General features: G+C 67.6%; 105 protein-coding genes (1 of these 105 cut by a window edge). 58 read left to right on the top strand and 47 right to left on the bottom strand.

Features of this window, described 5'->3' with window-relative positions; all coding sequences use genetic code 11:
• Positions 1 to 45: 45 nt before the first annotated feature.
• The 5 genes from ATK30_RS31570 (at position 46) to ATK30_RS46485 (ending at position 5042) form a co-directional block, all read left to right on the top strand.
• Positions 46 to 735: a response regulator transcription factor gene (locus ATK30_RS31570; RefSeq protein WP_101438574.1), complete on the top strand. Its 690-nt coding sequence runs from the start codon at positions 46 to 48 to the stop codon at positions 733 to 735.
• 4 nt (positions 736 to 739) lie between these two features.
• On the top strand, positions 740 to 2020 hold the full coding sequence (locus tag ATK30_RS31575) for a sensor histidine kinase (protein ID WP_101438575.1): 1281 nt from the start codon (positions 740 to 742) through the stop codon (positions 2018 to 2020).
• Between the two features lie 95 nt (positions 2021 to 2115).
• Positions 2116 to 2706, top strand: coding sequence for an Rv1733c family protein (locus tag ATK30_RS31580; RefSeq protein ID WP_101438576.1), 591 nt, complete (start codon positions 2116 to 2118; stop codon positions 2704 to 2706).
• 95 nt (positions 2707 to 2801) lie between these two features.
• Positions 2802 to 3581: a class I SAM-dependent methyltransferase gene (locus tag ATK30_RS31585; protein WP_101438577.1), complete on the top strand. Its 780-nt coding sequence runs from the start codon at positions 2802 to 2804 to the stop codon at positions 3579 to 3581.
• Positions 3582 to 3971: 390 nt separating this feature from the next.
• Entirely contained in the window at positions 3972 to 5042 is a 1071-nt protein-coding gene (locus ATK30_RS46485; RefSeq protein ID WP_101438578.1) for an integrase core domain-containing protein, read from the top strand.
• Here ATK30_RS46485 and ATK30_RS31595 read toward each other — a convergent pair.
• Together ATK30_RS31595 and ATK30_RS31600 are read right to left on the bottom strand one after the other, a co-directional pair.
• Complete coding sequence (locus ATK30_RS31595; RefSeq protein WP_101438579.1) at positions 5017 to 6324, bottom strand: NAD(P)/FAD-dependent oxidoreductase; 1308 nt, start codon at positions 6322 to 6324, stop codon at positions 5017 to 5019. The two genes, ATK30_RS46485 and ATK30_RS31595, sit on opposite strands and share 26 nt — an antisense overlap.
• A complete protein-coding gene (locus ATK30_RS31600) occupies positions 6315 to 7037 on the bottom strand; it encodes a DsbA family oxidoreductase (RefSeq protein ID WP_043829523.1) in 723 nt (240 codons plus the stop codon). The genes ATK30_RS31595 and ATK30_RS31600 overlap by 10 nt, the downstream gene beginning before the upstream one ends.
• 305 nt (positions 7038 to 7342) lie before the next feature.
• Between ATK30_RS31600 and ATK30_RS31605 the strand changes: the two genes are divergently transcribed.
• Both ATK30_RS31605 and ATK30_RS31610 read left to right on the top strand, forming a co-directional pair.
• The gene (locus ATK30_RS31605; RefSeq protein WP_279630028.1) at positions 7343 to 8887 is read left to right on the top strand and encodes a flavin monoamine oxidase family protein; all 1545 of its coding nucleotides are present in this window, start codon (positions 7343 to 7345) and stop codon (positions 8885 to 8887) included.
• Positions 8888 to 8958: 71 nt separating this feature from the next.
• On the top strand, positions 8959 to 10464 hold the full coding sequence (locus ATK30_RS31610) for a PucR family transcriptional regulator (protein WP_037817285.1): 1506 nt from the start codon (positions 8959 to 8961) through the stop codon (positions 10462 to 10464).
• 40 nt (positions 10465 to 10504) lie between these two features.
• Here ATK30_RS31610 and ATK30_RS31615 read toward each other — a convergent pair whose 3' ends face one another.
• Positions 10505 to 11407 carry a bifunctional methylenetetrahydrofolate dehydrogenase/methenyltetrahydrofolate cyclohydrolase gene (locus tag ATK30_RS31615; protein WP_051171849.1) on the bottom strand — a complete coding sequence of 301 codons (903 nt, stop codon included), beginning with the start codon at positions 11405 to 11407 and terminating at the stop codon, positions 10505 to 10507.
• 270 nt (positions 11408 to 11677) lie between these two features.
• Here ATK30_RS31615 and ATK30_RS31620 point away from each other — a divergent pair, with 270 nt between their 5' ends.
• From ATK30_RS31620 to ATK30_RS31655, 8 genes are all read left to right on the top strand, one after another.
• Complete coding sequence (locus ATK30_RS31620) at positions 11678 to 14125, top strand: GcvT family protein (protein WP_037817287.1); 2448 nt, start codon at positions 11678 to 11680, stop codon at positions 14123 to 14125.
• Entirely contained in the window at positions 14122 to 14976 is an 855-nt protein-coding gene (purU, locus tag ATK30_RS45770) for a formyltetrahydrofolate deformylase (RefSeq protein WP_037817289.1), read from the top strand. The genes ATK30_RS31620 and purU overlap by 4 nt, the downstream gene beginning before the upstream one ends.
• 111 nt (positions 14977 to 15087) lie before the next feature.
• Entirely contained in the window at positions 15088 to 15477 is a 390-nt protein-coding gene (locus tag ATK30_RS31630; RefSeq protein ID WP_063697534.1) for a cupin domain-containing protein, read from the top strand.
• A 287-nt stretch (positions 15478 to 15764) separates the two neighbouring features.
• Positions 15765 to 16616 (top strand): FAD binding domain-containing protein, encoded by an 852-nt coding sequence (locus ATK30_RS31635; RefSeq protein ID WP_037817292.1) that lies wholly within the window; start codon positions 15765 to 15767, stop codon positions 16614 to 16616.
• Complete coding sequence (locus ATK30_RS31640) at positions 16613 to 17119, top strand: (2Fe-2S)-binding protein (protein WP_037817294.1); 507 nt, start codon at positions 16613 to 16615, stop codon at positions 17117 to 17119. Before ATK30_RS31635 ends, ATK30_RS31640 begins: the two co-directional genes overlap by 4 nt.
• Complete coding sequence (locus ATK30_RS31645; protein ID WP_051171848.1) at positions 17116 to 19536, top strand: xanthine dehydrogenase family protein molybdopterin-binding subunit; 2421 nt, start codon at positions 17116 to 17118, stop codon at positions 19534 to 19536. The genes ATK30_RS31640 and ATK30_RS31645 overlap by 4 nt, the downstream gene beginning before the upstream one ends.
• A 426-nt stretch (positions 19537 to 19962) precedes the next feature.
• Positions 19963 to 21297 carry an APC family permease gene (locus tag ATK30_RS31650; protein ID WP_205673408.1) on the top strand — a complete coding sequence of 445 codons (1335 nt, stop codon included), beginning with the start codon at positions 19963 to 19965 and terminating at the stop codon, positions 21295 to 21297.
• A complete protein-coding gene (locus tag ATK30_RS31655; protein ID WP_037817297.1) occupies positions 21297 to 22580 on the top strand; it encodes a flavin monoamine oxidase family protein in 1284 nt (427 codons plus the stop codon). The genes ATK30_RS31650 and ATK30_RS31655 overlap by 1 nt, the downstream gene beginning before the upstream one ends.
• Before the next feature lie 72 nt (positions 22581 to 22652).
• Here the strand turns inward: ATK30_RS31655 and ATK30_RS31660 are convergent, their stop codons facing one another.
• The 3 genes from ATK30_RS31660 to ATK30_RS31670 form a co-directional block, all read right to left on the bottom strand.
• Entirely contained in the window at positions 22653 to 23138 is a 486-nt protein-coding gene (locus ATK30_RS31660) for a (2Fe-2S)-binding protein (protein ID WP_037817299.1), read from the bottom strand.
• Complete coding sequence (locus ATK30_RS31665) at positions 23135 to 24043, bottom strand: FAD binding domain-containing protein (RefSeq protein ID WP_205673407.1); 909 nt, start codon at positions 24041 to 24043, stop codon at positions 23135 to 23137. The genes ATK30_RS31660 and ATK30_RS31665 overlap by 4 nt, the downstream gene beginning before the upstream one ends.
• Before the next feature lie 106 nt (positions 24044 to 24149).
• Positions 24150 to 25364 (bottom strand): PucR family transcriptional regulator, encoded by a 1215-nt coding sequence (locus ATK30_RS31670; RefSeq protein ID WP_037817417.1) that lies wholly within the window; start codon positions 25362 to 25364, stop codon positions 24150 to 24152.
• A gap of 74 nt (positions 25365 to 25438) precedes the next feature.
• Between ATK30_RS31670 and ATK30_RS31675 the strand changes: the two genes are divergently transcribed.
• On the top strand, positions 25439 to 26662 hold the full coding sequence (locus ATK30_RS31675) for a PucR family transcriptional regulator (protein WP_043829521.1): 1224 nt from the start codon (positions 25439 to 25441) through the stop codon (positions 26660 to 26662).
• A gap of 21 nt (positions 26663 to 26683) precedes the next feature.
• Here ATK30_RS31675 and ATK30_RS31680 read toward each other — a convergent pair whose 3' ends face one another.
• Together ATK30_RS31680 and ATK30_RS31685 are read right to left on the bottom strand one after the other, a co-directional pair.
• Complete coding sequence (locus tag ATK30_RS31680; RefSeq protein WP_037817305.1) at positions 26684 to 27034, bottom strand: cupin domain-containing protein; 351 nt, start codon at positions 27032 to 27034, stop codon at positions 26684 to 26686.
• A 33-nt stretch (positions 27035 to 27067) separates the two neighbouring features.
• The gene (locus tag ATK30_RS31685; RefSeq protein WP_276323840.1) at positions 27068 to 28150 is read right to left on the bottom strand and encodes an alpha/beta hydrolase family protein; all 1083 of its coding nucleotides are present in this window, start codon (positions 28148 to 28150) and stop codon (positions 27068 to 27070) included.
• A 66-nt stretch (positions 28151 to 28216) separates the two neighbouring features.
• On the opposite strand from ATK30_RS31685, the gene ATK30_RS31690 reads away from it, so the two are divergent.
• The 8 genes from ATK30_RS31690 (at position 28217) to ATK30_RS31725 (ending at position 36978) form a co-directional block, all read left to right on the top strand.
• On the top strand, positions 28217 to 30691 hold the full coding sequence (locus ATK30_RS31690; protein ID WP_200864239.1) for a xanthine dehydrogenase family protein molybdopterin-binding subunit: 2475 nt from the start codon (positions 28217 to 28219) through the stop codon (positions 30689 to 30691).
• Between the two features lie 97 nt (positions 30692 to 30788).
• A complete protein-coding gene (locus ATK30_RS31695) occupies positions 30789 to 31091 on the top strand; it encodes a Dabb family protein (RefSeq protein ID WP_200864238.1) in 303 nt (100 codons plus the stop codon).
• A complete protein-coding gene (locus ATK30_RS31700) occupies positions 31091 to 32017 on the top strand; it encodes a cyclase family protein (RefSeq protein ID WP_037817311.1) in 927 nt (308 codons plus the stop codon). Before ATK30_RS31695 ends, ATK30_RS31700 begins: the two co-directional genes overlap by 1 nt.
• Before the next feature lie 12 nt (positions 32018 to 32029).
• Positions 32030 to 33199: an FAD binding domain-containing protein gene (locus tag ATK30_RS31705; RefSeq protein ID WP_037817312.1), complete on the top strand. Its 1170-nt coding sequence runs from the start codon at positions 32030 to 32032 to the stop codon at positions 33197 to 33199.
• Between the two features lie 55 nt (positions 33200 to 33254).
• On the top strand, positions 33255 to 33998 hold the full coding sequence (locus tag ATK30_RS31710; RefSeq protein WP_037817313.1) for an SRPBCC family protein: 744 nt from the start codon (positions 33255 to 33257) through the stop codon (positions 33996 to 33998).
• On the top strand, positions 33995 to 34837 hold the full coding sequence (locus tag ATK30_RS31715) for a carbon-nitrogen family hydrolase (RefSeq protein ID WP_051171846.1): 843 nt from the start codon (positions 33995 to 33997) through the stop codon (positions 34835 to 34837). Before ATK30_RS31710 ends, ATK30_RS31715 begins: the two co-directional genes overlap by 4 nt.
• Before the next feature lie 43 nt (positions 34838 to 34880).
• The gene (locus ATK30_RS31720; protein ID WP_037817314.1) at positions 34881 to 35504 is read left to right on the top strand and encodes a flavodoxin family protein; all 624 of its coding nucleotides are present in this window, start codon (positions 34881 to 34883) and stop codon (positions 35502 to 35504) included.
• An 85-nt stretch (positions 35505 to 35589) separates the two neighbouring features.
• Entirely contained in the window at positions 35590 to 36978 is a 1389-nt protein-coding gene (locus ATK30_RS31725; protein ID WP_037817315.1) for an NAD(P)/FAD-dependent oxidoreductase, read from the top strand.
• Positions 36979 to 37284: 306 nt separating this feature from the next.
• Here ATK30_RS31725 and ATK30_RS31730 read toward each other — a convergent pair whose 3' ends face one another.
• From ATK30_RS31730 to ATK30_RS31760, 7 genes are all read right to left on the bottom strand, one after another.
• Complete coding sequence (locus ATK30_RS31730; protein ID WP_043829515.1) at positions 37285 to 38643, bottom strand: sialidase family protein; 1359 nt, start codon at positions 38641 to 38643, stop codon at positions 37285 to 37287.
• Between the two features lie 60 nt (positions 38644 to 38703).
• Positions 38704 to 40056, bottom strand: coding sequence for an alpha/beta hydrolase (locus tag ATK30_RS31735; protein ID WP_037817318.1), 1353 nt, complete (start codon positions 40054 to 40056; stop codon positions 38704 to 38706).
• An 80-nt stretch (positions 40057 to 40136) separates the two neighbouring features.
• Positions 40137 to 41273 (bottom strand): serine hydrolase domain-containing protein, encoded by a 1137-nt coding sequence (locus ATK30_RS31740; RefSeq protein ID WP_037817319.1) that lies wholly within the window; start codon positions 41271 to 41273, stop codon positions 40137 to 40139.
• A gap of 13 nt (positions 41274 to 41286) precedes the next feature.
• The gene (locus tag ATK30_RS31745; RefSeq protein ID WP_037817320.1) at positions 41287 to 42306 is read right to left on the bottom strand and encodes an oligopeptide/dipeptide ABC transporter ATP-binding protein; all 1020 of its coding nucleotides are present in this window, start codon (positions 42304 to 42306) and stop codon (positions 41287 to 41289) included.
• On the bottom strand, positions 42303 to 44231 hold the full coding sequence (locus ATK30_RS31750) for a dipeptide/oligopeptide/nickel ABC transporter permease/ATP-binding protein (RefSeq protein WP_051171843.1): 1929 nt from the start codon (positions 44229 to 44231) through the stop codon (positions 42303 to 42305). Before ATK30_RS31750 ends, ATK30_RS31745 begins: the two co-directional genes overlap by 4 nt.
• The gene (locus ATK30_RS31755; RefSeq protein WP_037817424.1) at positions 44228 to 45166 is read right to left on the bottom strand and encodes an ABC transporter permease; all 939 of its coding nucleotides are present in this window, start codon (positions 45164 to 45166) and stop codon (positions 44228 to 44230) included. Before ATK30_RS31755 ends, ATK30_RS31750 begins: the two co-directional genes overlap by 4 nt.
• A gap of 10 nt (positions 45167 to 45176) precedes the next feature.
• A complete protein-coding gene (locus ATK30_RS31760) occupies positions 45177 to 46760 on the bottom strand; it encodes an ABC transporter substrate-binding protein (protein ID WP_158242529.1) in 1584 nt (527 codons plus the stop codon).
• Between the two features lie 380 nt (positions 46761 to 47140).
• Here ATK30_RS31760 and ATK30_RS31765 point away from each other — a divergent pair, with 380 nt between their 5' ends.
• The 4 genes from ATK30_RS31765 (at position 47141) to ATK30_RS46490 (ending at position 50611) form a co-directional block, all read left to right on the top strand.
• The gene (locus ATK30_RS31765; RefSeq protein ID WP_037817322.1) at positions 47141 to 48166 is read left to right on the top strand and encodes a LacI family DNA-binding transcriptional regulator; all 1026 of its coding nucleotides are present in this window, start codon (positions 47141 to 47143) and stop codon (positions 48164 to 48166) included.
• 69 nt (positions 48167 to 48235) lie between these two features.
• The gene (locus ATK30_RS31770) at positions 48236 to 49225 is read left to right on the top strand and encodes a glycoside hydrolase family protein (protein WP_078870641.1); all 990 of its coding nucleotides are present in this window, start codon (positions 48236 to 48238) and stop codon (positions 49223 to 49225) included.
• Positions 49203 to 50153, top strand: a complete 951-nt coding sequence (locus tag ATK30_RS31775) for an alpha/beta hydrolase (protein WP_037817323.1) — start codon at positions 49203 to 49205, stop codon at positions 50151 to 50153. Before ATK30_RS31770 ends, ATK30_RS31775 begins: the two co-directional genes overlap by 23 nt.
• 284 nt (positions 50154 to 50437) lie before the next feature.
• The gene (locus ATK30_RS46490) at positions 50438 to 50611 is read left to right on the top strand and encodes a hypothetical protein (protein ID WP_199817961.1); all 174 of its coding nucleotides are present in this window, start codon (positions 50438 to 50440) and stop codon (positions 50609 to 50611) included.
• Positions 50612 to 51137: 526 nt separating this feature from the next.
• Here ATK30_RS46490 and ATK30_RS31785 read toward each other — a convergent pair.
• The 18 genes from ATK30_RS31785 to ATK30_RS31870 all read right to left on the bottom strand — a co-directional run bounded on the left by ATK30_RS31785 (position 51138) and on the right by ATK30_RS31870 (position 65390).
• The gene (locus ATK30_RS31785; RefSeq protein ID WP_037817324.1) at positions 51138 to 51695 is read right to left on the bottom strand and encodes a transcriptional regulator; all 558 of its coding nucleotides are present in this window, start codon (positions 51693 to 51695) and stop codon (positions 51138 to 51140) included.
• A 74-nt stretch (positions 51696 to 51769) separates the two neighbouring features.
• Entirely contained in the window at positions 51770 to 52681 is a 912-nt protein-coding gene (locus tag ATK30_RS31790) for a Scr1 family TA system antitoxin-like transcriptional regulator (protein WP_037817326.1), read from the bottom strand.
• Positions 52678 to 53136: a helix-turn-helix domain-containing protein gene (locus tag ATK30_RS31795; RefSeq protein ID WP_199817962.1), complete on the bottom strand. Its 459-nt coding sequence runs from the start codon at positions 53134 to 53136 to the stop codon at positions 52678 to 52680. The genes ATK30_RS31790 and ATK30_RS31795 overlap by 4 nt, the downstream gene beginning before the upstream one ends.
• Positions 53136 to 54125: a hypothetical protein gene (locus tag ATK30_RS31800; RefSeq protein WP_134662603.1), complete on the bottom strand. Its 990-nt coding sequence runs from the start codon at positions 54123 to 54125 to the stop codon at positions 53136 to 53138. The genes ATK30_RS31795 and ATK30_RS31800 overlap by 1 nt, the downstream gene beginning before the upstream one ends.
• The gene (locus ATK30_RS31805) at positions 54092 to 54424 is read right to left on the bottom strand and encodes a hypothetical protein (protein ID WP_037817329.1); all 333 of its coding nucleotides are present in this window, start codon (positions 54422 to 54424) and stop codon (positions 54092 to 54094) included. The genes ATK30_RS31800 and ATK30_RS31805 overlap by 34 nt, the downstream gene beginning before the upstream one ends.
• A 239-nt stretch (positions 54425 to 54663) precedes the next feature.
• Complete coding sequence (locus ATK30_RS31810; protein ID WP_134662602.1) at positions 54664 to 55497, bottom strand: hypothetical protein; 834 nt, start codon at positions 55495 to 55497, stop codon at positions 54664 to 54666.
• A gap of 54 nt (positions 55498 to 55551) precedes the next feature.
• Entirely contained in the window at positions 55552 to 55992 is a 441-nt protein-coding gene (locus ATK30_RS31815; protein ID WP_037817333.1) for an NUDIX hydrolase, read from the bottom strand.
• 713 nt (positions 55993 to 56705) lie between these two features.
• A complete protein-coding gene (locus ATK30_RS31820) occupies positions 56706 to 57053 on the bottom strand; it encodes a hypothetical protein (RefSeq protein WP_037817335.1) in 348 nt (115 codons plus the stop codon).
• Between the two features lie 602 nt (positions 57054 to 57655).
• Positions 57656 to 58300, bottom strand: coding sequence for a dTMP kinase (tmk, locus tag ATK30_RS31825; protein WP_037817337.1), 645 nt, complete (start codon positions 58298 to 58300; stop codon positions 57656 to 57658).
• On the bottom strand, positions 58281 to 58856 hold the full coding sequence (locus tag ATK30_RS31830; protein ID WP_037817339.1) for a 3'-5' exonuclease: 576 nt from the start codon (positions 58854 to 58856) through the stop codon (positions 58281 to 58283). Before ATK30_RS31830 ends, tmk begins: the two co-directional genes overlap by 20 nt.
• Entirely contained in the window at positions 58853 to 60004 is a 1152-nt protein-coding gene (locus tag ATK30_RS31835; RefSeq protein WP_063697754.1) for a hypothetical protein, read from the bottom strand. The genes ATK30_RS31830 and ATK30_RS31835 overlap by 4 nt, the downstream gene beginning before the upstream one ends.
• A 128-nt stretch (positions 60005 to 60132) precedes the next feature.
• On the bottom strand, positions 60133 to 61044 hold the full coding sequence (locus ATK30_RS31840) for a helix-turn-helix domain-containing protein (RefSeq protein WP_051172796.1): 912 nt from the start codon (positions 61042 to 61044) through the stop codon (positions 60133 to 60135).
• On the bottom strand, positions 60986 to 61441 hold the full coding sequence (locus tag ATK30_RS31845; protein WP_235146981.1) for a DUF6879 family protein: 456 nt from the start codon (positions 61439 to 61441) through the stop codon (positions 60986 to 60988). The genes ATK30_RS31840 and ATK30_RS31845 overlap by 59 nt, the downstream gene beginning before the upstream one ends.
• 64 nt (positions 61442 to 61505) lie before the next feature.
• The gene (locus tag ATK30_RS31850) at positions 61506 to 61754 is read right to left on the bottom strand and encodes a hypothetical protein (protein ID WP_037817432.1); all 249 of its coding nucleotides are present in this window, start codon (positions 61752 to 61754) and stop codon (positions 61506 to 61508) included.
• Positions 61755 to 61893: 139 nt separating this feature from the next.
• Positions 61894 to 63123, bottom strand: coding sequence for an FAD-dependent monooxygenase (locus ATK30_RS31855; protein WP_051729333.1), 1230 nt, complete (start codon positions 63121 to 63123; stop codon positions 61894 to 61896).
• Entirely contained in the window at positions 63120 to 64265 is a 1146-nt protein-coding gene (locus tag ATK30_RS31860; protein WP_043836227.1) for an MAB_1171c family putative transporter, read from the bottom strand. Before ATK30_RS31860 ends, ATK30_RS31855 begins: the two co-directional genes overlap by 4 nt.
• Positions 64262 to 64816, bottom strand: a complete 555-nt coding sequence (locus ATK30_RS31865; protein ID WP_037817345.1) for a hypothetical protein — start codon at positions 64814 to 64816, stop codon at positions 64262 to 64264. The genes ATK30_RS31860 and ATK30_RS31865 overlap by 4 nt, the downstream gene beginning before the upstream one ends.
• A 79-nt stretch (positions 64817 to 64895) precedes the next feature.
• The gene (locus ATK30_RS31870) at positions 64896 to 65390 is read right to left on the bottom strand and encodes a helix-turn-helix domain-containing protein (protein ID WP_235146979.1); all 495 of its coding nucleotides are present in this window, start codon (positions 65388 to 65390) and stop codon (positions 64896 to 64898) included.
• Between the two features lie 187 nt (positions 65391 to 65577).
• On the opposite strand from ATK30_RS31870, the gene ATK30_RS31875 reads away from it, so the two are divergent.
• On the top strand, positions 65578 to 66198 hold the full coding sequence (locus ATK30_RS31875) for a GGDEF domain-containing protein (protein WP_081685026.1): 621 nt from the start codon (positions 65578 to 65580) through the stop codon (positions 66196 to 66198).
• Positions 66199 to 66364: 166 nt separating this feature from the next.
• On the top strand, positions 66365 to 66895 hold the full coding sequence (locus tag ATK30_RS31880; protein ID WP_199817963.1) for a winged helix-turn-helix transcriptional regulator: 531 nt from the start codon (positions 66365 to 66367) through the stop codon (positions 66893 to 66895).
• Positions 66896 to 67042: 147 nt separating this feature from the next.
• Here the strand turns inward: ATK30_RS31880 and ATK30_RS31885 are convergent, their stop codons facing one another.
• Positions 67043 to 67693 carry an A24 family peptidase gene (locus ATK30_RS31885; RefSeq protein ID WP_051172788.1) on the bottom strand — a complete coding sequence of 217 codons (651 nt, stop codon included), beginning with the start codon at positions 67691 to 67693 and terminating at the stop codon, positions 67043 to 67045.
• A 307-nt stretch (positions 67694 to 68000) separates the two neighbouring features.
• Between ATK30_RS31885 and ATK30_RS31890 the strand changes: the two genes are divergently transcribed.
• From ATK30_RS31890 to ATK30_RS32000, 20 genes are all read left to right on the top strand, one after another.
• On the top strand, positions 68001 to 68558 hold the full coding sequence (locus tag ATK30_RS31890; protein WP_199817964.1) for a hypothetical protein: 558 nt from the start codon (positions 68001 to 68003) through the stop codon (positions 68556 to 68558).
• Positions 68559 to 69731: 1173 nt separating this feature from the next.
• Positions 69732 to 70457 carry a hypothetical protein gene (locus ATK30_RS31900; RefSeq protein WP_037817354.1) on the top strand — a complete coding sequence of 242 codons (726 nt, stop codon included), beginning with the start codon at positions 69732 to 69734 and terminating at the stop codon, positions 70455 to 70457.
• Positions 70458 to 71076: 619 nt separating this feature from the next.
• Positions 71077 to 72753, top strand: coding sequence for a CpaF family protein (locus ATK30_RS31910; protein WP_341867374.1), 1677 nt, complete (start codon positions 71077 to 71079; stop codon positions 72751 to 72753).
• Positions 72750 to 73655 carry a type II secretion system F family protein gene (locus ATK30_RS31915; protein ID WP_199817965.1) on the top strand — a complete coding sequence of 302 codons (906 nt, stop codon included), beginning with the start codon at positions 72750 to 72752 and terminating at the stop codon, positions 73653 to 73655. Before ATK30_RS31910 ends, ATK30_RS31915 begins: the two co-directional genes overlap by 4 nt.
• Positions 73652 to 74545: a type II secretion system F family protein gene (locus tag ATK30_RS31920; RefSeq protein ID WP_037817356.1), complete on the top strand. Its 894-nt coding sequence runs from the start codon at positions 73652 to 73654 to the stop codon at positions 74543 to 74545. Before ATK30_RS31915 ends, ATK30_RS31920 begins: the two co-directional genes overlap by 4 nt.
• Positions 74546 to 74638: 93 nt before the next feature.
• Complete coding sequence (locus tag ATK30_RS46960; RefSeq protein ID WP_255443401.1) at positions 74639 to 74770, top strand: hypothetical protein; 132 nt, start codon at positions 74639 to 74641, stop codon at positions 74768 to 74770.
• Positions 74767 to 75243, top strand: coding sequence for a TadE/TadG family type IV pilus assembly protein (locus ATK30_RS31930; RefSeq protein WP_235146976.1), 477 nt, complete (start codon positions 74767 to 74769; stop codon positions 75241 to 75243). Before ATK30_RS46960 ends, ATK30_RS31930 begins: the two co-directional genes overlap by 4 nt.
• Positions 75240 to 75710, top strand: coding sequence for a TadE family protein (locus ATK30_RS31935; RefSeq protein WP_078870644.1), 471 nt, complete (start codon positions 75240 to 75242; stop codon positions 75708 to 75710). The genes ATK30_RS31930 and ATK30_RS31935 overlap by 4 nt, the downstream gene beginning before the upstream one ends.
• Positions 75710 to 76156: a hypothetical protein gene (locus ATK30_RS31940; protein WP_051172783.1), complete on the top strand. Its 447-nt coding sequence runs from the start codon at positions 75710 to 75712 to the stop codon at positions 76154 to 76156. Before ATK30_RS31935 ends, ATK30_RS31940 begins: the two co-directional genes overlap by 1 nt.
• Positions 76157 to 76192: 36 nt before the next feature.
• Positions 76193 to 77122 carry a hypothetical protein gene (locus tag ATK30_RS44825; protein WP_134662601.1) on the top strand — a complete coding sequence of 310 codons (930 nt, stop codon included), beginning with the start codon at positions 76193 to 76195 and terminating at the stop codon, positions 77120 to 77122.
• Between the two features lie 163 nt (positions 77123 to 77285).
• A complete protein-coding gene (locus ATK30_RS44830) occupies positions 77286 to 77696 on the top strand; it encodes a hypothetical protein (protein ID WP_078870645.1) in 411 nt (136 codons plus the stop codon).
• 50 nt (positions 77697 to 77746) lie between these two features.
• Positions 77747 to 80827 (top strand): BTAD domain-containing putative transcriptional regulator, encoded by a 3081-nt coding sequence (locus tag ATK30_RS31955; protein ID WP_158242530.1) that lies wholly within the window; start codon positions 77747 to 77749, stop codon positions 80825 to 80827.
• A 1819-nt stretch (positions 80828 to 82646) separates the two neighbouring features.
• The gene (locus tag ATK30_RS45130; protein ID WP_158242531.1) at positions 82647 to 82805 is read left to right on the top strand and encodes a hypothetical protein; all 159 of its coding nucleotides are present in this window, start codon (positions 82647 to 82649) and stop codon (positions 82803 to 82805) included.
• Positions 82806 to 82840: 35 nt separating this feature from the next.
• Positions 82841 to 83596: a hypothetical protein gene (locus ATK30_RS31960; protein WP_134662600.1), complete on the top strand. Its 756-nt coding sequence runs from the start codon at positions 82841 to 82843 to the stop codon at positions 83594 to 83596.
• A 157-nt stretch (positions 83597 to 83753) separates the two neighbouring features.
• The gene (locus ATK30_RS46495) at positions 83754 to 85319 is read left to right on the top strand and encodes a DNA glycosylase AlkZ-like family protein (protein ID WP_244194791.1); all 1566 of its coding nucleotides are present in this window, start codon (positions 83754 to 83756) and stop codon (positions 85317 to 85319) included.
• 1172 nt (positions 85320 to 86491) lie between these two features.
• Positions 86492 to 87493: a type I glyceraldehyde-3-phosphate dehydrogenase gene (gap, locus tag ATK30_RS31980; RefSeq protein ID WP_101438582.1), complete on the top strand. Its 1002-nt coding sequence runs from the start codon at positions 86492 to 86494 to the stop codon at positions 87491 to 87493.
• A 5-nt stretch (positions 87494 to 87498) separates the two neighbouring features.
• A complete protein-coding gene (locus ATK30_RS31985; protein WP_101438583.1) occupies positions 87499 to 88713 on the top strand; it encodes a phosphoglycerate kinase in 1215 nt (404 codons plus the stop codon).
• On the top strand, positions 88714 to 89499 hold the full coding sequence (gene tpiA, locus ATK30_RS31990; protein ID WP_101438584.1) for a triose-phosphate isomerase: 786 nt from the start codon (positions 88714 to 88716) through the stop codon (positions 89497 to 89499).
• Positions 89500 to 89636: 137 nt separating this feature from the next.
• Complete coding sequence (secG, locus tag ATK30_RS31995; protein WP_033292761.1) at positions 89637 to 89867, top strand: preprotein translocase subunit SecG; 231 nt, start codon at positions 89637 to 89639, stop codon at positions 89865 to 89867.
• A gap of 76 nt (positions 89868 to 89943) precedes the next feature.
• Positions 89944 to 90288 carry an RNA polymerase-binding protein RbpA gene (locus ATK30_RS32000; RefSeq protein ID WP_009075886.1) on the top strand — a complete coding sequence of 115 codons (345 nt, stop codon included), beginning with the start codon at positions 89944 to 89946 and terminating at the stop codon, positions 90286 to 90288.
• 490 nt (positions 90289 to 90778) lie between these two features.
• Here ATK30_RS32000 and ATK30_RS32005 read toward each other — a convergent pair whose 3' ends face one another.
• Positions 90779 to 91981: a sensor histidine kinase gene (locus tag ATK30_RS32005; RefSeq protein ID WP_167442037.1), complete on the bottom strand. Its 1203-nt coding sequence runs from the start codon at positions 91979 to 91981 to the stop codon at positions 90779 to 90781.
• A gap of 606 nt (positions 91982 to 92587) precedes the next feature.
• Here ATK30_RS32005 and ATK30_RS32010 point away from each other — a divergent pair.
• Positions 92588 to 93247 (top strand): GntR family transcriptional regulator, encoded by a 660-nt coding sequence (locus ATK30_RS32010; protein ID WP_208637700.1) that lies wholly within the window; start codon positions 92588 to 92590, stop codon positions 93245 to 93247.
• Between the two features lie 102 nt (positions 93248 to 93349).
• Here ATK30_RS32010 and pgl read toward each other — a convergent pair whose 3' ends face one another.
• The 6 genes from pgl to tkt form a co-directional block, all read right to left on the bottom strand.
• Entirely contained in the window at positions 93350 to 94123 is a 774-nt protein-coding gene (gene pgl, locus ATK30_RS32015) for a 6-phosphogluconolactonase (protein ID WP_101438586.1), read from the bottom strand.
• The gene (opcA, locus tag ATK30_RS32020) at positions 94120 to 95172 is read right to left on the bottom strand and encodes a glucose-6-phosphate dehydrogenase assembly protein OpcA (RefSeq protein ID WP_101438587.1); all 1053 of its coding nucleotides are present in this window, start codon (positions 95170 to 95172) and stop codon (positions 94120 to 94122) included. The genes pgl and opcA overlap by 4 nt, the downstream gene beginning before the upstream one ends.
• A complete protein-coding gene (zwf, locus tag ATK30_RS32025; protein ID WP_101438588.1) occupies positions 95169 to 96698 on the bottom strand; it encodes a glucose-6-phosphate dehydrogenase in 1530 nt (509 codons plus the stop codon). The genes opcA and zwf overlap by 4 nt, the downstream gene beginning before the upstream one ends.
• Positions 96695 to 98314 (bottom strand): glucose-6-phosphate isomerase, encoded by a 1620-nt coding sequence (locus tag ATK30_RS32030; protein ID WP_101438589.1) that lies wholly within the window; start codon positions 98312 to 98314, stop codon positions 96695 to 96697. Before ATK30_RS32030 ends, zwf begins: the two co-directional genes overlap by 4 nt.
• A gap of 10 nt (positions 98315 to 98324) precedes the next feature.
• A complete protein-coding gene (gene tal / locus ATK30_RS32035) occupies positions 98325 to 99437 on the bottom strand; it encodes a transaldolase (protein ID WP_101441176.1) in 1113 nt (370 codons plus the stop codon).
• 66 nt (positions 99438 to 99503) lie between these two features.
• On the bottom strand, positions 99504 to 101603 hold the full coding sequence (gene tkt / locus ATK30_RS32040; protein ID WP_101438590.1) for a transketolase: 2100 nt from the start codon (positions 101601 to 101603) through the stop codon (positions 99504 to 99506).
• Between the two features lie 439 nt (positions 101604 to 102042).
• On the opposite strand from tkt, the gene ATK30_RS32045 reads away from it, so the two are divergent.
• The 3 genes from ATK30_RS32045 to ATK30_RS32055 all read left to right on the top strand — a co-directional run bounded on the left by ATK30_RS32045 (position 102043) and on the right by ATK30_RS32055 (position 105887).
• Positions 102043 to 103023, top strand: a complete 981-nt coding sequence (locus ATK30_RS32045) for a heme o synthase (protein ID WP_101438591.1) — start codon at positions 102043 to 102045, stop codon at positions 103021 to 103023.
• 98 nt (positions 103024 to 103121) lie between these two features.
• A complete protein-coding gene (locus tag ATK30_RS32050) occupies positions 103122 to 105362 on the top strand; it encodes a HelD family protein (protein WP_101438592.1) in 2241 nt (746 codons plus the stop codon).
• A 9-nt stretch (positions 105363 to 105371) separates the two neighbouring features.
• Positions 105372 to 105887: an FKBP-type peptidyl-prolyl cis-trans isomerase gene (locus ATK30_RS32055; RefSeq protein WP_101438593.1), complete on the top strand. Its 516-nt coding sequence runs from the start codon at positions 105372 to 105374 to the stop codon at positions 105885 to 105887.
• 1 nt (position 105888) lies between these two features.
• Here the strand turns inward: ATK30_RS32055 and ATK30_RS32060 are convergent, their stop codons facing one another.
• Positions 105889 to 106860 (bottom strand): quinone oxidoreductase family protein, encoded by a 972-nt coding sequence (locus ATK30_RS32060; RefSeq protein ID WP_101438594.1) that lies wholly within the window; start codon positions 106858 to 106860, stop codon positions 105889 to 105891.
• A gap of 92 nt (positions 106861 to 106952) precedes the next feature.
• Between ATK30_RS32060 and ATK30_RS32065 the strand changes: the two genes are divergently transcribed.
• Together ATK30_RS32065 and ATK30_RS32070 are read left to right on the top strand one after the other, a co-directional pair.
• The gene (locus tag ATK30_RS32065; RefSeq protein WP_101438595.1) at positions 106953 to 107270 is read left to right on the top strand and encodes a hypothetical protein; all 318 of its coding nucleotides are present in this window, start codon (positions 106953 to 106955) and stop codon (positions 107268 to 107270) included.
• A complete protein-coding gene (locus tag ATK30_RS32070) occupies positions 107267 to 108130 on the top strand; it encodes an ATP-grasp domain-containing protein (protein ID WP_101438596.1) in 864 nt (287 codons plus the stop codon). The genes ATK30_RS32065 and ATK30_RS32070 overlap by 4 nt, the downstream gene beginning before the upstream one ends.
• A gap of 64 nt (positions 108131 to 108194) precedes the next feature.
• Here ATK30_RS32070 and ATK30_RS32075 read toward each other — a convergent pair whose 3' ends face one another.
• The 5 genes from ATK30_RS32075 to mptB form a co-directional block, all read right to left on the bottom strand.
• Entirely contained in the window at positions 108195 to 109130 is a 936-nt protein-coding gene (locus ATK30_RS32075; RefSeq protein WP_101438597.1) for an acyl-CoA desaturase, read from the bottom strand.
• A 95-nt stretch (positions 109131 to 109225) separates the two neighbouring features.
• Positions 109226 to 110197, bottom strand: coding sequence for a COX15/CtaA family protein (locus ATK30_RS32080; protein WP_101438598.1), 972 nt, complete (start codon positions 110195 to 110197; stop codon positions 109226 to 109228).
• A 147-nt stretch (positions 110198 to 110344) separates the two neighbouring features.
• Positions 110345 to 111133 (bottom strand): ABC transporter permease, encoded by a 789-nt coding sequence (locus ATK30_RS32085; protein WP_208637462.1) that lies wholly within the window; start codon positions 111131 to 111133, stop codon positions 110345 to 110347.
• Positions 111130 to 112056, bottom strand: coding sequence for an ABC transporter ATP-binding protein (locus ATK30_RS32090; protein WP_101438599.1), 927 nt, complete (start codon positions 112054 to 112056; stop codon positions 111130 to 111132). The genes ATK30_RS32085 and ATK30_RS32090 overlap by 4 nt, the downstream gene beginning before the upstream one ends.
• Positions 112057 to 112062: 6 nt before the next feature.
• A complete protein-coding gene (gene mptB, locus ATK30_RS32095; RefSeq protein WP_101441178.1) occupies positions 112063 to 113688 on the bottom strand; it encodes a polyprenol phosphomannose-dependent alpha 1,6 mannosyltransferase MptB in 1626 nt (541 codons plus the stop codon).
• 250 nt (positions 113689 to 113938) lie between these two features.
• On the opposite strand from mptB, the gene ATK30_RS32100 reads away from it, so the two are divergent.
• Positions 113939 to 114790, top strand: coding sequence for a helix-turn-helix transcriptional regulator (locus ATK30_RS32100; protein WP_208637463.1), 852 nt, complete (start codon positions 113939 to 113941; stop codon positions 114788 to 114790).
• A protein-coding gene (gene sufB / locus ATK30_RS32105) for a Fe-S cluster assembly protein SufB (protein WP_101438600.1) crosses the window boundary here: on the top strand, positions 114787 to 115343 show its start. The gene runs 892 nt beyond the window's last position; only the first 557 of its 1449 coding nucleotides appear in the window; its start codon is at positions 114787 to 114789; its stop codon lies beyond the right edge, outside the window. The genes ATK30_RS32100 and sufB overlap by 4 nt, the downstream gene beginning before the upstream one ends.

The following is a 115343-nucleotide window of genomic DNA, read 5'->3' on the forward strand; positions in this document are numbered from 1 at the left end:
GTGCGCGGCCGAATGCCGGGATCGCGTCGCGATAAACTGTTCCGCATGGCCGGGATCCTGCTCGTGGAAGACGACGAAGCGATCGGCGAAATGCTGCGCACCAGCCTGGCTCAGCACGGCCACGAGGTCGCCTGGGTCACCGAGGGGCGGGCCGCGGTGCGCGCGGGGGCGCGGCAGAACTGGGATCTCGCGTTGCTGGACCTGGGCCTGCCCGACCTCGACGGCACGGAAGTGTGCCGCGAGCTGCGCGCGCAGTGCCCGGGGTCGGTGATCGTGGTCCTGACCGCGCGGGGGCAGGAGATGGACGTCATCGTGGGGCTCGAGGCCGGCGCGGACGACTATCTGGTCAAGCCGGTTCCGCTCGGCGAACTGCACGCGCGGCTGCGGGCGCATCTGCGGCGCGTCGGCGGCCAAGCGCCGCCTGACCTTTCCCTGGGAAGATTGCGGATCGACGCCGTCGCGCGGCGGGTGACCGTGGACGGAACTGAAATAGCCTTGCGAGCCAAGGAGTTCGAGCTGCTGCTGCGGCTGGCCGCGGTCGCGGGCCAGGCGGTCAGCCGGGAAGAACTGATGGCGGACGTGTGGGACGCGCATTGGTTCGGGTCGACCAAGACGCTCGACGTGCACATCGCCGCCCTCCGCCGCAAACTCGCCGACGCGGGGGGCAGCAGCGAGATGCCGGAGATCGTGACCTTGCGGCGGCACGGCTACCGGCTCGAAGCCCCGGCGGGCTGAACGCGTGCGGCGGCGGATCGCGGTCGGCACCATGCTCGCCGCACTCGTGGCGATCTGCCTTTTCGGGGTGCCGCTCGCGGTGGCAGCGACGCGGTACTTCACCGCTACCGAACGAGCCGAGCTCGAACGTGCGGCCGAGGGGTATGCGCTGGAAGTGTCGGCGGACGTCCTGCGCAACCGTGCGCCGGACCCGTCGGCGGCAGGCGAGGATCCGACCGAACTCGCCGTCTACCGCGCCTCCGGGAGCCTGCTGGCCGGAAGCGGCCCGGCGGCGCTGGACCCCGCTGACCGCGACGTGCGGCCGGACGAGGTCCGCGCGGCGGACGATCCGGACAACCTCGTCGCGATCATCCCGATCGCCGAGGACGGGACGGTCGTGGGACTGGTGCGGGCCGCGACTCCGCGCACCGAGCTTTTCCAGCGCACGGTCGCCGTGTGGGCCGGCATGGCCGGCCTGGCGGCGGTCGCTCTGTTGTCGGCCTATCTGGTCGCCCGGCGGCAAAGCCGGCGGCTGGCCCGCCCGCTCGAGTCGCTGTCGGAGGCGGCGACCCGGCTCGGCGACGGCGATCTGACCGCGCGCGCCGGACGGTCCGGGATCGCGGAGATCGATTCGGTGGGGGAGTCCCTCGACTCGACCGCGGCCCGGCTGGATGACCTCCTCGCCCGGGAACGGGCCTTCACCGCGGACGCGTCCCACCAGCTTCGTACGCCGCTGGCCGCGATGCGGCTCCAGATCGAGGTCGCTCTGGAGGACCCGGACAGCAACGGCCGCGAAGCGGCCGAGGCGAATCTGCGCGCGCTCGACCGGCTGGACCGGACCGTCACCGATCTGCTGGCCTTGGCTCGGGACACGCCCCCGGTACGCGACGCGGCGGCGGCGCACCTCCAACTGTCCGAGATCGAACGCGAGTGGACTCCCGTGCTCCGCCGCCGAGGACGCGAGCTGACGGTGACGGTCGAACGGGGCGTCGCCGACAGCCCGGTCTCCGAGGCGGTGCTGCGCCAAGTGCTGTCGGTGCTGCTCGACAACGCCGCCCGGCACGGAAGCGGCGCTGTGACCGTCGTGGCACGGGACGCCGGCGGCGCGTTCGCGGTCGACGTCGGCGACGAAGGCCCTGGAATTCCCGCCGGAGCGGACATCTTCCGCCGACGTTCGCCAGGCGCGCGGGGCACCGGCATCGGGCTGGCTCTCGCCCGTCGTCTGGCCGAGGCCGAAGGGGGCCGCCTTCGGGTGAAGCAGCCGATTCCGGCGATCTTCACGCTGTTGCTGCCGCTGCGGCGCTGAACGGAGGGCTGTCCGATCCCCGAAGATCGCGAGCGGCCGGTAAAACTTCGGCTAACTCGGCTGCGCCCGCCGATTTTCCGGCGCATTCTTGCCGAGTGGATCGTTCCGGCGGCAGGTACCGGCTGCGCGCGTTCGCGCGGCTGCTCCGGCCGGCGGTCCGCGGCGGGCCGCTCGTGCGGTGGTCGGACCGCCTCGAGGCTTGGGTGCTGATCGTCCTCGGGGCGGTCGTCGCCGTCTCGTCGGCGGCCGGGATCTGGTTCGCCGCCGCGATTGTCCACTCCGGAACCGGCGGCTCGGGCCACGCGGTGACTGCTTTCGTGCACCCGGATCAGCGCCCGGCGGCCGAGGCAGGCGCCGCCGGTTTTCCGCTGCTGCGACGGTATCGCGTCAGCTGGCATGCGCCAGACGGCTCGCTTCGCGAGGCCGACCTCCCGCTTCGATCGGGTTCGCCCGCTGCCGCCACCACCCGGATCTGGGTGGACGGCCGCGGCGACCGCGTCGCGGCGCCTGACGATCCCGCGCACGCGCTGGTCGTCGCGATCGCGTTCGCCGCGGGCTGGGAAGCCAGCACGCTCATCCTGCTGGCCGGTCTGTACCGGTCGGTCCGGGGGCTGCTCGACGCCGGACGGCACCGAACGTGGGCACGGCAATGGGCGCGCCTCGACGACGCGAGAAACTCTTCGTGACACAAACGAGCGCTTCTCGCGCTCGCCGCCGAGTCCGGGTCGTATCGTGCGATCGGCCGTGACCCGCACGGTCGCGGATGGCGGTGAGGGGCCCCATGGACCGGACACGGCGCGGCGGGACCGACTGGGCGGGATGGCTGCGGCGGTGGGACGCGCAGCAGGAGGGCTATGTCGACCGCCGCGAAGCACGGTTCAGCGCGATGCTCGACGTGGCGGCGCGGCTGCTTCCCGCGTCGTTCGTCGCACTGGACCTTGCTTGCGGGCCGGGGTCGATGAGCCAGCGGCTGCTCGCCCGGTTCCCCGAAGCGCGGGTCCTCGCCGTGGACATCGATCCGGTGATGCTGGAGGTCGGGCGAGGGGCTCTCGGCTCCGGTGGCGGGCGGTTGCGCTGGATCGAGGCGGATCTGGCGTCCTCGGAGTGGCTGAGCCTGCTCGGCGGCGCGCGGGTGGACGCGGCGTTCAGTTCGACGGCGTTGCATTGGCTGGAGCCGGCCGCGCTGACCCGCCTTTACCGTGATCTGTCGCGGGTTTTGCCGCCCGGCGGCCTGTTCCTCAACGGCGACCATCTGCCGTTCGGCCCCGAGCTGCCCACCTTCGCCGGCCTCAGCGAACGCGCCTTGGCCGAGCAGTGGTCGGACTCCGAGTTCGCGGCGCGGGGGATCGAGACCGCGGAGCAATGGTGGGAGGCATTCGCGGCGGACCCGGCTGCCGCGCCGCTGCTGGCGAAGCGGAAGGCACGGTTCGCCGGCAAGCGGCGGCCGGAGACGCGGCTCGATCTCGACGCGCACGTCGCGGCACTTCGTGACGCTGGATTCCGCGAGGCGGGCACGATCTGGCAGGAACTGTCCAATCGTGTGCTGCTGGCGGTGCGGTAGCCGGCTTCACCCAGTGCCAGGAACTCAAGCCGCCGTGGGCCTGGGACCCGGGAGCGGAAGCCGGGACCACAAGACACGGTCACCTGGCGACAAATCGGGTATTTCGATGCCATTGGCGTCCTTTGCAGACGGTCAGCGGGCCGAGGCCTCGGGGCTTGAGTTCGCGGCATCGGGAGCCCGCAGCGTCCGGCGAGCAACCTGACCGAACCAGCTGAGCTGGGAACACGCCGGAAGCGCGTCCACTTCGCAGCCCTGGGTTCCTGGCATTTGAGCCTGAACGCAGCTCTGCCGCCCTCGTGCCTTGTGCAGGAGGAATGCGGCCTGTCCTGGTCGAGAATGCGGCAACCCCGGTTTGACCTGGGCAATCGTGACGCCCGACGATCAGCAAGCGTGTCTGGTCGTCTGGTCTATCGGCTCCTTGTCCACGTACTGTCCTGGCTTGCCCTGTTCGCTCGGTCATCGGCGTCGAAAGACGTGGAGATCCTCGCATTACGGCACGAGGTCGCTGTGCTGCGACGGAACAATCCGAGGCCTCGCCTGTCCTGGCCGGATCGCGCGGTCCTGGCCGCGCTTGCCCGGATGCTTCCCAAGACGCTCCGCGCCCACCGGATTGTCACGCCTGCAACGTTGTTACGCTGGCACCGCAGGCTGATCACCGCGCGGTGGCGGCAGCCGAAGCCGCCGGGTCGGCCACCGATCAGTGACGAGATCACCGCGCTGATCGCGCGCCTGGCGACGGAGAACCGGACCTGGGGCGTGGTCCGCATCCAAGGCGAGCTGCGTCGGCTCGGACACCGCGTCGCTGCCTCCACCATCCGCCGGATCCTACGCAACCGCCGGATCCCGCCACCGTCCCGTCGCGGCGACACGTGGCGGACGTTCCTGCGCGCCCAGGCCGACGGTCTGCTCGCGGTCGACTTCTTCCACGTCGACACCGTGGTCCTGAAGCGCCTGTACGCGGCTTTCGTGATCGAGCACCGCACCCGCCGGGTCCACCTGCTCGGCGTCACCGACCACCCGACCGGAGCCTGGGCAACCCAAATGGCCCGCAACCTAGCCACGGATCTTGACGGTGCCGGACGCCGGTTCACCCACCTGATCCGCGACCGAGACGCCAAGTTCACCGCCGCATTCGACGCGGTGTTCGCCTCGATCGGCGTCGACGTCGTGCGCACCGCGCCGCAGACGCCGCGGATGAACGCGATCGCCGAACGGTGGATCTCCGCCGTCCGCCGCGAGTGCACCGACCGGATGCTCATCACCGGCCGCCGCCACCTCCACCACGTGCTCGACACCTACGTCGAGCACTACAACACCGGCCGCAGCCACCAAGGTCAGGGCGTTGAGCTACGCGCGCCCGATGACGACCCGAAGGTGATCCCATTGCCCACCCCGCCGATCCGGATCACACGCAGGCGACGCCTCGGAGGACTGCTCAGCGAGTACCGACCCGCCGCCTAAAACACAGGTCACAGCCGGTGGCAGCGTTTTCGACCAGGACAAGCCGGGTGAGGCCGCAGTCGCTCCACTCGTCGTCGGCTCCGGTCGCAAGACTGGCGAGGATGCGCCCGCCGAGCCGGGAAGGGCCGACGCCGTCGCCTGAGTAGCCGGTGCCTACGAAGACGCGGGGATTGTCAGGCAGCGCGGTGAAGAACGGCAAGGACGTCAGTGAGTACTCGACCGGTGCCCGCCACGACGATATCGCCAGACCGGACAGCTGCGGGAATGAACGCTCGAAGTGGCGGCCAAGCAGCGCCAGATGGGGCACCGGGCCGAACATCGAACTCGCGCCGCGGTCGCGAAACCCGAGGCCGACCCCGCCCTTGCCGAAGAGCAGGCGACCGTCGTCAGTCGTCCGCCAGTAGTTGAGCAGGCGCCGGGAGTCCGAGGCACCGGTGCCCTCCCCTGCAGCTGTTCGGAGTTCGGGGGGAAGCGGTTCGGTGACGAAGTTGTCGCTTGCCGTCATCACCAGGTGCCGGCGGACCCACGGCAGGCTCGACGCCCAGGCGTTGATCGCCAGGACTACCCGGTCCGCGGTCACCACACCACCATCGGTCCGCACCCGGACCGGGCCGGTTCCCTCGATGGCTCGGACCGGGCTCTGTTCGTAGACATCCACACCCAGGTCGGCGGCGGCGCGGCGGAGTCCTCGTGCCAACGCGGCGGGCTGCAGCACTGCGGCGGAGGGATCGAAGGCACCTCCGCGAGCCGGAGAGCCAGCCAGTTCGGCGGCCCGCTCGCGCGAGACCTCGTGCAAGGGAGCCCCGGGCACGTCCGCCAGCGCATCGAGGGTGTCCATCCAGGCGTCGTCCTGGTCCGGGGCGGTCGCAGTCCAGAGCCAGCCGCACCGCCGGATTGACGCGTCAATGGCGTGCGCCCCGGCGAAGGCGATGACGTCCTCGACCGCTTCAGCGGATGCACGGGCCAGGCGCGCACCTTCGTCCGCGCCTGCATGCGCCACTAACGCCGGGTATTTCGGCCAAAGGTTCATCAGGAACCCGGCGTTCGTCCCGCTGGCCCCGCTTCCGCACAATTGCGCCTCGACGACGGCAACGGAGATGCCAGGGTCGCGTTGCTTGAGTTCGATGGCGGTCCACAACCCGGTGTATCCGCCGCCCACGATGCAGACGTCCGCTCGGATCCGGCTCTGGAGCGCCGGACTGCGGTCGTCGTCCTCTCGCAGGGCGTGAGCGAGCCAGTGGCTGGACTGGCTCGCCGCTGTGGGCAGGCTGTTCAGTCGCATCGGTCAACCTTCCCGACCGTGGCCAACGACGTCAGGAGATCGTCGGCCCACTGCGGTTCGTAGGCGACGAACCGCGGGACCCCTCCGTCGGCGGGCGGGGCTGTCCAGTGGTAGTCGACGCCCGGGTTATGCAGCCCGGCAAGATCTTCCGCGGTGAACAGGTGGGGACTGCCCTGGATCTCCGGGCGCCGTGCCGTTCGCCAGTGTTCGTGCACTTCGCGCATCCCGGATCCCTGGCTCAGCGCACGGTCGAGTGCGTCTTGGTTCACGGACTGGCATTCAGCGGCGACGGCGATGATTTCGGAGTGAACGCTGATGCAGCGCTGGTCGGTATAGAACGCGCGGCGAAGGGCCGCGTCCAGCTCGTCGCTGGCGGCCATGCCTCCAACATGCTCCGCCTTGGCGGCCTGGACTGCGGCCATCGCGGGCAGAGTGGTGACCGGATAGGCGTGCTCGTGCGACGTCCACGGCCGCCAACCCAGCTCTGGCCGGAGTCCTGCGATCGCGATGACCTCGGCGTCGATGACCGGTTTCGGCGTCCCTCGCCTGTTGAACAGCTCCAGCGGAAATGCCCGGTGGTCGACGACGAGCGGGATGTCGCGCCGGCTGGCTGCCGTGTGCAGGGTGTCCAGGGCGAGAGACGCCCACGGGCAGCCGATGTCCGACCAAACCGTGACGACCCGCGGTGACGGATGGCGGAGCGGTTCACTCATCAGGCAAGTGTGTTCGACCCTGCTGCCGGAGCTCTTACAGCGAATGGGACAGAACGGCGCGCCGGTTTGTCGTACCGCGACAAAGCACGGAGGTTCGGACGTCGAGGTGATCACCACCGCACCATCCGCCCTGACCTGGTTGTCGTATCGGGAGCACCGCGGGTAAGCCCTTGCAAGGTTCCGTAGATGTTCCTGCCGTTGTGCTTCGCACATACTGGGACAGCGTCTGGAGCGGGCACCGGTGCGCTCGGCGGGGAGGGAGCACCAGATGAGTACCGACAGCGCGCCCCGGCAGGCTTTCTGGTGTGCAGCCGGAAAGCCGGGTCGTTGCCCGCCCAGGGATACGGCATGTTGCGGCCGATCGCCGTTCCGCTCACGGGCGTGACGGGCAGCAGCACCTGGCTGGCCGTCACGTTCGCGGCGCGTCGGCAGCGCGCCGACGACCTGACCCGAGTTGCTCGGACGGCAATCGCGCCATGATGTTCAACCTGTGTACGGCGATTGCCGGCCAGGCCGGCCACCGAGGCGAAGGAGCTCTCATGACCTACGACACGATTGTGATCGGAGCGGGTTTCGCCGGGCTCCGAGCTGCACGTGAACTGAGCGCGGCCGGACAGACTGTCCTTCTGCTCGAGGGCGGCGATCGTGTCGGCGGACGGGCCTTCATGCGGCCATCGGCGACTTCGCCTTCCTTGTTCGTCGAGGCAGGCGGCGCCTACATCTCACGGCACCACCATCCCCGCGTGGCTGCGGCGATCGACGGGTACGGGCTCGGTACTGAACCGGCCGCGCCGGCAACCGTGTTCCGCAACAGGCTGGGCCCCGGGAACCACGACTCGGCGTTTCCGATCCCGATCGAGGAGGCCGTCGAAGCCGAGGCGGCCCTGTATCAGATCCTCCACGACGCCCACCGCATCGACGCCGAGGCTGGTTTGGACCGCCAGGGCCTGGACGACTTGGACATCTCGCTGCTGGAATACGTCGATGCACTGAGGCTTCCTCCAGTCACGCGCCAGCTCGTGCTGTCGTGGGGCTGGAACATGATGGGCCAGCCGCCTGCCGAAGCTTCGGCTTTGTGGGCACTGCAGTTCGTTGCTGCGCACGGGCACAGTCTGCTCAGCGTCGTGCTATCGATCGACGAAGTCCTGGCCGAAGGAACCTCGGCGCTGGCAGCTGCGATGGCCGCCGACGTGCCTGATCTACGGTTGAACGCTTTTGTCAACGCGGTCAGGCAGCGATCGGAGGGCGTGGAGGTGATCGTTGACGGAGACGAGGTCCTCGCAGCGCACGACGTCGTGGTCGCGACGCCCTTGAACACGTGGCGGAACCTCGATTTCGATCCTCCGTTGCCGTCCGCACGGGCCGCATTGGTGGCGGAGGGCCACGGGTGCCGCGGGCTGAAGCTGCTCATCGAGGTCAAAGGTGCGCCGGCGGGGATTTCATGCACAGGCGACGGAGTCTTCCCGACCCTGTACGACTACCTGGCCACCAAGGACGGTGGGCGGATTCTCGTGGCGTTCACCGACTCGAGCTCGATCGATCCCGCGGACGCCGTGGCCGTCGAAGCCGCGGTGCACCACTATCTGCCGGACGTGACGGTGGTCGGGGTCGACTACCACGACTGGGCGAACGACCCGCTGTTCCTCGGCCCGTGGGTGTCGCCGCGAGTCGGGCAGTTCAGCAGGGTCCACAAGGCGCTGGGGGATAAGCACGGCGCAGTGCACTTCGCGGGCTCCGACGTTTCGTTGCGCTTCCCGGGGTACATCGAGGGGGCGTTCGAGACAGCGGACCGGGTGGTGGCCGAAATCCTTGCCGCGTCGTCATCACCGGAGACGGCGAAACCGGCCTGAGCACATGAAGCGGGACCTCGGGGACCAGCTGGCGCCGCTGGTCGGCAGCCGTGGGAGGAACAGAGGACAAGGTGAGCCTGACCGTCGACTCCTTGGTGGAGAATCCGCTCATTCGCACCCGCATCGTCGCGGGGAAAAGTGGCGGTGGCCGGGTCGTTGCCTGGGCGCACACCTGTGAGTTGCGCGACCCCTGGAACTGGCTCGGAAGCGGCGACCTCTTGCTGACGGACGGCTACGGGTTCCCGGCGGAACCCGCGCGGCAGATCGAGTTCATCGACAACCTCGCGCGGGTGGGAATTGCCGGACTGGTTCTCGCCGAGGGCTTCGTCGCGCCGACGCTCAGCCAGTCGGCGAGGGACGCGGCAGAGGAACGCGCGTTCCCGGTGCTCAGCACCGAACGCAGCGTTCCGTTCGTCACGATCGCCCGGCTGGTCGCCGACAGCAACAGCGGTCGGTCCGGCGCGCGGCTGACCTGCGTGCTGCGCCTGTACGACGTCTTGCGCCGTTCCCACCTCCGCGACCGAGACGCGGTCAACCTGCTCGACGACCTCGCGCGAGAGGTCAACGCAGAGTTGCACGTCATCGACGTCGTACGAGGTCGTGAGCTCATGCCGACCCGGGAGCCGATGGCTGAGAACCTGCGCGCTGCCGTACTGGCCAAGGTCAAAGAGCACGCCGGCATGCTTCCAGCGTTCAGCCGGGTGTCGACGAAAAACCTGGAAGCTCTCGTGTTACCGGTCGGCCGCCATGACACCACCGCACTCGTTGCCCGCGCTACGCCTGCCGACGATCTGCCTGACCCCGTGTTGGCGCAGCACGTGGCGATGATCGCCGAAATGGACGTCGAACGTCGATGTGCCAAGGCGTTGCGTACCCGGGAGCGCCGCAGCGCGCTGGCCAGACGGCTCGTGGACGGCGCACTCGCGCCCGAAGCTGCCGTCTCCCAACTCGAGTTCTTGGGTCTGGGCACCGGCCCGTGGCGAGTCGCCATGTGGGAGGCCGTGGCACGAGAGGATGCGGCCGGCCTCGAAGCGGAGCTTGTGGCGCTGGAAGTTCCGAATCTCTACCTTGCGAGCGGCGATGCCCACCTGCTCGTTCTACGGGAAGATGCTTCGCCGGATGCCTTGCAGTCATCGCTGTCGCCCTGGCCGGCAAGGGTCGGCCTCAGCCAGCCGGTCCTGTCGTCCACGCGATTTCCCGATGCTTTCCGAGAGGCGAAGTGGGCTCTCGAAGGTGCGCGCGCGTTGCAGATCGACCTGTCAGTGTATGGAACGCACAGCTCGCATTTCCTGCCTCGCACGGTCGCGGAAGGCGAAGCTGCCGTGTCCAGATTGCTCGGCCCGATCATGGAATACGATGCCAAAAACGACACGCAGCTCCTGCAAACACTCAAGGTCTTCTTCGAGGTCAACCGGTCCTGGCAGGAGGGTGCGAAGCGACTCGGAATACACAAGCAAACGCTGGCCTATCGCATGAAGAAAGTTGAGGAGCTGACTGCCGCGGATCTGCGGGACTTCGGGTGCCAGGCAGAACTGTTCTTCGCGATACGGACGTGGTCCCTTCTTCAACTGGGGTGACCTGGGACGAAATCCGGGCTGTTCGGTGTCAAGCTCACGTTCAGGATGCCGAGCCAGCCGACTGGGGAAGCTGGTCTTGGCCCCACAGGCCAGCGGACCGCTCAGCCAGTTCGACGACATTGCTCAGCAACATGGCCCGCGTCATCGGCCCGACGCCACCCGTCGCGCGCGTCCACTTCCCGGCCACGTGCTCGACGTCAGGATGGACATCGCCCAGAACGCCCTCGACGGTGCGGGTGATACCCACCGACAGGACAGTCGCCCCCGGTTTGATCCAGTGGGGCTTGACCAGGTGCGCAACGCCTGCCGCGGCGATCACCACATCCGCGACCCTGGTGTGCGCGGCGACATCCACGGTCGCCTCGTGGCAGAGAGTGACGGTCGCGTGTTCGGTCGGCCTGGTCAGCATCAACCCGAGCGGCCTGCCCACCGTCGTCCCGCATCCGATCACACAGAATTGCTTGCCGGTGATCGGCACCTGGTCGCGCCGAAGGAGTTCGAGAATTCCTCGGGGCGTGCACGGCAACGTGCCGGGCCTGCCAAGCAGCAAACGACCGAGGTTGGTCGGATGAAGACCGTCTGCATCCTTGTCGGGATCTATCGCCTCCAGCACCACACGCATGTCGATGTGCGACGGCAGCGGCAGCTGGACGAGGAAGCCCGAACACTCCCGATCCTCGTTGAGACGAGCGACCTCGGCAAGCACCTGTTCTTGAGTCGTGTCGACGGGCAGCTCGACCTGGATGGACTGCATCCCGACTTGCGCGCAATCCCGATGTTTTCCCGCGACGTAGGCACGCGAAGCGGGATCGTCGCCGACGAGGATCGTTCCGAGACCAGGACGCTGACCCATGCCGGCGAGCCGATCGATCCGCCCTGCCAGCTCGCATTTGACCTCCTGCGCGGCAAGACTCCCGTTGATCACAGCCGCTGAATGTCGCACTGGGTTGCCCTTTCGTCCGCGTCCGACCTGAGTGAAACATCGCGAAAGAAGACTGTCCGAGGCCGACTGCGACCGGTACTGGCCGATCGCACGACATACGCGGCAGCACTGCATCGATCGTCCGAATCGCGGGCCTCGCGTGGCGGATGAGGTAGCCGGCGCCTTTCACCCTGATCGATCGAACAGGTGCAATGGGCCTGTTCGATCGATCGTCGCATGGAGAGGCGGCAACGCGACCAGCAAAGTGGTGTCCAAGGGAGGGCGGATTTCATGGGACTCAGGTTGCCCGCGCGGGCACAGGTCGTCATCGTCGGCGGCGGCATCGTCGGCGCCAGCACCGCGTACCATCTCGCGCGCCGCGGCTGGACCGACGTGGTCGTACTGGAGAAGAACACAGTGACGTCCGGCACCACGTGGCACGCGGCCGGCCTCGTGACCCAGGCACGCGGGACGTACGGCACGCGCGCGATCGTGCGACGCAGCCTCGAGATCTTTAAGTCCCTTGAAGAGGACACGGGGTTCTCGACCGGCTTCGTCGAGACCGGCACGCTCAACATCGCGACGTCTGCGGCTCGCATCGATGAGTTGCGCCACCAGGCCAGCGTCGTTCGCAGCAACGGGATCGAAGCGGAATTGCTCGACGTCGAGCAGACGATCCGGGTCCATCCGCTGCTGAATCCCGACGGGCTGCACGGAAGTCTCCACTTCCCGCGAGACGGCCGAGGAACCGCGACCGACACGACGATGTCGCTGGTTCGGGGAGCGACGCGCCGCGGCGTGCAGGTACTGGAAGGCATCTCGGCCGTCGACGTGCTCACGTCTCACGACCGGGTCGTGGGCGTCCGTACGGCGCAGGGAGACATCGAGGTGGAGTACGTAGTCAACGCGACCGGACTGTGGGGGCGGGAATTCGGCGCCAAAGCGGGTGTGGAAGTGCCGCTGCAGGCATTGGCGCACTACTACGTCGTCACCGACCTGATTCCGGACTTGCCGCGAAACCTGCCGACGGTCAAAAGCGGCGACGAGTACGCGTACGTGAAGGACGAAGCCGGCGGGCTGATGGTCGGGTTCTTCGAGCCGGGAAGCTACGCCTGGGGCAGCCAGGGAATCCCGGCGGACAAAGGATTCGTGCAGCTGCCCGAGGACTGGGATCACCTCGGCCCTTACTACGAGAAGCTGATCCACCGGATGCCCGTCCTCAAGGACGCGGGAATCCGCCTCCACTTCTGCGGCCCGGAAAGCTTCACCCCGGACGGCCAGTACCATCTGGGCGAAGCCCCGAACCTGCGCAACTACTTCGTCGCCGCCGGGTTCAACTCCGTAGGCTTCCTGTCGGGACCGGGTGCCGGCTCGGTGCTGGCCGATCGGATCGTGGACGGCCGCAGTCCGGTCGACCTGCCCGAAACCGACTTGGGCCGGGTGCAGCGGCACGAGACGAATCGGCGGTTTCTCGAACAACGAGCGCTCGAATCACTGGATCTGGCCTACGAAATCCATTGGCCGTTCCAACAGCGCACCAGCGCCCGCCCTTTGCGGATCAGCCCGTTGCACGGCAAGACCGCGGCGGCGGGTGCGGTTTTCGGCGAGCTGTGCGGCTGGGAGCGGGCGAACTGGTACGCGCCGTCCGATGCGGAGCGACGCTACGAATACACCTTCGAGCGGCAAAACTGGTTCGAGCACTCGGCGGCCGAACATCGCGCCGTCCGGGAACGCGTCGGCGTGATCGACACTTCCTCCTTTGGGAAGCTGCTGGTCCAAGGACGGGACGCGGTGCGTGTGCTGCAGCGGCTGTCGGTGAACGATGTCGATACCCGAACCGGGCGGATCACATACACACAGTGGCTCAACGAGCATGGCGGGATCGAAGCGGACGTCACCGTGACCCGGCTCGACGAGGACCGGTTCCTCGTGCTCTCCGGACCCGCGACGGTCAACCGGGACCTGGCCCACCTGCGGCGGCACCTCACCGATCAAGACTTCTGCACCGTTGCCGACGTAAGCGGGACCATGGCGATGCTCGCGGTCATGGGCCCGGACTCCCGTCGGCTCCTCCGGCAGGTGACGGACGCCGACTTGTCATCGGAAGCATTCCCGTTCGGCGCATCGGCCGAAATCGACCTCGGCCTCGGCTTCGTGCGCGCAACGCGCGTGACGTACGTCGGCGAGCTCGGATGGGAGCTGCTGATCCCCGCCGAAATCGCGCACCATGTCTGGGACGTGCTCTTCGAAGCCGGGCAGTCGTGCGGGATCAAGCCCGCCGGGTATCACGCGATGAACTCCCTGCGGCTGGAGAAGGGCTACCGCAGCTGGGGCCACGACATCTCGGCCGGCGACAACCCGCTGGAAGCAGGACTCGGTTTCGCCGTGAAGTGGGACAAGCCCGGTGGGTTCATCGGCAGGGAAGCCCTGGCACAGGCCAAAACGGCGGGAGTCTCGCGCCGGCTCGTCCAATTCACGCTGACCGAGTCCGACGCGCTCCTCTTCCACGACGAGCCGATCTTCCGGGACGGACATCTCGTCGGCCGCGTCGCGTCTGCTCAGTTCGGCCACACCTTGGGAGCCGCCGTGGCGCTCGGCTGGGTGAGTGCCCCCGAAGCCGTCGCCCGGACCTGGTTCGAGGAAGGGGACTACGAGATCGAGACAGGCAATCGCCGAGTGCGGGCGCGAGCGTCCTTGCGTCCCCTGTACGACCCGAAGTCGGAAAGGCCCAAGTCGTGACAAGTGAAATCGTGTTGACGTTGTCCTGCGCCGATCGGCCGGGGATTGTCGCGGCGGTCGCCGGATTCCTCGCCGACCGAGGGTTCACCATCCGAGACAGCCAGCAGTTCGGGGATGAAGCTACCGGTCTGTTCTTCATGCGGGTCCACGCCGCGGAGGGCGCACCCGTCGATCTCTCGTCGCTGCGCTCGGAATTCGGCTCCGTGTCTGATCCGTTGGACATGACTTGGGCAATTCACGACCCCGGTCACCGTCACCGGCTGCTCGTCATGGTGTCCAAACAGGGCCACTGCCTCAATGATCTGCTGCACCGGGTCCGGACGGGTTCGCTGCGTGCGGAGATCGTTGCCGTGGTGTCCAATCATGAGGATCTGCGACCATTGGTGGACTGGCACGGGATCCCGTTCCACCACGTTCCGGTGGCACCGGACACGAAACAGCGGGCGGAGGACGAGCTGCGGAAGCTCGTGACCGCATACTCTGCGGAGACTGTGGTCCTCGCTCGCTATATGCAGATCCTGTCCGACAGCCTCTGCCGGGAACTGCGCGGGCGTGCCATCAACATCCACCACAGTCTCCTCCCCAGCTTCAAGGGCGCCCGACCGTACTTCCAAGCTCACGCTCGGGGCGTCAAGGTAGTCGGCGCGACAGCCCACTACGTGACGTCGGATCTCGACGAAGGACCGATCATCGAGCAGGGGTTCGCGCCCGCCGATCACAGTCATTCCGCGGCTGCTCTGACGGAGATCGGCAAAGACTTGGAAGCTTTGGCGCTGGCACGCGCCGTGGCAGCGCATGCGGAGCACCGGGTGATGATCAATGGAAACAAGACGGTGGTCTTTCGGCGGTAGGAGGCTTCGCGGAGAGCCGGCTGCCGGGAGATCCGGCGTGACCAGCTTCCAGCGCACGGCCGACTTCGCGCGCCGAGCGCCAACCTGACCACCCGAACGTTAGGGACGACCATGACGATGACACACCTCGAAGATGCCGTGACGACGCAACTTCCCGCGTCTACGCCGAAATCCACCAGCCTGAGCGACCAACGTGAGGCTACCCTCCCCGTCTGGTCCGCAGGCACCGTCGAAACCGGGGTGTGGGAGTGCGAGCCGGGTGTATTTACCACCGCCCGGAACGGTTCCCACGAGATCTGCCAGATCTTGGCCGGTTCCGCCACTCTCACGGGCGAGGACGGGCAAGTTGTCCGCCTGGTCCCCGGTTCCATCGTCGTACTGCCCGACGGGTGGAAGGGCAGTTGGCGCGTCCACGAGAGCCTTCGCAAGACGTATGTGATCGTCCACGTCAGCCGGGACGACGCCGACAATGTCCGATTGGCGGCAAAAAGGCTCCCGTGAGCGAACTCTCCGACGTGTGTGACTTTCTTGCCGCCGAAGGTGCCTGGTCGCGACGCCGGCGGCATCTCAACAGGATCCAGGCTGATCCGGCCCATGGCCCCGTATTTTTCCGACCTGCCCTGCCGCTCGCCGGGATGAAGCGTTGCAAAGACCCATCGACGCGGCAGCAGCTTACCTGAAATAAGCATGATGTGCACAAAGGAGCTTCTTCGGTTGTCATTGTCGGTCAGAGCGCAATCTCTCCAGGTGCGGCACAGTGAATCAGCCGAACCCGACAGGAGGGCGCCGTGAAGCTACCCGCGCTGCGGTACGTCGCACCGCGAACCATCGAACAGGCGTGTGCCCTGCTCGACGCAGACGATGACGCCAAGATCGTCGCTGGTGGCCAGAGCCTGATGCCGCTGCTGGCCATCCGGCTCGCCATCCCGTCGACGCTGGTCGATATCGGACGGATACCAGGCCTGGACCGGATCGAGGAAGCGGGCGACTATCTGCGTGTCGGGGCGATGGTCACGCACGAGAGGGTGATTACGTCGCCCCTTGTGCGCGAGCGGTTGCCGCTGATGATCGAAGCAGGGCGCAACATCGCGCACGTCCAGATCCGGTCGCGGGGCACCATCGGCGGCTCGATCGTGCACGGCGACAACGCGGGCGAGTGGCCGCTTGCGCTGTTGACCCTGGGCGGCGCGGTCGAGGTGCAGAGCGTGCGGGGACGCCGGACGATTCCGGCCGAAGAGCTCTTCCTCGGCCCTTACATGACAAGTATCCGGCCGGACGAGATCCTCACCGACGTGTGGTTGCCGACCCACGCCCGTGGTTGGAGCTTCCACGAGGTGGCGCGCAGGGCGGGCGACTACGGCCTGGCGCTGGTCGGCGTGCGCCTCGAGTTCAACGCCAATACGTGCACTGCGGCGACGATCACCGTGGGCGCGGCGGTAGGGACTCTCCAGCGTGTGACGGCCGCCGAGGAGGCCGTCATCGGGTCCGATGTGGACAGAGATGCCGCCAGATCGGCCGGCGAGGCAGCAGCTGCCTCGTTGTCCTTCATTTCGGACATCCACGGATCCCGTGAGTACCGCGCTCATCTCGTCGCTGGACTTGTCGAGCGCGCCGTAGCAGACGCAGGAGGTCGTCGATGACCACGAAAGCCCAACCCGCCGAGCATCTCGACGTGACGATTCGCGTCAACGGGCGGGAGACCACAACCAGGGTCGCCGCACGGGACAGCCTGGCCGATCACCTCCGAGATCAACTCGGGCTGACCGGCACGAAACTGGGCTGCGAGCACGGAGTGTGCGGAGCATGCACCGTGCTGCTCGATGACAAGCCGGTGCGGTCATGTCTGATGCTGGCAGCACAGGCGGACGGCCACGAGCTGCGCACGGTGGAGGGCCTGGCCGGACGAAGCTCGCTGTCTCCGCTGCAGGAGTCGTTCCGTCGGCAGCACGCGTTGCAGTGCGGCTTCTGTACGGCCGGGTTCCTGATGTCGGCGACGGCACTTCTGGAGCACAATCCGCGGCCTACCAGAGAGGAAGTCGTGGACGGGCTGTCCGGTTGCCTGTGTCGTTGCACCGGTTACGAAAAGATCGTCGAAGCTGTTCTGGACGCGGCGCACGGCAACGCGAACGAGGTCGGCCAATGACCGCAGCTGACCAGACGAACCAGGTGAACGGGCCGCACTCGAAGACACCGCAGGTCGCGGCACGGGCCGTGGGGGCGCGCGTACAACGGCATGAAGACCCTCGGCTGCTGACCGGCCGCGGGCAGTATCTCGCCGATGTGCGGCTGCCCGGAAAGTTGCACGCGGCCTTCGTGCGCAGCCCGGTTGCTCATGCCCGGATCACCGGAATCGACACCAGCGCAGCTTCCGGTCTTCCCGGCGTCCACCTCGTATGGACCGGTGCCGATGCGGCCCGGTTCTGCAGCGGTGTCGAAGGCGTCCTCAACGTCGAGGGCTGCGTTCCGACTGTCATGCCCCTCATGGCCACCGACGTCGTACGGTATGTCGGCGAGTCGGTGGCGGTCGTTGTCGCCGACAGCCGTGCAGTGGCCGAAGATGCCGCCGATCTGGTCTCCCTCGACTTCGACGAGCTGCCGGTCGTCGTCGACCCACTGACGGCCCGCAAAGGAGGCCCGGCCGCCAACGAGCAGCTGAGCGACAACATCGGCCTGCTCGGAGGAGCGACGTTCGGCGACGTCGATACCGCATTCGACGAGGCACACCGAGTCGTGGAGGCGACTTACTACACCGGTCGGCTGGCGGCATTGCCCATGGAGACCCGCGGATGTATCGCCGACTACGACTGGACAAGCCAGAACCTCCGGGTCTGGACGTCGAGCCAGGTGCCGCACTACGTGCGGTACTGCCTGACTGCCTACCTGGAGTTCCCCGAACACCGGGTCGAGGTGCTGACCCCCGACACCGGAGGCGGGTTCGGGCAGAAAGCGCACCTGTACCCGGAGGAACTGATCATCCCGCTGCTCGCACGTGAACTGGGATCGCCGGTCTCCTGGGTCGAGGACCGCCGCGAGAACCTCATGGCGGCGACCCACGCGCACGAGCAGTTCGTCACGATCGCCTACGCCCTCGACGAGCAGGCGCGGATCTCCGCCGTGAGAACCCACGCTCTCGGAGACGGCGGTGCCTACCATTCGGTGCCCTGGTCCATGGCCGTCGAGCCCTGGTGCGCGGCGGCCGTCACGCCGACCGGCGTCTACGACATTCCCGCGACAACCTACGTGTACGAGGCGACTGCTACCAACAAGTGCCCGGTCGGCGCCTACCGCGGAGTCGGATACATGGCCGGGACGCTTGCTCGGGAGGCGCTGGCCGACGAGGCGGCACGGGCGTGCGGCATGTCGCCGTTCGAGTTCCGGCGCCAGAACGTGGTCAAGGGATTTCCCTGGGTCAATCCACAGGGAATCTGCTTTGACGAAGGAAGCTGGCTCGAGACCATCAACATGCTGGAGAAGATGGTCGACTATCCGGCGTTCCTCGCCCGGCAAGCCGAGGCCAGGGAACGGGGCCGCTACCTCGGCCTCGGGTTGAGCGTCTTCGTGGAAAGCAGCGGTGAGAGCACGGCCATGGGAGCCGTTCACGGCCTCCCCGACGTCTATCACGACACCGCGACCGTCCGGATGGATCCCAACGGATGCGCCACCGTCACCATCGGACTGACGACGCAGGGCCAGGGAAACCGGACGACGATGGCCCAGGTCGCCGCGGACATGCTCGGAATCCCGTACGAGAACGTCACTGTGCGGGCAGGCGAGTCGACTTCGCACGCGTACGGCAGCGGAACCCTCGGCAGCCGGGGCGCGGTGGTAGCCGGCGGTGCCGTGAGCAGCGCCGCCCACGTACTGAGGGAGAAGATCATCGCTGTCGCCGCATCGATGCTCGAGGCCTCCCCGGACGACATCCAGCTGGAGGACGGCAGCGCACGTGTCGCGGGCGTACCGGACGCCTCCGTCAGTGTGACCGACATCTGCACGTCCATCTATTTCGACTCCACTGTCTGGCCGGATGGATTCGACCCGGCGATGGAAGCCACGGCTGCCTACGATCCGTCCCGGCCGATGTTCTCCAACGGCGGCCACGCGGTGATCGTCGAGGTGGACGCGTTCACGGGCTTCGTCAAGGTGGAGAAGGTCTACTCCGTGGAGGACGCCGGCACCATCATCAATCCCGACATCGTCGACGGCCAGATTCGCGGCGGGGTGGTCCAGGGAATCGGCGCGGCGCTCTTCGAGAGGCTTGTCTACGACGGCGACGGCCAGTTGCAAACCACCACGCTGCTCGACTACCAGGTCCCGACCATGGACGTCTCGCCTCCGTTCGAGATCGCCCATCTGTGCTCGCCCTCCGCGCACACCGCCTATGGCGTCAAGGGTATGGGCGAATCTGGGCTCATCGCAGCCCCGGCAGCGGTCCTCAATGCCGTGAACGACGCATTGACGCCCTTCGCCGCCATCATCCGAGAACTGCCCGCCACCCCTGAGCGCATCTTCGACGCGATCAGGAAATCCCGTGAACAGCCGAAAGCGCAGTCGGTCAGTTGAGCAGTCGCCTTGACGCTGAGGTCAAATGACCTCAGCGTCAAGCCGAGTGCTCCAGCAAGACCACGAAAATAGTCGAAACGATCAATTTGCGAGCCGTGCCGATCTTTTGTTAAACGTTTACCGGAAGCATCAACTCTTCCGGTGTTTTGCGGCACTGTAGTCGCTGCAATTTGATCATATGCAGACTGCGACAACTTCGTCCGAGGCTTTGTGAGGCTTCGCCGGTGGAATACCCATCCGCAGCGTCAATAGTTATCTCGGTCACTCGAAGCGGTCAGACGGTACCGCGACCGAGATGCAGAGAAGGAGAACCGGATGGATTCACCTCAAACCGGAGCGGAGACGTCTCCCTTGACAGGCGCCGTTGACGGCGGCCAGGACGGTCTCGAAGGCCTCGAGCGCGGCACGTTGAGCATGGGCAAGGCCATGGGACTCGCGATCGTGGTCTTCAGCCCAGTCCTGACTGCGGCCACCGTGGGTTCGTTCGTCGGCGGGGCCGCCGGCTCGTCCGGATGGCTGTCCGCGCTCGCTGGGGCCGTGGTCATGGCGTGCGTGGGGGTGGCCATTGTGCCGTTCGCCCGGCGGTTCGTGGTGTCGGGTGCGCTGTACTCGTACATCGGTCACGTTTTCGGTCGTTCCGCGAAGTTCGTGACCGGTGCCTCGCTCGCGGTCGGCTATGCGGTGGGAATGATGGTGATGCTCGGCGTCCTGGGCCTCTATGCCAGCAGCATGATGTCTTCGGTGTTCGGGTTCTCGGGCGCCACGTCGTTGCCCGGCCAAGTAGTCATCTACCTGGTGACGATTACGACGGCTGGCCTGCTGGCATTTCGCAGTCTCGACACCTCGGTGAAGATCAGCATTTGGCTGTTGATCCTGTCGGCTCCCGTTGTCGTTGTCGTGCTCGTCGCGAATCTGTTCACGCCGGGTTTCGACTTCGGCAGCCAGTTCACGTTCGGTGATTTCTCTATGGGCGGGTTCACTCTCGGTCTCGTTCTCTGCGCAACATTCTTCGTCGGGTTCGAGGCCAGCGCGGCCACCGCCCTGGAGACCGCGGACCCCATGCGCACCGTGCCGCGCTTGATGATCAGGGTCCCGTTGATCGTGGGTGGCATCGCGGTCCTGGCATCGCTGCTGTCGGTGCCTTCGCTCGGCGCGATCGGGGACCAGATCGCCGCGGGCGAATCGCCGATTTCGGCTATGGCACAGAAGTCCGGGCTGGGTTTTCTCGCGCCAGTCGCCGATGTTGCGCTGGTTCTCAGTTCCTACGCCATCGTAGTCGGTTTCCTGAACTACGCCTCCCGCGTGTGGGCCACGATGGCCAGCGAAGGGCTGTTGCCGGCGAGCATCGGACGCGTCCATCGCCGGACTCACACTCCGGCGGCCGCGATCCTCACGATCGGGATTGTGGCGTTGGTCTTTCCCATCGTCTTGAGCGCGGTGACGAAGGCGACGCCGTTCGAGGTGTATCAGTATCTCGCGACGTTGTTCCCCTACTTGTGGGTGCTGCCGTACGTGTTGATCTGCATCGGCTCGATGGTGCTGCTGAGGCGTGCCGGCGAACTGACCGTGGCCAGGACGATCGCCTGCGTGGTCGGGGTCATCGGCATCGGAGGTTCGTATGTCAACTCGATCGTGAACCCGACCGGAACCCCGTTGGACTACATGACCTGGGTAGCTCCGGCGGCGATCGCCGCCATGATGCTCATCATGGCGGCACGGCAGCTGGTAGCACGTCGCAGCGATACCGGAAAAGAGGCGTGATGGTTTACGACACGATCGTTGTCGGTGCGGGATTCGCCGGTCTGCGCGCGGCGCGCGAACTTGCCGCGGCGGGTCAGTCCGTGCTTCTGCTCGAAGGGGGCGATCGGGTCGGTGGCCGCGCGTATCGCCGCCGATCGCGGACTTCCCCGTCGGTGTGGGTGGAACTCGGCGGCGCCTACATCTCACGGCACCACCATCCGCGCGTCGCAGCCGAGATCGACCGCTACAGCTTGCGGACCGAGCCGGCGGCACCGGCTACCGTATTCCAGAACAGGCTCGGTCCCGGTGGCCATAATTCGGCGTTCCCGATTCCCATCGAGGAGGCGGCCGAAGCCGAAGGCGGCTTGTATCGCCTGCTGCGCGACGCGCACCGGATCGACGTCGATGCCGGCTTGGATCGCCAGGGCCTCGACGACCTGGACATCCCGCTGCTCGACTACGTCGAGTCGCTGAAGCTGCCTCCCGTGACGCGCCAGCTCGTCTTGTCATGGAGCTGGAACATGCTGGGGCAACCTGTCTCCGAGGCGTCGGCGCTATGGGCCCTGCAGTTCATCGCCGCACACGGCTATAGCGTGTTAGGAATCGTGTTGTCCCTCGACGAGGTGCTTTCCGACGGCACCTCCGCGTGGGTCGAGGCGATGGCGGCCGACGTTCCTTCGATGCGGCTCGGTGCTGTCGTGAATGCGATCAGGCAACGACCGGAGGGAGCGGAGGTCGTGATCGACGGCGGCGAACTCCTCCACGCCCGCCACGTTGTCGTCGCCACGCCTCTCAACACTTGGCGCAACGTCGAGTTCGATCCGCCGTTGCCCGCCGGACCGGCCGCGGTGGTGAAGGACGGACACGGCTGCCGGGGGCTGAAGCTGCTGATCCAGGTGAGCAACGTGCCGGCCGGGATGTCCTGTACCGGCGACGGTGTACTGCCGACCCTCTACGACTACCTGCCCGCCGAAGACGGAGGCCGAATCCTGGTGGGGTTCACCGACTCCAGCTCGCTGGATCCTGCCGACGGCGAAGCCGTCGCTGCCGCGGTCAAGTACTACTTGCCCGAAGCCGTCGTGACGGGAGTGGACTACCACGATTGGTCTCGTGATCCGTTGTTTCTCGGTCCGTGGGTGTCGCCCAGGGTCGGCCAGTTCAGCAAGGTGCACAAGTCCCTGGCCGATCCGCACGGCGCAGTGCATTTCGCGGGATCCGATGTTTCGCTGCGCTTTCCGGGATACATAGAGGGTGCGCTGGAGACAGCGGATCAGGTCGTCGCGGAAATCCTCGGCCGGACCTGATTGTTTCGTGTATGAGAAAACGGGCCACCGCAACCGGGGGCCCGTTTTCTCATACACGATGAAAATGGCGTATCAGCTGTCCTCGTCACGCCGCTGCAAGGCGAGCTCGGTCGCCTCGACGATCTGCTGGTATCCAGTGCACCGGCACAGATTTCCCGAAATCGTCTCTCGGACCTGCTCGCGGCTCAAGGATGCCCCGCTGTCGTACACCGGTTTCAAGGTCATCAGGAAACCGGACGTGCAGAACCCGCACTGGAGCGCGTGGCATTCGGAGAACGCCTCCTGCAAGGGGTGCATATCGGACCCACTGGACTCCGCGAGGCTCTCCACCGTCTGAACCTCGCAGCCGTCGGTCTGGACGGCCAGCGTGGTGCACGACCGCACCGGCTCGCCGTCGAGCAAGACGGTGCACGACCCGCACACGCCGTGCTCACAGCCCACCCTGGTGCCGCGCAGGTGCAGGTCATGTCGGAGGAAGTCAGACAGAAGACGGCGCGGTTCGACCCGCTTTTCGTACGTCTGCCCGTTGACGACCACAGTGACGTCGTATCCGTTCACAGAGTGCTCCTCGCTCGGCTGGCAGCGGTGTTGACGGCCCGGCACACCATTGCCGTGATGATGTGCCGGCGGTACTCGGAGCCGCCGTGCAGCGTGGGCATCGGTTCGAGGTCCGCGCTGGCGAGATGCCCGGCCGTCTGCGCGTCCGACGACGTGACCGACGTGCCGACGAGGGCGGCTTCCGCCTCATCGCGCCGGGTCGCCGTGGCACCGCCGCCGAGTACGGTGATCCGTGCTCGGGTACAGATGCCTGCCTCGTCGAAGGTCAGCACGCTCGCCGCGCCGCCCACGGCGTAGTCGCCGTGGCGGCGGGCGAACTCGGTAAAGGCGCAACCTGTGCGCGCCGGCAACCTCGGAACCTCGACGTTCACGATCATTTCGTCCGGGTTCAGGGAACTGACGAGATGACCGACCGCCAGGTCTCCGACCGCGAGGTGACGGTCATGATCAGGTGATTTCACCGTCACCGTCGCGTCGAGGGCGAGCAGGACGACCGGCAGTTCCGCCGACGCATCGGCATGTGCCAGCGATCCGCCGATAGTCCCGCGATTGCGGATCTGCGGATGTGCTATCCAGCCCGCGGCCTCGCGGAGCAGCGGTATGTGTTTGGCGATCGTGGAGGACGTTTCGAGGCGATGGTGCCGGGTAAGCGCACCGATCCGGACAAAGTCGTCGTCAACGACGATGTCGGACAGTCTCGGGATTCGGTTGACGTCGACGAGCAACGAGGGGCGAGCCAGCCGGAAGTTCATCAGCGGTACGAGGCTCTGACCGCCGGCCAGGAGCTTCGCGTCTTCTCCCGCCTCGCGCAGGTGACTGACTGCGCTCTCCACGGAATCGGCGACGGCGTAGTCGAACGACGGCGGCTTCATAGCGGCGTCCCGATGGCCGAACTGTTCATGCATTCACTATGACTCGCTCGCAGCCGCTCACGCTCCACAATGCACGACAACGACCGTGCCGTCGTTGCGCACATCTGAGTATCGCCTGGCTGCTCGGTCCTGGCGTCGGTCAGATCCGGACCACCGGACCGACCGGCGATGTAGTGCTTGATATCGCTCGTAGGGCGGTGAGCAGCCGCAGCGCGACAACGAGTTCGTTGCGACGGCTGATGACATCCATGCCGAGTCGTTCTTCGACAGTCCGCAGCCGATATGCGACGGTGCGTTCGTGCACCTGCAACTGGGTTGCGGCCTTCGCGGCATTGCAGCCCGCCGCGAAGTACACCCGCATGGTCTCGCACAGAAGTTCCGTCCGCGGGTCGCTGAGGTCGAGCGGGCCGAGCTCTTGGGTGACCAGGTCACGGGTGGCTTGCAGGTCGCGGAGGAACAACGCCTCCAGTGCGATGTCCGCGTAGTGGGTGACCGGGGAATTCGTCAGCCACCCGACACGATAGGCGCGCCAGGCTTGATGATGGGTTGTGCGGAAGCCCGCCAGTCCGGCCGCCAGCCTGCCGAAGGCGACCCCGGTGCCGATAGCCGGTACGAACCCGGCGCGCAGACGCTCCTGTGCCGACATGTGGTCGTCCAGTGCGAACCAGGCCAGAGTCGTTGCCGAGATGCTCTCGACCGAGAGAACCACCTCAGTACCAGCCGCGGTGGCGATGTCCTGGATGGTGCGTTCGGGCCGGTCGCCCCAGACCACGGCAGCAAGGTGGGTCGCGGCCAGCGGATAGGCGACGTCCGGCAGCGCGTCTGTTCGGCCAGCGATGAGCTCTCGCAGCGCCGAGCGGAGCCGCCGATCGCGGGACTGGAAGAAGAACCGGCGCTGCTCGTCCTGGTAGGCCCGCACCACGGCGGAGACAACGGTGTCGTTCCAGCGGAAGTGGAACTGCGACATGTGCTTCTGGACGATCAACTGCTGGTCCGGGTCCGGGATCAGTGACGCCGTTTCGGTCAGTACTACGTCCCAGATCACGGCCTGCGCCACGCGATAGGTCTGGATGAGACTGTTGAGATCGAGTCCTGCCTGGGCGGCGCTGCGCGCCTCGCTGGTGGCTTCGCGGATCACGTCCTCGTTTGGCTCCGGCGTGCCGGAGATGCCGTCGCTGAACGACTGCAGTGCGGCGGCTATGCGCTCTGTCTCGTGGACGCTCAATGCCGGGTCGAGGTCGGCCGCGTAGGTCGGAACCTTCTCGCGCAAGCGGCGGCGGACCAGTGCCGTCAGCTCCGGCAGCCGTTCGGCCAGTGCGCGGCTCGTGGCGCGGATAGGGTCGACGTCGAACACAACCTGCAGCGTAGTTGAACCCCGGACCGGTCCGAGCCTGTGCTCGGCGTTCACGCAGGTCCTAGGATGCGAACGTGTCGATTGAATCCGGACTTCGGCAAGTGACCGACGCGGTGCGGGAACGCGTACCCGAGCTGTACGACGTGATCCGCCGGCGGTTGCAGACCGAGCCAGCCGAGTACAGGCTGGCCGGCAATGAGCAGTTGTCGGTGGCGGAGTCCGAGGCAATCACGGCGTCGCTGCGCGACGTGCTCGACTACATCGCCGTCGGCAGCGCCGGATCCGTCCGGGCCTCCAACGAGGCCCTGCGCGAGGTGCGGTTGGCCGCTCGTGCCGGGATAAGCCTGCCGCTGTTCTTGCAGGCCTCGCGTGTCGCGCAGTCAGTGACCTGGGATTTCGTGCTCGAGGAGGCGCATCGCCTGCTTGAGGACACTGAGGAGCGCGTAGCGGTTCTGCGCCGCGCCAGCGCACACCACTACGGGTGGAACGAGATCATCTCGGGTGCCATTATCGAAGCGTTCGAGCAGGAGAGCTCGGTCTACGCGCTGCAGAGCCGCGAACGGCGCAAGATGTCGACGCTGAACGCGCTGCTCGCTGGCTTGCCGGTGGATACCGCAGAACTCGAGTACACCTTCGACGGCCTTCACCTGGCAGCTCAGGTATGGGGCGCGCAGCCTGACGCGGTTGCCCGGTTGATCGGGGTCAAGGAGGGGCGTCGGCCGTTGCTCGGCGTGACCGCGCAGGGCGACAGCTACGTATGGTTGCCGTGGTCGGCTCGGCAGGGCAAGCCGTCCGAGCGGCTGGCCGGCATCGACTGGCCTGCCGGCGCGAGAGTGGCGTTCGGTGCTGTTGGTGCAGGGCTCGAAGGATTCCGGCTGAGCCATCGGCAGGCGGGCGAGGCGCGAATCGTGGCCGAGGCACTGGGGCTGGCAGAGGTCTGGTACGACGACGTCGTGCTCGAGACCTTGGCGATGCACGATCTGCCTGCGACGCGCGCATTCGTCCTGGACGAGCTCAAGCCTCTGGGCGACGTCTTCGACCCGGACAATGTGCTGGTCGAGACTCTGCACATGTACTTCGCGGTCGGCGAGAACGCGGTGGCCACTGCCCAGCGACTCGGTGTGCACAGCCGGACAGTCGCGTATCGGCTGCGCTCCGCGGAGTCCAAGATCGGTGCCGAGGCGATGCATCGAGAAGAGCTGCCGATCGCACTGCGGCTGGCCAAGCTCGTGGCGTCGATCGGCCGGGATGAGCCGTCTTCGACGACCGATCCCAGCCTCCCGACGCCCGCGCTCTGAATCAGTTTGCCGACTGTCTTGTCAGTCCACCAAGAACCACACTTCCTTGAAGGGAGTGTGGAAGGTCCAGGTGGATTGATGTCCCTTGGGCAGCAGCGCCAGGTCACCGGTGGTGAGCTCGACCGCTTCCTGGCCATCGAGTGCGATGCTTACCGACCCCTGCAAGACGTAAATGATCTCGTTCGAGGTGAGTTCATACGTAGTGGTCGACGGCTGGCAGGCGAATACGCCGGTGGCGAACGCCGGGCCGACGGTTTGCTCGAAGAGGGTGAATCCGTGCCCATGAGGGTTGCCGTCGAGGACGGTGACCCCCTCCGGCTGCCACACTTCCAGCGGAGCTTCGGACGTCGTAACGGAACGGATCGCGGTCATCGGCGTAGTCCTTTCTCGGCGTACTTGGATGGGCTATTTGACGAGCTGGTCGTGGATCCAGTCGGCCATCGCCAGTCGGGGTCGCAGTCCGAGGTTGTGGCAGCAGTGATCGCCTTCGTTCTCGACCACGATGGTGAGCGGTGCGTTCGTGACGTGGTTGCGGACAGTGTCCACAAAGCTGAGCGGCACCTCGTCGAGCGCTCCGTGCAGGATGTAGGTGGGACAACGGAGCTTGCCGAGAACATGGCGGGTCTCCGTCGCCTTCTGGACGTGGTCACGGGCCTCGTCGAGGGTCTCGACCTTGCTCACGTATCGCCAGCTCTCCTTGGTCATGGGCGTTTCGGCCTCCCAGGAGTCCATGTCGGAGAACCCGCCCCAGCTGACACAGGCGGCGATCCGGTCGTCGCAGGCGGCGGACTTCAAGGCGTAGTTTCCGCCAAGACTTCGGCCCAGCACGCCGATCGCGGCGGCATCGATGTCGTCCCGGTCGGTGAGGTAGTCGACCACCGCGGAGGTGAAGCGTTCGAAATCTCCTGCCAGGGCCCGGGAATCGAACGTTTCTCCCTGGCCCGGACCGTCGAACGTCACGGTGGCCATCCCGCGCGCAAGCACGAGATCCTCCATGTGGCGGCTCTCCTCTTTGGTGCTTTCCAAGCCGCCAAGCATGATCACCGCAGGATGGGGCGCCGGCCGGTTCGGCGTACGGACGTATGCCCGCACCGGGACGCCGTCGATGACCAGATCTGCTTCGTGAGCAGGCGGGTCGAGGAGAGGCGCGGCCTGGCGGTACAGCGCGGCCTTGCGCTGCTGCGCCACGCCGCGCTCAGGCCCGAACCAGAGGAATTGGCCGTACTGGGCGGCCAGGGTGCCGAGGTAGAAGTACTCGCCAGCCGAGAGGTGGTGCCCCTCGGAGAACGCCTTGTTCGCGAGCTCCTCGTACTCCTTGGAGCGGCCCAGCCAGTAATTGAGCCAGCTCATCCCCTTGGGGCGGTCACGGGCTCCGATGAGGTCGGCGAACGGGACGCCGTCGAGGAGGAGGCGACCCCAGTTCAGCATCTCCTGCTCCGGGGTGAGGCTCTGCTGGTCTGAAGGTGCGGCGTCGTCGGTGGCGGACACGGTGCTCCCTGGGTGAGTCCTGTGAAGTGGAGTGGGCAGAAGGTCTGCCTCCGCCATTGTGGTGGCGTGCCCGGGGCAGCGCGTCTGCACATGACGTCTATTCGCCGGGCCGATTTGTCGTTGTCTGCAAACGCAGGCGGCGGCATTCCTCTAGATACTGAGGTGGTGCCGGATACGACGAACTCATCCAATACCGGGCAGCCGCCAGTGCAGCGATGCCCCCAACGCTGGATCGGCAAACCGGTTCGGCGCCGCGAAGACGAGCGTTTCCTGACCGCGTCGGCGACCTTCGCCGGCGATATCGATCTCACCGGACAGTTGCACTTACGCATCGTCCGATCGACCCAGGCGCACGCCCGGATCGCCGGGATCGACGTCGAGGAGGCCCGAAGCCAGCCCGGGGTCCGCCTCGTGCTGACCGGCGAGGATCTGACCGGCATCGGCACCGTGCCGCTGGAGGAGGCGGGCTACCACGAAATCTATCCGAACCTCGAGGCCTTCACCCAGCCGGTGCTGGCCGTGGATCGGGTGCGTTACGTCGGTCAGCCGGTCGCGGCGGTGTTCGCGGACGATCCTTACCTGGCCGAAGACGCCGCGGAACTGGTCAGCGTCGACTACGAGCCGCTGCCTGTCCTGCTGGATCCGGTCAGCTCGCTCGAATCGGAGATCGACCTCTTCCCCGGGTACGGCAATGAAGGCGCGCGAATCGAGAAGGCTTACGGTGACGTCGACGGCGCGTTCGCCGAGGCCGCCCACGTCGTGTGTCACGAGTACACCGTCGGCCGGCATTCCGGCGTCCCGATGGAAACCCGCAACTTTGTCGTCCAACCCGACCCGAGTCGCGACATCCTCTACATCTGGGGGACCGTCCACGTTCACGGCAACATGCGGGTTCTCTCGCGCATCCTCGGCATGCCCGAGACGAGTCTCCGCATGCGGCACGTGGAGATCGGCGGAAACTTCGGTGTCAAGGGCGATGTCTTCCCGGAGTACGTCGTTGCCGCGTGGGCTGCGCGGCGCCTTCGGCGGCCGGTCAAATGGGTCGAGGACCGCCAGGAGCACATGGTCGCCACGTCGCACGCGCGCGAGCAGGTGCATCGCATGGGGCTCGCGCTGAACGGCGCAGGTGAGATCCTGGCCATGCGGGACGAGATCTTCCACAACCACGGCGCGTTCTTCCGGCAGACCGAGCCACTGGTCAGCGACATCACGACCGGTATCGTGTTCGGTCCGTACCGCGTTCCGAGCTACGAGGCGACGCTGCATGCCGTCTTCACCAACAAGACGCCGCTGGCCGCCTATCGAGCTCCTGGACGGTACGAATCGACCTTCGCCCGTGAACGGCTGCTCGACCTGGCCGCGGCCGCTGTCGGAATCAGCCCGGTCGAGATCCGCCGACGAAACCTGCTGCGGGCGAAGGATTTGCCGTGGACGCCCGGGATCGACATCGTGCACGAGCCCTTCCACTTCGACTCCGGCGACGTTGTCGATCATTTCGATCGCGCTCTGTCCGAGGCAGGCTGGGACGAATGGGTCACCGAGGCGGCTGCGTTGCGGGCCGAGGGACGGTACGTCGGCGTGGGCTTCGGCGTGCTGATGGACAAGGGAGGGCTCGGTCTCTACGAGACGGGCTCTGTCGAAGTCAGTCCCGTCGGTCGGGTCCGTGTGCTCACCGGCGCGTCCTCCGTGGGCCAGGGGGTCGAAACCGTTCTCGCCCAGATCGTCGCGGAGCAACTCCAGCTCGATCCCCAGTTGGTCGACGTCGAGCACAGCGACACCGAACTGGTTCCCGACGGCATCGGTTCGTGGTCGAGCCGGTCGACCGTCCTGGCCGGGGGCGCCGCGCGGATGGCGGCGATCGAGGTCGTAGAGAAGGCGAAGCGACTCGCCAGCACCATGCTGGAAGTCGATGAAGCCGATCTGCAGTTGGCGGACGGAGCGGTGACAGTCAGGGGGGCGGACTCCCGGCTCAGCTTGTTCGAGATCGCCGGTCGCTGGGATGCATACTCCGCACGCCTCGCCGACGATCAACCCGGTCTGCGTGCGGACGCGGTCTACCGGAACAATCTGATGAACTACCCGTACGGCGTCACGCTCGTACAACTCGAGGTCGATCCGGAGACCGGCGGCCACGAGTTCCTGCGCTTCTTCACGACCGCGGAGACGGGACGCATCATCAACCCGATGACGACTCGCGGCCAGATCATCGGCGCGGCCGTCCAAGGCATCGGCGGGGCGCTGTACGAGGAATTCACTTACGAGGACGATGGCCAGCCGACCGCTACGTCCTTTATGGACTATCTCCTGCCCGCCGCGCTGGAGATGCCAGACGTCGACATCTTCACGACGGAGGACGCACCATCGCCGGACAATCCGCTCGGCGCGAAGGGCCTGGGCGAAGTCGGCATCATTGCGGTCGGAGCCGCGGTGGCCAGTGCGTTCGACGACGCTCTTGGCGACGGGTCCCACACTGATCGCCTGCCGCTGCGGCCGGAGGACATCTTCATGCGATGTCAGCTGACGCACAAACCCCGCAGCTGACTTGTCCGTCAACGCAATACAACTCCGTGCGTCAGCGGATAAGACTGGTTGAAGTCCCGAGCACGGAACCCATGCAGTGTAACGAGAGGAATTCATTGTGGCCGTTCGTCATGTCTTCGTGTGGCGCGTCGCCAGCGGAAGTTCTCAGGAAAAGATTGTCGGCATCCTGAATGAGCTGCCGGGCAAACTCCCGGTGATCAAGGGCTGGTCCGTCGGCTCCCACCAGGGGGACACAGGCGAAAACGGTGCACCGTGGGACGGCGCGCTCATCACCGACTTCGACTCGTGGACGGATCTGGACCGGTACTCGAACGACCCGTTCCACCTCGAAGTCGTCGAGAAGCTGCTGCCCATGTTCGCCGACCGCGCGGTGGTCGACTTCGAGATCGGCGACCTGTGATGGGGCAGCAGGCAGGAGTCGCCGTCGGCACGAGTGAATGGGGAGCCGACGACCAATTGGGTGCGTTGAACCGGCTCAGCCCGACCGTCCGGGCCGACGTGCTGGCCCGGGCGGACGCGAGCCGGGTGTACGACCTGAGCATCGACTATTTCGTGGGAATGCCGAGCTTCCAGGGGGCCGGCGACCCCAGCTACCAGATCTTCATGAGCCACACACCTCAAGGCACTGCCGTCGACAACCTCAACGGCGTCGGCGAGTCCGTCAACCGGCACGTGTGCTATTCCGGCGACGTCATCTTCATGTACACCCACACCGGTACGCACATCGACGCCTTGAACCACTTCGGTATCGACGGCCGCATCTACAACAACTTCGACGTCGAGTCGAACCTGGGCAGCCGTGCGTGGACCAAGGGAGGAGCCGAACAGATCCCGCCGGTCATCACCCGCGGTGTCCTGCTCGACGTCGCCGGTCAGCATGAGGTGGCGTGCTTGCCGGACTCGTACGCGATCACCGTGGAGGACCTGGAGAAAGCGCTCGGCGCGACCGGGCTCAGCCTGAACGAGGGCGACGTCGCCTTCGTCCGGACCGGGCGGATGTCGCACTGGCCCGACGGCTCGAAGACGTTGGGCAATCCGCCCGGCGTGAGCCTTGACGCCGCACGCTGGCTCACCGCGCAGGGCATTTCGATTGTGGGCTCGGACCAGGAATGCGTGGAGGTCGGCCCTTCTGAGCACGAGGACAACTGGCTTCCGGGACACTGTCACTTCCTGGCCGAGTCAGGCGTGCCGATGATCGAGCTGCTCAACCTGGAAGAGCTCGCCGCCGATGGTGTCACCGAGTTCTGCCTTATCGCGGCACCGATCCGGCTGCGCGGCGCCAGTGGCGCGCCTATGCGGCCGATCGCAATGGCTTTGCGCAACTGAGGGAACCGTACAATGGAGATCACCCACGTCGCTGTGATCGGCGGATCGATCGGCGGCCTCACCACTGCGCTGTTGCTGTGCGATGCGGGATTCACGGTGGACGTCTACGAGCGGTCGAGCCGTGTGCTCTCCGGTCTCGGCAACGGCATCGTCGTGCAACCCGAGCTTGTCCGCTACCTGGTCGAACGGGCGTCGACTGACATCGATGCGGTGAGTGTGTCGTCGTCGACGATGCAGTACGTCGACGCCATCACGGGGGAGCAACGAGGGGCTGTCTCGGCCGAGTGGCGGTTCACCAGCTACGACAGCATCTATCGTCGGCTCCTTGAACTTTTCGGCACCGACCGATACCACCTCGACAAGAACCTGGTCGGTCTCGCCCAGGACGGCGAATCGGTCCAGCTGCGGTTCGCCGACGGCAGTGACGTGAACGCGTGCTTCGTCGTGGGCGCGGACGGCGGGATGTCGACTGTGCGCCAGCGCTTGACGGGCGTGACGCCGCAGTACGCCGGTTACGTGACCTGGCGGGGCATGGTCGAACCCGCCGATCTTCCCGAGGCCACCTGGAATTTCTTCGACAACGCCTTCACCTACGGTCATCTTCCGAATGGGCATTTGATCGCGTACCCCATCCCCGGGGAAGAGCCAGGCGTTGTCAAGCGGCTGAACTTCCAGTGGTATTGGAATGTGCCGACTGGTCCGGAACTCGACGAGATCATGAGCGATTGCCACGGGATCCGGCTGCCGGTGTCGGTCCATGCGCACGCGCTGTGTCCTCGGACCCTTTCCGAACTTCATCGACGAAGCGAGACACTGGCTCCAATGTTCCGTGAGGTCGTCAAAGCCTCCCCGCTCCCATTCGTCACGGTGGTCAGCGACGCAAACGTCAAATCGACGGTGCACGGCAGGGTTGCTCTTGTCGGCGACGCCGCGATCACTCCGCGGCCACACGCTGCGGCCGGTGCCGCCAAGGCTGCCTACGACGGTTGGACTCTGACTGACGCGCTGGCCGGTTCGGCGGAGGGTCGGGTGCAACGGCTCAAAGAATGGGAGCGCCGGCAACTCGCGGTGGGGCGCGGATACCTGAAGAAGGTGCGCAAAATGGCATCCCGACTGCAATACGGCGGGGATTTCGCGCCTGGGGATCCAGAATTCCGATTCGGCTTGCCGCGCGAGCCGTAACTCCACAAGTCTCCCGTAGTTACGTCATCGCATTAACCAGACAAAGGTGTCCTCAATGCAGATCATGAACGAGCTGAAGCTTCCGGTTCCGCCGGAACAGGCATGGCCGGTCCTCATGGACCTCGAGCGAATTGCGCCGTGCTTGCCGGGTGCGGCGATCACCGGTGTGGACGGCGACACCTTCGAAGGCAAGGCCAAGATCAAAGTCGGCCCGATCACGGCAGAGTACAAAGGTTCCGCAGAATTCGTGGAACGAGACGAATCGGCGCACCGTGCGGTGATCAAGGCGACCGGCAGGGATGCCCGCGGGCAAGGAAATGTCTCAGCCAGCATCGCCGCACGCCTGCTGCCGGACGGGGTGGGCTCGAAGGTGGTGGTGGAGACAGACTTGAACATCACCGGCAAGGTGGCTCAGTTCGGACGCGGTGTCATCGAGGACGCGGCAACGGCCATCGTCGGCACCTTCGCCGAGCGCCTTGCCGAGCTCATGGCCGGCGCACCCGCCACGAGCAGCCCCGCCGGTGACACGGGTGCCCCGGTCGCCGCCGTTCCGTCGGCTGCTCAGAATCGGCAGGCGGATGCCGACGAAGCGCTGGATCTGATCAAGGTGGCGCGAAAGGCGCGAGCTGAACGCAGCCGGTCCACCGGAGGCTGGGCGGCGGTCGTGGTCAGCGTGGCGGCAGCCGGCGTCAGCGTGGCCGCCGCGGCCAATGTTGCCGGCCCGGCGGTGGTGAGCGTCATCGCGGCGAGCATCGGATCGCTCGCCGCAGGCTATTCGCTGGGCCGCAGCAAGCGATGACCGCAACTGCGAGCCCGACCGGACCGCAGATCCTGCGCGTCGCGGTGATCCAGATGCGATACGTCGAAGATGAGCCGGTGGCATCAAGGCTGCGGCGAGCAGCTGACCTCGTTTGCAGCGCCGGCGATGCCAGCCTCGTCGTGCTGCCCGAGCTCTGGGCGCATGGCGGGTTCGCCTACGCCAGTTGGGCCCGGCACGCCGAAGAGCTGGACGGTGCGCTTTGCAGCGAACTGGCGGCGTTGGCGCGTCGGCGACGCATCTGGCTTCACGGCGGTTCGTTCATCGAACGGGAGGCGGGCGTCAGTGAACCACGTCTGTGGAATACCGCGCCCGTCTTCGATCCGTCGGGTTCGCAGTGCGCCGGCTACCGCAAGATCCACCGGTTCGGTTTCGCCGCCGGTGAACCACGTCTGCTGACTGCCGGCACCAGCACGAGCGCCTTTGACCTCGCCGTGCCTGGATCCGCCACTGTCCGTGCCGGCCTGTCGACTTGCTATGACCTGCGCTTTCCCGAGCTCTATCGGGAGCTCGTCGACCAGGGGGTCGAGCTCAACCTGGTCGCGGCGGCATGGCCGGAGGCTCGCATCGCTCACTGGGCGGCGCTGGGTCGCGCGCGTGCCATCGAGAACCAGACAGTGGTTGCCCAGTGCAACCTCGTCGGCGTCGACAACGGTGTTGTGCTCGGCGGTCGCAGCCAGATCATCGACGCCAACGGCGATGTCGTGGCGATGGCAGGCGACAGCGAGGAGGTCATCGTCGCCGACGTCGACATCACTGCCCTGCGCCGAATGCGCGCCGATTTCCCCGTGTTGGCGGACCGCCGCCGGGGAGCTGCCTGACAACCGGCCGTGCTTCGTCCGGCGTTACCTAGAAAGGACCTCAATGTCTGCTGTTAAGCTGAGCATCATCTACTACTCGAGGACCGGCACTGTCAGGTCGATGGCCGAGCACCTGTACAAGGCGGCTGAGGACCAGGGTGCGGAGGCGCGGTTGCGTCCGGTGACGGAAGCGGCGTCAGGTGGCTGGCTGGAAAGCAACGAGTCTTTCCGGCCGCAAGAGGACCGAACGCCGGGAGGGCACCACGCGGCGACCGCGGCCGATATCACCTGGGCAGATGTCGTACTGTTCGGTACACCGACTCGGTTCGGCAACGTCGCTGGGCAGTTCAAGCAGTTCTTGGACACGCTCGGTCCCCAATGGGCAGCCGGAGAACTGGCGGACAAGGTTTACGCCGGCTTCGTCGCGACCCAGACGCCCCACGGCGGGCAGGAATCGACGCTGCTGGCCCTGTACAACAGCATCCATCACTTCGGTGGCGTTGTTGTCTCGCCCGGCTATACCGATTCGGTCAAGTTCGCCGACGGCAACCCCTATGGAGTCGGCCACGTGACGGGGCCAGACAACGACAACCCGCTGGGTTCCACCGAGACCGATGCACTTGACCATCTCGTAAGCCGTGCCATTTCTGTAGCAGCGCGGCTGAAGAACATCCCTCCCTCGCTGTAGCTGCGGAGCGGGAACAACTCTTCGCGACTTAGGCATCTAACCAGCTTGATGAACCCGAAGACTACGCGAAAACCAAGGAGCCATCGTGGACGACAACGGTCGTGCCGGTGCCGGTCTTAGCTTTTGGCACGACGACGCAGGTGGCGATGGGAGTGCCAAAGAGACTCTCGATCACGATCTCGACGTCGACGTGGCGATCGTCGGCGGCGGGTACACGGGCTTGTGGACGGCCTATTACCTCGCCAAGGCCGATCCGTCGCTGCGGGTCGCAGTGCTGGAGAGCGAGTTCGTCGGGTTCGGAGCTTCGGGCCGCAACGGCGGATGGTGCTCGGCGATCTTCCCGGCCACCATGCGGAAGGTGGCGAGCATCAGTTCCAGGACCGCGGCCGTCCGAATGCAACGGGCGATGAACGACACCGTCTGGGAGATCCGTGACGTCGTCGAGGCTGAAAGCATCGACTGCGATTTCCGAGCTGGCGGGTACCTTTCCGTCGCGCGAAACGCGGCGCAGTGGACGAGAGCGCGCAACGAGGTGGCCGGTTGGCGCGAGTGGGGGTTCGGCGCCGATCACATGCGGCTGATCGAGCCGCGCGAACTCGTCGATCAGATACGCATGGCCGACGCCCGCGGTGCGACCTTCACACCGCACTGCGCGGCGTTGCAGCCGGCGAAGCTGGTCCGCGGTCTGGCGGACGCCGCGCGCGCCGCCGGCGTGCAGATTTATGAGGGCACTCGCGTCGTTGGGGTTGAATCCCGCCGACTCGAGACCGAACGGGCACGCGTGACCGCTGAAGTCGTGGTGCGGGCGACCGAGGGGTACACGGCGCGGCTCGCCGGCGCACGACGGGACATTTTGCCGATGTACTCGCTGATGGTCGCGACCGCTCCGCTGCCTGCAGCGGTGTGGGAGGAGATCGGCCTGCAGGATCGCCCCACGTTCAGCGACAAGCGCCATCTGCGAATCTACGGGCAACGAACCGCCGACGGCCGGATCGCCTTCGGCGGGCGCGGTGCTCCCTACCACTTCGCTTCCAGAGTTGCTCCTCGCTTCGACAACGACCCTAGTGTTCACGCCATGCTCCGCAGCATCCTCGGCGAACTCTTCCCGCCGCTCAGGGGAATCGAATTCACGCATGCGTGGGGCGGGAACCTGGGCATCGCGCGGGACTGGCTGCCGTCTGTCTCTTACGATCGCCGGGCCGGGTTCGCTCAAGCGGGTGGATACGTGGGCGACGGTGTTGCCACAGCGAACCTTGCCGGGCGCACACTGGCGGCGGAGATTCTCGATCTCGACAGCGAGATCCGTTCTTTGCCGTGGGTCGGGCACCAGTCGCCGAAATGGGAACCAGAGCCGTTGCGGTGGCTCGGCGTCAATGCCGGCACAGTGGCGTTCGGCACCGCCGATCGCCTGGAGCGCCGCTCCGGTCAGCCGTCCCGGCTCGCATCAGGCCTCTGGCGAGCCCTGGGGCATTGATATCGGCTAGGCCAGAGCGTTTGACGGACCTCCAGAATGAGGACTGACGCCTTCGGGAGAGAAGCTCCATTCCTCGGTGAACGCGGTGACACGCCCTGCGAAGACGCTTCCGGGTGCTGCGAGGTGGAGTCACAGTGGATTGCTTGCCGGAGAACGACATTCGCAGCGTGAGCAGGAAGCATTTGGTGTCGATGCTGTCGGCGTTGACCCGGACCTCAGCCGAGGTCGCCCCGACATCCGGCCGATCCAGCTCACGGCGATGCGCGCACCCGCCACTGCGTGTTCGACGGACGACAGGCCACCAGTTCAATGCTGCGTGGAACAGATCAGTGGGCTGCCGTCGGCTGTGGTGTAGGCGTTGAGCGGGACAGTGCCGAGGTATACCGAGCGATCCCCGGGTGTGGGATCGGCGGGAGTTGTGCGCATGTCGCCCCATCCGGCGTAAAGGTTCTTCGCGTCCAGGGCGACAAAAGAGAAGTCGTCGCCGCCGAGGTCTTCTGCGGAGGATACGTCGTGGCTCATCCGCACCGGAACGCTGAAGGTGAATCCACCGTCGCAGGAGACAGCCGACCAGAAGTCGTAGGGGGCGGTGTTGACGCTCGTCCCGTACACCGTCTTGTAGCCCACGCCGAGCACACCTCGGGCCGAGAAGTTCATCCAGGGCTGGCTGCGCGGGTTCGGCGGGGCCTGTCCGATGAGGGTTGGCGTGGACCAGGTCTGGCCACCGTCGAGGGTCACGCTGACCGTCACGTAGTCGGGTGTCGACGTGGCGGCGGTCGTTCCCGAACCGCTCATGATGGCGAAGTGATCCGGGCGTGACGGGTCGGCTGCGACCCAGTTCGCGGCCAGCGGTGTGAAGTGCCGCGTCCAGGTGGCACCGTCGTCGCCGCTGGTCTCGAAGATGTTGCATGGGCAGTTGTTGACGCCCGGGACAGCTGCGGCTACGTAGGTGAATCCGAGCCGGTCGCCTGCGGCCGACGGGATGTAGTCGCCCATCGGCTGGCCGCCCGCCTCCGGGTAGTCCGCCGAGTCGATCGCGTGAGGCTTGCCGAAGCTGGCGCCGTGGTCGTGCGAGGCGACGACCCACCGCTGATTGCGCGGGAAGTCGACAGCGCTGACGTACACCGTGCCGGAGGTGCTGTCGACGGTCATGAACGCTCGATCGGAATGCCCGGAGTTACGGCCCAGGGCGAGGATGTCCGCCGCGTCGCTGTCGCCGGTGGCGAACACTGCTTTGCTCCACGTGCGCCCGCCGTCGGTCGAGCGCGCCACGTAGATGTTGTAGTAGTCGATCGCGCCGGCAGGCTGGTCCCACCATCCGCCACCGACGTAGAGGGTGCCGTCTGGTCCCGAGGCCGCCACGGGGTCGGAGCAGTTGTGGTACGGAATTCCCAGTGTCGGCCCGGGATCAGCGGGAAAGGCCGTGCTGACCTGCCAGGACTGGCCACCGTCGGCGGACAGGGCGATTCCGCAGACCGAGTTCGTCGTGGTGAACGCGGTCACCATGGTGTGGTGCACGGCATCGAGCGCCGTCTCCGGTTCGCCGGCGCCCAAGCCGTTCGTCACGTTGGTCTCGGTCGGACTGGCATCCCCGGCCGCGCTCGCGGGGGTGGCGACCACTGCCAGCAGCAACGCCAGGCCGACGGCCATCGCTTTCCACGCCATTCGATGGAGGGAGTTCATGATCGGATCTGCCTTCCCATGAGTGCCGTGCGGCGGATGGCGTCAGCTGAACGTCACGACGGAGGTGCGGAAATCGGTGACGTTGCCGGCGTTGTACTGCTGTTGCTGGTCGGCAGGTCCGAGGTTGACGGCGAACCTGATGCGACCGGCTTTGTCCGGTCGCACAGTGGCCGCGGTTCCGTCGATGGTGACGGTCACCGTGTCCTTGCCGTTGAACAACGGTGGGGTGGTGATGCTCGTGGTGCCGCTTCCGGTGACGGTCAGGCCGCTCGCGCTCACGTCGTGCAGGTCCAGAAACTCCAGCGCCCGGTTCGGATCGGCGTTGACCGACCAGCCCCATACGGAGAAAGCTGGCTCGATGGAGCGGTAGTCGAATGTGGCTGGCGGTGCCGGCGGGTCGGCGAGCACGGTGTCGAAGCGCTGGATCGCTTGGGCGATCTCGTACTCGAATAGGGTGGGGCTGTGGCAGCCCCAGGGCAGGTCGTGCCAGCCGTGTGGGATGCCGAGGGCGAGCAGCGTGTTGTGCAGGCTGACGCTTTCCGGCCGGATGATGCCGGACTCGAGGCTGCACCCGCCGCCATCGGTCGCCGTTTCGCCTTCCGCGGTGCCGAGCACGCCGTTGCCGGTGAAGATTTGCACATCGACGCCGGCCAGGTTCTCGGCCAGATCGGTGGGGTTGTGGCCATGCCAGCGCACCGCCTCGGTCGAGAGCGGACCGTAGATCGAGTCAGGTGGAGCTCCCTGCAGCGTCGGGCTGGCCGACAGCACCGTCGCCCCAGCGGGCCAGTTGCTGTCGCTGGCGCCGGAAAGGCTCGCGACGGCGGCGAACTCGTCGGGGTGGCGGGCGCCGAACATGGCGGTTCCGTAGCCGCCCATCGACTCGCCCATCACCATTCGATGCGCGCGGTCGGGAATGGTGCGGAAGTTCGCGTCGATCAGCGGCACCAGCTGCTGGGTCACGAAGGTCTCGTATTCGGGAGGTCCGCCGGTGCTGTTGTTGAACCAGTCGCTCCAGTATCCGCTGTCTCCGCGCGGGGAGACCACAATGGACGGATACGAGGCGGTCAAGCCCTCGCCGTAGTAGGCGGTGCGGAAGGTGGTCTGGTCGTGCGTGGTGCCGGCCAGGTAGTAGGTGACCGGCCAGTGTCGCGTCGCGCTCGCGTCGTAGCCGGTCGGGAACTTCACCTCCACCGGCACCGGCGCGGTGAACGCATCGGTCGCGACCGTCAGCTGCAGGGTGCGCTGGGTGAGCCACTGCTCCCCGACGATTGTCGCCCCGGCGGTCGCCGCCGTTCCCTGCACGGGCGGCAGAGCGCCGGTGGCCGACGCCGGCGATGCGGTGGCGACCACCCCGAAGATCAAGCAGGCGGCCAGCAGAAAGTTTCGCGTCGACATCCAAAAGTGGGGACGGGAACGCGCCATTGCGTTACTCCTGTCTCGTGGCGATGGGGTATCCGAGCTGTCGACCTGTCGAATCAGAGGCAAGTGCGCAGGGCGCGGCACAGGGCTTCGGCGCGGTCATCGGGTACGCCGCCGGGCCGGGCGGTCTGGTAGGCGAAGGCAATCCGGGTTTCGGGGTGGGCGAAGGCGAGCTGGCCGCCGAGGCCGTCGTGGCCGAAACTGCCCGGACCGGCCATGCCCCGGCGGGTCGAGGCAAGCATGAAGCCCGTGCCCCAGCGGTTGCCCTCGGCGGGGCCGATGAAGGGTTTTCCCTTCGAGCGCACGGCGGCGGCATCGCTCACGGTGTCGGGTGCCAGCAGGCGGATGCCGTCGACCTCGCCGACGGTCGCGGCGTACAGCCGGGCGAGGCTGCGGGCGTTGGCAACGAGGTTGGCTCCGGGGATCTCGGGCGTGAGGTAGTCCGGTCCGTTGGCCGACTCGGTCATGTTGGCCGGGTCGAACAGCCCGCCGAGGCTCATCGCGCGGACGGCCATCGGCTGTGCGAGCAGTTCGTCGATAGCCTCGGCGGGCTCGGTGTTCGGCAGGGGTTCAAGCATCGGGCAGAAGTCCGGGTCCGCCAGATCGGCGCCGTAGGTCATCGCCAGGTTCAGGGGCCCGGCCACGTGGTCGCGCAGCCATTCGCTCGGCCGCTGTCCGCTGGCGCGGCGGAGCACCTCGCCGGCGAGCCAGCCAAAGGTGATCGCGTGATACGCGAAGGTGGTGCCGGGTATCCAAGCAGGGGCCTGGCGGGCAAGCCGGTCGACGACGGGGTGCCAGGCACGCAGGTCGTCGGCGGTCAAGTCCGCCTCGGGGGCGACGAGACCCGCTTGGTGGGCCAGCAGTTGCCGGACGGTCGTGGTTTCCTTGCCGTTGTCGGCGAACTCGGGCCAGTACTTGGCCACGGCGGCGTCGAGTTCGATCAGGCCCCGCTCGACGGCCATCAGCACGCAGACGGTGGTGACGCCCTTGCTGACGGAGAAGACGACGCTGCGGGTGTCCGGAGTCCAGCGTCCGCGGTCGGTCTCTCCGGCTGACAGGTCGACGACGGGTTTGCCGTCGGCGTAGACGACGCAGGAGGCGGCGGTGTCTCCGCGCCGGTCGAAATTGGCGCCGAACGCGTCGGCGACCGGTTCGAAACCGGCGGAAACCAAACCGTCAAAGTGGCGGCTCAAGGGTGTTCTCCGTTCAGTGAGAGGTGACCAGGGACGTGGCTGGAGTGCTGGCGGCAGCCTCGTGCTGCCAGTCGGGGTAGCGGTGGCAGGCGACGACCCGCCCGTCGGCGAGGGGGCGCGGCTCGGGTCGCACCTGCCGGCACTGGTCTGTCGCGAAAGGACACCGCGCGGCGAACGGGCAACCGTTCGAGGCCGCAGTCCCGGTGGTGCTCGACAGAGCACCCTGCGTGGCGCGCCGCCGGCGTTGCGCGACGGGGTCGGCGACCGGGGCGGCGAGCAGGAGCGCCCGGGTGTACGGGTGGGCCGGCTGGTCCGTCACGGGTCCGGTGGGTCCGGATTCCATGACCTGGCCGCGGTAGAGCACGGTGACGTCGTGGCAGATGTGCTTGACGACGGAGATGTCGTGGGAGATGAACAGGTAGCTGAGCCCGTGCTGGTCCTGCAGATCGGCGAGCAGGTTGAGGATCTGGGCTTGGACGGAGAGGTCCAGCGCGCTGACGGACTCGTCGGCGATGACCAGCTGAGGCGCGGTCATCAGGGCGCGGGCGATGGAGATGCGCTGCCGTTGCCCGCCGGAGAAGTCGCGGGGATACCGGGCCGCCGCGGCGGGGTCGAGGCCGACGTCCTCGAGCATGGCGGCGGAGCGCTTGGCGAGTTCGGCGCGAGAGCGGGTTCCCTGGGCGCGCAAGGGTTCGGCGAGGCTCCGCGCGACGGTGTAGGACGGGTTCAGCGAGCTGTTCGGGTCCTGGAACACTGCCTGCAGGACCCGTCCGAGCTTGCGTCGCTCCGCGGTCCCGATATGGGTGATTTCCCGGCCGAGCAGGTGCACGCTCCCCGACTGGACCGGCACCAGGCCGAGCACGGCCTTGGCCAAAGTGGACTTTCCGGAGCCGGACTCGCCGACAAGCCCGACGGTCTTGCCGCGCGGGATGACCAGGCTGACGTCGTCGAGCGCCCGGAACACCGGGGCCCGGCGGCGCCGCCGGAATTCCACATGGACGTTGCGGACATCCAGGACAGGAATCTCGGTCACTGGGGCAACGCTCCTTCCTGGACGAGGTCGTCGACCCGGACGCATCGGGTGGCCGCGTGAGCGCCGACGGGGATCAGGGGAACTTCTCCGGCGGTGCACACGTCGCGGACGTGGGCGCACCGTGCCGCGAACCGGCAGCCGGACGGCCACGAGCCCGGCGGCGGGACCCGACCGGGCAGCGTGGGCAGGCGCGCGCCCTCCGGCGCGCTGTTCGGGTCGGCCGCCAAAAGCGCCGCGCTGTAAGGGAACCGGGGTGCTCGGAACAGCGTGTCCACATCGGACTGTTCGACGACCTCGCCGGCGTACATGACGACGGCGCGGTCGGCGATGTCGGCCACCACGCCCCAGTCGTGGGTGATCAGCAGGATCGCCATGCCGGTGTCTTCCTGGAGTTCGCGCAGCAGGCGCAGGATCTCCGCCTGCACGGTCACGTCCAGCGCGGTGGTCGGCTCGTCGGCGATCACCAGCCTGGGCCGTCCGGCGAGCGCCAGCGCGATGTTGACCCGCTGCGCCATGCCGCCGGAGATCTCGTGCGGGTAGGAGGCGAGCACGCGGTCGGTGTCGGTGAGGTTGACCTGGTTGAGCAGCTCGACGGCCCGGGCGCGGGTGTCCCGCGCGGAGAGCCGGTCGTGGCAGCCGATGACTTCCTTGAGGTGGCTGCCGATCGTGTGCGTGGGGTCGAGGCTGCCCAGCGCGTCCTGGGCGATGTAGGCGATGCCGGATCCGCGCACCGCGCGGTACGCCTTCGGCCCGCCGGCCACGAGGTCGGTGCTGTCGAAGATCACTTCCCCGCCGTCCGCCCGCACCGCGGCGGGGAGCAGGCCGAGCACGGCCAGCGCGGTCATCGTCTTGCCGCATCCGGACTCGCCGACGAGCGCGACCGTCTCGCCGGCCCGAACCTGGAAGGTCGCATCGCTGACCAGCGCGGTGCCTGCCCCAGCGGAGACGTTGAGACCCCGGACGTTCAGCAGGGCATCGCTCGTCGCGTCCACAATAGACAACTTCGGCTTCGGATCACGGGCTTGCTTGGCGGTCCGCCTGGTGACGGTCGCGGGTTCTCCGGATGTCAGGTCGCGAATGGAGTCCCCGAGCACGCCGAACGCCAGAACGGTGAACGCGATCGCCAGACCAGGGGGGACGAGCAGCCAGGGGTTCGTGGTGATCACGGTCGAGGCGTCGCCGATCATCGCGCCCCAGCTCGGGCGGTCGCCCCCGGACGTCACGCCGAGAAAAGCCAGTGCGGCCTGGAAGGCGAGGCTGATGCCGGCGAACACCGACGCCTGCACCAGCACTGGTCCGAGCGTGCGGCGCAGCACGTGGCCGCTCATGATCCGCCACGGCCGCACGCCGGCCACGCGGGCGGCGGTGACGAAAAGCTCCTCACGGACCACGAGAGTCACGCCGCGGGTGACGCGAGTCAGGCCGGGCGCGCCGAGCACTCCGAGGGCCACCATCGCAGCGGTGGGGCTGGAGGAGAACACGGCGAGCACGACCAGCACGATGATGATCGCGGGGATGCCGAGGGCCAGTTCGGCGATCCGGCTGATCGTCGCGTCGATCCATCCGCCCCGGTAACCGGCGAGGATGCCGAAGGGGACGCCGAGCGCCAGGAACACCACCAGCGCGGTGACCGTGTTCACCAGCGAAGGATCGATCCCGTACAGCAGTCGGCTGAGCACGTCCCGGCCGAGGCTGTCGGAGCCCAGCCAATGCGCGGCGGACGGTCCGCTGAGGACAGTGGTGAGGTCCTGCGCCTGCGGGTCGTACGGCGCGAGCGCGGGGGCGAGCAGCCCGGCCAGCACGAGCAGGATCAGGTAGCCGACCGCTGCCACGCCCAGCGGCTGGTGGCGCAGCGCGCGCCGCAGCCAGTGCGGGCCCGCTCCGGAGGAGGCAGGGCGGACGTCCATGGTGAGGGTGGTGGTCATGACCGGCGGGTCCTCGGGTTCAGGTAGCCATAGGCCACGTCGACGAGCAGGTTGACCGCGATGACGATGAGCGTGAAATACACGACGACGCCCTGGATCAGGGGCAGGTCGTGCGCGGAGGTCGCTTGGACGGCGGTGCCGCCGAGTCCGGGGATGGCGAAGATGAACTCGACGGCGACCGTTCCGCCGAGCGCGCCGACGAACACCATTCCGATCACGGTCAGCACGGGGATGGCGGCGTTCTTCAGCGCGTGCCGGTAGACCACTGAGAACTCCGTCACGCCCGCGGCGCGCAAGGTCCGCACGAACGTCTGGTCCAGCGCGCTCGCGACGGCGTCCCGGGTCTGTTTGGCGATCACCGCGGTAGCCGGGACCGCGAGCGTGACGACCGGCAGCACCAGCGAATTCAGCCATCCCGCCGGATTCTCGCCGAGCGGGACGTAGCCGGTGGGCGGGAACACCGCCAGCTTGACCGCGAACAGCACGACCAGCATCAGGCCCAGCCAGAAGTCCGGCAACGCGAGCCCGACGATGGCCCCGGTCTGCACGATCCTCCCCAGCGCGCCCCGGCGGGCGGCCCGCACGCCGAGCAGGACGCCCACCAGCGTGGCGACCAGCACCGCGCCGATGATCAGCGACAGCGACGGGCCGAGCCGGTCGTTCAGCTGCTCGGCCACCGGCTGCCGGTTGATCAGCGAGCTGCCGAGGTCGCCCCGCACGGCTCCGGACAGCCATTTCCCGTACTGGACCCACAACGGCTGGTCCAGGCCCAGCTGCTGGCGGGCCGCGTCCAGTTGCTCCGGGGTCGCGTTCGGGCCCAGCAGCGAGCGGGCGGCATCGCCGGGCAGCAGCGCCACCAGGACGAACGAGACCACGGAGGCCACGAGAGCCAATGGCACCGACCACGCCAGCCGGCGTGCGACGAGTTTCAGCATCATGGCCGCCTCAGGCGCCCGGCCGCAGCTCGGTCAGCCACGGGACGCCGGAATTCGCCGCCGTCGCGTCGAGACCGGTGACGCCCTTGGCCAGGTAGTAGCTCAGCGGCGCACCCACCACCGGCAGCGTCCAGGCCTGCTGCACCAGGTAGGCGTTGATCTGCTTTTCCAGCGCGGCGCCCTTCTGCGCGTTGGCCGCGAAGTACTGCTGATACAACGCGTCCAGCTTCGGATCGGCCGTGTGGAACGGGTTGAACGGTCCCTTCGGGTTGACGAACCCGACGTACAGCGAGGCCATGTTCGCCAGCCCGTACGGAATGGCGGTCGCCGGGAACTGTCCCGACTGCAGCGCGACGAAGAAGTCGTTGGCCGTCGCCTTCGTGGTCACCTGCAGCTTGACGCCGACCTTCTCCAACTGGCCGCCGACCGCCTGCACCATCTTGTCGAGCCCGACGAGCGTGGAATCCACGACCGGCAACGTGAACCCGTTGGCGTACCCGGCTTCGGCGAGCAACTGCTTGGCCCGGTCCGGGTCGTAGGGGTAGGTGTTGTTCAGCGAAGGGTCGTAGCCGGCCTGGCCGGGCAGGGCGTACTGGCTGATCGTGAGGTTCTCGTCGCCGTAGAGGGCCTTGGCGATCGCCTTGCGGTCGACCGCGTAGTTCAACGCCTGCCGCACCCGCACGTCGCTCAGCGGCTTGGCCAGCGTTCCCGCCCGGTCAGCCAGGTTGAGCCCGGTCATCGCCTGCGGCGGGGCCAGCACGGTGAGCCCGGCGCCCTTCGCGGCCTGCAACGTCGTCGGGTCGCCCAAGGCGGCCTGGACCTGGCCGGCCCGCATCGCCTGGATCATCGACGACGGGTTGGGAATGACCCGGATCGTCACCGTTTTCCAGTGCTGGCGGCCCTTGTTCCAATAGTTCGGGTTCGGCACGAACGTGTAGTGGTCCCCCGCCACGGTCCGCGCCGCGTCCAGCATGTACGGGCCGGCGCCGGCGGTGCCCTTGTCGAGCGCCGCGGGAGCGGCCACCGCCTTCGGGCTCGCGATGTTCCCGGCCCCGAACGCCTGCGCGAAGTTGAAGGTCAGGCTGGGGTCGGACTTGCTCAGGCTGAGCCGCACCGTCCGCGGTCCGGTCACCTCGACCGAGGAGACATTGGCCAGCAGTTGGGCCGTGGAGCCGGTCTTCTGGGTCCGCTCGTAGTCCAGAAAGGTCTTCAGCGCCTGCGCGTCGAGCACAGTGCCGTCGCTGAACTTGACCCCGTCCCGCAGCGTGAGTTCGTAGGTGCGGTTGCCTTCGCCGACATAGCCCCACTTGACCGCCAGCCCGGGGCCGAACGTGCCGTCTGGCTGCATCACCACGAGCGGGTCGTAAGCCCACTGGTAGAAGGCGTCGTAAGCAGGATCGCCGACGGCCGGGTTCAGGCTCGGCGGCGACAGCGGGGAACCGAAGACGAGCTCGCCGCTTGCCGCACTGCCGCTCGCCGACGACCCGCCTCCCCCGCAGGCAGCGGTGGCCAGTGCCACGGCGGCGGTCAAGGCGACCGCGGCCAGCCGGGTTCGGCGGACTCGGCGCCCGCCTTGGGACAGAAGACCAGACACAGTCATCTCCACATCGAGATAGGTGCTGAAACAGTTGAGCCCCGGCTCCCCGGGTCGTGCCCGAGCCGGTCGCAGGTGGCAACCGGACAACGGCGGAGGAAGGACGAGCCGCGCGACACGAAGACACGACCGTCCGCAATGGACGGACGGCGGCGAGCCGCCCCGGCCCGCCTTCCCGGCGGGCGGCCATGCACTGCGATCGACCACTTCTTCGCGGCCATGAAAGTCCTTCGTTTTTGCTGCTGCCCCGCGGTAGCGGGCCGTGATACGGTTTGCGCAATGGATTTAGCAGAAGGATGCGTGTCGGGAACCGGGATGTCAACCCCGCGTAGGATGTGCGGGATTCACGACCTCGGGGCACGACAAGGGCGGAGAGGTGCATGGCTCAGCGAAGGGTGACGCTGGCGGACGTGGCCGAGCGGGCCGGGCTGTCCACCACCGCGGCCTCGCGGGTGCTCAACGGACGCGAGGGCACCCGGCTCTCCGAGGACGCGAGGCAGCGCGTGCTCGCGGCGGCCAAAGAGCTCGGCTACCGGCCCAATCCCGCGGCCCGCAGCCTGCGGCTGAACAAGACCGCGACCATCGCGCTGATCTCGGACACGGTGGTCACCACGCGCTTCGCGGGCGCGATGATCCGCGGCGCCCTCAACGCCGCCCGCGAACGGGACCACGTCGTGCTGATCACCGAAACCCAGGGCGATCCCGACATCGAGCGCGACGCGATCGACGCGATGCTGCACCGGCAGGTCGACGGCGTCATCTACGCGGCGATGTCCAGCAGGCGGATCACCGTGCCGCCCCAGCTGCTCACGCTGCCGACCGTACTGCTCAACGCCACCAGCAACCGCCGACTCCCCGCTGTCCTGCCCGCCGAAGAGGAAGCGGCCTACGCCGTGACCTCGGCAGTCCTCGATCGGGGACACCGGAACGTGGCGGTCCTCGGGCGCAACGAGGCGTACGAACGCGATGCTCACCTGTCCCTCGCGGCGAAACTTCGCATGCAGGGTATCCGGAAAGCGCTGGCGGATCACGGCCACCGGCTCGCCGCATCGGAGTACACCGAGGACTGGGACGTTCCCGGCGGCTTCGACGGCATGACCGCCCTGCTGCGCCGCCCCAACCGCCCCACGGCAGTCATCTGCATGAACGACCGGCTCGCCGTGGGCGCGTACAACGCGGCCAGCGAAGCCGGGCTGAGCATCCCCGCCGATCTCTCGGTCGTGTCCTTCGACGACGACCCGATCGCCGAAGCGTTGCGCCCCGGGCTCACGACCGCCGCGCTGCCCCATGAGGCAATGGGCCAGCTCGCGGCCGAGCTCGTGCTCGACGCGAACCCCGAACCAGGCATCCGCTGGGTGCCGATGCCGCTGCGCGAACGCTCCTCCGTAGCCCCTCCGGCAGGCTGAGCTGCGCCGCCCGCCGCTTGCCGATCTCACGCACCCCTGTGCTAAATCGATTAATCTAGGAGAACTGCGATGCTGCGCCTGCCTGATTCGTGGATCTGGGACAGCTGGTACACGCGCGACGACGACGAACGCCATCACGCGTTCTTCCTCCGCGCCTCTCGCGCCCTGCTCGATCCCGAGCGCCGCCACCGGCGCGCCTCGATCGGCCACGCCGTGTCCGACGACCTGCGCACCTGGGACCTGCGCGCCGACGCACTCGTCCCGTCCGACGGACCCGCCTGGGACGACCTCGCCACCTGGACCGGCAACGTCGTCCGCGGACCGGACCAGCGGTGGTACCTCTTCTACACCGGCGTCACCCAGTCCCGCGACCGTGCCGTGCAGCGCATCGGGCTGGCGATCTCCGACGATCTGGAAACCTGGCACCGCCACGGAAACAGACCGCTGGTCGAACCAGACCCGGCCTGGTACGAGGACCACGACGCGAGCGACTGGGCCGGCGAGGCCTGGCGCGACCCCTGGGTCTTCCCCGACCCCGCCGGAGACGGCTGGCACATGCTCGTCACCGCGCACGCCAAGGACGCCCCGCCGGGCAGCCGCGGCGTCGTCGGGCACGCCCGCTCGGCAGACCTGCTGCACTGGGACGTCGGTCCGCCGTTGACCGAACCGGCCGGGTTCGGCCACCTCGAGGTCCCCCAGGCCGCCGTCGTCGACGGCCAGCCGCTGCTGTTGTTCTGCAGCAACCTGTCCGAACGCGACGACGCCGACCAGCTGCTGTGGACGGTGCCCGGCGCCTCGGTCACCGGCCCGTGGGACCTGTCGCTGGCCCGGCCGGTGCCGGTGCCCAACCTGTACGCCCCCCGGCTCGTGCAGGACGCAGCCGGCTCCTGGTGCCTCCTCGGTTTCGTCGAGCGCCGCGAGGGCCGGTTCGCCGGCGAACTGTCCGACCCCGTCCGCGTCCGCTGCGCCAACGGATCCCTCACCCCGGTCAACCCGGTCCGGGACCGCCTGTCACTGCTCGAGACCAGGAGGCACGATGCCGCTCGATCCCTTCGCTGAATCCCTGCTCCTCTCGCTCGAACCGCTGCCGGAGCAGATCGACTTCCCCGCCTTCCGCGCGAAAGAAGCGGCCCAAGCAGCCGCTCTCGCCCAGCAGCTCGCACAACCCGGGCCCCCGATCAAGGAACGCCGCGAGGTCACCATCCCGGTCGACGGCGGAACCGTCGACCTCGTGATCCACCGGCCCATCGCCGACACTCGCCTGCCCGCCCACCTGTACCTCCACGGCGGCGGCTGGATCGGCGGCAGCGCCAAGAACCCCTTCATCGACATCCTGGGACAAGAACGCGCCGCAGGCGCCGGGTGCGTCGTCATCGCCGTCGACTACCGCAAAGCACCGGAACACAAATACCCCACCGAACTCAACGACTGCTACGCCGCACTGCTCTGGACCGCCGAGCACGCCGAGGAAATCGGAATCCGCCCCGACCTCATCACCGTCGGCGGCGGCTCCGCAGGCGCCAACCTCGCCGCGGCACTGACCTTGAAGGTGCGCGACGAGGGCGGCCCGCGGATCGCCTTCCAACTGCTCGAAGTGCCGTGCGTCGACCTCACCGGCAGCTTGCCGTCCCACCGGTCCAACGGCACCGGGTACGGCCTCACCACAGCCGACATCACGAGGCTGCTCGACTACTACCTGCCGTCCCCCGAGGAAATCAACGCGCCGTACGTCTCGCCGCTCCTGGCCCCCGACCTCTCCGGATTGCCGCCGGCACACATCATGTCCGCCGAATACGACCCACTGCGCGACGACGGCGAAGCATACGCACAACGCCTCAACGACGCCGGCGTCCCCGCGACATTCACCCTCGGCCGAGGCCACATCCACATCAGCCCTCCCTTCACGAAAACGATGGCGAGCGCACGAGCCTGGCGCGACGAAGCTGTCGCCGTCCTCCGCCAAGCACACCGCTCCCACTCGTCCTGAACGAGGGCCATTGGGATCAGGGTGAGCAGGTTCTGCTTCCACAGTTAAATCGCCTTGCGGGCCATTTCTGCGAATGTGTTGGCGCGCCGTTCGCCCGACGGGCCTTGTCAGTCATATTCACGGCCTTGCTCAGTTTTACTGGCTTCAGGCGAGGCGCGAGCAGGTCGGTGCCGGAGTCGCGCCGCAAGTCCGGTCTTCCGCCTCACCGGCAATTGGCGCTGGCAGTAGGCGCGCCAGGACGGCTCTAGTCGCGGATGGCTGCCCGGAAGGCCATTTTGTGGCCGATGACGTTCCCCAACGACCGGCCGGCGGAGGCGAAGTTCGACATGCCAGTTGTCTTGGAGAGGATCGAGGGGGCTGTGCTGCTGCGCGTGTCGGGCGACGTTGACAATGTGACGATGCCGCAGCTCAAGGCAGCGTTCCTGCGGCGCTGGCTGAGCGTCCGGCACCGCGTGTGATCGATTTACAGGAGGTGACGTTCTTCGGCTCGGCGGGGCTGACCTTGCTGGTCGAGGCAAAGAGCGGGGCAGAGGAGGGGACTTGGGTGCGCGTTGTTGCTTCGTCGGCGGCGTTGCGACCAGTGCAGCTGTCCGGGCTCGAAGGCGCCTGGAGATCTATTCCACCGCCGGTCAGGCGCTGGCCGATCCTCCTGGCCGTGTAGGTCGATGAGCGGCTGGCGAGCCTGGCAGGCGTGGCAGGCACACCACAATCGAGCGATATGCTTCGAATTCGGTCGTGCGAGCCTATAGTCGCCGTGCTCGGACAGGAGGTCGATGTGGGGTCGGCGAGGGTTTCGGCGATGTAGACGAGCTTGACGTTGAGGGCCCGCGACGGGCAGCTGCGCTGGTCCCGGGATCCGCGTGTGCTGCAATGCGCGTCGGCGGGCCGCCCAGACAGACCGAGTCTGCGGACAGGATTCCGGTTGTCCGCAAGGGTCCCGGCGTGCCTTGGCCGGCGGCGATGCGCTTGGGTTTGGTGCCGCCGTCACACGGATCGGGTGTACGGGTCGCGCACGTGGGGTGTGTAGGCCTTGCCTTCGTGGGCGTACCGGTCACGGCGGAGCTGGTCGCACATGGCCACGATCAGCAGCTCCGTGCGCGGCAGGTCCAGGGCGTCGGCGATCTTCACGACGGTGGGGATTGACGGCGCGGCCGTCATGCGTTCGATTCGTGACAGCCGTAAGCGGTCGGTGTCCGACAGTCGGGCGACGTGGGTCAGAGTGCGATGGTGCTTGGTGCGCCACAGGTAGAGCACTTCGCCGAAGCAGACCGCGGATCGGCGCGGGCTCGCGATGTCGGCCACGGTCGTGGGGCGGTGTTCCCGGCCGCGGTCTGAGTGCGAAGCTGGCGGGAAACCGCGGCCTGCGGCGATCACGAGCGAGTACGGGTCGGCTTTCAGGGCATAGGCCAAGGCGGCCGTGGTCCACAGCGATCGCAGTGGGGTGCGACCCCGTTCGAGGATCCCGATGGTGGAAGCGCTGATTCCGGAGCGGCCGGCGAGGTCGTCGATGCTCAGGTTTAACGCCTGCCGGTGCCTGCGCACGAACGCTCCCGCTGTCTCGACCGGTTCGCCAGCAGCATCCGGTGTGCCCGTGTCACCGACGGCGGAGCGGGGTGTCATGAGCGGGCCTCGCTCGCCGCGGGCGTGCAGGGAGGTTCTGTCGCCGGGGAGGGTGTGTCGAGTTCCTGGATGCGGTCGTTGATCGCCTGCCGAGAGTCGTTTGTGGACAGTGCGAGCAGGCGCAGGTCTGCGGTCAGTCGTCGGTAGGCTCCGTGGTCGGGGGCGAAGACGCCGGCGCTGTGGTGCGCGAAGTAGGCGACCGGGCCGGCGGATGTCTCGTAGCAGGTGAACGGGTGCCCCAGCGTCGGGCGGGCGCAGATTTCCGGTGAAAGGACGCGCACCCTGACCATGGGGTTCGCGTTTCCCAGTGCGCGCAGGAATCGGAGCTGGCCGAGGATGATGTCCGGTGCCGGGGCGGGGCCGGACAGGGCGGGTTCGCCGATGAAGATCTCGACTTGTTTCCTGCGCGATTGCGTGGTCGGGGTCTGCAGAAGCCGTCGCTGTGCCGCCTGGGCGTTGACGAACTCCCCGATCTCTCCGGGGGTGGCGCCGTGGTCTTTCAGGACGGCGCGTGCGTAGTCGGATGTCCACACAGACGCGGGTATCAGCGTGGGATGGTAGTCCACGAAGGACCTGGCGAGTTGGTTGAAGTGTTTTCGTGCCTCGGCATGGTGGCGGTGGTGTGCCGGTTGGAGGATGACCACGCTGGGGTCGGTGGTCCTTGCGAGGCTGGAGATGTAGGCATGGTCGTCTGGGCAGATGCGCAGGGCGCACAGGATTCCTCCCACGTGCTCGGCGTCGGGCTTGCGGACGCCGAGTTCCCACTGCGCGATTTGCGCGTGGTGTTTGTGGATCAAGTTCCCTACCTCGCGCAGAGTCATCCTGGTCGTGCTGCGTTGTGCGTGCAGGACGGCGCCGAGCAACAGGTGCCGCGGCGATGGCTGAGATGTGTTGTGGCTCTTCGTCACGAATATGTCCATGTTCTTGCGCTGCTGTCGACGTCGGACTTGCGCGGGCCGGTCCCGCGGCGGTGCGGCTTACCGGTTTCGCCGCCTGCGACCGGCGGAGGCGGCTGGCACCGTGCCGCCGGGGTGATTGCGTTTTGTCCGCCGTGGGGCCGGATGGCGACTTTTTCGCGCAGGAGCAGTCGGCGGATCGTGCCGTAGGAGGCGTGGTGGGTATCCGCAACGGTCTGGATGGTGGCTCCGTGCTGATAGTCGCGGACGACTTGCGCGACGTTGAGTTTGCGTTTCACCCCTTGTCGCACAGGAGGCATGGCGATGCCCTGCTGCCGGAGGATCCGGCCGGTCCAGCTCAGCGACAGCCCGTAGGCGGCGGCGATCCACGTGATCGTTTTGCCGTCCCGGTAGTCCTGCGCCATTTGTTCGTTACGGCTCTGCCGCTCAGGGATACGGGTCGGCATCACGGCAGCCGGTCCTCGGTGCGATCCCGCGACGGCTGGTGTCGCGGTGCGCGCGACCCTTCGCGCAATAGGTCCCGGTGCGTGCGGGCCCACTGTAGGGTGCCGCGCAGCACCACGTGCCGACACCCGCCGATGTCCAAGCCCTGTGGGAAGAACCTCCGCCAGCGTCCGGAAGCGACGTTTTCTTCGTAGGCAGCGACCCACGCGGTCAGCTCGTCGTTGCGGGTTGCGGCGGTGATTCCGGAGGATGCGGGGTCTTTCTCGAACCAGTCGCCGGCGTACATGCCGAGCACCAGGTCGTCGTCGGAGAAAGCCGACGCGAGGTGCTCGCGGATCCGGCGGCGGGCCAGCTCGCCCGGGCCGCGGACCTGGTACGGCTCTGCGGGGTCAGCGGCGAGCAGCGGTGGTGCCAGGCCGGCGATCTCGTGCAGTGCGCGGTTCGCGGCGGCGGTGGTCACGCACGGGATCGCCCACCAGGCGGTCCGGTCCGGCAGGTCTCCTTCGGCGATGCACGCGGTCAGGTCGCCGGTGTCCAGGTGCAGGGTCACCGCGACGCCTGAGGCGTGCTGTCGGCCCGGGAGGTGCCGGTGCAGACTGGTCGGTGCGGCTTCGTTGAGCAGTTGGATTCGTGCTTCGGTCGAGGGACGCGCTCCGGCGCGCCGCGGTGGTCTCGCACGGTCGCGCGCGTCCGCGTTGATCAGCGCGGCGGCGGCGTCGAATTCCCGGCCGTCTCCGGTGTGCGGAACGAAGGCGATCTGATCGAGCGCGGCGAGCGGGGCTAGTCGCCATCCTCGGGGATGCGGGTCGCGGGACGTGCCGGCGTCGGCGAACCACATCCGCCATGTTCGTCCGCAATGGTCGGGGGTTTCGTGGACGAAGCCGGGAGCGTCGTAAAGCCGTCGCCATGCCAGCGATGCGGTTCGGTCCCTCGCAACTGGGGTCCCGTGATCGGCCATCAGCAGCTGATCCGGCGTGTACTGGTCGGGCATTTCGTGAGTCCGTGTCTTGTGGTGGTCAGTTCCGTCGTGTTCCATCCGGTTGCCCTGTCGGTCGTGCGCGACCACACCGCGGTGACTGTCTGCGCGGCATCGCCGAGGCCGTAGAGGCCGCACGCGCACGAGATCGAGGCATCGGGTTCGTCAAAGTTGTTGGTGCAGAATTCCTTGTGGTGCGTGTTGCACGTCCAGCCGTTCGGACCGTGGACACTGGTGATCTCGAGGTAGGCGAGCCGGATCGTCCTGGGTTCGGCGCGGTCGGATTCCGCGTCCGCCTTGATTTCCTGGGACAAGGAGCGCAGTCCGCAGCGGCAGGCGTTCAGCGGGTCCCGTCGGCTCTCGTTGGCCGTTGCCGGCCTTCGGTGACCGAGTGCTTCCTGTCGCGGGACATCGTGTCTGTCGCGCAGACGGCGTGTCCCGGCGGTCTTTGCCAGTGGCTGCAATGGTTTCTCTCCTCCTGTCCTTTTCCGGCGGGCCACGCAGGATCTGGCACGGACAGCAGCCCAGCGGCTGCCGTCCGGACGGCAGCGTGCTAGTCCTTGCCGTCGGTTGCCCGCACCGGATTCGTCGTCGGCCGGACGGCCTCGGCGAATACCTCCAGGTCTTCCGGCCAGGGCGCTGGGGGTTCGGTCATGTCTGGGCCGTCGTCCTCAGCGGAGTCCATAGCCGTGTCCTTCTGCGCGTGTTGCGAGAACAGGTTGAGCGGCGGGCTCGGGTGGTTCTCGTCGAACGACCAGTACGTGTCGAGCATGTCGCGGACTGGCACCGAAACTCCTTGTGGCCCCAGGGGAACGGTGACGTCGTCGAGGACCTGCCACAGCGCCCGATCGGCCGGCTCGGGATCGAAGGCGGTGCCCACGGCGCGGCGGTGGCAGTCGATGGCCTTGGCGAGCATCCGCACGGCGTTGCGGTGCCGATGGTTCAGAGCGGCTGCTCTGTGGTTTTCGTCGGCCGTGGCGGCGCGTGTCTGGGACAGCCTGGTCTCGACGAGGCGTTTGAACACGGTGACGCGGCCACGCCACTGGTCGTATCTCTGTTCGTAGGGCGACGTCAGGTCGAGGCCCAGCTTGCTGCGCCGTTCGCTGCGTCTCGATCGTCGTGTGCGGAGGTCGTTGTCGATTCTGTGCTGTGTCGCTACCAAGATCGCCCGGACACGGCCGAGCAGCGGTGGGGCGATCAGGGACTCCCACAGCCCGGCTGCGTCCGGGCCGAGGTTGGCAAGCACCAGTTCTTCCAGTTGCTCGTCGCTGAGCTGGGTCAGCTTTGCGATGTCCGGAAGGACGTCCGTCGCGGCGGTGCGTCGACGGTTCCCTGTCGCTGAAGGTGACGTCAATTGGGCTCCTCCTGCGTGCTTGAGTGCGGGCAATCCGTTGTCCTGCCTCGGCCCGTGAGCGACGGCAGGAGACGGTTCTGGATGCGGTCACGGTGTCCACGCCCGCCAGGGAGCGCCTGCGGATAGGTCGCCGGACCTGAGCGCGTCGGCGATCATTGCCGGACGCAGCAATGCGACATCAGTCTCGCCGGCCCACCGATGCGCATGAGGCCGGCGAGCGGCGATGCGGTCGGTGTCGTCGAGCGTCACGTCAAACAAGAACGCCAGCTCAGACAACGAATTGGGCGGCTCTTTGCTAGCTTCGTGTTCGATCACGGCGCAGAATTCCAGTCCGGCGATCGTTCCGTCGATCTGGTCGCGCAGGGTGCGGCGGAGTGCGTGCTCGACTGGTTCGCCGTCGGGGACCGGGCCGCCCGGCAAGACGAGCGCGCCGGTGTCGTCGGTGATGAACAGGAGGTCTTCTTCACGGCCGATCAGCGCATAGGCCACGACACGCGGACCATGCTCGTGGATGGCGTCGTTGCGCATAACTGGTCTCCGATCACGTCGTGCGGGCTTCAGCCGATAGGTGTGTCCGGGCGAAGCTGGCGGACAACGCCGCCTCGGCTGCGCATGCGGATTCCGGACTCGGACAAAACCGGTGCACGAAGCCGTACGAGCGCCCGTATTCCTGGGGCAAACGAACGAATGCCGGTGCCTTCCTCGTTGTGGACGGAGGAGGCAGAGTTCCTGTCGCGAAATCTCCAGGTGCCCCCGGCCTCGGCGCAGCGCAGGCAACCCTCGCTGTTAGCGGGTGACCGGCAGGAGGTCGAAATCTCCGACCGGCCACGCGATCCCCGTGGCAATCCAGTCGTCCAGAGGGCGCGGGCACGTCACGGAGGGCAGCTCCATCTCGTCCGGTTGGCCCGGGGGTTCTGCGCGTCCTGGGGGAATTCGTGCCGCGTCCTGCGCGGTATGGGGCCAGGCGGTCACGGCTGCTGGCTCCTCTCCTACGCGAGGCGGGCACAGTGCCCGCCGGGAAACATTTGATGCACCACATCGGAACGAGGCCGCCGGGAGGCTCCCCGTCGGCAAGGCACATGACTCCGCATTCGCTGGTCCCGAGCCAGGTGTGTCCGCGGCACAGGATCCGGAGGAGCTTCTGCGAAACCTTGTGCATGACTGCCTCGCGGCGAAGAACGAAAGGGAGAAACCCGAGACACACCTTGTAAGACGCCGCAGGAGGGCTGGTCCCGGGCATGTCAGGCTGCCTTCAGCTCAGCGAGCAGTCGGTTCCTGTTGCGTCCGAACAGTTCGGCGAGCATGTCTTGCGCGGGCAGGCTAACGGGCAGTCGGCCCGTCGAGTACGAGGGAAGCTCCCGCAACCGAAGATCAGCCCAACATGCGAGCAGGTGCCTGGACCGTGCCAATTCCGCCAAGTCCAGAACCAGGATGCCATCGGTGGTCGCCTCGTTGTACACCCGCGCCCTGCCGAGGATTTTCAGGAACTTCGCTTCGCCTTCCGCGGTGCAGTCCCGCTCCCGAACGAGAATCGGCGCGGCAGTCTCGCGTGCGCGGTTGGTCTGCGTTGGCTTGTCGCCGTTGGTCATGACGCCCTCCAAGCATGCTGGCTTCGCCCGTGAACGCGGCGTGGCCAGCGAATCGACCGGGGCCGGCGATGCCGCCCTTCCTGCCCGTCCTTGATGAGCACCAGAACGGCACGCTGCATCTCGCACTGCCGTTCACGCGACTGCTGAACGATTCGAGCGCACGCCGCACACGGGGCACCGGGTGCCGAGATCGCAAGCGAGCACTCCAACTCCCGACCGCAGACGGCGACGAGGGCGACGCCGCGCTGGCGAGCGGCTCGAAACGCCTCATCGGTGATCTCGTGCTGCAGGCCATCGCGCCCGCATGTGTAGGGCGTGGTCCACAGGCGTCGTGTTGCTGGTCCGGCCATTCCGGACACCTCTCGTTCAGGGTGGAACGCGGCGGAGGCGACCGGTCGGGGTCAGCCGCCTCCGCCGCGGCAAAGGGGGCGGCGGACGGGAGAGGGTGCCTGGGCGTGCTGCTACGGGCAGAATGGGCACGCCGTCGGGCTCGACCGCACCCGTCCGCCGCCGATGTCCCCGGAAGGCGTGCGCGCCGTGCAGCAGGCGCAAGAGGCCGCCGGGGTGGCTGCTGCGTCGAAGCCGGACATTGCCGTCACCGATCAGTTTGCTGCGTCAACGGGTTCGATCAGGGCATTCAGTTCGTCGCGGATGATCGCGGCCGAACGCTCGGGCGGACGGTTGGAGCAGTCCACGGCCAGAGTGTGAAAACCCGCCTCGTCCAGCATTTCGTGCGCTTGCCGGTAGAACCTGGTTTCGAGGAGGCTGCTGCCTTGCTGGCGCTGGAATCGGTTGTGCGGCCCGCGTGCTTCCAACCGCTCGGCGATTACGTCGGGGTCGGCATCGAGGATGACCGCGAGGTCCGGTCGTTCGACCTCTTCGTTGAGCTGCCACAAAAACACCGGATCGACGCCATCGAAGCGTTGGACGACCAGCCCCGATGCCAGGAATCGGTCGGAGATCACGATGTGGCCAGCCTGGATGCGCGGCTTGATCTCCGTTTCCACGTGGTGGTACCGGTCAGCCGCGTACAGGCACGCGAGCGCGTGCCCGGTAACAGTCGGCGTCAGCTCGACGGCCAGCTTCCCGATCGGACCGCTCGACGGCTCCGCCGTCACGTGCACCTGCCGGCCCTCCGCGAGGAGCAGCTGTGCCAGATGCCGGACGATCGTCGTCTTTCCCGCTCCGCCCGGGCCGTCGACGCTGACGAGCAGGCCGCGACGGGGATCAGAAGAGGGACGGTTCATCGTCGCCTCCCCGTTTCGACTGGCCCCGGAGTTCCTCGAGTGACCGGCTGCTCGCGAGATGAGCGAAGAGCCGAGCGGTCACGATCGTGTCGTACTCCGCGCGATGCGGTTTCTGCATGTCGGCCAGCCCGTGGTCAAGCCCGAATGCCTCGACGAGCGAGCCGAGTTTGTAGCTCGGCCGGCCGGGCAGGAGGCGTCGCGCGAGCTTGAGCGTGTCGAACACCTCAGGGCATTCCCAATCGCCGAGTTCGCGTTCCAGCACACCGACGTCAACATGAGCGTTGTGGGCGACGAGCGCTGGGGCGTCCAGAGCTTTCCGCACCTCGGCGCTGACCTCGGCGAACGCGGGAGCCGCTGCTACGTGCTCGTTGGCGATCCCGTGGATCTGCTTCGCAAAAGGCGTGATCGGCCGGGGCGGCCGCACCAACCACGAGGCGGGATCGCCGAGGTGCCCGTGTTCAATCCGTACCGCTGCAAGCTCGACCAGGTCCGGCGGTCGCTGTCCGTTGCCCTCGACATCGACGACGACGTAGCTGAGCGCAGCCCAGTCGGTCATGCAGGAACTCCTGTCCATCCGATGTCGGCGCGACCGTGCCGGTGCGCACGGTGCGGATGCTTCACGTCGTGCACCTGGAATCCCAACGCGTGCTGCAGGAAGTACCGCGGCTGCTCGTTTTCCAGACCGGACACGACGACGGCCCGGTCAGAGATGTCTACGACGTTGACGCCGCCCGCCTCTGGCAACACGCTGGCGCAACGGTGTACGTCTTCCGCTCTTGGCACCCGGTGCGCCCCGGCGCATAGTTCGAGCTGGGACAGCGGGCAGATGTCGCAGAGCTCCCGGATGCCGTAGTGACCGTTGTAGTCGGGCAGGCCGTGCACGTACGAGACGGCGCAGGAAGTCTTGCGGAACAAGGCAGTCGAGCTGGCGAACGCGTCGAGCACGCGACGTTCCAGCGTTTCGGGCACGATCTTGCGTCGTGCGGTGTCCGGGTAGGGTTCGGGGAGGCGGTTGGCCTTGTAGTACGCGGCGATCTGGTCGCGGTAAAAGAGCCCGGTGAACACCGTAGCGTCGGCATGCGTGCTCAATTCGCGGGCCACGGCGAGATGCTGATCGGTGTCGTTCAGACCCGGGACGAGCGGACGCCAGTAGAGGATCGTCCGGTACATCCGCGATGCGGGCGCGCTCATCATCTTCAACGACTCGGCTGCGACGTGCGAAGGGTACGGTTCGATCTTCGGGTCGCCGATCCCTGAATAGGTGAACAGCAGCGTCACTTTGAGGTGACGAAGCTGGTTCAACCGGTCGATGTCGTAGGGCTTGAGCTGGTGGCGGGTGATGACCAGCACGTGATTGGTCAGTTCGCGCTCGTCCAGCTCTTCAAGCACCGCAAAGGTGTGCGGGCGGACCCTCGGCAAGAAGGGCTCAGTGGCCCGGTTGAACAACTGGACCGGCGTGACGTGCGGCCGGAAATACTGGTGGTGGACCAATTCTTCCACTGCTTGCGCATCGGACATCAGCGCAACCGGCTGATCCTTGTCCCACAACCCGTAGGTATGCCGGATGCAGTAGGCGCATCCCAGCGAGCATCCCTGGATGTGGTTCAGGCTCAGCCCGCTCTTGCGGTATTCGACCACCTCGCGTGCGCGGTCGGAGAGTTGGTCTATCCGGTCCTTGCTGAGCAGAGGTACTGGGGTGATCACGTCGCTCGTCTCCAAGGTCGGCCGGGGCGGACTCAGGGAGAGTAGGAGGAGATACGATCGCAACGGAAGCAAGTTGCTCATTGTTGCTCGCAACAAACGAGACCGTCGCCTATCAGTGCAACTCAGCGCTAGTCCTGGGGCAGCTGCCCTGCCAGGTCGTCCATGACGCGCGTGATGACGGCGCGGGCGGCCCGGCCGTAGCTTGCGACGGCGGCCAGCTCGCCGAAGACGTTCGAGTAAAGCTCGATCTCCTGGGGCTGGGCGAGATTGAGAGCCGCGGAGTATGTCTCCACTAGGACCTTTTCATCGTCGTACAACCAGAACCCGTGCCACGGCGCCGCGGTGTACTGAGTGTCGAAGCCGATGATCCCGAGCTTGACGTTGGGGAGTGCGGAGATGGAGACCAGGCGGTCCAGCTGGCCGAGCATGACCGGCACAGACGACAGCCGGAAGCGCAGAGCAGCTTCGGTGAGAACGAAGTGGAAGCGCTTGTCCGGCCGGTAGAAGATGTCCTGGCGCTTCATGCGGCCCGCGACTGCGTCGTTGATGTCGTTGGCAAGCTTGAAGACGCGGATGCTTTCCGCGAAGCGCGCGCGAGCGTACTCGGAGGTCTGCAGCAGCCCGGGAATCACGGTGGATTCGAAGACCCGGAACAGCTGTGTCTTTTGATCCAGTTCGGCAAGCGAGTTCTGTCGCGGCCGGATGCCGCCGCGCAGAATTCGCTGCCACTCGGCGTGCTGAACCTCCAGCGTGCGGAGCGAGGCGAGCAGCGCCGGTGCTTCGCCCTCGTGCCCAGTTGCCTTTGTCCAGGCCGTTATGTCGCTCTCGCTGGGTTTCTGCTTCCCGTTTTCGATCTTGGAGACCTTCGAGAAGTGCCACGACAGCGACTCCGCGAGCTTCCTGCCGGTCAGGCCGGCCTGTTCGCGCAGCTCACGGAGCCGACCGCCGAGCGCCATGCGCGCCTCATGGACGTTCGATGGGTCAGAGGCTTTGTTGCTTGGCAAAATCGTCCCGCCGTATGGCGTGATGCCAGGCAGCATCGCGCCAGTAGTTATGGTGCACTACCTGCTCTGGGTCTTCGACGACCTCACCGCCCAAGAATCCCATGTCATCGTCGAAGTGCATCCGAACCAGCTTGCGTGAGTCGAACAACCAGTAGTCGTGCTTCGGCAACCGGTCGGCAAGGCCGCGCGGCAGGTAGCGGATGTCCTCGCCCGCCCCGCCGGTGAACTGCGAACACCACACGCCGAAGCGGCTGTAGTCCGTGAGCGGCATCGAGACGATGCGCACACGGCTGAAGATCCGTCCCTTTGCCTTCGCCTCGCGGATCATGTCGAGCCAGCTCTGCATCCAAGGCAGGTCGTCCGGCTCGCCGGCGAGGAACTTGCGCAGCGACTCGTTCTCGTACGTCGCGTCGTACTGGTCGAAGGTCTCCAAGCGGAAAGCTGTGTGCTCGAAGGTGTGGAAGAGCTGCCTGAACTCTGGTCCCGGCTTGATCAGCTCAGTCAGCGTGCTCCTCCTCCGGCTTGTCCGACGCGTAGCGACGAGCATAGAACTTCAGGACGTCTTCGGGGATCTCGATCAGGGTCTCATGGTCAGGGACCGGGCCGATCGAGGCCAGCGCTTGCGGGTCCGTCACCTTCCATCCTTGTGCGATGTAGGTGACGCGGTCCGTCCGGTCGGTGGCGTAGAGCGTCGGCGAGTTGTCGACCTGCGATTCGGGGTCCTTGCCGAGGAACTTGACGTGCATCATGCCTCCGTTTCGAGCAACTTGCTTCTTGTTGCTCCCATCGTGACGCACGACACCACGGCAGTCAACGGCCTGGAACGGTGAACCGCGCGGAGACGAATGGGCGGCCGTCGGCGTCGCTGATGAACTCGAGCGTCGTTCAGGAACGGTGCGGCGGCGTTTCGACCCGGGTGTCGTCTGGTTGCCTGATGGACTGATTCCAGTCAACGTGGTGGTCAGTGAGCCAGGACGCGGTGTTGCGCGGCCCTTTCTTCAGTTTCCGGGGGAGGACGGCGTCTCGGATCATCCGTTTGACGGGGCCGGGAGTTGCGTTGCCGCCCATGCGAGCACTGGTAGCGACGACCCGTTCGACGCGGGGGCGGCGAATGCGTTCGTAGGCGCTAAAGGCTTGTGCAGCAGGTAGATCGCGCAGACATTGGGCGAGGATGACGCCGTCTTCGATCGCCATGGAGGCGCCGTGGCCGGCATTGGGTGCGGAGACATGGGCGGCATCGCCGATGATGATTGTCGCTCCGGTGTGCCAGGTGGGTGTAGTCGCGATGTCGTAGCCGTTGGCACCGGTGATGCTCCTGTCGCTGGCCCGGACGATGTCGGCAGCTGGTGTCCGGTCGCGTGCGAGGAGTCCGGCGACACGCTGTTGCCATTCCTCGGAGGTGGTGCTGGCGAGTTGTTCTTTGGTGAGTTCGGCGCTGTGGTGGGGGAGGTTGGCGAACCACCAGGTCTGACCGTCCGGTGCGGTGAGGTAGGCGAAGAATACCTTGCGGCCGTAGGTCATCCGAAAGGTGCCGGGTTCGGTCGTGGCCGGAGCGTGGCTCGCGTATCCGCAGACCGTGATGACTCCGGTATAGCGCGGTTTCGGAGCAGCTGGGTCGATGAGCGCGCGAGTGACGGAATGGATGCCGTCCGCTCCGATCAGCAGATCGCCCTCCGCTTCGGTGCCATCGGCGAATTCCGCGGTGACTGGATCGCCGGGTGTGGTGGTCGCGTGGGTGAGGCGTTTGCCGTGGTGGACGGTGACGCCGCGGCGGCTGGCTTCGTCGAGGAGCTCGCGGTAGAGCGTGGACCGTTTGATCATTCGCGGTCCGCGGTCGCCAGCGGACCCGCCGATTGGGGCTTCACCGAGCCGAGTGCCGCGGTGGTTGAAGAATTCAACCTTGCTGGCGGGGAACGAATTTTCGCGCACGACGTCCGCCGCGTCGACGGCGGCGAGAGCGTCGAGTCCGTTGTGCATGATGCTGAGAAACGCGCCGACTCCGTCCGCGCTGGTCGGGTACGCCTCGTAGATTGTCGAGTCGATCCCGGCTTTCTGCAGCGCCATCCCCGTGACGGGCCCGGCGATTCCCCCGCCGATGATCAAGGCCGTGGTCATTTGTCTCCTGTCGAAGTCATGGCAAGCGAGAGGGACACGAGTTCGCGGACATCCGCGTCGAGGCCATCCGCGGTCGCGACGACGACTGGCATCGCGTGGCTCGACCGGGCCGGCTGGCCCGCAGCCCGAGCGGCGAGCGCGTGCTTCAGCGAGCGCGCGAGATCCTCGTAGCGGTGGTTGTCTTCGCGGACGCGAGACGGCAGGTGCGGGCTGATGCGTACCAGGCCGTCGCGGCACTCCACGACACGACGGTAGTAGCGCCGGTGTATGCCGCGGAGCCGGAATACGTCGCGCCAAGGATTCGGGGTGACCCGTCGCAGCTCGTCGTCGGGAAAGTGTTTGTGCAGAATCGTCCACAATGGACCGAGCTGGCGGTAGACGCGACGGTGGCCTGCCCAGACCCGAAGGGCGGTGACGCGCATCGCTGCGGCGGGATAAATGATGCCGGCCAGGAAGATGACCACGCCCGGGAGAAGGAAGACGGCTGCGGCTATCGCGCCGAGAACGGTGGCGGCGGCACCGCTGGTCTCAGCCAGCGCGGAGGGGGACGATGCACCTGCCCAGCGCAGGATGATCTCCGGGATGAACACGCAGTTCGCGACCACGATTGCCGCGAGCCCGACTGAAGCGATTTTCAAGCCGCGCGCGAGCCGTGGGTTGGCTTCGCGAGCGTAGCGGCGTGCCCAGAGGAACGCTGTGGCGAAGCCAAAGGCCAGATACAGGTCCGCAGTGATGGTGAACACCGCGCCCGCGGGCGATGAACTGCTGTGGACGCTGGGAGGGGCGAGTGCCGCCGTGACGACCAAGATGGCTTCGGCCGCGACGAGCGGCACGGCGAAGCGGCGCGCTCGCGGCCACGCCTTGTGCTGTTCGAGAGCAGAGAAGAGGAAGAAGAAAACGAGGCACGTCACCCCAATCAGCAGTGCGCCGTGCTGAATCAGGCGGGACATCATCGGCGGGAGTCCGACCACGGTCGCCTCGCGGTCGGCGGCGAGGCCGAAGGGGAAGGCGATAGCGAGGCAGGCCGCGAGCCCGGTGAGGGCGCGCAGCGGAAGGTTCTGTGGTGTCCGGCTCAGTCGCAAGCCCAGCCAGGCCAGCACCGCGGTGGCGGCGATGCCGTAGGCGAGGACGAGGTAGGTCACAGCCACCCCAGCCGGTCGCTCAACGCGGTTTCTATCCGGTGTGCCGTGTTGCTGCGCGCGGCGGGTGTCCAGACACGGTCGAGGACAGACGCCCATTCCAGGATGATGGTGGCGACGGTTTCTGCCTCGTATTCCTGGACGGTGTCGTAAGAGGTGCGGCGGAGTGCGCGCCGGACCGCGTCCGGTGCAAGGTCGGGGTACTCGGTGCGCAGAGACTCGGTCGACGAGTCCGGGTACAGCTCTGCGAGCAGCGTGTTGTCGGGTTCACCGCTGTCGTGCCCGGCCAGCATGTGGCCAAGTTCGTGCAGGATGATGTGGTCTTGGTGCGGCTTGCTCGTTTCCTGTTGGTAGAAGATGTAATCGGCTGATGCCGCGGAGATCCAGGCTCCGAAGGGGCCGGGGACTGGGATCGGGTGCGCCCGCAACCTGATCGGCTTGCCGCGCTGGATCCCGACACGGCGGCACAGTTCGGCGACATCCAACGGAGGTTGGATGTCGAGGTCGGTCAAGAGCTGCCGGCAGCGACGGCGCAGCTGCCGTTCAGACGTCACCTGCTCCCTCCCTCCAAGCTCAGGACGAGACGGCACCTACGACAACGGTGCCGGACTGTTCCGGAGCCTTCCACCGTGTTCACCCCGTTGGTGATTGACCTCGCTCGGCCTGCTCGTCGCGATAGACCACGTCGAGCAGGTCCATCACCAGACGCCGCCGCTCGGGCGAAAGCGCGTCTGCGCGCATCGCGATCAGCTTGGCCTCGCTTGTGTTCGCGATCGCGGTCAGGCTCTCTTGTGCGGCCTGCAGCTTCTGCAGCTGTTCGTCGACCCGGTCAGTCACCGTGTCGTCGAAGAAGTACGACGCCGGCACGCCGAAGAACGCTGCCAGGGCGTAAAGGTGGCGCAATGTCGGGTTGTCCTTACGCGCCTTGCGCAGGTGCCAGATGTAGCTCCCCGAGATCCCGACGCCCGTGGCGCTGATCTCCGCTGCGACGAAGTCGTTGGTGTACTCCTGGCCGCTGCGCGGTTTCATCGTCGCGAACAGCCGGTTCAATCTCGCGGCAAGGATCTCCGCGAAGTTGTCCGGCAGGCTCGCCGGAAGATGCCCGTCCGGATACGCCGGCGTGGCCATGCGACCTCCAACCCCGACTGCTTTCACTCAGGTGAACACCCGAACGAGTGGTGCTCCTGATGTTGGTTGAACTCGTCCGCGCGACCAGCCTAAACTCGCGGCCATAGTCATTTCAACTCCAGAACAACGGTAGCGAACTCGACGCCTTCACGTCAGTCAAAGCCACTCGTTCGGAGGAAGATCGACAATGGCATCTACCTCGGCGTCCGTTGCTGGGCATGGCCAGTGCTGCTCCGCATGCGGACAGCCGCTCGGCTCGTGGGGCATCGACAAGTACACCGGACTGCTCAACCGGGAAGGGTGGGACGTCCGGGCCATGTCAGCGCTCGGCGGGCTGTTCGATCGTTCCATCGCGCTGCTCATCCTCGACCTTGACCGTTTCAAAGCTGTCAACGACCGATACGGCCACCCCGCCGGCGATGCCGTCCTTCGCGTTGTCGCCGCGACGGTCGCGGCCGCGGTGCGCCGCGAGGACATTGTCGGTCGGTATGGCGGCGACGAATTCATGGCGCTCCTTGTCGGTGCCGACCAGGCGTGTGCGAAGGCGATCGCGGAACGGATCTGCGGGCGAATACGGAGTGCGGTCGTCGAGGTGCTGTCGGCGGATGGCAGCCGGGTGGTCATCAAGGGCCTCGCCGCGTCAGTCGGCGGCGTCGCCCTGAACCTCCGCGGCGGCGTCGACCTTGCAGACCTTTTCCGGCGTGCGGACTCAAACCTGTTGCGCGCAAAGCGGTTCGGCAAGGACCGCGTGCTGATAGCGGGAGACCGCGGCCTGCCGAGAGGCACGTGCTGCGCCAGACTCAGGTAAGAGTTCACCGTGCCTGCGTCTTTTTGACAGTTGAAGATCAGCTCGAAGGGGCCTACGCTCGCTCTATGGACGTTGCGCGTTCTGCGGTCTGATCTCCCTTCCCGGCCGGCTGCACGAACGGGCAAGCCCGTCATCGAATATGCGATCTAGCCGCCGGGAGGAAGCGATGACCGAGCTGTCGAACCGGGCAGGACAAAACCAATTGGTGCGCGGCCGCACCATGCGGTCCTCTGTGAAGCACTGCCGACTGGCTCGCGGTGACGCGAACGCTCCGGCTTGCGTCCCGCACGATGATGCCTGGCGTGAGGGCTGGGAGGCCGAACAGCTGCGCAAGCTGTCGGATGTGAAGCGGCTCTTCAGCGGTGACTGGATGCACGCGGTCATCGTCGCTCTCGCCACCGGGCCAAAACACTACACAGAGCTTCTCGACACGATCAGGACCTTGTCCGACGCAGGACAGGCTCAGGGGCGCCGCCGCACTCTGCATGAAAGCGTCCTCGCGCGCACGCTCAAGACAATGACTGCTGACGGATTGATCATTCGCCGCCAGGAGTCCACGGCGTTCCCGCCTTCTGTGCAGTACTCGTTAAGCCCCGCGACAGCTGAAGCTCTCGACGCGATGATGCCGATGGTCGCTTGGGCGACCAAGCATGCTGACCTCATCCGACGTTCCCGTGAACGACGATGCACAGCCTAGGCGACAGCGAGCGCTGAAGGTCGCAAGGTTCTCCCGCGCTGCAAGAGTCGGTGGCCGACGAGCGGCGGCATGGTCGGGCTCCGTCCCGTGTCAGTCCGAAACCGCATGTCATCGGGCACGCGAGAGCAGGTAAAAGCGTCAAAACAGTCAATGCGCAGTAGGCCAAAACCCGGAAAGCGCGACGCATAACAGAGTTCCAGCTAACAGGAACGGTCCGAGCGGGATATCCCGAATTGCTCCGCGACTCTTCACGATTCTCGCGACTCCAATGGTGATACCTCCGAGGAGCCAGCCCGCCGAGAGGCCGAGCCAGGTCGCTTCCCAGCTGATCCAGCCGAGTGCAGCCCCGAGCAGCCCGGCCAGCTTCAGATCGCCTCCGCCGATCATGCCCGCGGCATACAGGGCTCCGTGGGCCACCAGGGCGATGGCCGCAGCTATGGCTGCCCGAGTCAGGTCGCCTCCGTGCGCGTTGAGGGCAGCGTCCGCCCCCAGTGCGATTCCGAGAACGCCGGTTGCCCCGCCGAGAAGCATGTTCGGCAGCTTGCGCGCGATCAGGTCGACTGTCGCCAGGGGTATGCCGAATCCGCCAAGGCTGCTGTACGCGAGCAATTCCAGGGACTGGCCGAAGCGGTACGCGAGCGCGGCGAACACGACGGCTGTCGCGGCTTCGAGAACACCGTAGGGTGGCGGTCCTGCAGCCGGCTCGGTCGCGGCGGCATATCGGACGACGAACGGGCGCAGAGCCACTGCGAGTGCTGCGCCGACAAGCGCCCAGCCCAGGACCGTAGCGGTCTGCATAAGAATCACATTCTGCGAAAATTCGTCATGTTTGGACTCTGGCGGTTCAGGAGGCGGCCGAATGGTTCGGTACAGGCCATTTCAGCACTACCAGACTTGCTGCTCGACGGTGAGGAATCGCGCCAAAATTTACGCCAAGTAGGTGAATATTGGGCGGAATTGCCATCCCGGCTTCCGGTTGGTGCTTTCACACCTTGCAGTCGGTATGGGATCACGGGGTAGACCTGATCTAGGCACCCATTAACGGTTCGGGTGAGTGGAGTGAGGGGTGGAGTCAGTGGTCTCTACAAGGACGTGCCGGTCAGCAATGACGCTGTCGAGCTTCGTTGTCGCCGTACTGGCGGCTGGATGCAGCTCGGGCTCGCCGTCTGACCCTGCTCCTGCCAGCTCCGCGGATTCCGCTCAGGCGTCTTCGTCGGCGAGCGCACCGCCGGCATCGACATCACCGGCGGACGTCGCGCGCAAGGGTGCGATCTCGGCATATCTGGGGATGTGGAAAGACATGGCCGTCGCGGCAGAGACATCAAACTGGCAGGACGCGCGGTTGGGGCAGCACGCCACTGCCACCGCCCTGACCAACATCACCCGCGGCCTATACGCGGACAAGGCAAACGGCCTGGTTACCAAGGGACAGCCCAAGAATTCACCTACGGTGTCGTCCGTCGAGCCACCCTCGGCCCCGATAAAGGTGATCGTCGCCGACTGCGGCGACGACAGCAACTGGCAGCACTATCGCGCGGACAACGGGCAGTTGGCCAACGACGGCCCTAGCGGGCGCCGGCAGATCAACGCCGTTGTCGAGCGGCAGCAAGACGGCACATGGCGTGTGACCGACTTCGGAATCCACAAGGTCGGATCATGCTGAGGAAAATCGCGCTGATCGCTGGAACGACGGGATCGCTGGTGCTCGCAGGAGCAGCCCCGGCGCTGGCGGGCGGTCCTTGGGGATCGGCGGACTGCCAGCAGACTCCGTCCCCGGCGTGCCAGCTCGGCGCGGGCCAAGGCGGCACCGACGGCGGTCGTGGGCGCGTCCCGTCGGCGCCTGGCAAGAAGCCGAAGCCGCGGGGTGGCAACCAGGGCGACGACCGGCCGGATGCCGGGGACCGCGTCATCGGACCGAGCGATAAGACCGCTGACTGCGGATACCAGCGTTCGGATTACCAGCCCCCGGCAGGAGGAACCATCACGGCCGCGTACCGGCCATCCACCCATGACCGAGGCACTGAGGTTCAGCCCGCAGTCTTCCGCCCGGCGAGCCTACGGACTGCACCGTTGGCGCTCACCGTCGCGCGGTCTTGGCCGGCGCAAGCACAGCCGGGTCAGGGGCCAGGCGCGTGGTACCTGTACAAGTGCTCCGGTCCTGGTTTCTCAGACGCGTTGTACCGGACGCCGATCTGGATTCCCGACGGACGAGCACCTGCACCTGGGCCGGTGCCGCCGCCGTCGCCCGCAGAATTGGCGCAGGCGGCGCGCAGCCAGCTTCGGTTGCCGAGCCCGTCGATCGCGGCGAACCCGCGCGGAGACCAACTGGTGACCCTGCCGACGTGGTTGTGGCTGTCGAGCGGTTGGGATCAGCAATCGGCCACGGCCGCTGTCCCCGGCGTCTCAGTGACTGCGATCGCGAAGCCGACTTCGCTCGTGTGGTCCATGGGCGACGGATCGACAGTGACGTGCGAAAACGGCGGGACTCCGTTCCCGGCTGGAGGCGATCCGAAGGCGGCGTCGCCGGATTGCGGGCACACCTACCGGACGTCTTCGGCTGGGCAACCGAACAACGCGTACCCGGTGACAGCCACCGTGCACTGGTCGATCTCATGGTCTGGGGCCGACCAATCCGGAACCTTTCCTGACATGACGACTGCAGCCAATGCGGCGTTCCGGGTAGCGGAAAGCCAGGCGCTGAACACCGGCAGACGGTGATTCGCATGGGGCGCAGCCCCTGCGCTGACAACCACAGAACTCAATCCGTGTAGCCACCGCGCAGCAGACGGCGTCGCGGCGCGGTGGCCCATGCCCGAAACCAGAAGGGAGGCTGGCCATGAGCACGTCCGTCTCGACCCACCCGGACACCGCTGACAGGGCGACCGCGCCGCCGGACGCCTGGGCACAGCGAAGCGGCAAACAGGAGCCGCCGTCGCGCTGGAAGACCGTTCGCCCCTCACGCCGGGTTCCGTACCTGCTGCTCGGCGTCGTACTAGTGATTGCTTGCGCAGCGGCGGCGGTGATCGTGTCCATGCAGCTTGATAACCGCCAGCCGGTCCTGGTGTTGGCTCGTCCGGTGACCGTTGGTCATCTATTGTCCGGACAGGACTTCCGGCAGCTGTCCGTTTCCTCCGATGTCGGACTCGACGCGGTACCGGCCGCAGAATCGTCCACTGTGGTCGGCCGCCCGGTGGCGTTCAGCTTGCCTGCTGGAGCGCTGCTGACCCGTGGTTCGCTGGGGCCGCCCGCGATCCCGGTTGCCGGCCAGGCGGTCGCCGCAGTGGCGCTGAAGGCCGGGCAGTTCCCGCCAGCGCTCGCACCCGGTGCGCGGGTCGCTGTACTGGTGTCACCTGGTGCAGCTGCGACAGGGACGCCGAGCACCGCCGGGCAGGTCGCGCCCCCGCTCGCGCAGTGGACTGCGACGGTGAGCGACGTCTGCGCTGGAGCGGACCAGCAAAGCACGGTCGTGTCGTTGCAACTGCCGGAGGCGAACGCACGCCAGCTCGCTGCAGCTCCGGCGGGTCAGATCAGTCTCGTCGCGTTGAGCGGAGGCGGCGGCTGATGTTGATTGCGCTGTGTTCCCTGAAGGGATCGCCTGGGGTGACGACTACCGCTCTCGCGTTGGCAGCGCGGTGGCCGGCCGAGCAGACCCCGGTCGTAGTCGAGTGCGATCCTGCAGGCGGTGACCTGGCTGCGCGGTTCCGATTGCCCTCGACGCCGGGGCTGGTGAGCTTGGCTGCCGCGGCACGCAAGAGCATGGAAGCATCGGTCCTGTGGCAGCACGTCCAACGGCTACCCGCTGGCCTAACAGTTGTCGCCGGTCCGGTTGGGGCGGAGCAAGCTCGCGCTGCCTTAGGCATTCTGGCACCGCGGGGAACATCGGTCTTGCGCGCTGCGGGCGATCAGCCAGGCGTGGTGGTCCTGGCCGACTGTGGCCGAGTAGACCCGGGTTCGACGACGCTGCCGATCATCCGAGCTGCAGATGCGATGGTGCTTTTTGCCCATGCCCGCGACGACGAGCTGTCTCATGTCGCTAGCAAGATCCGGACCGCCGCAACCTGGAATCCACGACCAGGCTTTGTACTGGTCGGTGACGGCTACCCCACGACCGAGGTCGAGCACGAACTCCACATCGGGGTCTTGGACAGGATTCCCCACGATCCCAAGGGAGCCGCAGTGCTGTGCGGGTACCGCCGAAGCGGGCCGAGTCCCGACCACTCAGCACTGGGGCGTGCGGCATTGCGGCTAGCGAGTGGGCTCGGCTTCATGCACCGTCCGCATGGCGCGCCGAGCGCGTCACCTCGGGTCGGCGGGCATCTGGCCGCCGCAGCACCAGCAAATCAGCCCGATGTGCCAGTCGGCACGCCGCAGCCTCCGCAGCAATGGCAGTCGTCGGCGGACGGGACGCGCCCATGACCTCGCCACACATCCAACCCGGCCAGCGTGCTTCCCGTAACGGTGCGGTCATGCGACCAGATCTGGCACCGTCCACGTCCTCCGTTCCAGGGCCAGCGAGTGTTCCCGGCGTCGATCCTCACGTGGCCGCGGCAATGGAGCGGCTGCGTGTTCGTCTTCGCCGCGAATTGTCTCAGCAGTTGTCCTCGCGCATCCAGGCTGACGACGATGCCGGCCGACCCGCGCTGGAAGCGGGCGAACGGCGCCGGATGGCTCAAGCGATTCTTGCTGATGCCGCAGAAAAGCAAGCGCAGCACGAACTCGACACCGGTGGAGCAGTGGTGCCGCAGGACGTCGAGCGTCGCGTTCTTTCCGCCGTGTTGGACGAGATTTTCGGCATGGCCGGCCTCGAGCCGCTGCTCGCCAACCCGGACATCGAGAACGTCAACATCAACGGAGACCGGGTATTCGTCCGCTACGCCTCGGGCAGGCGGGAACGCCTGGCTCCGATTACCGGCTCGGATGCCGAACTCGTAGAGCTGATCCGCGACCTCGCCGCACGCTCCGGCGTGGAGGAACGGCGCTTCGACCGCGGCAGTCCGATCGTCAACTTCTCCCTGCCTGGCGGGGAACGCGCGTCGGCAGTGATGGCAGTGACCGCCAGGCCGTCGCTGTCGATCCGGCACCATCGGTTCGCCCGGGTGACGTTGCGGGAACTGAGGGAGAACGGAACGCTCGACCTGGCGCTGGAGAACTTTCTCGGCGCGATGGTGCGGGCTCGCAAGAACGTACTCGTGACCGGTGGCGTCGCGATTGGCAAGACGACCCTCCTGAGGGCGCTGGCCTCGGCGATCCCGCCGCACGAGCGTCTGGTCACCATCGAGGATGTCTTCGAACTGGGGCTGGATCACGATCCCGGCCACCCGGATGTGGTCGCGATGCAGGCCCGCGAAGCCAACGTCGAAGGCCAGGGCGAGATTTCACAGTCCGAGCTGGTGTGGCAGTCGTTGCGGATGAGCCCGGACCGGGTCATCGTCGGCGAGGTCCGCGGGCCGGTCGTCATCCCCCTCACCAACGCCATGTCCATGGGCAACGACGGCTCGATGGGCACGCTCCATTCGTCCCTGTCCAGTGGTGTGTTCACGAAACTCGCCGCCTACGCGGTCCAAGGGCCTGAACGCCTGTCGCTGGAAGCCACGAACCTGTTGGTCGCTTCTGCGCTGCATTTCGTGGTCCACCTGGAGAAACCGCGAGGTGCGGACAGCAAACGAGTCGTGTCCTCGATCCGCGAAGTCGTCGGCGCGGACGGCACTCAAGTGATCTCGAACGAGGTGTGGCGTCCAGCAGTTGACCTCCGCGCGATTCCGGGTGTCCCGCTGCGCACGGCCACAGTCGATGAGCTCATCGACGCGGGCTTCGACCCGGATCTGCTGGACCGGGCGGAAGGGTGGTGGAAGCCGTGAACACCACCACCGCGCTGATGGGGCTGCTCGGCACTGGTGTCGGACTCGGCCTGCTGCTGATTGCGGCCGGCTGGCGGGGCATCACCATGCGCTGGCCCCGGTGGGGTGGACGCAACAGCGGAGAGACCGGACGCGATCCACTCCGGGCGCGGTGGCTGCTCGCGGCCGGGGCCGCGGGCATCATGGTCGCCATTGGCACAGGATGGCTCGTCGGCGGCGTCCTTGCGGCGATGGCGACCTGGGGCCTGCCGCGTGTGCTCGGCTCGAACAAGCAGCACGCCCGAGCTGTGGCGCGCATCGAAGCGATCGCTTCGTGGAGCGAGATGTTGCGCGACACTCTCGCCGCGGCGGCAGGGTTGGAGCAAGCCATAGTCGCCACCGCAGAAACCGTGCCCGAGGCGATTCGCCCGGAGATTCACGAGCTGACGTTCCGCCTCGAACGCGGCGACCGGCTCGCTCGCAGCCTCCGGCACCTGGCCGACCAGCTCGCCGATCCGACGGCGGACTTGCTCATCAGTGCTCTCGTTCTGGCCTCCGAGAAGCAAGCTCGCCAGCTGGCCGAGCTGCTCGGCGAACTCGCGACCGAGACCCGTGAGCAGGTGTCCATGCGGCTGCGGGTCGAAGCCGGCCGCGCTCGCACCCGGACCAGCGTCCGGATGATCGTCGGCGTCACGATGGCATTCGCCACGGGGCTGACCGTGCTCAACCGCGGCTACCTCGCTCCCTTCGACTCCGCTCTCGGACAGATCGTGCTCGCCGTGGTCGGAGCGCTATTCACCTTGTCCTTCCTGTGGCTCGCACGCATGGCTCGTTACCAAACCCCAGACCGATTCCTGACCGGCCTAGACGCACTGCACAGCCACGACGGAGCAACGGCGTCTGCCGAGGAGGTGCAAGCATGATCACCGCGCTGGTAATCGGTGTTGGGTTCGGGCTGGGCATTTGGGCCATCTTCGTGTGGGCAGTGCCGCCGCGCCCCGGACTGGCCTCGCTACTGAGGCAACTTGATAACACGCCAGCGCCACCACCGATCACGCCGCAGGAACGGCCCGGATGGGCGGCCACGCTGGGGAAGCCGTTCGTCAGGCTGCTGACCGCACTCGGTCTGCCCAGCCCCAGCCTGCGCAGAGACCTCGCTATCACCGGTAAACCCGTTCCCTCCCACTTGGCCGACAAAGCAGCACTCGCGATCGCAGGACTGCTTCTGCCGACCCTCGTCTCGATCGCAGTAGCCCTGCTGGGTATGCCCTTGGCCTGGGAGGCATCGCTGATCGCGAGCCTGCTCGTAGCGTTCATGGGCTTTCTGCTGCCGGACATCACGGTTCGGCGCGATGCCGCCCGTCGTCGTGCTGACTTCCGTCTCGCGCTGAGCGCCTATCTCAACCTGATCCGGGTCACCCTCGCCGGAGGTGCTGGAGTGGAAGGCGCGCTCACCGATGCCGCCACAGTCGGACGTGGCCGCTCGTTCAACCAGATCCGACGTGCGCTGACCATCGCGAAGGTCACACGCGTTACTCCGTGGGCCACTCTTCGTGCGCTCGGCGATGAACTCGATGTCCGCGAACTCGCCGAGCTCTCCTCCTCGGTCAGCCTTGCGGGCACTGAGGGCGCCCGCGTCCGCGCGTCCCTGCAGGCGAAGGCTTCCGCTTTGCGGACACGGGAGCTCACCGATGCCGAAGGCGATGCTCAAGCCGCTACGGAACGGATGAGCTTGCCCGTGATCGTGCTGTTCATCGGGTTCTTGTTGTTCATCGGCTACCCGGCTGTGGCCGCAGTGCTAGGAGGATTCTGACTTATCTATCCACAGTGGACATTTCATGAGAGGAAAATGATGTTAACGCCCATTATTCTGTTGTGGACATTCACCAAGGAGCACGTGCGGCGCTTGCGCGAGGATGAAGGCGGATACACCACTGAAACCGTACTCGTCACTGCCGCGCTCGTCGCGCTGGCCTTGGTCGTGATCGCGCTGCTGGTGAAAGTGGTCACCGACAAGGCCAACAGCATCCACATGTGAACTCGACGATGGCTATCGATGGTTCCGGCTCTCCGGTCGCGACGACGCCTTCGACGCCGCGACTGGTGTCGCGCGCAGGCTTGCGTCGACTCATGGCGGACGAACGAGGCGCGGCCACGGCAGAACTCGTGCTCGCGACACCTTTATTGCTGCTGCTCATCATGTCGATCGCGCAGTTCGCGTTATGGATGCACGCGTCCCACGTCGCCCAGGCTGCCGCATCTCAAGCGCTGTCGGCCACACGCGTGCAAGGCGGTACCGCCGCGCGCGGACAGAACGCAGCCGATCAGATCCTTCAGCAGTTGGGCCGCGGCCCGCTGCGTGATCCGCACGTCACCGTAATCCGTAGCCCGGAGCGAGCGTCCGTGCACGTGGAAGGTGCCGTGATCCAAGTCCTTCCCTTCTTGACGCTGATGGCCGACGGCGACGCGGCTGGACCGGTCGAACGATTCCGCAGCGGAGCACAGCCGTGAGCGCTCAGAAGAACCGATATGGACAGTGGTGGCGTTCGCTACGCGACGACGAGCGAGGATCGGCCACTGCAGAACTGGTACTGCTTACTCCGGCTTTGATCATAATGCTGCTGTTCGTCGTCTTCTGCGGACGATTGGCAGACGCCAACCTTCGGCTCGAAGACGCCGCACATCAAGCAGCACGCGCCGCGTCTCTCGCCCGCAGCATGACAAACGCGCAGAACGACGCGCGCAACACCGCGTCCGCGGCCCTGGCCAACGCCGGAATCACCTGTCAGGGCCTGGCTGTCACCGTCAATACGGCGGGATTCCGGCCAGGTGCCGTTGCCAGCGTGGAAGTCAGGTGCACGGTGGGACTGTCGGACCTTGCACTTCTCGGCGTGCCGGGAAGTGTCCGGATTTCCGCGTCGTTCTCGTCCCCTGTGGACACATACCGTGGCGTCGCAGCGAACGCAGGGGGTTCCTGATGCTTGCCACATTGCCGGCGTGGCTGCGGCGACTGCGCGAGGACGAAGACGGACGAGTCACCGCGTTCGTCGTCGTGCTGGTTACGGCGGTCATCGCCTTCAGCGGCTTGGTGTTGGACGGCGGTCTGGCCCTGGCAAGCAAAATTCGAGCGATCGGTGAGGCCCAAGAAGCTGCCCGCGCCGGAGCGCAAGCCATCGATTTGTCTGCCTATCGCTCCAATGGCACCTTGCGCCTGGTTCCCGGCCAAGCAACCGCTCTGGCGCACCAGTACCTCGCCGCTACCGGCCACGGCGGCAGTGTGTCCGTCGCTGACAACACCGTCACAGTGACCGTCACCGTCAGCCAATCGACTCAACTGCTCGGGTTCGTGGGAATCGGCTCGATCACAGTCACAGGGATTGGACAGGCCCGGCCACAGCGAGGGATATCCGACACCTCCGGCTAGCCAGCGAATTCTGATGCGGTCGAAAGGAAACCTCCGATGAAACAACAGAACCAATGCGCTACGCCGACACCAGTGCGCGCGGCTACGTTCCCGGACGGACCCGACGCGATTCTGCTGAACCCCGATGTCGCGCCGTCGCGATGGCGTCGCGAGCGTATGTGTGCGGCACTGCGCCCGTGGGTGGTAGTCGGCGTGCTGGGCGGTATCGCGGGGACGGTCGTTGCGGTGACAGCGGAGGTGGGAGTCGCTGTGATCTGCGTTGGTGGCCTGGTCGTGGGGTTTAGTGCGATCGTCGGCTGGGAGCGCGCCGCAGGGCTGCTCGCCGAGCACGGACATCATGACGCATCGTCGTGCCGACTGGAAGTCCGGCGGGGAGAGTTTTTCGTCCGCCGACGCGATCTCATTGGCCTCGGTGCCGATACTGCGGTACGGGCACTGATCGCAGGCGTGGACGAACTCCACCGCAGCCCGGCTCGTGCTTGGCTCGGCCCCGCCGTTCCGCGCGAGGTGCACCGCATCGTCTGGCAGGCACTGGAATTGCTGGACCACACTCGTACGGCCCGGCGCGTGGCCGACGAACTCGCCGCCGACCCCGACTACGCGGCCAGCGAGCTGGCCGCCGATGCCCGTGCGGCGATCGCCGAGGTCGACGACGCCCTCGGCGAGGTCGCGCAGCATGTGGACTGCTGCATCGCGCTTGTCAGGGCCTGGGAAGGGAAACTCCGCCACGTCGAGCTGGCCGCCCGCGCAGAGGCTGCCCTCGCAGTGCTGCCCGGCCGTGGCGATGTCCGTCGGCTCCCGCAGGCGGCGGAAGCGTTGCCGCAGACAGTGTTCGCCTACATCACGGCCGCCCGCGACACGGTCGATGCCGGAGAGTTTCCATGGGAACAACCGGCATCGTTCTGGTCTAACAGCGTGGCGTCGCAGCGACTTGCTGCGGGCACGGCATCGGCCCAGGGCCGGTGAGCGCGTTGCTGGGGAGAGCCCAATGAGAGAAGGGCCCGCAGTGACCTGTCCTGGACCAGGAGCGCGCGACAGCAGCCCCTTGGTATCGACCGCCAGCGAGGTTGTCGACATGTCGTACTGGTCAAGCCAGGAAGTACGGCGCGTCAACGGAGAGGGGAGGAAAATGGCCACCAGCGAGGAGATCGAGCGCCGCGTCGTGGAAGCTGATTCTGCTCGTAGCGCAAGGCGTGCAGCCACAGCGAAACGGATCGGAGACCTGGCGCAGCGGCGAGCCGGCGTCGCCGACCAGCTGAACGAAATCGAAAGAGAACTCGGCGAAACCCTGGCCGCCGCCAACGACGTTATTGGCATCGATGAACTTGCGCAGTTCACTGATGTGCCGGCCGCGGATCTGGCTCAATGGTTCGATGGCCGGAAGCCATCCCGCGCCAAACGGAAGCGATCGACTGCCGGCGCGGCGGCTGCGAAGACAGGCACCGACCACCGGCCGGCTTCCACGAAGACGCCAGCGACCCGTCAAGAGGTGGCAGTACCTAGCGCCAGTTCGGTGGGCACGTCTGCAACGGTGACCTGACCTTCGCGCCGTCCTGACATCGCCCGCACCACCAAGGAATCGAGCACGTCATGACCGCAACATCAGACCTGGCGCAGCGGCAAACGGACCGATCGTTCAGCACTGGTCCTTGCTATTGGTCGCTCCTCGCCGCCGTAGCTCGGGTGCTCCGGCGTGTGATGCGCGCCCTGTTCGCGGTCGTCGTCCTGCTTGCTCTGATGGTCGGCCTGCCCGCAGCCTTGGTTCATTTCATCGGATGGCCATTGCCTGACCACATCCCTGCCTGGGACGAGATCCGGAGCATCCTGCTAACACCGATGTCACCACAGTTCCTGCTCGACGTCCTGGCCTGTGCGCTGTGGCCCTTGTGGGCCCGGTTCGCGTTCGACGTGCTGGCCGTAATCTTGCACACAGCGCACTCCACGCCCTGGCACCGTTCAGCGCACGACGTCCGCCATGGCCCGCTACGCACAGCAGCGGGCGTGCTCGTCGGAGCGATCGTGTTCTCCGTCCTCAGCAGTCGGACACCCACCTCGGTCACGCCGACCCAGGCTGCCACGACCGCGCTTTCCGCAGGCGGACACACGACAATCGCCACGGCGCTCCACCACGTCGAAACGTCGACGGAGGCGACCGTGGCCGAGGATGGGCCGGGGATCGTCACCGCTGCAGTGCACACTCGAGCCGCCACGGCGACCCCGCGGGGCCTGGAAACCGTGCGGTCACCTGAGCACGGGGTGCACGACAGCCTCTGGCGGGTCGCGCAACGTTGCCTCGGTGACGGCAATCGCTGGCCGGAGATCTGGAAGCTGAACCGAGGTACCACGCAGACCGACGGGACGGTATTCACCACACCGAGTCTCATCCGACCAGGTTGGCAACTACGGCTGCCCGTGCTGGCACCCAGCTCTCCCGCGTCGCCACCTGTCGTAGCACCCCCAGCTCCGTACGTCCCGCCACAGGCGTCTGGCCCCGACAAGCAACCCAACACGCAGGCGCCGTCAAAGCAACAATCGTCCGCTCCCGGGACCCCAGCCGAAGCCGTTCCTCCCACTGCGACAGCGAGTCCTGCCCTCGGCATCTCGCTGTCTACCGGTGCGTTCGTCGGCCTGGGTCTTGCCGCGCTCATCACCGTCGCAATGATCAGCGTGCGCCTGCGCCGCCGCAGCCGTTACCGGCCCGGCACCGTGGAAACCGACGATCCGGGCGTGGCCCCGGTCGTACGTGCTCTGCGGATCGCGCACGACTCCGTAAGGTTGCCCCACGACGAAGAGGCGACCTCTCCCGCCTCGCAGGATATGAGGCCGGCTGACCTCGATACGCGCGCCCGCGCCCAAGCCACCGCCCGCGCACTGCTGTCCACGCAAGAGACGACCGCGGTCGGCCTCCGCGAGGGACAGACCGTCGCGCTCGATCTCGCCCGCAGTAACGGTCTTGGGCTCATCGGCCCCGGTGCCTACGCCGCTGCACGTGCGCTGATCGTCGCCCTGCTCGCGCAGCCCGCGAACGACGGCCAAGGTGCCATCGTGGTCATTCCAGCCGCTGACGCCGAAGCTGTGCTCGGAACCGACCTATCGCGACGAGTGCCTGCGCGGCTCCGCATCGTCGACGACCTGCCGGCCGCTCTGTCAGTCTTGGAAGCAGAACTCCTGACACGCGTCCGTGACGAGGACGAAGCCGACCAGGAGCTTGCGCCGCGCACCTACGACAGCCCCGTGCATGCGGTGCTGGTCGCATCGCCAACGCCAGACACCGGCCGGCGAATGCAAGCCATCCTCGACAACGGCGCAGGTTTCGGCCTGGCTGGCGTGCTGCTCGGCCAATGGCACCCCGGCGGCACCGCCCGGGTCCGAGATGACGGCACGATCGGAGCGACCAGCCCGAGCCTGACCGATGCCCTGGCCGGCACCCGCTTATTCACCCTGCCCGGAACCGACACCGCTGAGCTGCTCGCGTTGCTCCATGCCGCAGAACCCGCTGGCTTCGACCAGCCCGCGACCAAGAGCACCTCAGTTTCCCAGACCGAAGACGATCCCCGGCGCAATGAACGAACTGCAGCTACTCGCGCGGCCAGCGCGGACAGCCGGGAGCACTGCACCAAGTATGAGTTCGTCACCGCGGAGTCACACGAACCCGCGCCCGAAACCCCGCCAGCGCGTGTCGTGATCGACGTTCCCTCCCCGGCCCGCACTGCCACGCACGAACTCACAGACCTTCAGCCCAAGGGCGAACCACAACCCGCGCCGCACGCAGTGAGCACAGCGCAGCAAGTCGAAACGTCGGAGGGCGGCGAGCGTGCCACGTCAGGGGGCGACGATCGCCTGATGCCGCGGACACCGGCCTCCGTCTCCGTCCAGCCGAGGGCTTGCGAGGCCGCGCCGCTGCGCCTGCAGGTGCTCGGCCGACTGCATTTGACTCGCACCGAACCGGATCCCACCGACCTCATCGAATCTCTCGCGCCGCGCCAGCGCGAGATCCTGGTCTATCTCGCGTTGCACCCCGAGGGCAGCCGTCGCGAAGTGCTCACCGCGGCACTCTGGCCTAACGCACCAGGCGACCGCCCCTACAACTCGTTCCATGCAACCCTTTCCCAGCTGCGTCGCGGACTGCGCACAGCCACACGGAACGAGATCGCCAACATCACCGTCAATGACGACGGGCACTACGCGCTCGACCGCTCCGTAGTCACGGTGGATCTCTGGCAACTGCTCGACGCGTTAGCGATACGTCGCCACGCAGCCACCGAGGGCGAGGCCCTCACGGCGCTGCGACGCGTGGCCGAGTTGTACAGGGGCGACCTTGCTGACAGCATTTCCGCAGACTGGATTGACGGTCCCCGCGAAGCACTCCGCAGGGACGTCCTCGATGCCCTCAGCGCTCTGATCCGCAGGATCGGCGACGGCGACCCCGATCAGACGCTCGTCTTGCTTGAACAGGCCCGAAATCTCGACCCCTACAACGAGGCCATCTACCGCGACCTCATGCGGACCCAGGCCCGGCTCGGACAGTACGACAGCATTCAGCGCACGCTGAGTCTCTTGACCACCTCGTTAGCGACGCTGGACCAGCACCCCGCCCGCGACACCGTCGGACTCGCCGACTCCCTCCTTCGGCTTCACAGCAGCCAGCTACGGGACCGGAAGGCGAGCTGAGCAGCAGATCCTGATCTAGTCCCGCGGCCAAACATTGGTTAGCCGGTCCTCGGCGCCACAGCGACGCCGCTGCACACGCTTAATCAGCTCGCTGTGCTTCTCCGCCCATCTGACCGGATCTTCCAGCCTCGAGAGCAGCTCTTCAGCGACTGCGTTGAGTACAACGCCACCGGCGGAAACAATCTGCGCCTACCCTGGGGTGCGACTGACATTTCTCGTGGTTGCGTGCGGGCTCGCGGTTTTGAAAGCCGACGAATCAGCGTAAGCTGCGAACGGGGTTGCCACCGCCTCTTATGTTCGACACTGTCGGAGCCGTTTACGTTAAGCCCCTCTCGGCTTGGCGTTCGGTAGGTTTCTACGCATGCTAGGCGAGATCGCGTAACTCATGTGAGCATGCAGTGCGTGCCGCGCTGGGGCGAACGTTGACTGCCTGTCCCACTTCCTCTCCGCCTTCTTCTCTGGTTTCTCTTCCGGGGTCTCGCTAGAGAAGAAGGGGGAGCTTCGTCACTTGTTGCAGGTTGGTCGCTCGATGCGCCTGCCACCGTGGCTCCAGACTTCGGTGCCGGCAGGCACATGAACAGTCGGCTTGGGTGGCGTGTTGGCCGTCTGATGCTCGCATTGCCTCCGTTCGCGCGTTCTGTTCTGTTGTGGGTAACTTTCCCTATATCATTAGGCTCCTTCATAGTTCTTCCTCTCATTTTTCTTCTTGGTCTTCAACTATCATGCGGCGGTTCCTGTCTATTTCTTGCGGTCAAGACAAAGTCTAACGATGCGAAAAACATGAGTCGCAGGCATTGACAACCACGTGGGCGGCGTAGTGGCAAGCGGCTCGAGTCGGAAACCGCGAGATTATTAAAAGAATTCTTGCAGACCGCCAAGGCCTGTCGCGGGCGCGGGTGCTGGGTGCCGCTGTGCGGGTGGCGGGCGCGGGTGCTGGGTGCCGCTGTGCGGGTCGCGGGCGCGGGTGCTGGGTGCCGCTGCGCGATCTTCTCTTCCTATGCGTCTTCCCAGCTCAAGGGCTTGGCCAGCCCTGAACAGCAAGGCCGACGCCGAAGGTAACGGCGAGATAACGGAACCCGGCTGAAGATTGAAAGTGTCTAGGCAGTGTGTCAACCTAGACATGTAGCCGAGACAGATTGAAGGGGATGAGGCAGAGAAGGGCGTGAGGACCGGGGCACGGCGTCCCGCGAGCGATCTCCTTCCTTTCTTTTCCTCAAAGGTTTGGTCTTTATGAAATATAAGACCCGCACAGCGCGGGCAGCGGCTTGGGCCGCGCGGACAGCAGCGAAACCGTGCAGGGCAGTAGTGGGGAACGACGCGTAGCCAAACGCGCATTTCTAGTCTGAGATGCGTAGTAACTGCGCTTGCAGCCCCGTTATGTGAATCCCTTGCTATAGAGCGGAGTAGCGCGCATAAAAGGCATGCCTGCCAGAGGTGTGTCCCCAAGATAACTACATGGTGGTCTAGCACCGACAAACGTCACAACGTGTGGGCGTCCGGATTGTGTAAAGCGGTTGCCGACATTGAACGGCCCTCTCAAGCGCGTCGCGCTTTTGCTGTTCATAGCACGCTATGTCTTACGGGCATGGTTCCCTGCGTTGTGCCCTAGACATAACGGCTTTCCCTTTTGGGGAGGTTCGGGGAATGCGCTACCGGTCGACCGGGCCCTATCGCTTGTGATTTCGCATCGCACGGACATAGAAGATGATCCCCTTTGCGCGAATCGCATCCGACGTGTCCACATTTCGGCCCGTACCAGTTCGCAACTGGCCTGAACCGCCAAACAACCTGCAACTACAACACCATTGGAGGTTCTGTCATGACGCGTAAAGACTTCAAAGAAATTGCTGATTCCGTACGCAGGGAAGTTGTCGTCGACGACGAACGAAAAGCGCTCGCCGACGCCTTGTGCGCGTACTTCAAATCGGTAAACCCCCGATTCGACCGAGACCGCTTCTTTGCCGCATGCGGTCTGTGACCCGCACTAATCCGCGCCCACTGGGAGTGTCAATCATGAACAACCCTGAAATTTCATTTTCCGAAGATGCGAATCTGTATTTCGGGCATAACTTTCGCTATGGGACATGGGACGGTGAAGACTGCGCCCGAGATAATGACTGGTCCGGATTCGGATTCGTGCTCGGATCGGGTGGTGATCCGCTGCCAATTCCCGGCGACTACCTCACCGGGCACCAGTGCGCCCACCTGGCGGACGTGTCCAACGGGCACGCGGCGGTGCGACTCATGGAGGAAGCGGCACCCGGGAAAGCGGCTGAGTGGAACGGCCTTCTTGCCTACGACTACGGCGATTCCACCGCATGTGAGGCAGCCGACCGTATCGGTGCCGCTCTCGCCGGATACCCGCTGCTCGACGACGAAGACCTGTCCGAGCGGGAATCCGAGAATGCCGCGCGCGTGCTGGTCGACTGCTACGACGTGCCCGAGGAAATCGCGGCGGAGGTCGTTTCGGCGCTGAGCGATGACGGACAGACCTTGTGCACCGACTGCCACGGCTGGAATATCGACCACATCATGTACGAGCTGGGATATCGGCAATGCGCCGAGTGTGGCAAGTGGCTCGAAAGCGCTTGTGATGAGCCACTGCACTACGACTGCGCCGAATGCTACGCGGAAGACAGTTGCGAATGCGTTTCGGTCATGGTCGACGGATATCGGCACGGCAATCACATCGTAACTATGTCGGACGTTCGCGAAACATTGCGTGGCTGCGAACGCTGTTACCCCGTTGTCCACCCCAACGGCAAATGAGCCTGACCGTGCGTGATCTTGCCGAATTGATGCAATCTCATTGTCGTAACTAGTCGCAACCGTGTTGTGGGGTTTCGGTGCCGCGCGCGTTCGCGTGCGGACGCCGTGACCGCGCAACGGTTTCCTTATCGCCTCCGATAACGAAAGTGGGTTAGTCATGTCCAAAGAAACCAGCGAATGGCTCAACAACAACGTGCTGATCGGGTTCACCGACAAGCGCGGGCAGGCGTGGCACTACCGGGCGTCCGCGCAGGGGAGCGAGCCGAACCATTACCCCGGCGCTATCCCGGTCGACGATGTGCAGCGCCGTCTGTTCCACTGGACCGCCGAACCGGAATCGGTGCTCGTCGCGGGCAAGTTCGGCCTTCGCCGCGTGCCCAACAAGCAAGCCATCGCCGCATCGGATACCGGCGACGTCCTCGGAATCTTCGCCGACGGATACACCGTGCACCAGTACCAGGAATGGCTGCTCGACAAGGTCGGCACGATCCTTGACGACGGACTGTCGATCGGTTCCGCGGGCCTGCTGCGCGACCGCCGGCAAGCATGGGTGAGCGTGGAAGTGCCCGAGAACATCACCACCCCGGAAGGTGTGGAGTTCCGGCCGAACCTGGTTGCCTGCACCAGCCACGACGGCAGCCTTGCGACCACCTACAAGCGGACCGTCACCAACGTGGTGTGCGACAACACGATGTCGGCCGGGCTGCGCGAGTACGGCCAACAGTTCAAGGTCAAGCACTCCAAGAACGGCAAGTTCCGCATTGTGGAGGCCCGCGACGCGCTCGCGATGGTCCACACCGTGGCCGAGGAGTTTGCCGCCGAGGTCAAGGCCCTCTGCGAAACGACCGTGACCGACCAGGCATGGCACGCCTTCCTGGACGCACATACACCGATGCCCGAGGAGAAAGGACGTGCCCGCACCACTGCGACGAACGAACGGGCCGCGCTCAACCGATTGTGGAACACCGACAACCGGGTCGGACAGTCGGGCGGTGCTGGCTCTGGTGGTGTTGGCCGGTCGGGTGGCTCCGGTCGCGGTGCCGTCGGGCAGCCGAGCGGTGCTGGTTCCGGCACTGTTGGCCAGCCAGGTCGCTCCGACCGCGGTGCCGTCGGGCGACCGGACCGCTCTGACATGGGCACCGTCGACGGGTCCGACCGCTCCGTCTCCGCCCCGGGCACCGCCGACTGGCCAGGCCTCTCCGAAGACGAAGCCCGAACCGCCCTGGCCCGGCGGTGGCTCTATGCCTTCGGCCCCGCACCGGTCGCCGACCTGCGCTGGTGGAGCGGCTGGACGGCAGGTCAAACGAAAAAGGCCCTGACCGCCCTCGCCCCCGCCGAGGTCGACCTGGACGGCGAGCCAGCGATCGCCCTGCCCGACGACCTGACCCCGGTCGCCGCGCCCGACCCGTGGATCGCCCTGCTCCCGGCCCTCGATCCGACCGCGATGGGCTGGCAGTCCCGGGACTGGTACGTCGGCCCGCACCGCGCCGCCTTGTTCGACCGCAGCGGCAACATCGGCCCGACGATCTGGAGCGACGGCCGGATCGTCGGAGCCTGGTGTCACCGCCCGACAGGAGAAGTCGCGGTCCGCCTGCTGGAGGACATCGGAGCGGAAAAGACCGCCGCGGTGGACGCCGAGGCAGCCCGGCTGAGCGAATGGCTGGGGGAGGCGCGAGTGGTGCCGAAGTTCCGGACCCCGGCGGAGAAGGAGCTGTCTGGATAGCGCAGCACACCGTGCCGAAGCGACCCGCAGTGAGCGGCGCGGGCGACGGCCGGACGCCCAGCGGCCCGGCTTGCTCAGCGACCCGGCCGACCCGGCTGCCTGGCGGCGGGGTCACGCGATGACTGGTGCTGCCTGGCGGCCGGTCCGGCGGTGGCTGGTGCTGTCTGGCGGCCGGGTGCGGTGGTGGCTGCTGCGCGGTGGCTGGGTTCGGCGGTGGCTGGTGCTGTCTGGCGGCGGGGGCCGGTGGCGGCTGGTGCTGCCTGGCGGTCGGGTGCGGTGGTGGCTGCTGCCCGGTCGGCCCGGTCCGGTGGTGGCTGGTGCTGACCGCTGGCCAGGTCCGGCGGTGGCCGGTGCGGTCCGGTGGCCGGGTCGGGCGACGACAGGGCGGCTGTTGCCCGGTTGGCTCAGGCGGTGGCTGGGCTGTTGACAGCTCCGGCGGTGGTTGAGCTGCTGACGGCGGGCGGCGGAACGGCTTCTGATAACCGCGTCGGGCGGCGGCAGCGCCGGACGCCGAGTCAGCTCTCACCGCCCTGCCCCTGGCCGGGACGACCTGCGTATCGGGGTCGGCCCGGTGGAATTTTCCCTGCGGCGGGCACCCGCCTGGCCGCATTTCGCCCGTTCCGGCCCTTGATCGCCTTCCGATGCCCCACGGAAGCGCGAAGATCAACTTAGCCCAACAGGGTTGGCCGTATTGGCCCGAGTCGCCCCATACGCCCGGACTGGCGCAGACGAGCGCGGGAAGCGCCCCGAGACTCGGCCGACCGGCGGTACCTGTGTCCGAGCCAACCGCGGACCGCGACCGCCGCCCGCCCCCGCGCGCCCCCGCCCCGCGAGGCTCGGCGAAACCCGCCCGACAGCGTGAACCGGGGCACCAAGACCGATCAAGCGACTGGTCCGTTCCCGCCCCCGGCACCGGAGGGAGCGCCCGCCCCGTTTCCGGTCCCCACCCGGCTGAGCTGGGTTCTTAATCGATTCTTGACGTCTCCCGGCAGTGGTGGAAGTCTCGTCAGGGCAGTCCGGGGCAACGGCGCCCGCACGCTAGGGTTGCACCGATTCCGGAAGTCGCAGAAGTCGTCCGGGGCGGGCGCCCCGGGGAACTTCCGCAGTGTCCAACTTCAGCGGACGGCGGCCGGTGCGCCGCCGCCGTGATCAACACCAGAGGAGTGGCAGCAGTGACCGTTCGCGTAGGTGTCAACGGCTTCGGCCGGATCGGCCGCAACTTCTTCCGTGCCGTTAAGGCCAGCGGTCACGACATCGAAGTTGTCGCCTTCAACGACCTCGGCGACGTCAACACGATGGCGCACCTGCTCAAGTACGACTCGATCCTCGGCCGCTTCCCGGGCGAGGTCAGCGTCAGCGACGAGGGCATCGTCGTCGACGGCAAGACCATCAAGGCCCTCGCCGAGCGCGACCCGGCCAACCTGCCCTGGGGCGACCTCGGCGTGGACGTCGTCGTCGAGTCGACCGGCTTCTTCACCAACGCCGACGCCGCCAAGGCGCACATCGCCGGCGGCGCGAAGAAGGTCATCATCTCCGCGCCGGCCAAGGGCGAGGACCTGACCGTCGTCCTCGGCGTCAACGACGACAAGTACGACGGCTCGCAGACGATCATCTCGAACGCGTCCTGCACCACCAACTGCCTCGGCCCGCTGGCCAAGGTCCTCAACGACGCCTTCGGCATCGAGCAGGGCCTGATGACCACGATCCACGCCTACACGCAGGACCAGAACCTGCAGGACGGCCCGCACAAGGACCTGCGCCGCGCCCGCGCCGCCGCCCTGAACGTCGTCCCCGCCTCCACCGGTGCGGCCAAGGCGATCGGCCTCGTGCTGCCGGAGCTGCTCGGCAAGCTGGACGGCTACGCGCTGCGCGTCCCGGTCCCGACCGGCTCGGCCACCGACCTCACCGTCACCCTCAAGAAGCCGGCCACCGTCGACGAGATCAACGAGGCGTACAAGGCCGCCGCCGAGGGCCCGCTGGCCGGCATCCTGCGCTACTCGGTCGACCCGATCGTGTCCTCGGACATCGTCACCGACCCGGCGTCCTGCATCTACGACTCGCCGCTCACCAAGGTGATCGGGAACCAGGTCAAGGTCGTCGGCTGGTACGACAACGAGTGGGGCTACTCGAACCGCCTCGCCGACCTGATCAAGCTCGTCGGCTCGAAGCTCTGAACCGGATGAGCGTCAACAACCTCGACGACCTGCTGGGCGAGGGCGTTCAGGGCCGCTACGTGCTGGTGCGCAGCGACCTGAACGTCCCGCTCGACGGGTCGGTCATCACCGACGACGGCCGGGTCCGGGCCGCGCTGCCGACGATCAAGAAGCTCGCCGACGCGGGCGCGAAGGTCGTCGTCACCGCGCACCTCGGCCGCCCCAAGGGCGAGCCGGACCCGAAGTTCACGCTCGCGCCGGTCGCGAAGCGGCTGTGCGAACTGCTCGGCTCCGAGGTCCCGCTGGCCGGCGACCTCGTCGGCGAGTCGGCGAAGGCGCTGGTGTCCGGGCTGGCCGACGGCGGCGTCGCGCTGCTGGAGAACGTGCGCTTCGACGCGCGCGAGACCAGCAAGGACGCCGTCGACCGGTCCGAGCTGGCGGCCGAGCTGGCCGCGCTGACCCCGGGCGGGGCGTTCGTCTCCGACGGCTTCGGCGTCGTGCACCGCAAGCAGGCCTCGGTCTACGAGATCGCCGCGGTGCTCCCGGCGTACGCGGGCGGCCTCGTGCTGGCCGAGCTGGACGTGCTGAAGAAGCTCACCGACGACGTCAAGCGGCCGTACGTGGTCGCGCTCGGCGGCTCGAAGGTGTCCGACAAGCTCGGCGTCATCGCGAACCTGCTCACCAAGGTCGACCGGCTGCTCATCGGCGGCGGCATGGCGTACACGTTCCTCAAGGCCAAGGGCTACGAGGTCGGCACGTCGCTGCTGCAGGAAGACCAGCTCGACCAGGTCAAGGGCTTCCTCGCCGAGGCCGAGAAGCGCGGCGTCGAACTGGTGCTGCCGGTCGACGTGCTCGCGGCGGAAGGTTTCGCGGCCGACGCGGCGCACGAGGCCGTCGACGTCACCGCCATCCCGGCCGACCGCATGGGCCTCGACATCGGCCCGCGCAGCGCCGAGCTGTTCGCGCAGAAGCTCGCCGACGCGGCGACCGTGTTCTGGAACGGCCCGATGGGCGTCTTCGAATTCGAAGCGTTCGCCGGCGGCACCCGCGCGGTGGCCGAGGCGCTCGTGAAGAGCGACGCGTTCACCGTGGTCGGCGGCGGCGATTCGGCCGCCGCGGTGCGGCAGCTCGGCCTTCCCGAGGACGGCTTCTCGCACATCTCCACCGGCGGCGGCGCCTCGCTGGAGTACCTGGAAGGCAAGGAGCTGCCCGGCGTGGCGGCGCTGGAGGGGAAGAACTAAGTGGCACGCAAGCCCCTGGTGGCAGGCAACTGGAAGATGAACCTCAACCACCTCGAGGCCATCGCCCTGGTGCAGAAGATCGCCTTCGCGCTGCCGGAGAAGTACTACGCGAAGGTGGACGTGGCCGTGCTGCCGCCGTTCACCGACATCCGCAGCGTGCAGACCCTCGTCGACGCCGACAAGCTCTCGCTCACCTACGGCGCGCAGGACCTGTCGCCGCAGGACTCGGGAGCGTTCACCGGCGACATCTCCGGCCCGATGCTGGCGAAGCTGGGCTGCAGCTTCGTCACGGTCGGCCACTCGGAGCGCCGCGCGATCCACGGCGAGACCGACGAGCTGGTCAACAAGAAGGTCAAGGCCGCGCTCAAGCACGGCATCACGCCGATCCTGTGCGTGGGCGAGGAGCTCGAGATCCGCGAGGCGGGCGAGCACCTCGAGCACACCCGCAACCAGCTGGTCGAGGGCCTCAAGGGGCTCAAGGCCGAGCAGGTGCAGTCCGTCGTGATCGCGTACGAGCCGGTGTGGGCCATCGGCACCGGCAAGGTCGCCACCGCGGCCGACGCCGAGGAGGTCTGCAAATCCCTGCGCGGGACGCTGTCGGAGAAGTACGGCGACGAGGTCGCCACGGCGGTCCGGGTGCTCTACGGCGGTTCGGTGAAGTCCGGGAACGTCTCCGAGCTGGTGGCCGCGGACAACATCGACGGCGCGCTGGTCGGCGGCGCCAGCCTGGACGGCGAGGAGTTCACCAAGCTCTGCGCGCTCGCCGCGGGCGGCCCGCTGCCCTGATCGTGGGCACTACCGGGTAGCCTGTGTGTTCGGTCCGTCACTAGAGCAGTGGACGAGTCCAGGGGTACGGTGAAGATCCGCACACTTGTGCGGATCCGGCCGTACCCCTGCATGCTCAGACAAGCACAGAGGATGACATGAAGCTGTTCCTGCAAATCCTGTTGATCGCCTCCAGCGTGCTGCTGGTGGTGGCCGTGCTGCTGCACCGCGGCCGGGGCGGCGGCCTGTCGTCGCTGTTCGGCGGGGGGATGCAGTCGAGTCTCGCGGGATCCAGCGTCGCCGAGAAGAACCTCGACCGGATCACGCTGCTGCTCGGGGCCATCTGGCTGATCAGCATCGTGGGCCTCGGCCTCCTGCTCAAGGTCTGACCGGGTCCCCGGAAGGGGGCTTGCGATCGGCGTGCCTATTGGGGGGCGCGCCGCCGATTCCAACGGGTGAGGATTCATGGTTGGCGGTAACGCGATTCGCGGCACCCGCGTGGGTGCCGGTCCTTCGGGCGAATCGGAGCGGGGTGAATCGGCGCCACGGCGCCGGGTGTCGTATTGGTGCGCGAACGGGCACGAGGCTCGCCCGTCGTTCGCGATGGACGCGGAAATCCCCGACGAATGGGACTGCCCGCGCTGCGGGCTCCCGGGCGGTCAGGACGAGCAGAATCCGCCCGCCGCGCCTCGTACCGAGCCGTACAAGACGCATCTGGCTTACGTGAAGGAACGCCGCAGCGACGCCGACGGCGAGGCCATCCTCGCCGAAGCGCTCGAGCGTCTCCGCCAGCGCCGCGAATTGATCTGAGGCACGGTTCTTTCTCCGGGACCACCGGCTTCCCGTCCGCGAGGGCGAGGGCCGGTGGTTTTTTAGTTCCCGGGGAGTCTTGGGTGGTCTGGACCCTGGCCGGTGGAGGTTCAGACCTTTGCCGAGTGGGCGGCGTGGGAGGAGATTGCTGCCGTTCGGGCGGCCTGGACCTGGGGGAGCAGGTCCAGACCAGGGCGGATCAGGGCAGGGCAAGGCTGGTGGACCGGGGCAAGGCTGACCACGGCAGCGCAGGTCCGGGCCATGGCAGGGCAGGCAAAGGTTCAGGTGCCGCGCGGCGCATTCCTGTGCCGCAGGCCGGGCCCGGCTGATCGGTGCCGGTGGATCCTTCACCCGGCCTGTCGTTGCCCGGCCCGGAGCACCGCGGGAACCGGTCCGCAGCAGGGAAACGCGGCAGGCTCCGCAGAGAGCCTCGGGTGGTCAGGCCGGTGAGAACCGGCGCGACCGCGCCCGAGAACCCAGCCAGCCCTCGTCAGCGGTCCAGTGGATACCGGGCCCGTACCCGGAACCCGCCGTCCTCCGTGTCGGACGTTTCGAAGCTTCCGCCCAGCAGGCGGGCGCGCTCGGCGAGTCCGGTGAGTCCGTGACCGCCTGAGGGGAAGGCTTCGCCGGCGCGGCAGGCGCGGGCGTTCTCCACCTCGATGTCCAGCGCGCCGCTCGCCGCGTGGATGCGGATCGTGGCCGTCGCGCCGGGGGCGTGCTTGTGGACGTTCGTCAGGCATTCCTGCACTGTCCGGTACGCCGCCGCCGAGACCTGGCTCGGCAGGCTGTCCGGGAGTTGCTCGACGGTCAGCTGCACCGGGACGTCGGACGTGCGGATCAGGTGGTCCAGTTCCCCTATCCCGGGCCGCGGGCCGTCGTCCCCGGACCCGGAGCGCAGCACGCTCACCAGCGACCGCAGTTCCTCCAGCGTCCGCGTCGACAGCTTGCGGATGACCTGCGCCGTCTCCAGCGCCGCGCCGTCTTTGGCCTGCGCCTGCAGCGCGCCCGCCTGCATGGCGATCAGAGTGATCTGGTGCGAAACGACGTCGTGCATCTCGCGGGCCAGCCGGGCGCGTTCCTCGGCGCGCACCGCGTCGGCGTGGAAGCGGCGTTCGCGGTCGCGGCTCTTCGCCAGTTCGGCCAGCTTCGCCGAGATCTCCGCGCGCGCCCCGATCAGCAGGCCGATCGCGATCGGCATTCCGGCCACCAGCACGCCGTAGATCCCGTCGAGGACGTGCTCGCGCCAGCTCAGGTCCGCGAATTCCGAGAGCGGCCATCGCACGAACCGGCAGGTGAACACCAATCCGGCACCGACCCAGGTCTGCCAGTGCGATTGTCGCCGCGTGGCGAGCATGCCGAGGTTGAGCATCGACGCGAGCTGTGCCCATCCGGCGAAGAATCCCGGCGCTGCGGCGAGCACCGCGAGGAACGGGAAGCGCCGCCGCACCACGACCGCGAGGCAGGCGGCCGCCGACAGGTACAGCGAATAAGGCTGGGCTTTCGGTGGCACGACGAGCCAGACGTCGAGCACCGCCAGCAGCACGACCACCGCCTCGATGGCGATCGTCGCGACGAGGGGTTTCCGGAACACGGCGAACGCCCCGGTCAGGCTGGCGCGCCTGGCCCGCCGGGCGGCTCCCGCGGCGGAGCTGCTCATCGAGATGCCAGGAATCGAGAGTCCCTCAGTGCTCATCGCGGCGACCCCATTCGTCTTGTGGACTTAGTGATGAGATGCTCCGGCCACCCGATCGGGACGCGCGGCGGTGAACAAATGTGCGGATGCTAACGGGAACGTGTGTGTTGCCAGTAAGTTTCACCCAGAGTGGTACTTGTGGTGTTGTAATCTCCACAACTGCTCCAACAGGATGAACGTCGGGCAGGTGACGTCACCTTGTGTCGATCACATCACCTTACGTTCACCATACGGCGGTTCCCACATCGTGGTGAGCCGCTTTTTGGCCGAGTGTCAGTTGCTCCGTTTGCCGCCCAGGTCGGGCCCACGCGAACAGGGGAGAGATCACCCGTGCGGGTGGGCGCGAAGTGTCGTTGCGCAGTCGAAGGCCGCCGCGTGGTGGCGGGCACGAGGCGTCGACTGGAGTGAGCAGGCGGTTTACGCGGGTATCTCCGCGGTCGCGACGAAAACCGCGCGGCCATCGTGATCCCGCGGGCGGGGCGTCGGCCGGGTCGCCGGTCGGCGCGAACGGAAGAACAAGCTCCCCTCGCTGGCGCAGCCTCTCATCGACTATGTCGCTTATAATCGATGATTTGGCAGATTGTCTATCCTGGCAGCATGAAGCAGATGCTGTCCGAGCAGATCTACGACCGGGTCCGCGACGCGATCATGCGCGGTGAGGTCGAGCCAGGACAGGCGCTGAAACCGCAGGAACTGGCGGCGCGGTACGAGGTCAGCCTCGCCGTGGTGCGGGAGGCGCTGGTCCGGTTGGTCGGCGAGGGACTGGCGGAACGGCTGACGAACCGCGGGTTCGCCGTGCCCACGCTCGCTGATCAGCGGTGGCAGGAGATCATCGAGGCGCGCCGGACGGTCGAGCCCGCGATGCTGCGGATGTCGGTCGCGCGCGGAGACCTGGAGTGGGAGACGCGAGTGCGCGCGGCGGGGCACCGGCTCGCTCGGACGCCGATGTATGTGCCGGAGGAAGGCAGCTACTACTCCGCTGCTTGGGCGGAAGCGCACCGCTTGTTCCACCGCACGCTGCTCGACGGCTGCGGGAACGCGGTGCTGCTGGAGACCTTCGACCGGATGTGGATGGCGAGCGAACTGGCCCGGCGGTGGACGGTGCACCCGGCGTACCGGATTCCGGTGGAGGACGTCCTCGCCCAGCACGAGGGACTGGAGCGGGCGGCGTTGAGCCGGGATCCGGAAGCGGCGGCGGAGTTGCTGACGGACCACTTGGCGGCGACGGCGGCAGTGCTGACCGGCGCGGAGGCGGCGGGGGAGTAGGGCTGGTGCTCGCGTAGGAACGCAAAAGCTCAGTATCCTTGCCCCGCAACGAAAAAGGCTCCCCGCGCCAACGCACGAGGAGCCCTTCTCGGCAAAACTGTCTTACTCAGCTGGCGGCTGGTACACCTTCGTCAGCTTCCCGGCCGCCTCGCGGTCCAAGAGCCACAACGTCCGCCGGTAGCCGCGGGCGCCCGACACCGGGATCTGCGTTTCCGGCGCACCGGCCAGTGCCTGCGCGACCGCGTCCGCCTTGGCGGTGCCCGCCGTCATCAGCCACACCTCGCGGGCGCGGCGGATGGCCGGCAGCGTGAGCGACACACGCGTCGGCGGAGGCTTCGGGCAGTCGCGGACCGGTACCACCGAGCGCTGCGTTTCGCGCACCTCGTCGGTTTCCGGGAACAGCGACGCCGTGTGGCCCTCGCCGCCCAGGCCCAGCAGCATGATGTCGAACTCCGGCACATCGGCATCGGGGCCTGCCGCGTCGGAGAGCACCTTCGCGTACGCCTCGGCGGCCGCGTCGACGTCGTCGCCGAACTCGCCGTCCGACGGGGCCATCGCGTGCACCCGCTCCGGAGCCAGCGGGACGTGGTCGAGCAGCGCTTCGCGCGCGCCCTTCTCGTTGCGCTCGTCCGAATCCGCCGGGACGAACCGCTCGTCACCCCAGTAGATGTCCAACCGCGACCAGTCGATCGCGTCCCGCGCGCTCGACTCCCGCAGTTCCCGCAGCACGGCGATGCCAGTGCCGCCGCCGGTGAGCACCACCGACGCCGTCCCCCGGGCCGCCTGCACGTCGACGATCCGGGTCACTAGCCGGGCCGCGGCGGCCGCGGCCAGCAGGTCCGGGTTTTCGTAGACGACGACCTCGGTCCGGCTCATGAGGTGCTCTTTTCCGCCGCCTTGCGGCCGGTCGCCTTCGGCTTCGCCGCCGCGGCGGGTTTGGCCGCGGCCTTGGCGGCAGCGGGCTTGGCCGCAGCGGAAGCCTTGGCGGCAGCGGGCTTGGACCCGTTGGACGCGGCGATCTTGTGCAGCCCGTGCAGCGCCGCCTCGTAGATCTCGTCCGGGTCGAGCCGCCGCAGTTCCTCCACGAGGCACTCCGGATTGCTGCGCCGCTGCAACGCGATCCGCCGCGTCGGCTGGCCCGGCTGGGTCAGCGTGCCGACCCGCCCGTCCGGCCGCGTCAGCTCCACCGCGCCCGACTTCCGCTCCAGCTTCACCGAGATGATGCCCTGCGCGCTCGAGCTCTTGACCCGGTGCACCGGAGCCTTGAGGTACTCGGCGAGCCAGCCCGCGAGCAGTTCGGTGGACGGCGAATCGGCCTCGCCGGTCACCGTCGCGCCGGTGATCTTCTCGTACGGCGGCAGGTCCAGCGCCGACACCAGCTGCGCCCGCCAGCGGGTCAGCCGGGTCCACGCCAGGTCGGTGTCGCCCTCCACATAGGCCTTCGCGCGCGTGGTGAGAGCCCTTATGGGGTTCTTTTCCGCGGCGGAGTCGGTGATTCGCCGCTGCGCCAGCTGGCCCAGCGGGTCCTCCGCGGGGGCCTTCGGACCGACGCCCGGCCACCAGGTGACGATCGGCGCGTCCGGCAGCAGCAGCGGCACCACGGCGCTCTGCCCCTGCGCGGCCAGGGGGCCGTACAGCCGCAGCACGATGACCTCGCTCGCACCGGCGTCGCCGCCGACGCGGATCTGGCCGTCTATCCGCGGCGCGGCCGTGCGCGCGCCCTTCGCCACGACGATCACCCGCGACGGGTGCTCCCGGCTGGCGTCGTTCGCGGCTTCGATGGCGTCTTCGAGCTTGGCGTCGTCGTCCGCGACGATCACCAGCGTCAGCACCCGGCCGAGCGCGACCTGGCCGCCCTGCTCGCGGATCTCCACCAGTTTCTTGTTCAGCGCCGACGTCGTGGTCGACGGCAGGTCGATGATCACGGACGCCTCCAGTGCCTGCCGGTACGCTCCAGCATTTCGTCAGCCGACTTCGGTCCCCAGCTGCCCGGCGGGTACTGCTCCGGCGCGGTGCCGAGCTTCGCCCAGTGCGACAGCACCGGGTCGAGGATCTCCCACGACAGCTCGACTTCCTCGTTCACCGGGAACAGCGACGGCTCGCCCAGCAGCACGTCCAGGATCAGCCGCTCGTAGGCCTCCGGCGACGATTCGGTGAACGCGTGGCCGTAGCCGAAGTCCATCGTGACGTCGCGGACCTCCATCGTGGTCCCCGGCACCTTCGACCCGAACCGCAGCGTGATGCCCTCGTCCGGCTGCACGCGGATGACCAGCGCGTTCTGCCCCAGCTCCTCAGTCGAGGTGGAGTCGAACGGCAGGTGCGGCGCGCGCTTGAACACGACCGCGATCTCGGTGACGCGACGGCCGAGCCGCTTGCCGGTGCGCAGGTAGAACGGCACGCCCGCCCAGCGGCGGTTCTGCACCTCCAGCGTCACCGCGGCATACGTCTCGGTCTTCGAGTCCTTCGCGAAACCGGCTTCCTGCAACAGTCCCGGCACCTTGGTGCCGCCCTGCCAGCCGCCCGCGTACTGGCCGCGCGCGGTGGTTTGGTCGAGCGGCAGCATCGGCTTGGTCGCCGCCAGCACCTTGGCCTTCTCCGACCGCAGCGCCTTCGGCTCGAACGACAGCGGCTCGTCCATCGCGGTGAAGGCGAGCAGCTGCAGCAGGTGGTTCTGGATGACGTCGCGCGCGGCGCCGATCCCGTCGTAGTACCCCGCGCGGCCGCCGAGGCCGATGTCCTCGGCCATGGTGATCTGCACGTGGTCGATGAAGTTCGCGTTCCAGATCGGCTCGAACAGCTGGTTCGCGAACCGCAGCGCCAGGATGTTCTGCACCGTCTCCTTGCCGAGGTAGTGGTCGATGCGGAACACCGACTCCTCGGGGAAGACGTCGTTCACGATCGCGTTGAGCTCCTTGGCGCTCTTGAGATCGTGGCCGAACGGCTTCTCGATGACCACGCGCCGCCAGGTGTTCTCGTCGGCCTGCGCGAGGCCCGAACGCGCCAGCTGCTTGGTCACCACCGGGAACGCGCCCGGCGGGATCGACAGGTAGAACGCGGTGTTGCCGCCGGTGCCGCGTTCCTCGTCCAGTTCGCGCACGGTCTTCGCGAGCCGGTCGAAGGCCTCGTCGTCGTCGAAAGTGCCCTGGACGAACCGGATTCCTTCGGCGAGCCGGTTCCAGACCGACTCCTTGAACGGCGTCCGCGCGTGCTCGCGCACCGAATCGTGCACCAGCTCGCCGAAGTCCTGGTGTTCCCAGTCCCGGCGGGCGAAGCCGACCAGCGAGAACCCGGCGGGCAGCAGCCCGCGGTGCGCGAGGTCGTAGATGGCGGGCATGAGCTTCTTGCGCGCCAGGTCGCCGGTCACGCCGAAGATCACCAGGCTCGACGGCCCGGCGATCCGCGGCAGCCGCTTGTCGCGGGGGTCCCGCAGCGGGTTGCGCCAGGTGGTCACTGGGCGGCCTCCTGCACTGCTCGGACGAGCTCGGCGAGCCCGGCGGCGCGGTCGGTCAGGTGCAGCCGCAGCACCGGGCGCCCGTGCTCGGCGAGCACCTGGCCGTCGCCGAGCGCCTGCGCGTGCTGGAGCTGTCCCAGCGTGTACGGGCGGTCCGGCACGGACAGGTCTTCGCCGACCGCGCCGGTGATCTGCAGGAAGCTGCCGTTCTGGTGGCCGCCCTTGTGGTACTGCCCGGTGGAGTGCAGGAACCGCGGGCCCCAGCCGAACGTGGTCTGCACGCCGGTCCGCTTGGCGATTTCGGTGCGCAGCAGCGAAGTCGACGCGTCGTCCAGCCGGTCCAGGTAGGCCTGCACCGCGATGTACCCGCCGTCGGCCACCGAGCCGAAGAACGCGCGCAGCACGTCGGCGAGCTTGCCGTCGGTCGAGACTCCTTCGCTGCCGAAGACTTCGACCGCACCGTCCACAGTGGCCGGTGCTTCGCCGCCCTTCAGCTTCTCCGGGTCGTCCAGCAGCGCGCGAGCCGCCTTCTTTGCCGCCTCGACGTCCGGCTGGTCGAACGGGTTGATCCCGATCAGCCGTCCGGCGAGCGCGGTCGCGAACTCCCACATCAGGAACTGCGCGCCGAGCGGGCCGGTCACCGAGACCTGCGCCGCGCCTTCCGGGGCGCCGATCGCGACCGCGGTCGCGTCCTTGCCGTGGTCGGCGAACCCGGGGGCGTCCGGGCCCTCGACGGCCACCGGCAGCAGGCCGGTGCCGAGCTTGCCGGTGGACTCGGCGATCAGCTGCTCCGCCCAGTCGGGGAAGCCCTTGATCCCGGACCCGGTGTCGGCCAGCACGACCTTCTCCGCGCCCGCTTCATGTGCCGCGGCCCAAGCCGCGGCCAGCTGCACGGCCGGGTTCTCGGCGGTGTCCTCGGCGAGCGTCTCCGCCACCGACGCCGCCTGGTCGAGCAGCCGCGCGACGTCCGCGCCCGCGAGACCGGCGGGCACGAGGCCGAACGCGGTCAGCGCGGAGTAGCGGCCGCCGACGTGCGGATCGGCCAGGAAGGTCTTGCGGTAGCCCTCTTTCTCCGCCAGTTCGGAGAACGGGGAGCCGGGATCGGTCACGACGACGATCCGCCGCGCCGCGTCGATCCCGGCGTCCGCGAACGCCTTGGCGAAAATCCGGCGGTGGCTGTCGGTCTCCACGGTGCCGCCGGACTTCGACGACACCACGATGACCGTGCGCTCGAGGTCGCCCGCGAGCGCGTCGGCCACCTGGCCGGGGTCGGTCGTGTCGAGCACCGTGAGCGGGACGCCGGCGGTGGCGGTGATGACCTCCGGCGCGAGCGACGAACCGCCCATGCCGGCGAGCACCACGCGGTCCACGCCCTCGCTGCGCAGTTCCGCGCGCAGCGCTTCGATTTCCCCGATCAACGGACGCGACGACTTGTGCAACGTCGTCCAGGACAATCGGATCGACGCTTCGGACTCGGCGTCCGGGCCCCACAGCGTGGGGTCCTGGGCGGCGAGCTTGGCAGCGGCGCCGTCGGCGGCCAGCCGCTGCGCCAGCGGCGCTGCCTTTTCTGCCAGTTCGGCGTCGACGATCACGACGCCGGTTTCGTCCCCGCTCATGGTCTCTGGTTCAGCCCCTCGCTTTGTTCAGCTGCCCGGTCACCGTGTCCAGCAGTTCCTGCCAGGACTTCTCGAACTTCTCGACGCCTTCGGTCTCCAGCGTCACGAACACGTCCGGCACGTCGATGCCGGCCGCCGACAGCTTGTCGAAGATCGCCTGCGCCTGCTCGCCCTTTCCGGAAACCGTGTCGCCGGTGATCTCGGCGTGGTCGGCGACCGAGTCCATGGTCTTCTCGGGCATCGTGTTCACGACGTCCTTGACCACGAGCTGGTCGACGTAACGGGTGTCGGAGTAGGCCGGGTCCTTCACGCCGGTGGAGGCCCACAGCGGACGCTGCGCGTTCGCGCCGGCCTCGGCGAGCGCCTTCCACCGGTCCGTGGCGAACAGCTTCTCGAAGGCCGCGTACGCGAGCCGCGCGTTGGCGATGGCCGCCTCGCCCAGCAGCGCCTTGGCCTCGTCGGTGCCGATCGCGTTCAGCCGCTTGTCGACCTCGGTGTCCACCCGGGACACGAAGAACGACGCGACCGAGTGGATGCCCTTGAGGTCGTGGCCGTTGGCCTTCGCCTGCTCCAAGCCGGCGAAGAAGGCCTTGATGACCGCCTCGTAGCGCTCGACGGAGAAGATCAGCGTGACGTTGACGCTGATGCCCTCGGCGAGCACCGCGGTGATCGCGGGCAGGCCTTCTTCGGTCGCCGGGATCTTGATCATCACGTTCGGCCGGTCGACGGTCTTCCACAGGTCCTTGGCCTCGGCCACCGTCTTCTCGGTGTCCTTCGCCAGGCGCGGGTCCACCTCGATGGACACGCGGCCGTCGACGCCGTTCGTGGCGTTGTACACGTCGCGGAACAGGTCCGCGGCGTTGCGCACGTCGGTGGTGGTCAGTTCCCGGACGGTGCCGTCGAGGTCCGCGCCGCGCGCGGCGAGCTCGTTGACCTGCTCGTCGTACGCGTCGCCCTTCGACAGCGCGTTCGCGAAAATGGTCGGGTTGGTGGTCACGCCGACGACGTGCTTGTCGCGGATGAGCCCGGCGAGGTTGCCCGAGTTCAGGCGCTCCCGCGAGAGGTCGTCCAGCCAGATCGAGACGCCTGCCTCGGACAGCTGCGCGAGCCGATCAGTGCTCATGGTTTTCATCCCTTCTGGGCGCGTAGCGCCTCCGTTGAGGGTGGGTGGTGGGGATGAGGCGGCATTTCAGTTTTTGGTGTTGGCGATCGAGCGACGCGCGGCGTCGACCACGGCCTCGGCGGTGAAACCGAACTCGCGGAACAGCGTGGCAGCATCGGCCGAAGCGCCGTAGTGCTCGATCGAAACGTTCACCCCGGCGTCACCGGTGAACCGCTGCCACGGCATCGCGATCCCGGCCTCGACCGAAACGCGGGCCTTGACCGTCGGCGGCAGCACCGCGTCCTTGTAGTCCTGCTCCTGCGCGTCGAACCACTCGACGCACGGCATCGACACGACGCTGGTCGGGATGCCGTCGGCCTCGAGGGTCTTGCGCGCCTCGACCGCCAGCTGGACCTCGGAACCGGTCGCGATCAGCACGACCTCCGGGCTGCCGTTGGACGCCTCGGCCAGCACGTAGCCGCCCTTCTTGACGCCCTCGGCGTTCGTGCCTTCCAGCACCGGCACGTTCTGCCGGGTCAGCGCGAAGCCGGACGGGTGGTGCACGTCCTCCAGCACGGCCTTCCACGCGTACGCGGTCTCGTTGGCGTCCGCCGGGCGGACGACGTTGAGGCCCGGGATGGCGCGCAGCGCGGCGATCTGCTCGATCGGCTGGTGCGTCGGGCCGTCCTCGCCGAGACCGATCGAGTCGTGCGTCCACACGTAGATGACCGGCGCCTTCATCAGCGCGGCGAGCCGGACCGGCGGGCGCATGTAGTCGGAGAAGGTGAGGAAGGTCGCGCCGTACGGGCGGGTCCCGCCGTGCAGCGCGATGCCGTTGAGGATCGAGCCCATCGCGTGCTCGCGGATGCCGAAGTGCAGCGTGCGGCCGTACGGGTTGGTCTTCCACATGTCGGTGCCGGCCTCGGCCGGGCCGAACGAGTCGGCGCCCTTCATGGTGGTGTTGTTGCTCTCCGCCAGGTCCGCGGAACCGCCCCACAGCTCGGGCAGCGGCTCGGCCAGCGCGTTCAGCACCTCGCCGGAGGCCTTGCGGGTGGCGATGCCCTTGGCGTCCGGCTCCCACGACGGCAGGTTGTCCGCGAAGCCCTCGGGCAGCGTGCGGGTCGACAGCCGGTCGGCCAGCTTCTTGCGCTCCGGGTTCGCCGCGGCCCACGCCTCGAAGCGCTCCTGCCACTCGGCGCGCTGCTTCTCGCCGCGCTCGATCGCCTGGCGGGTGTGCGCGAGCACCGCGTCCTCGACGTCGAAGTTCTTCTCCGGGTCGAAGCCCAGCGCCTTCTTGACGCCGGCGACCTCGTCCGCGCCCAGCGCCGCGCCGTGCGCCTTGCCGGTGTTCATCTTCGTCGGGGCCGGGTAGCCGATGATCGTGCGCAGCTGGATGAACGACGGACGCTGGGTCTCGGCCTGCGCCGCCTTGATGGCCGCCTCGATCGCGACGACGTCCTCGCCGCCCTCGACGGTCTGCACGTGCCAGCCGTAGGCCTCGTACCGCTTCGCGACGTCCTCGGACAGCGCGATGTTGGTGTCGTCCTCGATGGAGATCTTGTTGTCGTCGTAGAAGACGATCAGGTTGCCCAGCTGCTGGCGGCCCGCGATGGACGAGGCCTCGGAGGTGACGCCCTCTTCGATGTCGCCGTCGGAGGCGATCACGTAGATGTGGTGGTCGAAGATGCTCTCGCCGCCCGGGGCGTCCGGGTCGAGCAGGCCGCGCTCGCGCCGCGCCGCCATCGCCATGCCGACGCCGTTCGCGAGGCCCTGGCCCAGCGGGCCGGTCGTGGTCTCGACGCCCTTGGTGTGCCGGTACTCCGGGTGGCCCGGGGTCTTGGAACCCCAGCGGCGCAGCTGCTTGAGGTCCTCCAGCTCGAGGCCGAACCCGGCCAGGTACAGCTGGATGTAGAGGGTGAGGCTGGAGTGCCCGGCGGACAGGACGAACCGGTCGCGGGCGGGCCACTCCGGGTCGGCCGGGTCGTGCCGCATGGTGCGCTGGAACAGCGTGTACGCCAGCGGCGCCAGGCTCATCGCAGTGCCCGGGTGCCCGCTGCCGCAGTTTTCCACGGCGTCCGCGGCCAGCACGCGGGCGGTGTCCACGGCGCGGGTGTCGGTCTCGGTCCAGTCGGCCGGCAGGTTGCGCCGGAGCAAGGGGTTGGTCTCGCTGCTAGAGGTTTCGGACACTGAACTCGAACTCCTGCGTCGGTGAAGTGGTGGCTGTATTCCGTGCGTGCCGCTCGGGTGCCGCGCTGTGCGCCCTCAGTCATCTCAATCGATCCCGAAGGGACGATATTCCTGCTGACGGCGCTGTGCAGGCGGAGCGAGCGGCCCGACGCTGTCACCCTAGTGCGTACGCGTGCGCGCGAGCGCGGGCGACAGCCCCGCGGGTGAGGTGATCCTGCCCGCCTGTCGGTTTCCGGCTACCCGCCGCGGGCTTTCGCGACTCATCGCGGCCCGCGGCGGCGGACGTGACGGACGAGACACCGCCGGGCGTGTCCCGGACCCGCGGGCGTCGAGCCGGTCCGCCACGTCTAACATCGATCGCGGGCCAGGCACGGGAGATGTCACCGAGCACCACCTTTACTTCCGGGCCGCCCGGCCCAGGACTGACTCAGGGAGAGAAATGTCGTTGGTGAACGCTGCGCACGGACGCAGTGAAGACACCAGCGCCGTACCCCCGGACGGCGGGCGACCGCGCGGGGCCCGGCGAAGCTTCCGCCAGGTGGCCGGCGCGTACGCCGCACTGGCGAAGCCGCGCGTGATCGAGCTTCTCCTCGTCACCACGATCCCCGCGATGTTCCTCGCCGGGCGCGAGGTGCCGAACCCGTGGCTGGTGGTCGCGACGCTGGTCGGCGGCACGATGGCCGCGGGCAGCGCGAACGCGCTCAACTGCGTGATCGACAGCGACATCGACAAGGTCATGAACCGCACCAAGCGGCGCCCGCTGGTGAAGGACGCGGTGCCGCGGCGCAACGCGCTGGTCTTCGGGCTCGTCCTGGGCATCGCCTCGTTCGCCGTCCTGTACTTCACGGTGAACCTGCTGGCGGCGGTCCTCGCGATCGCGACCATCCTGTTCTACATCTTCGTCTACACCCTCGGCCTCAAGCGGCGGACGTCGCAGAACGTGGTCTGGGGCGGCGCGGCCGGCTGCATGCCGGTGCTGATCGGCTGGGTCGCGGTCACCGGCACCGTGCAGTGGCCCGCGTTCGTGATGTTCGGCGTGATCTTCTTCTGGACCCCGCCGCACACCTGGGCGCTGGGCATGAAGTACCGCGACGACTACGAGCGCGCGGGCGTGCCGATGCTCCCGGTCGTCGCGACCGCCGAGCACGTGGCCCGGCAGATCGTCATCTACTCGTGGGTGATGGTCGCCTGGACGCTGCTGCTGCTCCCGGTCACCAGCTGGCTGTACGCGACCTTCGCGATCCTGGCCGGCGGCTGGTTCCTCTTTTACGCGCACCGGCTGCAGGCCGCCGTGCACCGCGGCGAGGAGACCAAGCCGATGGCGCTGTTCCACCGGTCGAACACGTACCTGATGATCGTGTTCGTCGCGCTGGCGGTCGACTCGGCGATCGGCTTGCCGGTCCTCGGCCTCCCGTTCTGAGCCGTACTGACCCGTTTCGGACCGGGCAGGAATGGCCCGGGATCCTCGCCGGTTGCACTCTTCCGGCCCCGATCCCGACCTGAAAGCAGGACCTTTCCTTGCCCGAGGAACCGGCCTACGAAGCCGAGCTGCGCCGAGAGCAGGCCTACACCGACGCCCTGTTCGCGAAGCTCGATTCCGAACGTGCCCAGACCCAGCGCCGGCTGGACGAGACCCTGCGCCAGACCGGCGGGACGCCGCAGGCGCGGACCGAACGCGAAGCCGCCACGGCTCTGCACAGCGACCGGCTCGCCCAGCTCGGCTCGGTCGAGCAGGGCTTGTGCTTCGGGCGGCTGGACTTCGTGCCCGGCACCACCGACGAGGAAACCGCCTACATCGGCCGGCTCGGGCTGTTCGACGAGGACGACGACTACCGGCCGTTGCTGATCGACTGGCGCGCGCCGGTCGCGCGGCCGTTCTATCTCGCCACCGCCGCGTCGCCGGACGGCGTGCGCCGGCGACGGCATCTGCGGTCGCTGAGCCGTCGCGTCACCGGGTTCGACGACGAGATCCTCGATCTGACCGCCGCCGACCAGGGCCAGGACCTCGGGCTCGCCGGAGAGGCCGCGCTGCTGGCCGCGCTGGAGCGGCGGCGGACCGGCGAGATGGCCGACATCGTCGCCACCATCCAGGCCGAGCAGGACCGGATCATCCGAGCGCCGCTCGGCGGGGTCATGGTGGTGCAGGGCGCGCCGGGCACCGGGAAGACCGCGGTCGCCCTGCATCGCGCGGCGTATCTGCTGTACACGCACCGCCAGCAGCTGACCACGCGGGGCGTGCTCGTCGTCGGCCCGAACTCGACTTTCCTGCGCTACATCGGCCAGGTGCTGCCGTCGCTCGGCGAGACCGGCGTGCTGCTGTCGACCATCGGGCAGCTGTGGCCGGGCCTGGACGCCGACGGCGTCGACTCCCCGGAAGCGGCCGAGGTGAAGGGCCGGCTGGTGATGGCCGAGGTGCTCGCCAAGGCGGTCCGCGACCGGCAAGGTGTACCCGATCCGGTGATCGAGATCGAGCACGAACGCGAGATCCTCAAGCTGGACCGGAAGACCTGCACGCAGGCGCGCGCCCGGGCCCGTCGCTCGCGGCGGCCGCACAACCTCGCGCGGCGGCTGTTCGTGTCCGACGTCCTCGACGCGCTCACCCGGCAGGCCGCCCGCTCGCTGGGCGAGGACCTGCTGGACGCACAGGACGTCCAGGACATCCGCGCCGAGCTGGCGGCGAGCCCGTCGGTCGCGGCCGCGCTGAACTCGCTGTGGCCGAAACTCACGCCGGCGGGCCTGCTGGACGACCTGTTCGCCGACCGCGAACACCTCGACCGGGCCGCGGGCGAGCTGCTGTCCGAAGAGGACCGGAAGCACCTGGAAAGCGGCCGCGACGCGAAGTGGACGCCCGCCGACGTGCCGCTGCTCGACGAACTGGCCGAACTGCTCGGCAGCGACGACTCCGAGGAGCAGGCCGAGCAGAAGCGCCAGGAACGCGTCGAGCGCGCCTATGCCGAGGGCGTGCTGGACATTCTCGAGCAGGACGAGGAAATCCAGGACGAGGAGATCCTGCGGGTGTCCGACGTGCTGGACGCCGAGTTGTTCGCCGAACGCCAGCAGGCGCGCAGCGAGCTGACCGCGGCGCAGCGGGCCGCGCAGGACCGGACCTGGACGTTCGGGCACGTGATCGTGGACGAGGCGCAGGAACTGTCCGCGATGGACTGGCGGTTGCTGATGCGCCGCACGCCGAACCGGTCGATGACGCTGGTCGGCGACGTCGCGCAGACCGGGGCCGCCGGGGGAGCGCGGACCTGGGACGAGGTGCTGTCGCCGTACGTCGCGGACCGCTGGCGGCTGGAGCAGCTCACGGTGAACTACCGGACCCCGGCGGAGATCATGGCAGTCGCGGCGGGCGTGCTCGCCGAACTCGACGTGGACCTGGCCGCACCGGTGTCGGTACGGGAGACCGGCGTGCCGCCGTGGGGCGTGGAAGTCGCTTCGCTGGAAGAGGAACTGCCTTCGCTGGTGGACGCCGAACTGTCCGCTGTGGACGGTGGAACGGTGGCGGTGCTGGTGCCTGGCGGCCGTTGGGACGAAGTGCGGAAGCTGCTCCCGGAGGACGAGCGGTTGAGCGTGCTGACGGTCGACCGGGCGAAGGGGCTGGAGTTCGACGGGGTCGTGCTGGTGTCGCCGGACGAGATCGTGTCGGGGTCGGCGCGCGGGCTCAACGACCTGTACGTGGCGCTGACCCGGGCGACGCAACGGCTCGGCGTGGTGCGTACTGGTCCGCCGGTCCCGGCTCTCGGAGGCCTTGGCTAATCTTCCGGAATGCAGAAATTCGGCAGGACAGCCGTCCTCGGCGCGGTCGCGGCAGTCGCCGTGTTCGGCCTCACCGCCTGCGGCGGCGACAGCAGCGCGGCCCCGGCGACCCCGAACCGCGAATGCACCGCGGACGACATCAAGACCACCGGGAGCTTCGGCCAGGTCCCGACGATCACCATCCCGGACGGCTGCGCCCCGCCGAAGAAGCTGCTCACCAAGGATCTCTCGGCGGGCACCGGGAAGGCCGCGGCCGCCGGGTCGAAGCTGTCCATGAACTACCTGGTCGTCACCTGGTCGGACAAGAAGAAGCTGGACAGCTCGTTCGACCGCGGCGAGCCGTTCGGCCTCGACCTCGGCGCCGGCCAGGTGATCGAGGGCTGGGACCAGGGCCTCGTCGGCGTCAAACAGGGCGGGCGGCGGCTGATGATCATCCCGCCCGCCCTCGCCTACAAGGACGGCGGACGCGGCATCGCGCCCAACGAAACGCTGGTGTTCGTGACCGACGCCCTTTCGGTTTCCTGAGTCAGGGAATCAGCAGCAGCTTCCCGGTCGTCCGGCGTCCCTGCAGGTCCTCGTGGGCCTTGCGGGCGTCGGCGAGCGGGTAGCGGCCGCCGATGCGGACGTTCAGCGAACCGTCCCGCACCGCGGCGAACAGTTCGCCGGCGCGCCAGTCGAGTTCCTCGCGGGTGCGCAGGTAGTGGGCGAGCGTCGGGCGGGTCAGGAAGAGCGAACCGCCGGAGTTGAGCCGCTGCGGGTCGATCGGCGGCACCGGGCCGCTGGCCGCGCCGAACAGCGCCAGCGTGCCGCGGATCTTCAGGCTCGCGAGGCTGCCGTCGATGGTGCTCTTGCCCACGCCGTCGTACACCACGGCGACGCCTTCGCCGTTGGTCAGCTCGCGGGTCACGGCGGCGAAGTCCTCGCGGTCGTAGCGGATGACGTGGTCCGCGCCCGCGCCTCGGGCCAGCTCAGCCTTTTCGTCGGTGGACACGGTGCACAGGACTCGCGCGCCGCGCGCCTTCGCCAGCTGCACCAGCAGCAAACCCACGCCGCCGGCGGCCGCGTGGACGAGGATGTCGTCGCCCGCCTTGACCTCGTAGGTCGAACGCACCAGGTAGTGCGCGGTCATGCCCTGCAGCATCGTGGCCGCGGCGATCTCGTCCGACACGCCGTCCGGCACCTTCACCGTGGCGCTGGCCGGGACCACCGCGCGCTGGGCGTAGCTGCCGAGCACGCCCTGCCAGGTCACGCGGTCGCCGGGGGCGAATTCGGTGACGCCCTCGCCGGTCTCCACGACCGTCCCGGCGCCCTCGGAGCCGAGGACGAACGGCAGGTCGATCGGGTAGATGCCCTGGCGCTGGTAGGTGTCGATGTAGTTGACGCCCGCCGCGGCGAGCTCGACCAGCAGTTCGCCCGCGCCCGGCGGACCGGGCTCGATCTCGGCCAGTTCCAGCACTTCCGGGCCGCCGGTCCGGCTCACCTGCACTGCGGTCGGCATGCTTCCTCCTCGAGATGTGCGCGTCTGACGTCCACTATGGCCGAGAACACGGTCGGGCCGCGGGGGTGGGGGTCTCGGGTTAAGCTCCGGACGTGGCTGAGGAGACCGAAAACACGCCGACCGCGCCCACTGCCCGCCAGCTGGCGTCCGCTCGCGCCTTCGTGGCCAAGCACGGCAAACCGTCGCGCGCGGTGGTCGAAAACATCGGCATCGCCGGCGCGCGCGTCGTGCTCGTGGGCCCGGACGGGGCGATGGGCGACGTGCTGGTCGACGGGGTCGAGACCGGGACCGCGCTGGTCGAGCAGGTCGACGACCTCGAGGCCGCCGAGTGGGACAGCGAAACCGTGAAGACGGTGAAGATCGGCGCCGCGCACCGGCGCAAGATGGCCGGGCCGCGAGCCGGCCGGTGACCCGCTCGGCGATTTTCGTCGGCTGCGCCGCGCTGCCCGAGGGCGACGGCGACGAGGCCGCGGTGCTGCCCGCGCTCGCGGACCTCGGGTTCACGCTGAGCTGGGCGGCCTGGGATTCCGGTGCCGACTTCGCTTCCGCGGACGTCGTGGTGCTGCGCGCCGCCTGGGACTACCCGGAGCGTCGCGAGGAATTTCTCCGCTGGTGCGAAGACGTGCCGGGGCTGAGCAATTCGGCCGCGGTCGTGCGCTGGAACACCGACAAGGCGTATCTCGGCGAACTGCTCGACGCGGGCGTGCCGACGGTGCCGGTCGAGATCGTGCCGCCGGGGGAGAAGCCGCGCTGGCCGAAGAAGCCGTTCGTGGTGAAGCCTTCGGTGGGCGCGGGAGGCCGCGGGGCCGCCCGGTTCGAGGCCGCCGGTGCCGAGGCGGAGAAGCATCTCCGCGCGTTGCACGACGAGGGGCGCACCGCGCTCGTGCAGCCGTATCAGTCCAGTGTGGACACTCAGGGCGAGATCGCCGTGGTGTACTTCGGCGGCGTTTATTCGCATGCCTTCACGAAATTCGCGCCGCTGGAGTCCGAAGTGGACGCTTCCGGGCTGTACCGGGAAGAGCGGCTCGCGGCCGCGGTTCCGGCCCCGGAGGTGCGCGCGGCGGCGGAGGACGCGCTGGACGCCGCGTGCGGGCTGCTGGGGATTTTGCGGGCGGAACTCCTGTACGCGCGGGTCGATCTGGTCCGTGGCGACGACGGTCGTCCGCTGGTCCTGGAGCTGGAATTGACTGAGCCGTCGCTGGGGTTCCGGCACGCGGACGCGGGTGCGCCGTTGCGGTTCGCGTCGGCGGTCCGGCAGCAGCTGGCCTAGCTTAAAGGTCCGTGAAGGGCTCCTTGAGGGAATCAGATTCCCTCAAGGAGCCCTTCACGGACAGTCAGCCGGGCTGCTGGACGCGTTTGGCGGCGAGGCGTTCCGCTCGCGGCCAGCGGACGTCGGTCGCCCAGCCGAGGCGTTCGAACGCCCAGATCACCCGCGCTGACACGTCCACCTGACCGCGCAGCACGCCGTGCCGGGCGCAGGTCGGGTCGGCGTGGTGGGAGTTGTGCCACGACTCGCCCATGGACAGCAGCGCCAGCGGCCAGAAGTTCGCCGCGCGGTCGCGGCTCGCGAACGGGCGGTCGCCGATCAGGTGGCACACCGAGTTCACCGACCAGGTCACGTGGTGCAGGAACGCGATCCGCACCAGCCCGGCCCAGAAGAACGCCGTCAGCGCGCCCTGCCAGGTGCCGCTGAACGCCCAGCCGAGCGCGGCGGGCAGGCCGAGGCTGAGGGTGATCCACAGCCAGAAGAACCGGTTCACGACGCGCAGGTCGCGGTCGCCGACGAGGTCCGGGGCGAACCGGTCGGCGTTGGTGACCTCGCGCTGGAACATCCAGCCCATGTGCGCGTGCCAGAACCCGCGCAGCAGCGCCGCGGGCGAGGTGCCGAACAGCCACGGCGAATGCGGATCGCCCTCCCGGTCGGAGAACGCGTGGTGCCGGCGGTGGCTCGCGACCCAGAAGATCACCGAACCCTGCACGGCCATGCTGCCCGCGATCGCGAGCGCGATCCGCAGCGGGCGGCCCGCTTTGAACGCGCCGTGCGTGAAGTACCGGTGGTACCCGACGGTAACGCCGAGGGTGGCGAGCACGTAGAAGACGGTCGCGAGGATCAGGTCGGTCCAGCCGATACCCCATCCCCACAGCAGCGGCACGGCGGCGATCAGCGCGGCGAACGGCACGAGCAGGAACGTTTTGAGCACGAGCATCTCGGCGGTCCCGCGCCGGCCGGAGAGAAGAGGTTTTCCGGGGCGGGCAGGGGCGGTCGGCATGGCGGCACCTCGGGCTTTTCGGAAAGCCGGACGGCGACGACGGTAAGCCGCGGACCTGTCCGCCGGGCCGACGCGCAGTTACGCGTGGATGACCGTCAGTTCGCGGTGGCGAGTTCCCGCTTCTCCGCGGGCTCCAGCGAGGTGACCGGTCCGCGGTCGCGGGTGCCGGTCCACAGCAACGCGGTCGCCACGATCACGAGGGCCGAGCCGAGCACGTGGAAGGACACCATCGCCTCCGGCACGCCCAGCGCGTACTGCACGGTCCCGAGAACGCCCTGCAGCAGCGCGACAATCCACACCCACGCGTACCGCTGCCACACGCGCTTCGGCGCGCCGACGCGCATCAGCGTGAGCCCGAAGACGCCCAGCACGAGCAGGTACGCGACCAGCAGGCCGCTGTGGATCCGGGCCAGCTGCTCGATCGGGGCGTCGAGCCGGTGCGTGTTGACGTCGCCGCCGTGCGGGCCCGCTCCGGTGACCGTCGTGCCCGCGATGAGGACGGCCCACATCAGCACCGTCAGCAGCACCAGCATCTGCCGTCCCAGTTTCGGGACCAGCGGACGCGCGGGTTCGTCTCCTTCGCGGAACGCCTTCAGCAGCATGACCGCCAGCCACACGAGCGGCGTCGAAGCGAGGAAGTGGATCGCGACCGTCCACCATTCCAGTTTCGCCAGCACGGTCATCCCGCCGATGACCGCCTGCAGCACGACGCCGCCGGGCATCGTCCAGGCGAGCTTCACCAGCCGCTTGCGCTCCGGGTAGTCGATCTGGATCCGCCACGCGGTGAGCACGGCGAGCGCGGCCACGACGATCACGACGCCGGTCAGCATCCGGTTCGAGAACTCGATCCACTGGGTGACCGCGTCGATGCCGGGATGGCGCACCGGCACCAGGCTGCCCGCGACGCACTGCGGCCAGGTCGGGCATCCGAGCCCGGACCCGGTCACGCGCACCACGGAACCGGTGACGCCGATGCCTGCCTGCGCGACCACCGCGGCGATCCCGACCGCGCGCTGGACCCCGGCGGACGGATACGGCAGGCGGGCGATCAAACTGCGAAGGGACACGCGGAAAGAATACTCGCGCGCGTTTTCCCGCCTTCACGCGGCGGTATTGTTCCGCCGGGATTTGCCAGCGTGCGCAAGGAATCAGCTGCGGCGGCGGTCACATTAGCCGCCTGATTTCCGCGGTGATCCAGAAAAACGATGTGGGATTCAGGTGAGTTTCGTAGTCCGCGTCGCCAGCGCTCCGGCCGCCGCGGCCCACACCACCAGCACCACCGCGGGCCCGACCGGGAACTGGCCGTCCACCAGCGCCGCGCGCATGCCTTCCGCCAGCGCGCCCGACGGCAGCAGCGACACCACCAGCCCGACCCCGGACGGCAACGCCGACGGAGCCAGCAGGATCCCGCCCGCCAGCAGCAGCACGAACCACACGATGTTCGCCAACGCGAGCACCGCTTCCGCACGCAACGCGCCGCCCAGCAGCACGCCCAGCGCGCCGAACGCGAGCGTCCCCAGCACCAGCAGCACCACCGCGGAGCCGATCCCGGCGGCCGACGGCGACCAGCCCAGGAAAGCCGCCACCACGCCGAGCACCACGGACTGGAGCACGACCACGACCAGCGCCGCCACGAGCCGTCCGGCCACCAGCAGCCAACGCGGCAGAGCGGTCGCCGAAAGCCGCTTCAGCACGCCGTACCGCCGGTCGAAGCCGAGCGCGATCGCCTGGCCGGTGAACGCCGACGACATCACCGCCAGCGCGAGGATCCTCGGCGTCATCCAGTCCACTTTGGACGTCGAGCCGAGCTGGCTCGCCGGCAGGATGTCCAGCAGGCTCAGGCCGATCAGCAGCGCGAGCGGGATGATCAGGGTGAGCAGCAGCTGCTCGCCGTGCCGCAGGGTCAGCGCGGCCTCGACGCGCGCGTGCGTGCGCAGCATCTTGCCGAGCGAACCGCGGCCGGGCGCGGGGGCGAAAGTGCCCGCGGGGAACGGAGAACTCATGCGCGCAGCTCCCGTCCGGTGAGTTCGAGGAACACTTCTTCGAGGGTCCGCCGTCCGACTTGCAGTTGTTCGGGCAGTACGCCCTGTTGCGCGCACCAGGCGGTGACGGCGGAGACCACCTGCGGGTCGACCGCGCCCTCCACCAGGTACGAACCGGGCGCGGTTTCGCTGACCCGGTACCCCTCCGGCAGCGCGGCTTCGAGCAGCGTCGTGTCGAGCTTCCGGCGGGCGCGGAACCGCAGCTGCGCCGCCTCGCCCGCCTCGAGCGTCAGCGAATGCGGCGTCCCTTCGACGACGACCTTGCCGTGGTCGACGATCACCACCTGGTCGGCCAGCGTTTCCGCCTCCTCCATCAGGTGGGTGGTGAGCAGCACGCTCACGCCGTCCGCGCGCAGGGCCGCGAGCAGGTCCCAGACCAGGCGCCTCGCCTGCGGGTCCATGCCGGCGGTCGGCTCGTCCAGGAACACGAGCTCCGGGCGGCCGACGAGCGCGCACGCCAGGGAAAGCCGCTGCTGCTGCCCGCCGGAGAGCCGTTTGAACGGCGTCCGCTTCGCGCCGCCCAGCCCGAGCACGTCGAGCAGCCACGCCGGATCGTGCGGGTTCGCCGCGCAGGACGCCACTAGCCGCAGCATTTCCTCCGCGCGCACGCCCGGGTACGCGCCGCCGCCCTGCGGCATGATGCCGACGCGGGGGCGGAGCTGAGAGCTGTCCGCGACGGGGTCGAGCCCGAGCACGCGCACCTGACCCGCGTCAGGTCTGCGGAAACCCTCGCAAATCTCGACAGTAGTCGTTTTTCCGGCACCGTTCGGCCCGAGCAGGGCCAGCAGGGAACCACGCTCCATGCGCAGGTCGATGCCGTCGACCGCGGTGGTGGAGCCGTAGCTTTTCGCCAAGCCGGAGATCTCGACGGCGGGGTTGTCCACAACGAATCACGATACGACGTCAACGGGCGCGCGCGGTGCTGGGGACGCCGGAGGTGTCCTGGACAACAGCAGCGGCGAAAGCCGGTACACGATCGCGAGGCCGCCGAGGGTCACCAGAGCGGCCGCGCCGTAGGCCCACGGCAGGACGTAGGAGCGGCCGTCGAAGGTGCCGCCGGTGGGCGGCAGCAGGAACGGCAGCGCGGCGCTGATGACCGTGGCGACCACCCGGAACCGCGACGTCCCGGCCGCCGCGGCGAGCGGGATCACCGCCCACAGCAGGTACCAGGGCTGGAGGTTGATCTGCAGGATCATCGCCGCGCCCAGCGAGACGCCGAGGCCGATGATCGGGCGGTACCGCCATTTGAAGCTGGCCCACAGGAATTTGATCGTGACGGCCGCGGTGATCACGTTGCCGAGCGTGCCGAGGATCGGCACCAGCGCGTCGGTGTGGTTGCCCAGCCCGAGCGTGATGCCGAGGACGCCGCTGAGGTTGGCGATCTCCGCGGTGGGGGAGATGAACGACCGCACCAGCCCCGGCGTGCTCGCCGTCGCGCCGATCCAGCCGAAGCCCAGTCCGGTGCCGACGCAGATCGCGGTCAGCACCACGCCGAACAGCAGCGCCATCGGCGCGCCCGCCCACACGAGGTCTTTCAGCCGTCCGTGCCACCTGCGCGCGACCATCACCGAAAGGAACGGCAACGCCAGCACGGCCGGGATTTTGACCGTGGCGCCGACGGTGATGATGACGACGCCGAGCGCGATGAAAAGCAATTCGCCCTTCGCGAGCGGCGGCGGACTGTCGCCCTTGACCCGCACCGGCAGCCGCCGGATGCCGATCTCCAGCCCGGCCACCATGAGCCCGATGGCCAGCGAATCGTTGTGCGCGCCCGCGACGAAATGGAAGATCAGCAACGGATTCGCCGCGCCGAGCCACAGCGCGGTGGCCGGCTGCACGCCGAACCGCCGGGCGAGCCGCGGCACCGCCCACACGATCAGCAGCACGCCCACCATCGCGAGACCGCGCTGCAGCAGCACGCCGGCGACGATGTTGTTGCCGCCGACCGGGGCCAGCCAGCCGCCGAGCCGCAGCAGCAGCGGTCCGTACGGGGCGGGCGTCTCGCGCCAGATGTTGGTGACGCCCGCGGTGAGCGGGTCCGCGACGCCGAGCGCCTGCGCCGGGCCCAGCTGGTAGGGGTCCATGCCGCGGTGGACGATCTCGCTCTGCGCGAGATAGCTGTAGACGTCGCGGGAGAACAGCGGCGGGATCAGCAGCAGCGGCGCGACCCACATCGCGACGGTGCGGGCGAGCTGGCCGCTGGTGGCCAGCCGCGCGCTCGCCGGACGGGCGAACCGGGCGAGCATGAGCCAGCTCAGCACCAGGATGCCCATCCCGGAAAACGCGATCGCGAGCGACACCGTCGGGATCCGGATGAACAGCCGCAGCACCGGCAGGTCCTGCACCGGGTTGATCACCGGCGCGGCCCCGGCCCCGAGGGACCCGAGCGCGAGGAACAGCGAGCCGACCGTGCCGAAGCGGCGGACCACGTCGAGGCCGCGGGTCTCGGCGGCGTTCAGCGGATCGGTGCGGCGCGGGCCGACGGGAGACGGAGCGGTCGCGGGCAGCGCGGTCACGGTGTCGCCGGATGTGCCGGATACGTCCGGTTCCGGTGCCCGTTGATCCGGGTGTTCGCCGACTGCCACGCCCGGAAGCGTATCGAGGGCGGGTTCGCAGTCCGTGAAGGGCTCCTTGAGGGAATTAGATTCCCTCAAGGAGCCCTTCACGGACCTCCGGGCGCGGGCGCGCTCCGGTTTCCGCGTGAGTCGGGTCACTGCGCAACACCCCGCCTTTGCCCGGCGGCCGGAAATAAGACACACTTGTGTTGTGAAAAAGAACGGGACCATCGGCGAGGGGCGCGGCGACCAGCCGCGCACCGCGGCCGTCGGCGTTCCCGTGCAGGTCAGCGCCGTGAACGTGGCCGAGGGACGCACCCGGCACGAGGTCGCCCGGCTGCTGCTGGAGCAGGGCCCGATGACCGCCGCGGTGGTCGCCGAGCAGCTCGGCATCAGCCCGACGGCCATCCGGCGGCACCTCGACGCGCTGCAGGCCGACGGCGAGGCCGAGACCCGCGACGCCCCGCGCAGGGGCCCGCGCGGACGCGGCCGCCCGGCCAAGCTTTTCCTGCTCACCGAGGCGGGCCGGGCCCGGTTCGGGCACGCCTACGACGACCTCGCGGTGTCGGCCATCCGCTTCCTCGCCGAGCACGCCGGCCCGGACGCGGTGCGCGCGTTCGCCGAGCGCCGGGTCGAAGGACTCGTCGGCCCGCACCGCCAGGCGATCACCGGATCGGATGATCCGGTGGAGCGCGCCGAGGCCCTCGCCACCGCGCTGAGCAGGGAGGGCTACGCTGCCTCGACCCGCCAGATCGGCGCGGGAGCCCCGGCCGCGAACGTCGGCGCGCAGCTGTGCCAGCACCACTGCCCGGTCGCGCACGTCGCCGCGGAATTCCCGCAGCTGTGCGAGGCCGAGACGGAAGCGTTCGCGAAGCTGCTGGGCACCCACGTCCAGCGGCTGGCGACCATCGCGCGCGGAGACAACGCGTGCACCACACACGTACCCGCCGGACCGGCGGGTATCCCGGCCCATCCCGAGCCGGACCGCACGACGCCCGGAGAAGCGGCCCCGCCGCCGGAAGGGCACGCACCACGGATCCCGAATGGAGGGAAACCCGCATGACTGCCGCTGCCGAGCAGCGCACTCCCACCACCGAGCCGTTGAGCCAGGAAGAGACCATCGCGTCCCTGGGCAAATACGCCTTCGGCTGGGCGGACTCCGACGAGGCTGGCTCCAGCGCCCGCCGCGGTCTGAACGAGGATGTCGTCCTCGACATCTCCGCGAAGAAGTCCGAGCCCGAGTGGATGCGCGACGCCCGATTGAAGGCGCTCAAGCTGTTCGACCTCAAGCCGATGCCGAACTGGGGCGCCGACCTCTCGGGGATCGACTTCGACAACATCAAGTACTTCGTGCGGTCCACCGAGAAGCAGGCGGCCAGCTGGGACGACCTGCCCGAGGACATCAAGAAGACCTACGACAAGCTGGGCATTCCCGAGGCGGAGAAGCAGCGCCTCGTGGCCGGCGTCGCCGCGCAGTACGAGTCCGAGGTCGTCTACCACCAGATCCGCGAGGACCTGGAGGAGCAGGGCGTCCTCTTCCTGGACACCGACACCGCGCTCAAGGAGCACCCGGAGATCTTCCAGGAGTACTTCGGCTCCGTGATCCCGGCCGGCGA

The sequence above is a fragment of the Amycolatopsis echigonensis genome (assembly GCF_002846615.1).
In the GTDB taxonomy this organism is placed as follows: domain Bacteria; phylum Actinomycetota; class Actinomycetes; order Mycobacteriales; family Pseudonocardiaceae; genus Amycolatopsis; species Amycolatopsis echigonensis.

Excerpts from the sequence above, each read along its gene's own strand:
- ATK30_RS31570 (WP_101438574.1), top strand. The coding sequence starts at position 46 with ATGGCCGGGATCCTGCTCGTGGAAGACGACGAAGCGATCGGCGAAATG.
- ATK30_RS31585 (WP_101438577.1), top strand. The coding sequence starts at position 2,802 with ATGGACCGGACACGGCGCGGCGGGACCGACTGGGCGGGATGGCTGCGG.
- ATK30_RS31595 (WP_101438579.1), bottom strand. The coding sequence starts at position 6,324 with ATGCGACTGAACAGCCTGCCCACAGCGGCGAGCCAGTCCAGCCACTGG.
- ATK30_RS31600 (WP_043829523.1), bottom strand. The coding sequence starts at position 7,037 with ATGAGTGAACCGCTCCGCCATCCGTCACCGCGGGTCGTCACGGTTTGG.
- ATK30_RS31620 (WP_037817287.1), top strand. The coding sequence starts at position 11,678 with ATGGGACTCAGGTTGCCCGCGCGGGCACAGGTCGTCATCGTCGGCGGC.
- ATK30_RS31630 (WP_063697534.1), top strand. The coding sequence starts at position 15,088 with ATGACGATGACACACCTCGAAGATGCCGTGACGACGCAACTTCCCGCG.
- ATK30_RS31640 (WP_037817294.1), top strand. The coding sequence starts at position 16,613 with ATGACCACGAAAGCCCAACCCGCCGAGCATCTCGACGTGACGATTCGC.
- ATK30_RS31645 (WP_051171848.1), top strand. The coding sequence starts at position 17,116 with ATGACCGCAGCTGACCAGACGAACCAGGTGAACGGGCCGCACTCGAAG.
- ATK30_RS31650 (WP_205673408.1), top strand. The coding sequence starts at position 19,963 with ATGGGACTCGCGATCGTGGTCTTCAGCCCAGTCCTGACTGCGGCCACC.
- ATK30_RS31655 (WP_037817297.1), top strand. The coding sequence starts at position 21,297 with ATGGTTTACGACACGATCGTTGTCGGTGCGGGATTCGCCGGTCTGCGC.
- ATK30_RS31665 (WP_205673407.1), bottom strand. The coding sequence starts at position 24,043 with ATGCATGAACAGTTCGGCCATCGGGACGCCGCTATGAAGCCGCCGTCG.
- ATK30_RS31680 (WP_037817305.1), bottom strand. The coding sequence starts at position 27,034 with ATGACCGCGATCCGTTCCGTTACGACGTCCGAAGCTCCGCTGGAAGTG.
- ATK30_RS31700 (WP_037817311.1), top strand. The coding sequence starts at position 31,091 with ATGGGGCAGCAGGCAGGAGTCGCCGTCGGCACGAGTGAATGGGGAGCC.
- ATK30_RS31705 (WP_037817312.1), top strand. The coding sequence starts at position 32,030 with ATGGAGATCACCCACGTCGCTGTGATCGGCGGATCGATCGGCGGCCTC.
- ATK30_RS31710 (WP_037817313.1), top strand. The coding sequence starts at position 33,255 with ATGCAGATCATGAACGAGCTGAAGCTTCCGGTTCCGCCGGAACAGGCA.
- ATK30_RS31715 (WP_051171846.1), top strand. The coding sequence starts at position 33,995 with ATGACCGCAACTGCGAGCCCGACCGGACCGCAGATCCTGCGCGTCGCG.
- ATK30_RS31720 (WP_037817314.1), top strand. The coding sequence starts at position 34,881 with ATGTCTGCTGTTAAGCTGAGCATCATCTACTACTCGAGGACCGGCACT.
- ATK30_RS31730 (WP_043829515.1), bottom strand. The coding sequence starts at position 38,643 with ATGGCGTGGAAAGCGATGGCCGTCGGCCTGGCGTTGCTGCTGGCAGTG.
- ATK30_RS31735 (WP_037817318.1), bottom strand. The coding sequence starts at position 40,056 with ATGTCGACGCGAAACTTTCTGCTGGCCGCCTGCTTGATCTTCGGGGTG.
- ATK30_RS31750 (WP_051171843.1), bottom strand. The coding sequence starts at position 44,231 with ATGACCACCACCCTCACCATGGACGTCCGCCCTGCCTCCTCCGGAGCG.
- ATK30_RS31755 (WP_037817424.1), bottom strand. The coding sequence starts at position 45,166 with ATGCTGAAACTCGTCGCACGCCGGCTGGCGTGGTCGGTGCCATTGGCT.
- ATK30_RS31765 (WP_037817322.1), top strand. The coding sequence starts at position 47,141 with ATGGCTCAGCGAAGGGTGACGCTGGCGGACGTGGCCGAGCGGGCCGGG.
- ATK30_RS31770 (WP_078870641.1), top strand. The coding sequence starts at position 48,236 with ATGCTGCGCCTGCCTGATTCGTGGATCTGGGACAGCTGGTACACGCGC.
- ATK30_RS31775 (WP_037817323.1), top strand. The coding sequence starts at position 49,203 with ATGCCGCTCGATCCCTTCGCTGAATCCCTGCTCCTCTCGCTCGAACCG.
- ATK30_RS46490 (WP_199817961.1), top strand. The coding sequence starts at position 50,438 with ATGACGTTCCCCAACGACCGGCCGGCGGAGGCGAAGTTCGACATGCCA.
- ATK30_RS31795 (WP_199817962.1), bottom strand. The coding sequence starts at position 53,136 with ATGCCGACCCGTATCCCTGAGCGGCAGAGCCGTAACGAACAAATGGCG.
- ATK30_RS31800 (WP_134662603.1), bottom strand. The coding sequence starts at position 54,125 with ATGCCCGACCAGTACACGCCGGATCAGCTGCTGATGGCCGATCACGGG.
- ATK30_RS31815 (WP_037817333.1), bottom strand. The coding sequence starts at position 55,992 with ATGCGCAACGACGCCATCCACGAGCATGGTCCGCGTGTCGTGGCCTAT.
- ATK30_RS31820 (WP_037817335.1), bottom strand. The coding sequence starts at position 57,053 with ATGACCAACGGCGACAAGCCAACGCAGACCAACCGCGCACGCGAGACT.
- tmk (WP_037817337.1), bottom strand. The coding sequence starts at position 58,300 with ATGAACCGTCCCTCTTCTGATCCCCGTCGCGGCCTGCTCGTCAGCGTC.
- ATK30_RS31830 (WP_037817339.1), bottom strand. The coding sequence starts at position 58,856 with ATGACCGACTGGGCTGCGCTCAGCTACGTCGTCGTCGATGTCGAGGGC.
- ATK30_RS31840 (WP_051172796.1), bottom strand. The coding sequence starts at position 61,044 with ATGCTGCCTGGCATCACGCCATACGGCGGGACGATTTTGCCAAGCAAC.
- ATK30_RS31850 (WP_037817432.1), bottom strand. The coding sequence starts at position 61,754 with ATGCACGTCAAGTTCCTCGGCAAGGACCCCGAATCGCAGGTCGACAAC.
- ATK30_RS31855 (WP_051729333.1), bottom strand. The coding sequence starts at position 63,123 with ATGACCACGGCCTTGATCATCGGCGGGGGAATCGCCGGGCCCGTCACG.
- ATK30_RS31870 (WP_235146979.1), bottom strand. The coding sequence starts at position 65,390 with ATGGCCACGCCGGCGTATCCGGACGGGCATCTTCCGGCGAGCCTGCCG.
- ATK30_RS31875 (WP_081685026.1), top strand. The coding sequence starts at position 65,578 with ATGGCATCTACCTCGGCGTCCGTTGCTGGGCATGGCCAGTGCTGCTCC.
- ATK30_RS31880 (WP_199817963.1), top strand. The coding sequence starts at position 66,365 with ATGACCGAGCTGTCGAACCGGGCAGGACAAAACCAATTGGTGCGCGGC.
- ATK30_RS31885 (WP_051172788.1), bottom strand. The coding sequence starts at position 67,693 with ATGCAGACCGCTACGGTCCTGGGCTGGGCGCTTGTCGGCGCAGCACTC.
- ATK30_RS31890 (WP_199817964.1), top strand. The coding sequence starts at position 68,001 with ATGACGCTGTCGAGCTTCGTTGTCGCCGTACTGGCGGCTGGATGCAGC.
- ATK30_RS31900 (WP_037817354.1), top strand. The coding sequence starts at position 69,732 with ATGAGCACGTCCGTCTCGACCCACCCGGACACCGCTGACAGGGCGACC.
- ATK30_RS31920 (WP_037817356.1), top strand. The coding sequence starts at position 73,652 with ATGATCACCGCGCTGGTAATCGGTGTTGGGTTCGGGCTGGGCATTTGG.
- ATK30_RS31940 (WP_051172783.1), top strand. The coding sequence starts at position 75,710 with ATGCTTGCCACATTGCCGGCGTGGCTGCGGCGACTGCGCGAGGACGAA.
- ATK30_RS44825 (WP_134662601.1), top strand. The coding sequence starts at position 76,193 with ATGAAACAACAGAACCAATGCGCTACGCCGACACCAGTGCGCGCGGCT.
- ATK30_RS44830 (WP_078870645.1), top strand. The coding sequence starts at position 77,286 with ATGGCCACCAGCGAGGAGATCGAGCGCCGCGTCGTGGAAGCTGATTCT.
- ATK30_RS31955 (WP_158242530.1), top strand. The coding sequence starts at position 77,747 with ATGACCGCAACATCAGACCTGGCGCAGCGGCAAACGGACCGATCGTTC.
- ATK30_RS45130 (WP_158242531.1), top strand. The coding sequence starts at position 82,647 with ATGACGCGTAAAGACTTCAAAGAAATTGCTGATTCCGTACGCAGGGAA.
- ATK30_RS31960 (WP_134662600.1), top strand. The coding sequence starts at position 82,841 with ATGAACAACCCTGAAATTTCATTTTCCGAAGATGCGAATCTGTATTTC.
- ATK30_RS46495 (WP_244194791.1), top strand. The coding sequence starts at position 83,754 with ATGTCCAAAGAAACCAGCGAATGGCTCAACAACAACGTGCTGATCGGG.
- ATK30_RS31985 (WP_101438583.1), top strand. The coding sequence starts at position 87,499 with ATGAGCGTCAACAACCTCGACGACCTGCTGGGCGAGGGCGTTCAGGGC.
- secG (WP_033292761.1), top strand. The coding sequence starts at position 89,637 with ATGAAGCTGTTCCTGCAAATCCTGTTGATCGCCTCCAGCGTGCTGCTG.
- ATK30_RS32000 (WP_009075886.1), top strand. The coding sequence starts at position 89,944 with ATGGTTGGCGGTAACGCGATTCGCGGCACCCGCGTGGGTGCCGGTCCT.
- ATK30_RS32005 (WP_167442037.1), bottom strand. The coding sequence starts at position 91,981 with ATGAGCACTGAGGGACTCTCGATTCCTGGCATCTCGATGAGCAGCTCC.
- ATK30_RS32010 (WP_208637700.1), top strand. The coding sequence starts at position 92,588 with ATGCTGTCCGAGCAGATCTACGACCGGGTCCGCGACGCGATCATGCGC.
- pgl (WP_101438586.1), bottom strand. The coding sequence starts at position 94,123 with ATGAGCCGGACCGAGGTCGTCGTCTACGAAAACCCGGACCTGCTGGCC.
- ATK30_RS32030 (WP_101438589.1), bottom strand. The coding sequence starts at position 98,314 with ATGAGCGGGGACGAAACCGGCGTCGTGATCGTCGACGCCGAACTGGCA.
- tal (WP_101441176.1), bottom strand. The coding sequence starts at position 99,437 with ATGAGCACTGATCGGCTCGCGCAGCTGTCCGAGGCAGGCGTCTCGATC.
- ATK30_RS32045 (WP_101438591.1), top strand. The coding sequence starts at position 102,043 with ATGTCGTTGGTGAACGCTGCGCACGGACGCAGTGAAGACACCAGCGCC.
- ATK30_RS32055 (WP_101438593.1), top strand. The coding sequence starts at position 105,372 with ATGCAGAAATTCGGCAGGACAGCCGTCCTCGGCGCGGTCGCGGCAGTC.
- ATK30_RS32060 (WP_101438594.1), bottom strand. The coding sequence starts at position 106,860 with ATGCCGACCGCAGTGCAGGTGAGCCGGACCGGCGGCCCGGAAGTGCTG.
- ATK30_RS32075 (WP_101438597.1), bottom strand. The coding sequence starts at position 109,130 with ATGCCGACCGCCCCTGCCCGCCCCGGAAAACCTCTTCTCTCCGGCCGG.
- ATK30_RS32085 (WP_208637462.1), bottom strand. The coding sequence starts at position 111,133 with ATGAGTTCTCCGTTCCCCGCGGGCACTTTCGCCCCCGCGCCCGGCCGC.